At 58.7% G+C, this 115343-nt stretch carries 102 protein-coding genes and 2 pseudogenes (2 of these 104 running past the window's edge); 68 read left to right on the top strand and 36 right to left on the bottom strand.

Going from position 1 to position 115343, the window contains the following annotated elements:
- The 4 genes from CSING_RS03460 to CSING_RS03445 all read left to right on the top strand — a co-directional run.
- Positions 1–212, top strand: the 3' portion of a protein-coding gene (locus CSING_RS03460) for a universal stress protein (protein ID WP_236684022.1). Its footprint begins 688 nt before the window's first position; 212 of the gene's 900 nt are visible here — the last part of the coding sequence; its start codon lies beyond the left edge, outside the window; the stop codon is at positions 210–212.
- A complete protein-coding gene (locus CSING_RS03455) occupies positions 209–1762 on the top strand; it encodes an APC family permease (protein ID WP_042529740.1) in 1554 nt (517 codons plus the stop codon). The genes CSING_RS03460 and CSING_RS03455 overlap by 4 nt, the downstream gene beginning before the upstream one ends.
- Positions 1763–1788: 26 nt before the next feature.
- Complete coding sequence (locus CSING_RS03450) at positions 1789–3165, top strand: NAD-dependent succinate-semialdehyde dehydrogenase (RefSeq protein WP_042529738.1); 1377 nt, start codon at positions 1789–1791, stop codon at positions 3163–3165.
- A 176-nt stretch (positions 3166–3341) separates the two neighbouring features.
- Complete coding sequence (locus CSING_RS03445; RefSeq protein ID WP_042529736.1) at positions 3342–4211, top strand: endonuclease domain-containing protein; 870 nt, start codon at positions 3342–3344, stop codon at positions 4209–4211.
- Positions 4212–4341: 130 nt separating this feature from the next.
- On the opposite strand, the gene gabT (CSING_RS03440) is transcribed toward CSING_RS03445, so the two are convergent.
- Positions 4342–5670 (bottom strand): 4-aminobutyrate--2-oxoglutarate transaminase, encoded by a 1329-nt coding sequence (gene gabT, locus CSING_RS03440; RefSeq protein ID WP_042529733.1) that lies wholly within the window; start codon positions 5668–5670, stop codon positions 4342–4344.
- Between the two features lie 116 nt (positions 5671–5786).
- Between gabT (CSING_RS03440) and CSING_RS03435 the strand changes: the two genes are divergently transcribed.
- Positions 5787–7238 (top strand): PucR family transcriptional regulator, encoded by a 1452-nt coding sequence (locus CSING_RS03435; protein ID WP_042529731.1) that lies wholly within the window; start codon positions 5787–5789, stop codon positions 7236–7238.
- On the opposite strand, the gene CSING_RS03430 is transcribed toward CSING_RS03435, so the two are convergent.
- Positions 7216–8748 (bottom strand): PucR family transcriptional regulator, encoded by a 1533-nt coding sequence (locus CSING_RS03430; protein ID WP_236684064.1) that lies wholly within the window; start codon positions 8746–8748, stop codon positions 7216–7218. The two genes, CSING_RS03435 and CSING_RS03430, sit on opposite strands and share 23 nt — an antisense overlap.
- A gap of 139 nt (positions 8749–8887) precedes the next feature.
- Here CSING_RS03430 and gabT (CSING_RS03425) point away from each other — a divergent pair, with 139 nt between their 5' ends.
- From gabT (CSING_RS03425) to CSING_RS03395, 7 genes are all read left to right on the top strand, one after another.
- Positions 8888–10213, top strand: coding sequence for a 4-aminobutyrate--2-oxoglutarate transaminase (gene gabT / locus CSING_RS03425; RefSeq protein ID WP_042529729.1), 1326 nt, complete (start codon positions 8888–8890; stop codon positions 10211–10213).
- Positions 10214–10267: 54 nt separating this feature from the next.
- Entirely contained in the window at positions 10268–11716 is a 1449-nt protein-coding gene (locus CSING_RS03420) for a flavin-containing monooxygenase (protein WP_042529727.1), read from the top strand.
- A 9-nt stretch (positions 11717–11725) separates the two neighbouring features.
- Positions 11726–12706: an alpha/beta hydrolase gene (locus tag CSING_RS03415; RefSeq protein WP_042529725.1), complete on the top strand. Its 981-nt coding sequence runs from the start codon at positions 11726–11728 to the stop codon at positions 12704–12706.
- 100 nt (positions 12707–12806) lie between these two features.
- Complete coding sequence (locus tag CSING_RS03410) at positions 12807–14117, top strand: YkvI family membrane protein (protein ID WP_042529723.1); 1311 nt, start codon at positions 12807–12809, stop codon at positions 14115–14117.
- 18 nt (positions 14118–14135) lie between these two features.
- Positions 14136–15854 carry a helix-turn-helix domain-containing protein gene (locus tag CSING_RS03405; protein ID WP_042529721.1) on the top strand — a complete coding sequence of 573 codons (1719 nt, stop codon included), beginning with the start codon at positions 14136–14138 and terminating at the stop codon, positions 15852–15854.
- 117 nt (positions 15855–15971) lie between these two features.
- Entirely contained in the window at positions 15972–17090 is a 1119-nt protein-coding gene (locus CSING_RS03400) for an alcohol dehydrogenase catalytic domain-containing protein (RefSeq protein ID WP_042529719.1), read from the top strand.
- A 78-nt stretch (positions 17091–17168) separates the two neighbouring features.
- Positions 17169–18683, top strand: coding sequence for a permease family protein (locus tag CSING_RS03395; RefSeq protein ID WP_042529717.1), 1515 nt, complete (start codon positions 17169–17171; stop codon positions 18681–18683).
- Here the strand turns inward: CSING_RS03395 and CSING_RS03390 are convergent.
- Complete coding sequence (locus CSING_RS03390) at positions 18680–19369, bottom strand: TetR/AcrR family transcriptional regulator (protein WP_144403106.1); 690 nt, start codon at positions 19367–19369, stop codon at positions 18680–18682. The two genes, CSING_RS03395 and CSING_RS03390, sit on opposite strands and share 4 nt — an antisense overlap.
- Before the next feature lie 143 nt (positions 19370–19512).
- Here CSING_RS03390 and CSING_RS03385 point away from each other — a divergent pair, with 143 nt between their 5' ends.
- The 7 genes from CSING_RS03385 (at position 19513) to CSING_RS03355 (ending at position 27224) form a co-directional block, all read left to right on the top strand.
- A complete protein-coding gene (locus tag CSING_RS03385) occupies positions 19513–21021 on the top strand; it encodes a flavin monoamine oxidase family protein (RefSeq protein WP_042529713.1) in 1509 nt (502 codons plus the stop codon).
- A 13-nt stretch (positions 21022–21034) separates the two neighbouring features.
- Complete coding sequence (locus CSING_RS03380) at positions 21035–21925, top strand: universal stress protein (RefSeq protein WP_042529711.1); 891 nt, start codon at positions 21035–21037, stop codon at positions 21923–21925.
- A 53-nt stretch (positions 21926–21978) separates the two neighbouring features.
- Positions 21979–23442: an APC family permease gene (locus CSING_RS03375; RefSeq protein ID WP_042529709.1), complete on the top strand. Its 1464-nt coding sequence runs from the start codon at positions 21979–21981 to the stop codon at positions 23440–23442.
- A gap of 8 nt (positions 23443–23450) precedes the next feature.
- Complete coding sequence (locus CSING_RS03370) at positions 23451–24824, top strand: NAD-dependent succinate-semialdehyde dehydrogenase (RefSeq protein ID WP_042529707.1); 1374 nt, start codon at positions 23451–23453, stop codon at positions 24822–24824.
- Between the two features lie 185 nt (positions 24825–25009).
- On the top strand, positions 25010–25420 hold the full coding sequence (locus CSING_RS03365) for an acyl-CoA thioesterase (protein ID WP_042529705.1): 411 nt from the start codon (positions 25010–25012) through the stop codon (positions 25418–25420).
- A 28-nt stretch (positions 25421–25448) separates the two neighbouring features.
- On the top strand, positions 25449–26420 hold the full coding sequence (locus tag CSING_RS03360; protein ID WP_042529703.1) for an NAD(P)H-dependent flavin oxidoreductase: 972 nt from the start codon (positions 25449–25451) through the stop codon (positions 26418–26420).
- A 3-nt stretch (positions 26421–26423) separates the two neighbouring features.
- Positions 26424–27224 carry an enoyl-CoA hydratase-related protein gene (locus tag CSING_RS03355; protein ID WP_042529701.1) on the top strand — a complete coding sequence of 267 codons (801 nt, stop codon included), beginning with the start codon at positions 26424–26426 and terminating at the stop codon, positions 27222–27224.
- Positions 27225–28025: 801 nt separating this feature from the next.
- Here CSING_RS03355 and CSING_RS03350 read toward each other — a convergent pair.
- A complete protein-coding gene (locus CSING_RS03350) occupies positions 28026–28757 on the bottom strand; it encodes a hypothetical protein (RefSeq protein ID WP_042529699.1) in 732 nt (243 codons plus the stop codon).
- Positions 28758–29135: 378 nt separating this feature from the next.
- Here CSING_RS03350 and CSING_RS03345 point away from each other — a divergent pair, with 378 nt between their 5' ends.
- On the top strand, positions 29136–29582 hold the full coding sequence (locus CSING_RS03345; protein ID WP_042529697.1) for a MarR family winged helix-turn-helix transcriptional regulator: 447 nt from the start codon (positions 29136–29138) through the stop codon (positions 29580–29582).
- A gap of 14 nt (positions 29583–29596) precedes the next feature.
- Here CSING_RS03345 and CSING_RS03340 read toward each other — a convergent pair whose 3' ends face one another.
- Together CSING_RS03340 and CSING_RS03335 are read right to left on the bottom strand one after the other, a co-directional pair.
- Positions 29597–30832, bottom strand: coding sequence for a M20 family metallo-hydrolase (locus CSING_RS03340; protein ID WP_042529695.1), 1236 nt, complete (start codon positions 30830–30832; stop codon positions 29597–29599).
- A 9-nt stretch (positions 30833–30841) separates the two neighbouring features.
- Positions 30842–32431 (bottom strand): amidohydrolase, encoded by a 1590-nt coding sequence (locus CSING_RS03335; protein ID WP_042529693.1) that lies wholly within the window; start codon positions 32429–32431, stop codon positions 30842–30844.
- A 99-nt stretch (positions 32432–32530) separates the two neighbouring features.
- On the opposite strand from CSING_RS03335, the gene CSING_RS03330 reads away from it, so the two are divergent.
- From CSING_RS03330 to CSING_RS03310, 6 genes are all read left to right on the top strand, one after another.
- The gene (locus CSING_RS03330) at positions 32531–33697 is read left to right on the top strand and encodes a helix-turn-helix domain-containing protein (protein WP_042529691.1); all 1167 of its coding nucleotides are present in this window, start codon (positions 32531–32533) and stop codon (positions 33695–33697) included.
- Between the two features lie 105 nt (positions 33698–33802).
- Positions 33803–35170, top strand: a complete 1368-nt coding sequence (locus tag CSING_RS03325; protein ID WP_052471373.1) for an MFS transporter — start codon at positions 33803–33805, stop codon at positions 35168–35170.
- Between the two features lie 51 nt (positions 35171–35221).
- Positions 35222–35395: a hypothetical protein gene (locus CSING_RS13815; RefSeq protein WP_169744721.1), complete on the top strand. Its 174-nt coding sequence runs from the start codon at positions 35222–35224 to the stop codon at positions 35393–35395.
- Positions 35361–35831: a cobalt transporter gene (locus CSING_RS13810; RefSeq protein WP_236684021.1), complete on the top strand. Its 471-nt coding sequence runs from the start codon at positions 35361–35363 to the stop codon at positions 35829–35831. Before CSING_RS13815 ends, CSING_RS13810 begins: the two co-directional genes overlap by 35 nt.
- Before the next feature lie 409 nt (positions 35832–36240).
- Positions 36241–37623, top strand: coding sequence for a hypothetical protein (locus tag CSING_RS03315; protein WP_042529687.1), 1383 nt, complete (start codon positions 36241–36243; stop codon positions 37621–37623).
- Positions 37624–37834: 211 nt separating this feature from the next.
- A complete protein-coding gene (locus tag CSING_RS03310) occupies positions 37835–38992 on the top strand; it encodes an alpha/beta hydrolase (RefSeq protein ID WP_042529684.1) in 1158 nt (385 codons plus the stop codon).
- Between the two features lie 37 nt (positions 38993–39029).
- Here the strand turns inward: CSING_RS03310 and CSING_RS03305 are convergent, their stop codons facing one another.
- The 3 genes and pseudogenes from CSING_RS03305 to mmuM all read right to left on the bottom strand — a co-directional run bounded on the left by CSING_RS03305 (position 39030) and on the right by mmuM (position 40537).
- Positions 39030–39413: a hypothetical protein gene (locus CSING_RS03305; protein WP_042529681.1), complete on the bottom strand. Its 384-nt coding sequence runs from the start codon at positions 39411–39413 to the stop codon at positions 39030–39032.
- Positions 39414–39545: 132 nt separating this feature from the next.
- Positions 39546–39671: pseudogene (locus CSING_RS13210) on the bottom strand (shikimate kinase); the annotation flags it as partial.
- Complete coding sequence (gene mmuM / locus CSING_RS03300; RefSeq protein WP_042529679.1) at positions 39671–40537, bottom strand: homocysteine S-methyltransferase; 867 nt, start codon at positions 40535–40537, stop codon at positions 39671–39673. The gene mmuM and the pseudogene CSING_RS13210, both read right to left, overlap by 1 nt.
- Before the next feature lie 165 nt (positions 40538–40702).
- On the opposite strand from mmuM, the gene CSING_RS03295 reads away from it, so the two are divergent.
- Entirely contained in the window at positions 40703–41311 is a 609-nt protein-coding gene (locus CSING_RS03295) for a glycine betaine ABC transporter substrate-binding protein (protein WP_236684020.1), read from the top strand.
- 515 nt (positions 41312–41826) lie between these two features.
- Positions 41827–42399, top strand: coding sequence for a CAP domain-containing protein (locus CSING_RS03290; protein ID WP_042529677.1), 573 nt, complete (start codon positions 41827–41829; stop codon positions 42397–42399).
- Between the two features lie 82 nt (positions 42400–42481).
- Here CSING_RS03290 and CSING_RS03285 read toward each other — a convergent pair whose 3' ends face one another.
- The 14 genes and pseudogenes from CSING_RS03285 to CSING_RS12990 all read right to left on the bottom strand — a co-directional run bounded on the left by CSING_RS03285 (position 42482) and on the right by CSING_RS12990 (position 62373).
- Positions 42482–46312 (bottom strand): SpaA isopeptide-forming pilin-related protein, encoded by a 3831-nt coding sequence (locus CSING_RS03285; RefSeq protein WP_042529675.1) that lies wholly within the window; start codon positions 46310–46312, stop codon positions 42482–42484.
- Between the two features lie 53 nt (positions 46313–46365).
- Complete coding sequence (locus tag CSING_RS03280) at positions 46366–47955, bottom strand: SpaH/EbpB family LPXTG-anchored major pilin (protein ID WP_158407795.1); 1590 nt, start codon at positions 47953–47955, stop codon at positions 46366–46368.
- A 48-nt stretch (positions 47956–48003) separates the two neighbouring features.
- A complete protein-coding gene (locus CSING_RS03275; RefSeq protein WP_236684019.1) occupies positions 48004–48831 on the bottom strand; it encodes a class C sortase in 828 nt (275 codons plus the stop codon).
- Between the two features lie 139 nt (positions 48832–48970).
- Complete coding sequence (locus tag CSING_RS03270) at positions 48971–50599, bottom strand: SpaH/EbpB family LPXTG-anchored major pilin (RefSeq protein WP_042529669.1); 1629 nt, start codon at positions 50597–50599, stop codon at positions 48971–48973.
- Positions 50600–51273: 674 nt separating this feature from the next.
- On the bottom strand, positions 51274–52161 hold the full coding sequence (locus CSING_RS03265) for an endonuclease/exonuclease/phosphatase family protein (RefSeq protein WP_042529667.1): 888 nt from the start codon (positions 52159–52161) through the stop codon (positions 51274–51276).
- Positions 52162–52180: 19 nt separating this feature from the next.
- Positions 52181–52822: an HAD family hydrolase gene (locus CSING_RS12995; RefSeq protein WP_052471372.1), complete on the bottom strand. Its 642-nt coding sequence runs from the start codon at positions 52820–52822 to the stop codon at positions 52181–52183.
- A complete protein-coding gene (locus CSING_RS03255; protein WP_084226151.1) occupies positions 52823–53950 on the bottom strand; it encodes an ABC transporter ATP-binding protein in 1128 nt (375 codons plus the stop codon).
- Positions 53951–53969: 19 nt separating this feature from the next.
- Complete coding sequence (locus tag CSING_RS03250; RefSeq protein WP_042529665.1) at positions 53970–54884, bottom strand: ABC transporter permease; 915 nt, start codon at positions 54882–54884, stop codon at positions 53970–53972.
- A complete protein-coding gene (locus CSING_RS03245; RefSeq protein WP_042529663.1) occupies positions 54872–55762 on the bottom strand; it encodes an ABC transporter permease in 891 nt (296 codons plus the stop codon). The genes CSING_RS03250 and CSING_RS03245 overlap by 13 nt, the downstream gene beginning before the upstream one ends.
- Before the next feature lie 3 nt (positions 55763–55765).
- Complete coding sequence (locus tag CSING_RS03240; protein WP_042529661.1) at positions 55766–56908, bottom strand: extracellular solute-binding protein; 1143 nt, start codon at positions 56906–56908, stop codon at positions 55766–55768.
- 192 nt (positions 56909–57100) lie between these two features.
- The gene (locus CSING_RS03235; RefSeq protein WP_042529658.1) at positions 57101–57877 is read right to left on the bottom strand and encodes a GntR family transcriptional regulator; all 777 of its coding nucleotides are present in this window, start codon (positions 57875–57877) and stop codon (positions 57101–57103) included.
- 114 nt (positions 57878–57991) lie between these two features.
- Positions 57992–58994: pseudogene (locus CSING_RS03230) on the bottom strand (DEAD/DEAH box helicase); the annotation flags it as partial.
- Between the two features lie 98 nt (positions 58995–59092).
- Positions 59093–60112, bottom strand: a complete 1020-nt coding sequence (locus CSING_RS03225; protein WP_042533079.1) for a 5-methylcytosine restriction system specificity protein McrC — start codon at positions 60110–60112, stop codon at positions 59093–59095.
- A 56-nt stretch (positions 60113–60168) separates the two neighbouring features.
- Positions 60169–62373 (bottom strand): AAA family ATPase, encoded by a 2205-nt coding sequence (locus CSING_RS12990; protein ID WP_052471370.1) that lies wholly within the window; start codon positions 62371–62373, stop codon positions 60169–60171.
- Positions 62374–62555: 182 nt separating this feature from the next.
- Between CSING_RS12990 and CSING_RS03215 the strand changes: the two genes are divergently transcribed.
- Positions 62556–63632 (top strand): thermonuclease family protein, encoded by a 1077-nt coding sequence (locus tag CSING_RS03215; RefSeq protein WP_042533075.1) that lies wholly within the window; start codon positions 62556–62558, stop codon positions 63630–63632.
- 22 nt (positions 63633–63654) lie between these two features.
- Complete coding sequence (locus CSING_RS03210; RefSeq protein WP_236684017.1) at positions 63655–64176, top strand: GNAT family N-acetyltransferase; 522 nt, start codon at positions 63655–63657, stop codon at positions 64174–64176.
- Here CSING_RS03210 and CSING_RS03205 read toward each other — a convergent pair.
- Positions 64173–64640, bottom strand: a complete 468-nt coding sequence (locus CSING_RS03205; RefSeq protein ID WP_042529653.1) for an ASCH domain-containing protein — start codon at positions 64638–64640, stop codon at positions 64173–64175. The genes CSING_RS03210 and CSING_RS03205 overlap by 4 nt on opposite strands.
- A 322-nt stretch (positions 64641–64962) precedes the next feature.
- On the opposite strand from CSING_RS03205, the gene CSING_RS03200 reads away from it, so the two are divergent.
- From CSING_RS03200 to CSING_RS12975, 14 genes are all read left to right on the top strand, one after another.
- Positions 64963–66156, top strand: a complete 1194-nt coding sequence (locus tag CSING_RS03200) for an ATP-binding protein (protein WP_084226150.1) — start codon at positions 64963–64965, stop codon at positions 66154–66156.
- Between the two features lie 413 nt (positions 66157–66569).
- Positions 66570–67817: an arginine deiminase gene (locus tag CSING_RS03195; RefSeq protein WP_042529651.1), complete on the top strand. Its 1248-nt coding sequence runs from the start codon at positions 66570–66572 to the stop codon at positions 67815–67817.
- A 72-nt stretch (positions 67818–67889) separates the two neighbouring features.
- Complete coding sequence (locus tag CSING_RS03190; RefSeq protein WP_042533071.1) at positions 67890–69146, top strand: amino acid permease; 1257 nt, start codon at positions 67890–67892, stop codon at positions 69144–69146.
- 465 nt (positions 69147–69611) lie between these two features.
- Positions 69612–70895, top strand: coding sequence for a hypothetical protein (locus tag CSING_RS03185; protein WP_042529649.1), 1284 nt, complete (start codon positions 69612–69614; stop codon positions 70893–70895).
- 46 nt (positions 70896–70941) lie between these two features.
- Positions 70942–71514 carry a hypothetical protein gene (locus CSING_RS03180; RefSeq protein ID WP_042529647.1) on the top strand — a complete coding sequence of 191 codons (573 nt, stop codon included), beginning with the start codon at positions 70942–70944 and terminating at the stop codon, positions 71512–71514.
- Between the two features lie 3 nt (positions 71515–71517).
- Positions 71518–72099 carry a hypothetical protein gene (locus CSING_RS03175; protein ID WP_042529645.1) on the top strand — a complete coding sequence of 194 codons (582 nt, stop codon included), beginning with the start codon at positions 71518–71520 and terminating at the stop codon, positions 72097–72099.
- A 115-nt stretch (positions 72100–72214) separates the two neighbouring features.
- Positions 72215–73585 carry an ATP-binding protein gene (locus CSING_RS03170; protein ID WP_236684016.1) on the top strand — a complete coding sequence of 457 codons (1371 nt, stop codon included), beginning with the start codon at positions 72215–72217 and terminating at the stop codon, positions 73583–73585.
- Between the two features lie 28 nt (positions 73586–73613).
- Entirely contained in the window at positions 73614–73961 is a 348-nt protein-coding gene (locus tag CSING_RS03165) for a DUF2200 domain-containing protein (protein WP_042529643.1), read from the top strand.
- Between the two features lie 48 nt (positions 73962–74009).
- Positions 74010–75062: an AAA family ATPase gene (locus CSING_RS03160; RefSeq protein WP_042529642.1), complete on the top strand. Its 1053-nt coding sequence runs from the start codon at positions 74010–74012 to the stop codon at positions 75060–75062.
- Positions 75063–75065: 3 nt separating this feature from the next.
- The gene (locus CSING_RS03155; protein WP_042529638.1) at positions 75066–75620 is read left to right on the top strand and encodes a hypothetical protein; all 555 of its coding nucleotides are present in this window, start codon (positions 75066–75068) and stop codon (positions 75618–75620) included.
- A gap of 86 nt (positions 75621–75706) precedes the next feature.
- Complete coding sequence (locus CSING_RS03150) at positions 75707–76681, top strand: DUF2891 family protein (RefSeq protein ID WP_042529636.1); 975 nt, start codon at positions 75707–75709, stop codon at positions 76679–76681.
- A 49-nt stretch (positions 76682–76730) separates the two neighbouring features.
- Positions 76731–77660 (top strand): sortase family protein, encoded by a 930-nt coding sequence (locus CSING_RS13205; RefSeq protein ID WP_084226149.1) that lies wholly within the window; start codon positions 76731–76733, stop codon positions 77658–77660.
- Between the two features lie 310 nt (positions 77661–77970).
- A complete protein-coding gene (locus tag CSING_RS13200; RefSeq protein WP_042529634.1) occupies positions 77971–78855 on the top strand; it encodes a hypothetical protein in 885 nt (294 codons plus the stop codon).
- Positions 78856–79083: 228 nt separating this feature from the next.
- Entirely contained in the window at positions 79084–79683 is a 600-nt protein-coding gene (locus CSING_RS12975) for a hypothetical protein (RefSeq protein WP_052471368.1), read from the top strand.
- A 78-nt stretch (positions 79684–79761) separates the two neighbouring features.
- Here CSING_RS12975 and CSING_RS03130 read toward each other — a convergent pair whose 3' ends face one another.
- Positions 79762–81342 carry a peptide ABC transporter substrate-binding protein gene (locus CSING_RS03130; RefSeq protein WP_042529630.1) on the bottom strand — a complete coding sequence of 527 codons (1581 nt, stop codon included), beginning with the start codon at positions 81340–81342 and terminating at the stop codon, positions 79762–79764.
- A 410-nt stretch (positions 81343–81752) separates the two neighbouring features.
- On the opposite strand from CSING_RS03130, the gene CSING_RS14140 reads away from it, so the two are divergent.
- The 6 genes from CSING_RS14140 to CSING_RS03100 all read left to right on the top strand — a co-directional run bounded on the left by CSING_RS14140 (position 81753) and on the right by CSING_RS03100 (position 88289).
- Entirely contained in the window at positions 81753–82430 is a 678-nt protein-coding gene (locus CSING_RS14140) for a hypothetical protein (protein WP_042529628.1), read from the top strand.
- Positions 82431–82677: 247 nt separating this feature from the next.
- The gene (locus CSING_RS12970) at positions 82678–83250 is read left to right on the top strand and encodes a hypothetical protein (protein ID WP_052471367.1); all 573 of its coding nucleotides are present in this window, start codon (positions 82678–82680) and stop codon (positions 83248–83250) included.
- Between the two features lie 353 nt (positions 83251–83603).
- Entirely contained in the window at positions 83604–84365 is a 762-nt protein-coding gene (locus CSING_RS03115; protein ID WP_042529626.1) for a LamB/YcsF family protein, read from the top strand.
- Positions 84365–85912: a 5-oxoprolinase subunit B/C family protein gene (locus tag CSING_RS03110; RefSeq protein WP_042529624.1), complete on the top strand. Its 1548-nt coding sequence runs from the start codon at positions 84365–84367 to the stop codon at positions 85910–85912. The genes CSING_RS03115 and CSING_RS03110 overlap by 1 nt, the downstream gene beginning before the upstream one ends.
- An 18-nt stretch (positions 85913–85930) precedes the next feature.
- Positions 85931–87667, top strand: coding sequence for an acetyl/propionyl/methylcrotonyl-CoA carboxylase subunit alpha (locus CSING_RS03105; protein ID WP_042529622.1), 1737 nt, complete (start codon positions 85931–85933; stop codon positions 87665–87667).
- 22 nt (positions 87668–87689) lie between these two features.
- A complete protein-coding gene (locus CSING_RS03100) occupies positions 87690–88289 on the top strand; it encodes a GntR family transcriptional regulator (RefSeq protein ID WP_042529619.1) in 600 nt (199 codons plus the stop codon).
- A gap of 239 nt (positions 88290–88528) precedes the next feature.
- Here the strand turns inward: CSING_RS03100 and CSING_RS03095 are convergent, their stop codons facing one another.
- Complete coding sequence (locus tag CSING_RS03095; protein ID WP_042529618.1) at positions 88529–89299, bottom strand: putative hydro-lyase; 771 nt, start codon at positions 89297–89299, stop codon at positions 88529–88531.
- Positions 89299–90462, bottom strand: a complete 1164-nt coding sequence (locus tag CSING_RS03090) for an NRAMP family divalent metal transporter (RefSeq protein WP_201773980.1) — start codon at positions 90460–90462, stop codon at positions 89299–89301. Before CSING_RS03090 ends, CSING_RS03095 begins: the two co-directional genes overlap by 1 nt.
- Before the next feature lie 279 nt (positions 90463–90741).
- Between CSING_RS03090 and CSING_RS03085 the strand changes: the two genes are divergently transcribed.
- Together CSING_RS03085 and CSING_RS14155 are read left to right on the top strand one after the other, a co-directional pair.
- On the top strand, positions 90742–91902 hold the full coding sequence (locus CSING_RS03085) for an acetyl-CoA C-acyltransferase (RefSeq protein ID WP_042529614.1): 1161 nt from the start codon (positions 90742–90744) through the stop codon (positions 91900–91902).
- Positions 91903–94089: a 3-hydroxyacyl-CoA dehydrogenase/enoyl-CoA hydratase family protein gene (locus tag CSING_RS14155; RefSeq protein ID WP_042529613.1), complete on the top strand. Its 2187-nt coding sequence runs from the start codon at positions 91903–91905 to the stop codon at positions 94087–94089.
- Between the two features lie 173 nt (positions 94090–94262).
- On the opposite strand, the gene CSING_RS03075 is transcribed toward CSING_RS14155, so the two are convergent.
- A complete protein-coding gene (locus CSING_RS03075; RefSeq protein WP_042529611.1) occupies positions 94263–95177 on the bottom strand; it encodes a DUF559 domain-containing protein in 915 nt (304 codons plus the stop codon).
- 259 nt (positions 95178–95436) lie between these two features.
- Entirely contained in the window at positions 95437–96612 is a 1176-nt protein-coding gene (locus CSING_RS03070) for an acyl-CoA dehydrogenase family protein (RefSeq protein WP_042529609.1), read from the bottom strand.
- 120 nt (positions 96613–96732) lie between these two features.
- On the opposite strand from CSING_RS03070, the gene CSING_RS03065 reads away from it, so the two are divergent.
- The gene (locus CSING_RS03065) at positions 96733–97290 is read left to right on the top strand and encodes a TetR/AcrR family transcriptional regulator (RefSeq protein WP_042529608.1); all 558 of its coding nucleotides are present in this window, start codon (positions 96733–96735) and stop codon (positions 97288–97290) included.
- Here CSING_RS03065 and CSING_RS03060 read toward each other — a convergent pair.
- Both CSING_RS03060 and CSING_RS03055 read right to left on the bottom strand, forming a co-directional pair.
- Positions 97287–98336 (bottom strand): hypothetical protein, encoded by a 1050-nt coding sequence (locus CSING_RS03060; protein ID WP_042529605.1) that lies wholly within the window; start codon positions 98334–98336, stop codon positions 97287–97289. The genes CSING_RS03065 and CSING_RS03060 overlap by 4 nt on opposite strands.
- Entirely contained in the window at positions 98329–98823 is a 495-nt protein-coding gene (locus tag CSING_RS03055) for an RNA polymerase sigma factor (protein WP_042529603.1), read from the bottom strand. The genes CSING_RS03060 and CSING_RS03055 overlap by 8 nt, the downstream gene beginning before the upstream one ends.
- An 83-nt stretch (positions 98824–98906) precedes the next feature.
- Between CSING_RS03055 and CSING_RS03050 the strand changes: the two genes are divergently transcribed.
- The 3 genes from CSING_RS03050 to CSING_RS03040 are packed head-to-tail and all read left to right on the top strand — an operon-like array spanning position 98907 to position 101008.
- A complete protein-coding gene (locus CSING_RS03050) occupies positions 98907–99488 on the top strand; it encodes a hypothetical protein (protein WP_042529601.1) in 582 nt (193 codons plus the stop codon).
- An 18-nt stretch (positions 99489–99506) separates the two neighbouring features.
- Positions 99507–100547 (top strand): ribonuclease HI, encoded by a 1041-nt coding sequence (locus CSING_RS03045; RefSeq protein WP_042529599.1) that lies wholly within the window; start codon positions 99507–99509, stop codon positions 100545–100547.
- A 38-nt stretch (positions 100548–100585) separates the two neighbouring features.
- Positions 100586–101008 carry a hypothetical protein gene (locus CSING_RS03040; protein ID WP_042529598.1) on the top strand — a complete coding sequence of 141 codons (423 nt, stop codon included), beginning with the start codon at positions 100586–100588 and terminating at the stop codon, positions 101006–101008.
- Here the strand turns inward: CSING_RS03040 and CSING_RS03035 are convergent.
- Positions 100995–101489 carry a YdcF family protein gene (locus CSING_RS03035; protein ID WP_236684015.1) on the bottom strand — a complete coding sequence of 165 codons (495 nt, stop codon included), beginning with the start codon at positions 101487–101489 and terminating at the stop codon, positions 100995–100997. The genes CSING_RS03040 and CSING_RS03035 overlap by 14 nt on opposite strands.
- A gap of 16 nt (positions 101490–101505) precedes the next feature.
- Here CSING_RS03035 and CSING_RS03030 point away from each other — a divergent pair, with 16 nt between their 5' ends.
- Complete coding sequence (locus CSING_RS03030; protein WP_084226146.1) at positions 101506–102390, top strand: ribokinase; 885 nt, start codon at positions 101506–101508, stop codon at positions 102388–102390.
- Here the strand turns inward: CSING_RS03030 and purE are convergent, their stop codons facing one another.
- Together purE and CSING_RS03020 are read right to left on the bottom strand one after the other, a co-directional pair.
- Positions 102391–102891, bottom strand: a complete 501-nt coding sequence (gene purE, locus CSING_RS03025) for a 5-(carboxyamino)imidazole ribonucleotide mutase (RefSeq protein WP_042529593.1) — start codon at positions 102889–102891, stop codon at positions 102391–102393.
- A gap of 12 nt (positions 102892–102903) precedes the next feature.
- A complete protein-coding gene (locus tag CSING_RS03020) occupies positions 102904–104181 on the bottom strand; it encodes a 5-(carboxyamino)imidazole ribonucleotide synthase (protein ID WP_042529591.1) in 1278 nt (425 codons plus the stop codon).
- On the opposite strand from CSING_RS03020, the gene budA reads away from it, so the two are divergent.
- Positions 104167–104886 carry an acetolactate decarboxylase gene (budA, locus tag CSING_RS03015; protein WP_042529589.1) on the top strand — a complete coding sequence of 240 codons (720 nt, stop codon included), beginning with the start codon at positions 104167–104169 and terminating at the stop codon, positions 104884–104886. The genes CSING_RS03020 and budA overlap by 15 nt on opposite strands.
- On the opposite strand, the gene CSING_RS03010 is transcribed toward budA, so the two are convergent.
- Together CSING_RS03010 and CSING_RS03005 are read right to left on the bottom strand one after the other, a co-directional pair.
- Positions 104883–105326: a hypothetical protein gene (locus CSING_RS03010; protein ID WP_042533062.1), complete on the bottom strand. Its 444-nt coding sequence runs from the start codon at positions 105324–105326 to the stop codon at positions 104883–104885. The two genes, budA and CSING_RS03010, sit on opposite strands and share 4 nt — an antisense overlap.
- A 258-nt stretch (positions 105327–105584) precedes the next feature.
- The gene (locus CSING_RS03005) at positions 105585–106490 is read right to left on the bottom strand and encodes a biotin--[acetyl-CoA-carboxylase] ligase (protein WP_042529588.1); all 906 of its coding nucleotides are present in this window, start codon (positions 106488–106490) and stop codon (positions 105585–105587) included.
- 75 nt (positions 106491–106565) lie between these two features.
- On the opposite strand from CSING_RS03005, the gene CSING_RS03000 reads away from it, so the two are divergent.
- The 10 genes from CSING_RS03000 to CSING_RS02955 all read left to right on the top strand — a co-directional run.
- Positions 106566–107555 carry an ABC transporter ATP-binding protein gene (locus CSING_RS03000; protein ID WP_042529586.1) on the top strand — a complete coding sequence of 330 codons (990 nt, stop codon included), beginning with the start codon at positions 106566–106568 and terminating at the stop codon, positions 107553–107555.
- A gap of 114 nt (positions 107556–107669) precedes the next feature.
- A complete protein-coding gene (locus CSING_RS02995; protein ID WP_042529584.1) occupies positions 107670–108962 on the top strand; it encodes an ABC transporter substrate-binding protein in 1293 nt (430 codons plus the stop codon).
- A 173-nt stretch (positions 108963–109135) separates the two neighbouring features.
- Positions 109136–110110, top strand: a complete 975-nt coding sequence (locus tag CSING_RS02990) for a carbohydrate ABC transporter permease (protein WP_042529582.1) — start codon at positions 109136–109138, stop codon at positions 110108–110110.
- A gap of 4 nt (positions 110111–110114) precedes the next feature.
- Positions 110115–110936, top strand: a complete 822-nt coding sequence (locus tag CSING_RS02985) for a carbohydrate ABC transporter permease (RefSeq protein ID WP_042529580.1) — start codon at positions 110115–110117, stop codon at positions 110934–110936.
- On the top strand, positions 110936–111121 hold the full coding sequence (locus CSING_RS02980) for a hypothetical protein (protein ID WP_042529578.1): 186 nt from the start codon (positions 110936–110938) through the stop codon (positions 111119–111121). The genes CSING_RS02985 and CSING_RS02980 overlap by 1 nt, the downstream gene beginning before the upstream one ends.
- Positions 111118–112620 (top strand): maltose alpha-D-glucosyltransferase, encoded by a 1503-nt coding sequence (gene treS, locus CSING_RS02975; RefSeq protein ID WP_042529576.1) that lies wholly within the window; start codon positions 111118–111120, stop codon positions 112618–112620. Before CSING_RS02980 ends, treS begins: the two co-directional genes overlap by 4 nt.
- 274 nt (positions 112621–112894) lie before the next feature.
- A complete protein-coding gene (locus CSING_RS02970) occupies positions 112895–114184 on the top strand; it encodes an inorganic phosphate transporter (protein WP_042529574.1) in 1290 nt (429 codons plus the stop codon).
- Between the two features lie 11 nt (positions 114185–114195).
- Positions 114196–114498 (top strand): hypothetical protein, encoded by a 303-nt coding sequence (locus CSING_RS02965; RefSeq protein WP_042529573.1) that lies wholly within the window; start codon positions 114196–114198, stop codon positions 114496–114498.
- A 224-nt stretch (positions 114499–114722) separates the two neighbouring features.
- Positions 114723–114974 (top strand): hypothetical protein, encoded by a 252-nt coding sequence (locus CSING_RS02960; RefSeq protein WP_042529571.1) that lies wholly within the window; start codon positions 114723–114725, stop codon positions 114972–114974.
- Positions 114975–115216: 242 nt separating this feature from the next.
- Positions 115217–115343 carry the 5' portion of an acyl-CoA carboxylase subunit beta gene (locus CSING_RS02955; RefSeq protein ID WP_042529568.1) on the top strand. 1487 nt of this gene lie beyond the right edge of the window, so 127 of the gene's 1614 nt are visible here — the first part of the coding sequence; it begins with the start codon at positions 115217–115219; the stop codon falls past the right edge of the window.

The raw sequence follows: 115343 nt of genomic DNA, 5'->3' as shown, positions 1-115343 counted from the left end.
TAGCTGCAGCCTTGGAGAAACTCGACTGGGAGGACGGCGAAATTGCCGTTGTAGGTTCCTCCCGAATGGCCGTGCCGGGTCGTCTTTTCCTCGGCACGACAGCATCCCGCATGCTCCGTTTGATCCCTGTCCCCATGGTTGTTGTTCCCGCCGGCTACATGCAGGCAGGAGAAGAAAACAACCTTCTTCCGAAAGGTGGTAAGAACACATGACCACCACCACTCCCCCAACGAACTCGTCCACCAAGACCTCAGGTGGCGCCTCAGACAAAGGCTTGGCAACTGGCCGCGTCGGATTGCTAGGTGCTGTTGTCATTGGTGTTAGCTGCATTGCACCTACGTACACCTTGACCTCCGGTATCGGTCCCACTATTTCCGCAGTGGGACAGTACGTCCCAGCGGTACTCCTGCTCGGCTTCATCCCCATGCTACTGGTCGCCTTTGCTTATCGTGAGCTCAACAATGCGGTACCAGACTCTGGTACCTCATTTACGTGGGCCACGAAGGCTTTTGGGCCGTGGGCAGGCTGGATGGGCGGCTGGGGCCTAATCACCGCAACTATCCTTGTGCTGTCCAACCTTGCAGCAGTTGCTGTGGACTTCTTCTACCTGCTTCTAGGTCAACTTTTCAATAGCCCGGCGATAGGTGAACTCACCCGAAACTTGTGGGTTAATATCCCCACTACCTTCGTATTTATCGCCATCGCTGGCTACATTTCCTACCGCGGCCTGGATTCGACCCAGAAGCTGCAGTACGTCCTTGTGGTTATTCAGATTTCCGCAATCGTGCTTTTCGACGTTGTCGCTATCCATAACGCCTACAACAATGGAGGCTTCGATTTCACGCCGATCTCCCTAGAGTGGTTCAACCCCGTTGGAATCGGTAGTTTCTCACTTATCGCTGCAGGTATCTCGCTTTCCATCTTTATGTTCTGGGGATGGGATGTAACCCTCACGATGAATGAGGAAACCAAGAATCCTGAAAAGACCCCTGGCCGCGCTGCGACGATTACCGTGCTCATCATCATCGCGTTGTACATCCTCACGGCGCTCGCTGTCGTGACGTGGGCAGGCACCGGAGATACAGGTCTTGGTGCGGGCAACCCAGAGAACCAGGAATCAATATTCGCAGTGCTCTCCGAACCGGTCCTTGGTAAGGCCTCGATTCTCATTTACATTGCCGTCTTGTCCTCGTCTTTCGCCTCACTGCAATCGACGATGGTAGGTCCTGCCCGCACATTGTTGGCGATGGGCTACTACCGTGCCCTGCCTCCAGCATTTGCAAAGATCAGTCCACGGTTCCGCTCTCCTTCGACAGCGACCATTGTCTCCGCAGTTGCAGCAGCTCTGTTCTACGCGGTCACTCGTCTCATTTCGGAGAACGCACTGTGGGACACCATCGCTACCATGGGGCTCATGGTCTGTTTCTACTATGGAATCACGGCCGTGGCCTGCATCTGGTACTTCCGAACGGAATTGTTTAGCTCGGTGCATAACATCATATTTAAGTTCCTCTTCCCAACTGTCGGCGGCGGATTCTTGCTCATGATGTTCTTCATCACCGCGTTCGATTCCATGGACCCGTCCTACGGATCTGGTTCAGAAATCGGTGGTATCGGAATGGTATTCATCTTGAGCGTCGCCGTCTTGGGCTTAGGCGTCATCCTCATGCTGTTCACCCGTTTCGCCCACCCAGGGTTCTTCAAGGGCGAAACACTCAAACGAATCACCTCTTGCGACGACGACCAGCAACCGCTGGTCTAGCTACAAACTCACATAAGGAGAAAAAATTGTCCATCACCTATCGCGTCCAAAACCCGGTCACCAACGAAGTGGTCGAAACCTTCAACACCGCAACCGATGCCGAAATTGAAGCCACCCTGGCCAAATCCGCTGCTGCCTTCCAAGAGTGGTCCACTCGCCCAATTTCTGAGCGCGCCGAAATTATGACCCGCGTCAGCGAGCTTTTCGAAGAGCGCAAGGAAGAGCTCGCCAAGATCGCCGGAGACGAGATGGGTAAGCTCCACTCCGAAGGTATCGAAGAAGCAGAGTTCTCCGCGGCCATCATCAAGTACTACGCCGATAACGGCGCTGACTTCACCAAGGACCAGGAGATTCCCACTGCCTCCAACGGAACCGCTGTTATCCGCCGCCTGCCTATTGGCCCGCTACTGGGCATCATGCCGTGGAACTTCCCTTACTACCAGATCGCCCGCTTCGTCGCCCCGAATCTGATGCTGGGAAACACCATCATCCTTAAGGATGCAGAGATTTGTCCACGTTCTGCTCTGGCAGTTCAGAAGATCATGGACGACGCCGGCGTTCCGGAAGGCGTCTACAACAACGTTTTCGCTAGCCACGACCAGATTTCCACCATCATCGCGGACTCCCGCATCCAAGGCGTCTCCCTCACGGGTTCTGAGCGAGCTGGATCCATTATTGGCGCCCAGGCAGGTGAGAACCTGAAGAAGGCTGTTCTGGAACTTGGCGGCTCCGACCCGTACGTTCTGCTCGACACCGACGACGTCAAGGCAGCTGCCGAGCTCGCATGGGGAACCCGCATGTACAACACGGGCCAGGCGTGCAATTCCAACAAGCGCATGATCGTGATGGAGGACATTTACGACGAGTTCGTTGCAGAACTCGAGCGCCTCGCAAACGCAGCCGTACAAACTACCCCGGATAACGAGAAGGAAGGCGGCTACTCCGCACTTTCCTCCCGTGATGCCGCCGAGAAGCTCCGCGACCAGCTGGACCGTGCCGTTAAGGCTGGCGCTAATCTACGCGCTGGTGGAGAACTCTCCGAAGAAGGTGCCTACGTCTCCCCCGCCGTCATCACTGATATTCCGGTCGGCTCCGATATCTACTACGAGGAATTCTTTGGCCCAGTCGCAACTGTCTACAAGGTCAGCAACGATGAAGAGGCCCTCGATCTGGCAAACAACACTCAGTACGGCCTGGGCGGTACCGTGTTCTCCCAGGACACCGAACGCGCTGCAGCGGTCTCCCGTCGCCTCGAGTGCGGTATGGCCAACGTCAACACCCCCGCTGGAGAAGGCGAAGAAATGCCTTTCGGTGGCGTGAAGCGCTCCGGCTTTGGTCGCGAGCTCGGACCGCTGGGCATGGATGAGTTTGTCAACAAGCAGCTCTACTACGTGGAGAAGTAAACCCCGCTCCCGCTATCGCGCTGAGCACACGCCCAGTGTAAATTTTTTGCCAAGGAGACTGCCGGATCCCAAAGGATTACGCGGTCTCCTTGGCAGTTTTCTGCACAGCTACATTCAAAGCGCTACTCTGGAAACGTGCTGCGGGGTGCAGCACACCACGAACTCGGGGGTTCTCCATGACTAATTTCGTCGTAACTGGCGTCAGTAGCGCCACGTTGAGCCGCGGAGCAAAATCCGGGCGTTACATCAAAGTGTGCTCGACGCTTTATCTCACGCGTGAACCTACTCCGCACGAGCTTTTGACTCTTCTGGTGGAACGCTACCCCGGACTGCGGGTCACGGGTCCAACTGCCGCGCAGATCTATCTGGGACAGGAACTCTCATTCCCACTGCATGTCGCCCATCGCAGCCAGCTGCCGCAGTCGCCCTACTTCCATGCTTATCGCACAAAGAAACTTAAGGCGCTGGTCAAGAATGGGTTCGCTATCCATATACCGTGCCTCGCTGCCGAAAGGCTCGATGACGCCACCGCCACTACATTGCTGGAAACCTTCTACGCCCGCCGAGACGGACCCCGGTACCTCCAGCGCCACAACGAGGGCGTGCGTTTTAGTCCGCGGGTGCGCTCTCTCATCGAACTCGCTGCACTAGGCACTGATTCCGAGGTGGAGAAGATCCTTAGCCACGCACTCACTGAGGCAGGGCTGCGCGTAACCAACAACGTCCGTCTGGGAGCGTATTACTGGGACATCGTCATCCCTGAGCTCAACGTCATCGTGGAAATCGATGGATTTAGTTTCCACACAAGCGATAATCGCTTGACTTTCGCGAAGGATCGGTGGAAGGGAAACGACGCTACCCTAGCCGGCTATATTCTCCTCCGGTACAGCGGAAGTTGTATCGTCTACGAACTTCCCCGAGTAGTCGACCAGATTCTGTCGGTGCGTGAGCGCCCAGTACCTATGCCGGAGCACGGGGTGTGGACTTGGCACTGGCTCTTCGTTCGCGAGGCAGATCAAGACCAGTACACCATCTATTCCTCTTGAGCGTTGGTTGATCAACGGCGGAGCCGGATAGCGGGTGCAAAAAATGAGCACGATAGCCCTCGAATCTGGGTCGATTCCGAGACTATCGTGCTCAAATCTTGCACTGCCCCATCAGGGCTTCACATGCCGCTTACTTGTATTCGTTAAACTGCTTCACCACTACCTGCAACGCCTCGCGCCACAGGTCCTCCGGAATGGCGAGTGACGGCAGGAAGCGGATGACGTTGTGGTCAAGGCCGCAGGTAAGAATAAGTACGCCTTCAGCCTTGGCGGCGTCAGCAATCTTGTGGACCAGCTCGGAATCAGGCTCACCGTCAGCGGTGACGAACTCGAGGGCCAGCATTGCGCCGCGACCGCGGAACTCAGCAACGCGGTCGTCGCTTAGGATTGGCTCCAGCTCCTCGCGGGCAACCTTCTCCAGGTTCTGTGCGCGGGCGCCGAAGTCCTTCTCTTCGAATTCCTTGAAGGTGGCCAACGCTGCAGCACACGCAACCGGGTTACCGGTGTAGGTGCCGCCCAGGCCGCCTGGCTGTGGGGCGTCCATAATTTCAGCGCGGCCGGTGACAGCAGAGAGCGGCATACCGGAGGCAATACCCTTCGCAATGGTGACCATGTCTGGGACGATGCCCTCGTGGTCGGAGGCGAACCAGGTGCCTGTACGCATCATGCCGGCCTGAATCTCATCGACGATGAAGACGACATCGTTATCGTTGCACCACTTCTGGATGGCAGCCAGGTAGCCCTCGGCAGGAACGACGAAGCCGCCCTCACCCTGAATCGGCTCGGTGACCACGCAGGCAAGGTTGGCAGCGCCAACCTCCTGCTCAATCATGGTGATGGTCTTCTTCGCCGCTTCAGCACCCGTCAGACCATCACGCAGCGGGTAAGACATCGGGGCACGGTAGATTTCCGGGGCAAAGGGACCGAATCCGTTCTTGTATGGCGACTGCTTTGCGGTCATGCCCATGGTGAGGTTAGTGCGGCCATGGAAAGCGCGGTCCATGACCACGACGCCACGCTTGCCGGTGTAGTTGCGGGCAATCTTGACGGCGTTTTCTACGGCCTCAGCGCCGGAGTTAAACAGTGCGGTCTTCTTCGGGTGATCGCCCGGGGTGACCTCGTTGAGCTTTTCCGCCACGGCAACGTAAGACTCGTACGGCGACACGGTGAAAGAGGTGTGGGTAAAGTGCGCCACGGCTTCCTGCACCGCAGCCACGACTGCCGGGTTGGAGGCACCAGCGGAGGTCACGGCAATGCCGGAGGCAAGATCAATGAAGCGGTTGCCGTCGGCATCGGCAAGAATGCCGCCGTCAGCGTCGACGACGTAGCCCGGAAGGGACGGAGCCATGCCTGCGGGCAGCGCGTTCTTGCGGCGCTCGTCCAGCGCGGAGCTCTTCGGGCCGGGGACCTGCTGGCCCAGGTGACGGGACTGTTCGATGTGGTATTCAAGTTCCTGCATGATGTTCCTTTGTTCGGCGGGTAACTGGGATGCACATAGTGTGTCTCATGCCACCCCGGCCGCTCTATGGACATCACGTACAAATTTTGAGCTCTTGACTGTGTAGTCTGTCCACTATGCGCGAGATCTCCTTCCGCTGGCTCAGCAACCAGCGCTCCCTCAACCTGCGAACCGTCGTGGATGGGCCCGAGCATTTCGACACCATCCACGCCTCTGAGTTGGCTGACCCCACCGAGTTCACCTCACCCGGCGAGCTCCTACTCACTTTGGGCTTGGCCTTCGAGAAAAACTCGGAAGGATTCGAGCGCTACGCTGCGAGGCTAGCCTCGGCGGGCGTACGCGGCATTGGCTTCGGCACGGGGCTGGCGTTCACACAGGTGCCCGCCGAGCTTATCGCCGCCTGCCGCCACCACAATGTCACCCTGCTCGAGGTTCCGCGCGCCACACGATTCATCGCCATCATGTCCGCTGTATCGCAGGAACAGGCTCGCCTCAACAACAACGCACAATTCGCACTGCACCGCCAACAGGAACGCCTCAACAAAGCGGCCACTAACGGCATCGGCGCGCTCATCAGCCAAGCTAGCAAGGAACTCGGCGCTGCTGTGGCCGTTGCCAGCGCCTCCGGAACAGTCATCAGTCACCGCGACCGAGAGCACCTCAGCGCTGTGTCTTCCGCAGTAGACGCGGCGGAGCAGACGGCGCGCGGCGCAGGGACGTCGACAAGCACTGGTGCCACCATTAGCAGTGTTTTTGGCACAACGGGGCGCCGTTTTGCCCTTGCCGTCACCCGCGTGGAGAAGTTCGATTCCTACTCACGTGCATTGATTCGCCACCTTGCAGGTCTGGCCAGCTTGCTCCTAGACCATCCAGATATGACTGCGCACACCATTCTTGGTGCTTTAACTCTCGATGCCCACCTCGCAGGCGTGTCCACCCCCGCCCTGCAAGCGGCCTTCCACATGGTGGATAAGCACGGGGTCGTGGATCTGCTGTACGTCACCGCCCCCTCCCCTTCGCGCTTGGCACGTGCGTTGGGAGAACTCACCAAAGCAGAGCCAGAAAGTTTTGTTCGTCCGGAACATGATGCGGCACTTATCGTGCTTCCGCCCGGCGCTGCTCAAAGTAATTTATGGGAAAAACATGCACGCTACCTGCGCGTAGCAGTCATACACCACACTGCGTGGCAGACAGTGACCCCCTCCCTTGTCGCATCCCTCAGCGCACATGCGCGCAGCTTGCCACTGGGCACCATGTCTCCCTTCGACTCCGCGGCCCCCTCCTGGCTCGCCGAGCCTGGGGTGCCTGAGGCGCTATCCACTCGCCGCGCAGCGACCGTAGACAAGCTTGCTGCTCACGATTCCCGTCACGGCACCGAACTTGCCGCCACGCTTCGCGCTTTCCTCGTGGGCAACGCGAACCTAGCCGCTGCCTCCGCGGAACTGGGGGTCCATCGCCATACGGTCCGCGCGCGGCTCGACAAGGTAGAGGAGCTGTGCCAGGTTGACCTCACTAACCCGGTGACACGGGCAGAGCTCTTGCTACTCAGTATCGATTCGTCACGCTGATGCCTAGAATGAGCAGTTCGGCTGCCACAAGCGGATCCTTGAGGTCCACTTCGAGGAGGGCCTCCAAATCGGCGATGCGCTTGCGCACCGTGTGGCGGTGGGCATGGAGTTCTTCAGCTGTACGGCTAACGTGCCCACCAGCACGAAGGTAGACCTCGAGAGTATCGGCAAGATCGGTCGAGTGCTCGGCGTCATAAGCACGAACCTTGCCCCATGTCTCTCTGGCCCGAGTATCAACTGCACCTTTAACTCGCGGATCCTTAGCCCAGCTCAGAGTGCGGGATTCTGGACCCGCCAACATTCCCGGCTGAAGCCCGAATGCAATGGACTCCAGCTCGCGTACGATCCCCACCCCCAACTCGGACCACGGCATGGGCTGACCCACCACAATGCGTTTATTACCACGAATATCGCGCAGCAAGTCCTGCAGATTCTTCATACTGCGGTTGCCGCGGAACAAAAACAAACTAGATAACTCATCCACCGTGAGCTCGAAAAGCAAACGGCCATGGTCCTGAAGCCGGGCATCAAGCGCCTGCGTAAAGCGCTGATGAGCACGCTCACCTTCCGATTTCACCAGAACAGGGCGGACGCGCCCTTGAGCATCACCGACCATGTGAAAGATGCGCCGCATGGGATCCTCTGGCTGATCCATGCCGAGTTGGATCGCCATGGCCATCGAATTGAGCTGATTTTGCGTTTGGCGCAGCTCCTGCGGGCGCTTCACGTTCAGCTCCGCCAAACCTGCGGCTTGTTTCAGCAAGGCACGTTCGTTCACCCCAAAGCTTTCACGGGATGCCGCTAACAGGCCGAAAGAGCGCAAACCATGGTCCGCTAAGCGCTGCGCCAGCACATTCCACTGCCCCACATGGCGGGCGGCATGAAAGTTTTGAGAACGGGCGTCAGCAATAACAGGATTCCAGTCCACCGGTGGCAGCGTCGGCGCTGAGGCCTGGGCGAACACCCGACCATCTTTGTCTACGAGGCAGACATGAGCCCCTAACAGTTCCGTGGTCTTCTCCACCAACTCGTCGAGACCTGCCACGGCGGCGTCGTTCAGCGCGCCCTGCTGAGCAATGAAGCGCTCGAGGCCTTCTTCGCGCTGACGCTGCAGCTCTGCATGCACACAAGCCAAGACAGACACAAAAGGAACGCGCAAGGCCACGGTGAATAGCGATACATCACACTCACGAGCAGCGTCGACCATAGCGGGCGGAACTTCATCAAAAGCGATGCCAACGCCAAATCCCACCCCCGAAACCCCACCTGATGCCACCCCTCGGACGTACTCCGCCAGCTGATCTGGGTGCCCCTCAAAGGCAATACCAGTGAGCAAAATGACCGCGCCTGATCCCACAAATTCACGTGGATCTCGCAGTTCACAGGGGTGCAAGACAGAGAAATCGCGTCCGGAATCATGGAGAATCTCAATCCCCAGATCGGGTTGGCCAGCCAGCCAGCGCAGTGAAACCTGCCCTTCTTCAAGTCCGAACGCTACCCCCGTATCCACCGTGGACAAATCTTCACCTTTCTTTCGCCGGTTTGTCTATGGCCTCAACCTCATCCTAACCGCAACAATGACGTACATCATAAAAACGTGAAGCATCGACCCGATGCACACCGCCGAGCATCACAAGGAGACAACAAACATGCAGGATCTCACCCACCGCCTCCCTCAGGAGCGGAACGTCACCACTGCAATTCCTGGCCCGCGCAGCCAAGAGCTCAACGCCACCCGCGAATCCGAAATCGCTGCCGGCGTCATCCCGGGCTACCCGTCCTACATCACCGATGGTGACGGCGGCGTTCTTCTCGATGTCGACGGCAACACCCTCATCGACTTCGCATCTGGCATTGCCGTCACCAGCGTGGGTGCGTCCAACCAGCGCGTAGCCAAGGCCGTGGCCGAGGCCGCCAGCCACCTCACCCACACCTGCTTCCTCAATGCACCGTACGAAGGCTTCATTAAGGTGGCACAGAAGCTCAACGAGCTGACCCCGGGCACCCACGACAAGAAGACCGTACTCTTCTCCACCGGTGCGGAGGCTGTTGAGAATGCCGTAAAGATTGCCCGTAACTACACCGGCAAAAACCGCGTCGTCGTTTTTGACGGTGCCTTCCACGGCCGCACCAACCTCACCATGACCATGACCGCCAAGAACAAGCCGTACAAGTCCGGCTTCGGCACCCTCGCGGCCGATATTTACCGCGCTCCCATGTCCTACCCGCTGCGCGATGGCCTCGATGGCAAGCAGGCCGCCGAGCGTACCCTGCGCTACATCGAGCAGTACGTCGGCACCGAAGAGCTCGCCGCCGTCATCATCGAGCCCGTCCAGGGCGAGGGCGGTTTCGTCGAGCCGGCTAAGGGTTTCCTCCCGGCACTGCAAGAGTGGTGCACCGACAACGGCGTTGTCTTCGTCGCCGACGAAATTCAGGCTGGCATCTGCCGCACCGGCTCCTGGTTCGCCAGCGAGGACGAGGGCATCATCCCAGACCTCATCACCACTGCCAAGGGCGTCGGCGGCGGCATGCCGCTGTCTGCTGTGACCGGCCGTGCGGAAATCATGGACTCCCCCGGTCCTGGTTCCCTCGGTGGCACCTATGCCGGTAACCCGGTGGCCTGTGCCGCATCCCTCGCCGCTTTCGAGGAGATGGAAGAGCTTGATCTCAACTCCCGCGCTCGCGAGATTGAGGCAATCATCCGCGAGGAGCTGGAGCCGCTGCTCGAACTCACCACCGTGGCCGAGGTTCGTGGCCGTGGCGCCATGATCGCCCTCGAGCTCGTCGATGACAACAACCAGCCCAACGCCGATCTCACTGCCAAGGTAGCGAAGACCTGCCGCGAGCAGGGCGTCATCGTCCTTACGTGTGGTCTGGACGGCAACGTCATCCGCCTGCTCCCACCGCTGGTCATCAACGAGTCCACCCTCCGCGACGGCCTGGGCGTGCTTGCCGACGCCATCCGCGCCAACTAATTCTCCCCAACTACTCACTGCTACCCATCACTACTCACCAAGGAGTCACACACCATGAAGATTTACGATTGCATCATCCTCGGCACCGGCTACGGCGGACTGGGCATGGGCGCCCAGCTGGTCAAGGACAACGAGAAGGACTTCCTCATCCTCGAGGCGGCCGACGAGGTCGGCGGTGTCTGGCGCGACAACACCTACCCGGGCGCTGCCTGCGATACCCAGGCGCTGATCTACTGCTACTCCTACTTCCTCAACCTCGGTGTCTCCCGCATGTTTGCCGGCCAGGTCGAGATGCAGGGCTATCTCAAGGCTCTGGCGGAGGAATTCGGCCTCTACGACCACATCAAGTTCAACCACCGCATCACTCGCGCTGAGTGGAAGGAAGACCTCAAGGCCTGGGAGATCGAGGCTGCAGGTGAAACCTACTACGGCCGCGTCTTCGTCGGCGCCTGGGGCCAGCTCTCCAAGCCGAAGATCCCGAACTTCCCGAACCGCGAGGCCTTCCAAGGCGTGCAGTTCCACTCCGCTGAGTGGAACCACGATGTGGACCTAAACGGCAAGAAGGTCGCTGTGGTGGGCAACGCGGCGTCGGCAGTCCAACTCGTGCCGGAGGTAGCCAAGGAGGCTGCGAAGCTCTCCGTGTTCCAGCGTTCTGCTAACTACATCCTCCCGCGCAACCAGGTCATCTTCACCGAAGAGGAGACCAAGGAGTTCAAGGAGAACCCGGATTCCTACCGCGCCATCCGCCAGGAGATCCACGAGGTTCGTGAGGAAGGCTTCGACCGCACCCGCAAGGGCACCGACTCCGCTGCCGAGGGCGTGGAGCAGGCCATGGAGCACCTGCGCTCCCAGGTCAACGACCCAGAGCTCGTGGAAAAGCTCACCCCAACCTTCGCCTTCGGCTGCAAGCGCATTCTGCGCTCCGATGACTTCTACCCCACCTTCAACCGCGACAATGTTGAGCTCATCACCGCGGGGATTGAGAAGTTCACCGAGACCGGCATTCGCACCGATGACGGCGTTGAGCATGACTTCGATGTTGTCATCTACGCCACCGGCTTCCACTCCCAGGAATTCCAGGGTGACCTGCCGATTGCCGGCCGTGACGGCATCGACCTGCGCGAGCGTTGGGGCAACTCCCCGGAGGCCTACCTGGGCATGTCCGTGGATGGTTTCCCGAACTTCTTCATGCTCTACGGCCCGAACACCAACCTCAACCACCACTCCGTGGTGGCCATGCTCGAGGCCCAGGACCGCTACATCTCCCAGGCTGTCGCCTACCTGCGCGATAACCCGGAGGCTGCACTCGATGTGAAGAAGGACGTCATCGACGAGTTCAACACCCGCATCCAGAAGGAACTTGAGGCTTCCGCATTCTCCGCGGACTGCTCCTCCTGGTACAAGAACGAAGAAGGCCGCGTCATCAACAACTGGTCCGGCAACGTCGCCGAGTACTACGAGCTCACCGACGAGCTCAAGCTCGACGATTACCAGCTGGCCTAGGAGGCGACCATGCATACGCTGCACGATGATTTTTCCGGGCGTCCCGTCGCCGAGGATGCGTGGAAGGCGCTGAAACCGTTCCGCGATAACGGCGCGAAGTCTTTCGACAACTTCCCCATCCCCCAGGTGCGCGAGAACTACGTGGCCTCCGCCAAGGCTAATCCACTCCACGAGGACACCGAGCCGGCCACCACCGATTTCCAGGTCGATGAGTTTCAGGTTCGCCTCTATGACCCTCGTCCGGAGTCAGAGCGCGGCCAGGAGACTCCCGCGGTGCTCTACATGCACGGCGGCGGCTGGCTTATGGGAAACCTGGAGACGCACAACTCCTCGGTCCGTCGCCTAGCAGTGCTCACCGGTCTCCCCGTCGTAGCGGTGGATTACCGCTTGGCTCCGGAGCACACCTACCCGGCGGCTATCGACGATTGCCGCGCGGCTTACCGCTGGCTCTCCAACCCGGAAGCTGAACACGGACTCACCGTCACCTCCATCGCGGTGGCCGGTGACTCCGCCGGTGGACAGCTTGCTGCCACGCTGGCCAATGAGTTCACGGGGAGTGAAGACACCGCCAAGCTCAGCGCCCAGGTCCTCCTCTACCCCATCACGGACTGCTCCCGCGAGCGCACCGAGAACGGTGCCTCGTACAAGCGCCTGGAAGAGGGCTTCCCGCTCACCGCGAACACGATGCGCTGGTTCATCGATACCTTCGTCACGGAGGAATCGCAGCGCACGGCCACGGATTTGTCGCCACTGCTTCTCGACGAGCTCCCCGAAGGTCTTCCCCCAGCACTCGTCATCACTGTGGATAACGATCCGCTCGCGGACGAGGGCATCGAGTACGCCGGCAAGCTGGCCAAGGCTGGTGTCGACGTCACACACAAGCACCTCGTGGGCTACCACCACGGTTTGTTTACCTCCGCGGCCATCATTGACCGCGGCGAGGAGGAACTCGCAACAGTTGCGGAGTTCATCACGGCGGCGACGAGCTAACTAATCCTGTCGCTACGTCGCGGGGCAGGCTCCCTCACGTCAGGCAGCCTGCCCCGTTCGCATAACCACACGTTTCTATCCTCTAACAGTTAGGTTTATCATGCTCAAGCGTTCATTTGGTATCGCGATGGCATTCATCGGCGTGCTCGCAGGCGCATCCTTCGCCTCCGGCCGTGAGGCGCTTCAATACTTCGTTGCTTTCGGCAACATGGGTATTTTCGGCGCCGTCGTCACCGCCCTTGCCATGACCATCTCCGGCATCACCATTCTTCAGCTGGGTTCTTATCACCGCGCCAAGGAGCACACCTCCGTCTTCGACGCGGTCTCAACGCCCATCGTGTCCAAAATCCTCGATATCGCCACGCTCACCTGTTTATTCTGCATCGGCTTCGCCATGTTTGCTGGTGCCGGCACCAACCTCAACCAACAGTGGGGCTGGCCGGTCTGGATCGGCGCGATCCTCATGCTCGTGCTCACTCTCCTCACCGGCTTGCTGGACGTGGACAAGGTGACCATCGCCATTGGCCTCATCACCCCGTTCATCATCGTCCTGCTGACCATCGGAACCGTCTACACCGTGTTCACGGCAAACCCCGACTGGTCGCACCTCAACGAGCAGGCACAACAGATCCCCACGACGCTGCCGAACTGGTGGGTTTCTGCCTTCAATAACCTCGGCCTCAACGTCATCGTGGTGGTCTCCATGATGATCGTCATCGGCGGTAACTTCCTGGATGCCAAGGAAGTGGGATACGGCGGCATTCTCGGCGGCCTATCCTTCCTGTTCCTGCTCGCCGTCCTGGTCGGTGGCCTCTACGTGTCCGTGGGCCCCATCACTGAGGCTGAAATGCCCACGTTGGCCATGATTGAGCAGATTCACCCGGCCCTGGGGGTGGCCATGGCGATTGCCATCTACGGCATGATTTATAACACCGCCATCGGCATGTTCTATGCCTTTGCCAAGCGCCTGACCCGCGGCAAGCCGCAGCACTTCTACAAGGTTTACGTCATCTCCGTGCTCGTCGGCTTCGTGCTCTCCTTCATCGGCTTCTCCAACCTCATCGGCTGGGTCTATCCCATCCTGGGCTACATGGGCATCGCCATCATGTTCATCATCGGCTATGCCTGGCTCAAGAACCGCAAGGAACTGCAATCTGAGGCGGATCTGCGCCGGCGTGCGCGCGAGCTGCTCCAGCACCGTTTTGAGAATGACAACCACCTGTCTGACGAAGAAATGCGCGAGCTCACCGCCATTGCCCGCAACTCCTCCATCCCGGAGTCTGATTTCATCCGCGAAATCATGACCGAGGTCGATTCCGACGATGTCCCAGACGATATGAAGATTGGTGACGGTAAGCTCCATGCCCTGATTACGGGTAAGCCTATCCCGCGCGCCAAGAAGAAAGCCTAGGCCTAATATGCTGTAGGCATGTCCCTCCTCGGCTCCATCCTCTCCCACCTCGCTAGCGGCACGCCCATCCCAGATGGGGTGCGGGAGCAGTTGACGGCCGAGGAGCTTGGTGCGCTTCGGGGCTTGGAGGAAACCATGCGCGCTAACCAAACGTGGCGTGCCATGTCGACCAAGCTTCTCGATGTCTCCCAGATGCTCAACGCCGGCCGTGAGTCCACCGATATTCTCCAGGCCATCGTGCGGCACGCGCGCACCACCATTGGCACCGACGTCGGATACCTCAGCCTCAACGATGAGGATTCCGGCTTCACCAATGTTTTGGCCACCAGCGGCGTGATTACAGAGGAGTTTCGCACCATCAATATGCCGATGGGCTCCGGCGTCCTCGGCATCGTGGCGGCGACGAACCGCCCAGCATGGACCTACGATCATTCCGCGGACCCCGACGTCACGCACGTGGATTACGTTGATCATGCAGTCCAGGCCGAGGGCATTCGAGGCATTCTCGGTGCACCGATCCGCATCGGCGGCAAGACCATCGGCGCGCTGCTCGTGGGCGATCGCCACCCACGTCACTACACGCACGAGGAAATCGCAGCATTAGAGGTGCTCGGCTCCATCACCTCGGTAGCGCTAGAGAATGCCCAGGTCATCGAGAGCCAAGGCGAATCCGTCGAAGAGCTCACGCGGTCCCAAATCGCGTTGAGCCGCCACGTTCAGGAATTGCAGTGGCTTAATGATGTCGACACGCAGCTCCTTCACGTCTTGATGACCAACGCCAGCTTTGAGGAGCTGGAACGAGTTTTGGCCACGAGCCTTGATGCCCCGGTGAGTCTTTGGACATCTGAAGACTCCCCCATCGACGGGCCTCATAGCACGTTCGCGGTGGAGTTTAATGGCCGTGTGCTGGGCACCATTGGCGTGGACAAGGAGCTCAGCGATACGGAATTGCGCGTCATCAGCCATGCGTCGGCAGCGTTTACATCCATTGCACTTTTCGCAGAGGCGCTTGTCGACGCCACCGCGCGCAAAGTCGACGACCTCGTCTATGCCGTCGCTCTAGGCAACGCCGGGCGCGAAGAAATTGCTCGCCTGCGCCACCTCACCGGAATTAATCTAACCTCCTCCGCACAGTTGTATTTCTTGGGAATAAGCTCTGACAAGGGCTTACCTACCCGCCCCCAGCTGGAAAATCTCTTGCCGGGCCACGCAGCGATTACGCACCACGATCACCACGTCTGCGTGCTTTATCACCCAGAAAGAGACGTGAGTAAGGCGCTCGCCCCCTTGCTCACCGCCCATCCAGATTTGACTGTGTCCGCTATCGGCTTTAGCGGTGTGGCTGCCGCGCGCAGCGCACATGATTCCGCTATGGCCTATCTCGACTCTGCCATTGCACTTGGACTGCACGGACAGCTCGTCACGGAAGACACGCTCGGCACAGTGGGCCTCATCATGGGGGCTGACTCACATGCTTTGGAACTGCTGTCCACACGCACCATTGCCCCGCTGGTGCGCTATGACGAAGAGAATTCCACCGAACTTGTGGCCACAGCTCACCAGTATCTTCTATCCGGCCACAGCATTCCCCAGACTGCGCGAGCGATGTTCATTCACCCCAACACGGTACGCCAGCGCTTAGACCGCATTGTGGCGCTCATGGGTAAGGAATGGAGTGTTGGTCAGCGCGGCCTAGACGTCTTCCTCGCCCTACGCGCCCACACGATTCGAGGGTAGATAAAACAACATCCCTCTGGCATTTGCGTGTATTTTTCCACACCTCATTCTGCTCCTCCCGGCGCGCTGCTCGCGTAGATTTCGATGCATCAGCTCATCCCACGTCTGGAGGTAACCATGTCTGACACTCTCACCATTCGCGGCGCCGTTCTGGAGCGCTCTGGCGACGAGCGCCCGTACGCCGATTCCAAGCCCATTACCATCAGCGAGCTCGAGCTCACGGGTCCGGGCGAAGGCGAAATCTTGGTCAAGATCACCGCTGCTGGCCTGTGCCACTCGGATCTTTCCGTGGTCAACAACAACCGCCCGCGCCCACTTCCCATGCTGCTGGGCCACGAGTCCGCTGGTGTTGTCGAGGAAATCGGCCCGGGCGTGAGCAACGTGAAGGTGGGCGACCACGTCGTCATGACCTTCCTGCCTCGCTGTGGCGAGTGCGCCGGCTGCAAGACTGACGGCAAGATGCCCTGTGAGGTTGGTTCCAAGACCAACAACGAGGGCACCCTGATTCGTGGCACCCGCCACCTCACCCGTGACGGCGAAACCATCCAGCACCACCTCGGTGTCTCCGGCTTCGCCACCCACGCCGTGGTGTCCGAGCTTTCTGTCGTCCCGGTTGGTGCCGATGTTCCGGCCGACATCGCAGCCATCCTCGGTTGCGCTATCCTCACCGGCGGCGGCGCCATCCTCAACGAGATTGACCCGAAGCCAGAAGACAGCATCGCCGTTGTCGGCCTCGGTGGCGTGGGCATGGCCGCCATCATCACCGCCGCTGCTCTCGGTGTGAAGGAGATCGTGGGCATCGACATGCAGAAGGACAAGTGCGACAAGGCCATCGAAATCGGCGCCACCTCTGCCATGACCCCGCAGGAGGCCGAGGAGTCCGGCAAGAAGTTCACCGCCGTCGTGGAGGCCGCTGGCCACCCGAAGGCCCTCGAGACCGCTTACAAGGTCACCGCCCCCGGTGGTTTGACCGTGACCGTGGGCCTGCCCGCTCCAGGTTCCACCATCACCATCGACCCGCTCGTCATGACCGCCGAGGCACGTCGCGTCCACGGTTGCTACCTGGGTTCCTCCGTCCCAGCAAAAGACATCCCGAAGTACGAACAGCTGTGGCGCGAGGGCAAACTCAATGCCGAGGCTCTCATCTCGGACCACATCAAGCTCGAGGACATCAACACCGCCATGGACCGCCTGTCTGACGGTGTAGCACTGCGCCAGATTATCGAATTCGACTAAGCACTCACCACCTCTCCCCCACCAAGCCCTGCGCTTTATAGCGCGTGGGGCTTGGTTCCGTTTAGAAAGGACACTGTCATGGCTGAAACCACTGATGCCGAGAACCACGGCATCGGCTCTCCTTCGCCTCATTGGAAGATGGGGCCCTTTGACGTTCGCTTACCGTTCGTGCACTACCGCATGGAGTGGCCGGATTTCGCCCAAGGCTTGTTTATGTGCGTCGTCGACCTCGGCGCGATCCCGCTGATGACTGAAGCCCTGGGCATGCCCTATGAGGCAGCCTTGGCAGTCGTCATGCTCAACGGCCTGCTTTACCTCACGCACCACGTGCTCGGTGATCCGGTCGTTCCCGGTTGGATTACCCCGGCCATCCCGCTGCTCACCGTTTACATCCAGACCTTCCCGGAAGGCGATCAGCGGGTATGGGCGCTCATCAGCTTCCAGCTCATGCTGGGAATATTCTCGCTCACCTTGGGTATAACGGGATGGGCTTCGAAGGTGGTGCGGCTTATCCCGTCGGGTTTGCGTGCCGGAATCGTTTTGGGCGCTGGTATTGCCGCCATCATTTCAGTGTTCCAAGAGGACGGGCGCTTCCATTCCTTCCCTGTCACCATCACCATCGCGGTAGCCGTCGCATTTTTCCTCATGTATTCGCGCGGCTTCGCCTCCCTGCGCCAAAAGGCTGCCGGGTGGCGCTTCTTGGCATCACTCGGCATCCTGCCGGCCATCCTCATCGCGGTTTTCGTCGCGCCTTTAGCGGGCGAGGCTCCCTGGCCGGATGTCGAGTGGGGCTTCTCTAAGCCTGATTTCATTACGTTGTGGTCTGAGTACACCGTCTTCGGTGTCGGCCTGCCACCGGCACACATGTTCCTCACTGCTATCCCGACGGTTCTCGCAGCCTACATCGTCGTGTTTGGTGACGTCCTGCAGGCCAACGCAGTTCTCAAGGAGGCTGACCACGTCCGCACCGACGAGGCTGTGGTGTACAGCCCATCCCGCGCCCACCTCCTCTTCGGTGGCCGCAACATGCTGATGTCCATCATCGGCCCCGATATCGCGATGTGTGGTCCCCTGTGGGCCGCCATGCACGTCGTGATCGTGGAACGCTACAAGCAGGGCAAGCGCGCCATGCGCACCATTTTCGGCGGTGCCGGCTCTTTCCGATGGGGCACCAACGTAGGCCTCATCCTTCTCCCCATCACCTCCTTCGTCGAGCCCATCCTGCCCGTTGGCTTGGCACTGACTCTGATTATTCAAGGCTTCGTCTCGGTGCGCGTGGGCATCATGGAAGCAAAGAACCAAAAGGACCTGGGCATCGCCGGTGTTACCGCCGGCGTACTCGCCACCCAGGGCGCAGCCTGGGGCTTTGCAGCGGGCATCATCATGGTGCTTGTCATCTACGGCAAGGACCTGTTCAAGGACGAGCGTGATGGCACCATCCGCAACTTCGACGAGATCGATCCGGACGAAGGCTTCGCTGACGCCCAAGCTGACTTCACCGAGCTTGCTGAGCTCAATGACCTCGATGCAGACGGCCGCCCGATCCCACCAAAGATCCAACCTTCTAACAACAAAAAGGGTTCATTCGACTAGATTTCCTCGCCCACAAGGAGCCTTTCCAGTAGCGTTCTCAGTCCCGTCTCGAACGAAGCATTCGCTCGAAGGCGGGACTGTTCGGTTTTATCGGACGACTTGTCTCTGAATTGGCCCAAGTAGATGTCATTCATTTTTCGCAAGGGACTGTCGTGGGCACCGGGGGCCTCAAAAATGTCCAGTGGTGCATGCACGTCATAGGCAGAACCGAATACAAAAGACTCGAGCGCGACAAGCCTCGTGATTACGGCAATTTCCGGCACTCCAGCGAGTGCGATTACCTGAACAAGCAATTCGTACATTGCAGTGGTTTGCGGTGACCCCTGAAGCGGAAGCTCGGTAATCACGCGAATCAAAGGAATGTTGGCGGCCAAGATGTCCCGATAAGACCATGCCCAGTGGCGTAGCCCTTCATATGGCCCAATTTCCCCTTCAAGGGCCAATTCCAAAGCAGAGAGATCTACCTTAGCGATAAGATCGTCTTGAACCAGAGCCAAGAGCTCCTCCTTATTCGAGATGTGGTTATACAACGCGGCGGTACTCACCCGCATTGACCGCGCAACCGCTGACATCGACAGTGATTCAAGCCCCTTCCGCTCTACAATTTTTAACGCAGCAGACGCAATTTTGTCGCGGGTGACCAGCACTTTCATCGGACGCCCTTTGGAACGCGAAACTTTTTCCACTGTGATCCCTACAATTCTCTACAAAACTTTGTTACGATGGTCACACACTTAAATTAAACCCTTTAATTTAAGGCTGTAGCTCCGTCACCCATACGACGGTCTCACTCATCGCACACATATTGCACGCGAAGGAGCCCATTCCAATGGCAACGCCCACTAATGTTAATCCCAGCGCTGAAGAGCGCACAGTAGATGTCGTCGTTATCGGCGCCGGCGCCTCCGGCCTCATGGCCGCTCGCACGCTCAAAAAAGCAGGAAAGTCCGTCTGCGTTCTCGAAGCACGCAATCGCGTCGGCGGCCGCACCTGGAATGGAAAGGTTCTCGATTCACAGGGCACCGAGCACTTCATCGAGATCGGCGGACAGTGGATATCCCCCGACCAAACCCGCCTCACCGAGCTCGTAGACGAACTTGGGCTCGAAACCTTCCAGCGTTACCGCGAAGGAAAATCCGTGTACGTTTCACCTGACGGCACCCGCCATGAATTTGAAGGGGATACCTTCCCCACTTCGGAAGAAACCATCAGCGAAATGAATCGCCTTATCGCTGAGCTCAATCAATTGGCCGTGGAAGTTGACGCAAACGCCCCATGGGAGCATCCACGTGCAAAGGAACTTGATAGCCTTTCGTTCCGCGACTGGCTAGAGGGCCTCTCCGACGACGCCGAGGCTATCAACAACATTTCACTTTATATTTCCTCTGGAATGCTAACCAAGCCTTCACGCACTTTCTCAGTACTCCAGGCTGCATTGATGGCATCATCCGCGGGATCATTCGACAACCTAGTTGATGAAGACTTCTTGCTCGACAAGCGTGTGACCGGCGGCATGCAATCCGTCTCCATCACGATGGCAGAGGAACTCGGCGACGATGTCATCCTCGGCTCACCTGTCCGCACCCTCCAGTGGGCAACCCCAGATCCCGACACCGCGGATGCACCAAACAAAATTAACGCTGACGTCCGCAACGGAGTCGCCAACAACGGCGGCCCAGGAACCGTCACGGCATACTCCGACCATGCCACCGTCCATGCCCAGTATGCGATTCTCGCTATTCCGCCAAACCTCTATAACCGCATTTCCTATGTTCCTCCCCTGCCTCGCGAGCAGCATGTTGCCCACCAACACATTTCAATGGGACTCGTCATCAAGGTACATGCAGTCTATGAAACTCCATTCTGGCGCGAAGAAGGCTTATCCGGTACGGCATTCGGTGGAGATCGTCTGGTCGCAGAAATTTACGATAACACCAACTACGGCAGGAACTTTACCGGCGGCGAAGACGGAAAGGAGGATTCATTCGGCACACTAGTCGGCTTCGTCTCTGACGTTTACGCGGAAGAAATGTGGGCTCTTCCAGCAGAAGAGCGCAAGGAACGCATTCTGGAGGCCATGGCCATCTATCTTGGCGACAAGGTGAAGGAACCCATTGCCTTCTTCCTGTCCGATATGGCCGCTGAAGAGTGGACCCGCGGAGCGTATGCAACCTCCTATGATTTGGGCGGGCTATCACGTTGGGGACATTTGCAGAATCAGCCAACCGGCCCTATTTACTACTCGTCTTCCGACATCGCTGGCGCGGGATACCAACACGTCGACGGTGCAGTACGCATGGGTGAGATCGTCGCCAAGCAAATTCTCGGGCAGGGTTAGGCGGTGGATTTCAATGAATTCACCCGACGATTTCCCCCGACGTAAAGTTAGCGGCTCACTGCTGGTGGCCTATGTGGACACCGGCGACGGTCATGATGCTCTACAACTCGGAATCGCCCTCGCTCGTGAGCGAAAAGTCACTCTAAGACTTGTCTCCGTGGTTCCTCCTCGAACTCCCCAAGGCTTTGGAGTTCAGACTCAGGACACTGGGTACAACACAATTGTGAAAGAGCAGACCAAGCAGCGGTTACTTAAAGCCGTCGACACCGTGCCGAAGGACATATCTGCCACGTACCACGTAGTCGAAGGAGCCGAACCCGCTGTAGCTCTCACCAATGCGGCAGAGACCTTCAACTGCGATCTCATCATTGTCGGGGCTCGCGAGGGCGGACTCCTGAATCGCTTCCGCATTGGTGCTGTGTCTAGTTCCTTGTTGTACACATCCCGCATTCCGGTGGCCTTAGCACCCCAAAGCTATACATTCGGCGGTCCTATCACTCGTATCTCCGCCCTCGTCGGTCCCCGTCCAGGCCGGTCGGATGTCGCAGCAATCGGCCTAGATCGCGCTCACCGCCGCGCTGTTCCATTGCGTGTCATTACCTTGAGAATATCTGGTGAAGACACGGAAACCGATTTCGAACCTCAGCTTTCAAAAGCCTTGGATAAAGCCCTACACAGTGGACAGGCTTCCGCCGTCACCACGTCTGGGACCAACGTGCACGCAGCGCTGAGCAATCTGAGTTGGGAGGAAGGCGAAGTAGCTGTCCTTGGCTCAGCACGTATAGCTCGTGAAGGGCGACTTTTCTTAGGCGCTACCGCACACCGAATCCTCAAACATTTACCTGTCCCCACCATCGTTGTGCCTTCGGGCTACATGTCAGCAGAAGGAGGTGATCTCTCTTGAACGAAAATCCAGAAGTATCAGGCAAGGGTTTGGCAGCCGGAAAAGTCGGATTAATGGGTGCCGTCGTGATCGGCATCAGTTGCTTGGCACCGACGTACACCCTCACCTCTGGCATCGGGCCTGCAATTTCAGCAGTCGGGGTCTTTGTCCCAGCAGTCCTCATCTTGGGATTTATCCCAATGCTGCTCGTCGCCTTCGCCTACCGCGAACTAAACAACCGCGCTCCTGATTCCGGAACTACCTTCACATGGGCAACGAAAGCATTCGGCCCTTGGGTCGGATGGATGGGGGGATGGGGCTTAATCGCCGCAACCATTTTGGTACTTTCCAACCTCGCAGCGGTGGCGGTTGACTTCTTTTATCTTCTCGTTGCACAAATAGCAGGCAAACCCGAACTCGCTGATCTCACGCGTAACCTGTGGGTAAACATTCCCACAACGCTCGTGTTCTTGATCGCCGCTGCCTGGGTTGCCTACCGCGGCATGGATACGACACAAAAGATGCAGTACATCCTCGTTGCTATTCAGATCATTGCCATTTTGGCTTTCGACGTTGCAGCACTGTGGCGTGCTTACAACGGCGATGGCTTCGATTTTACTCCCGTTGAATTCAGCTGGTTCAATCCGTTTGAGATGAAGGATTTCTCCGTCATCGCAGCTGGTATCTCTCTGTCCATCTTTATGTTCTGGGGCTGGGATGTCACCCTCACCATGAATGAAGAAACAAAGAATCCCGAGAAGACACCGGGCCGAGCGGCCACAGTCGTCATTGTCGTAACCATCATCCTTTATGTCCTTACTGCTGTAGCAGTTATGGCATGGGCAGGAATAGGCGAGACCGGACTTGGTGCGGGAAATCCCGACAACCAAGAATCAATCTTTGCTGTTCTTTCTTATCCCGTAATGGGGCCTTTCGCCATCCTCATATATATTTCAGTTCTAGCGAGTTCTTTTGCATCCCTGCAGTCGACCCTTGTGAGTCCAGCACGAACAATTCTGGCAATGAGCTACTACAAGGCACTACCCCCTCAGCTTGCGAAAATTAGCCCTCGTTTCCAGACCCCCACCGTGGCAACCATTGTCGCCACGGTAGTGTCCGGAGCTTTCTACGCCATCACACGAGTGCTCTCAGAGAATGCGCTGTGGGACACCATCGCCGCGCTCGGCCTGATGATCTGCTTCTATTACGGCATCACTGCGGTGGCCTGCTTGTGGTACTTCCGCACTGAACTTTTCACGTCAGTGAGCAATTTCTTCTTTAAGTTTCTTTTCCCGCTTCTGGGAGGTGGCTTTCTGCTCATCATGTTCTTCATCACGGCATATGACTCCATGGATCCAAGCTTTGGATCTGGGTCGTCGATCGGCGGCGTCGGAACAGTCTTCGTCTTGGGAGCCAGCATCTTGATTATAGGGCTGATACTTATGTTCTTCACTCGCCTACGCCACCCCGAATTTTTCACCGGTTCTGTCATCAGCCGCAGTGATTCCCGCACAGATAACACCCCAACCTTGTCCTAGGAGGAAAAATGTCTCAGTACCGAGTCCAGAATCCAGTAACCGACACCGTCCTTGAAACGTTTGAGACTCTAGAGGATGCTGCGGTTGACCCCATCATCGCCGCATCATCCGATGCATTCGACGAATGGTCAGCAACCCCTGTGGCCAAACGCGCCGAGATTGTTGCCAAGGCCGCCGCTCTTTTCGAGGAGCGCAAGGACAAACTTGCTGCAATCATCGCGGAAGAAATGGGCAAACCTCTGCCCGAGGGCATTGAAGAAGCCGAGTTTTCTTCCACCATCATCCAGTACTACGCAGACAACGCTGAAAAGTTCCTCGCAGACCAAGAAATTCCCACTGAAGCTGACGGACGTGCTTTCATCCGCCGACGCCCCTTCGGGCCGTTGCTAGGGATTATGCCGTGGAACTTCCCGTACTACCAGGTGGCACGCTTTGCAGGTCCTAATCTAGTCGCCGGCAACACCATCATTCTGAAACATGCCGAAATTTGTCCCCGGTCCGCTCTCGCCATTGAAAACATTTTCCTCGACGCTGGTCTCCCAAAGGGGGTTTATACCAACATCTTTGCCAGCCACGATCAAATCTCCACTATCATCGCAGATCCCCGAATCCAGGGCATTTCACTAACCGGTTCTGAACGTGCTGGGTCGATCATCGGTGCACAAGCAGGCCAGCACCTGAAAAAGGCAGTTCTCGAGCTTGGAGGGTCGGACCCATACGTTATCCTCGACACCGATGACGTAAAAGCTTCAGCTGAGCTAGCGTGGGGCACCCGCATGTACAACACTGGACAAGCGTGCAATTCCAACAAGCGCCTCATAGTAGCTGCTGACATTTATGACGAATTTGTTAAGGAGCTCGTCACCTTGGCAAATGACATGAAGCCAGGCACGCCTTCGGAAGCAGGTGGTTCCGTTTATGCACCGCTGTCTTCTCGTAGCGCAGCAGAAAACCTTAAGGATCAGATCGATCGCGCAGTTTCTGCGGGAGCTCAGCTACTCGTCGGCGGTGAGCTCGCGGACAAAGGGGCTTATATTTCCCCTGCTGTACTTACCGACGTGCCTCGCGGAAGTGAGTGCTACTACGAAGAGCTCTTCGGGCCTGTCGCTACGGTTTACAAGTTCGAGACTGACGAGGAGGCGCTAGAGATTGCCAATGACACTGTTTTCGGGCTCGGCGCCGCTGTCTTTTCCCAAACCCCGGATCGTGCTCAGGCACTAGCCGAGCATATTGATTCCGGGATGACTAACGTCAACACACCTGCCGGTGAAGGAGCAGAACTTCCCTTTGGTGGCGTTAAGCGTTCAGGCTTTGGACGCGAACTAGGATCTTTGGGAATTGAAGAGTTCATCAACAAACAGATGTACTTCATCGCTAACTAACACCTCTTTGCCCGGTTGCCTTTTTCAGGCTCCGGGCTTTCTGTTTTCTTTGACGCGTCTGCTCCACCTAGAACCCCACACACCATCTGACCACTGTCTGACTAGTCCTCCATCAAGTTTTCCGCTACGAACCACAATTCGTATGTATAGTGATACACAACACTTTGTCTGCTGAAGGAGGAACAATGCGCGCCCCCGACAACGCCATCCCGGTAACCATAGCGTTGAGATGGTCCGACCAGGATGCGAATGCTCACGTCAACAACGCCACCATGGTCACTCTTATCGAGGAGGCCCGCGTGCGCGCTGCCACAGATCTCACTGGGCCTTTCTCCACGGATACCTACGCTCACGTGGTGCGTTCTCTCGAAGTGGTCTATGACGCCGAGCTCACCTATACCGATTCCATTGAGGCCCGCGTATGGGTTTCTCGCATCGGAAATACCTCCTACCAGGTCTCCCACGAGCTCATCCAGGACGGTACGGCGTGCGTGTTTGCTACGGCGACGCTGGTGCTTATCGACGTCTCACAGCGCCGCCCCATCCCCCTCCCCGAGGACCTTAAAGAGCGCATGCGCGCTCATTATTCCGAATAACCATTCACCCCATAGAAGGAGAACAACCATGATTTCCACCCGCGTAACCGAGATGCTCGGCATCGAACACCCCATCGTCCAAGGCGGAATGCAGTGGGTCGGCCGTGCCGAACTCGCCGCAGCCGTCTCCAACGCCGGCGGCCTCGGCGTGATTACCGCCCTGACCCAGCCCACCCCAGAGGATTTGCGCGCCGAGATTCGCCGCGCCCGCGAACTCACCGACAAGCCCTTCGGCGTGAACCTCACCATGTTGCCAGCCATTACCCCACCGCCCTACGCGGAGTACCGCGACGTCATCATCGAAGAGGGCGTGAAGATTGCAGAGACCGCTGGCAACAACCCCAAGGACCACATGCCAGCTTTCAAGGAGGCTGGTGTAACTGTCATTCACAAGTGCACCTCGGTGCGCCACGCACTCAGTGCCCAAAAAGTCGGAGTGGACATCGTCAGCATTGACGGCTTCGAGTGTGCCGGCCACCCCGGCGAGGATGATATCCCCGGCCTCGTGCTGATCCCAGCCGCCAAGGACCAGGTGGACATCCCCATCATTGCCTCGGGTGGCTTCGCCGATGGCCGCGGCCTGGCAGCAGCCCTCGCCCTTGGTGCAGAGGGAATCAACATGGGAACCCGTTTTGTCGCCTCTACAGAGGCGCCTGTGCATGAGAACGTCAAGCAGGCCATCGTGGAGCGCTCCGAGCTCGATACCCAGCTCATCCTGCGCGAGCTGCGCAACTCGACGCGCGTCGCCAAGAATGCAGTGAGTGATGAAGTGGCAGAACGCTTAGCCCAGGGAGCCGAGTTTGGTGATATCCGCCATCTCGTAGCCGGCAAACGTGGACGCGCTGTGTACGAGACCGGTGACCTCGACGCGGGCGTGTGGACCTGTGGCACCTCGCAAGGCCTGATTCACGATGTCGCACCCTGTTCCGAGATCGTCTCCCGCATTAGCGCCGATGCAGCACGAATCATCTCCTCCCTCACCGAACTTGTTAAGGACTAAATAATGACCGACGCCATTCTGACGCGCCGCGAAGGCAGCGTTCTCATCGCCCAGATCAACAATTCTTCTCGTCGTAACGCCATTGCGAAGGAGCACTGCGTGGCCCTCTCCGCCGCGCTTGCCGAAGCCTCCTCGGACTCTTCCCTTCGCGCCCTCATCATCACTGGTGACGAGACCGCATTCTGCGCCGGTGCAGACATTGTGGCAGCAGCTCAGGCCGCCGCCGCGGCCCAGCAGTCAGGTGAAACCCCGAACCCCGCCGAGTCAACAATGCTCCCCCAGCTCAACGCGCTCATCACCGAGATTCACGCGGCTGAGATTCCCGTCATCGCCGCTGTTGAGGGCGCAGCCGCCGGCGCGGGCGCGTCATTGGCGTTTGCCTGCGACCTCATCGTGGGTGGCGAGGAATCCTACTTCACCCTCCCCTTCGGCAAGATTGGCCTCATCCCTGATGGCGGCGTGAGCCTTACCGCCCTCGCTTCGCTCGGCCGTCACCGTGCCCTAGCCCTGTCGCTCCTCCAGGACAAGCTAGGGGTCGAGGAAGCAGCTGAGGCGGGGATCGTCGCCAAGCGCGCACCCCAAGGCCAAGCCCTAGAGACCGCACTCAAGGTAGCCGAGCGCCTGCACATCGCACCCCGTGATGCCCTGGCCAAGGCCAAGGAGGCCATCAACCGCACCACACTGCGCCAGCTAGACGAACAGCTGCAGTGGGAAGAACCCACGCAGTACGCCCAGATGGCCTCTGCGGGCCACAAGGAAGGCATCATGGCCTTCCTCGAAAAGCGCCCGGCGAGGTTCGACTAGCAAGACCGCCAGGTGATTACCAGCTTGATTCCATGGCGGTGCCAGAACAGTCCGCCATACTCATTCTTGTGCGTTTGAGAGAGCGCATGCGAGAGAGAACCCCTCACCCTCCGGAGGGCGGCCCTAGCCGATACACGGAGGGACTTGATAGAGACGTCGACGGGCCCCCTATTCCCTGGGGGCTCGTCGGCGTTTTGGACTTAACCGACAAAAAGTGACCTAAACGACAAAATGTGTTGTTTTACGGCGTGTCGAGTTAAACGACAGTTTGTGTTGGTGGCCTAAACGACAAAAAGTGTTGTGTAGGCCTACTTCGCGGTCATATGCTGTCAGCCTTCATGCCCGCCGCCTCCACGTGCGCCCACAAGCTTCCCCGGCCACATTGCCCTATCGAACTGTCCACGTTCGACACCACCTCAGTGCAGAATTAGGCTCGCCTCACCCCCGTTGGCAACCCCGAGGAACACGCCTGGGAAACCGTTGCCTCCCAACAAGCGGCCATAACCAGCAGAATCTTGCACGCGCAGGAAACATTCAGCTAACACCCATACTCCTGTTACCGTCGGAATGGGCATTCTCAACAGAAAAGTTGCATACTTGGTGTCGTGCGTTGGAGAGAACGCACACAGAGAGAGATAGAGAAGCTTCAGCGCCCGTGGCCCCGATTTCGTGCGGCCCGGGCGCTGAAGTTTTGTTTCAGGAGCCCCTTCTCTCCCTCCGGGCCCAGGATCGACAAAAGCCCCCACCTCGGTTCACAACGAGGCAGGGGCACAAAGACCTAGAACCTATGTGCTTCCTACATTAGAAAGGGAGCTTGATGTTCAGGTTCAGGGTCTTAGCGATTACCGGGAAGGCTGCAGCAACAGCGGCCAGCACGCCAGCAACGATGCCGAAGATAGCCAGCGGGGTCGGCTTGCCGTCCTTGGAGGACAGAGCGTCGCGAGCGGAGCTCTTCTTGTCACCCGGCTCATTAGTCGGGGTCGGCTCAGCAGACTTGGACTCAGAAGGCTCAGAGGTCTGAGAGGCGGAAGTGCTCTCGGAGGAGTCAGAAGACTCGGTGGCGGAAGCGCTCTCGGAAGCCTCAGAGGACTTGGTGGCGGATACCTCAGAAGACTTGGTGGCAGATGCCTCAGAGGACTTGGTGGCGGAAGCGCTCTCGGATGCCTTCGGCTCGGTGGTCTTCTTGGAGGTGGTTTCCTTCGACTCGGTGGTCGTCTCAGACTCGGAAGCAGCGGTGGAGGACTCGGACTCCTGCTCCTCTTCCTTGGAATCGTTGCGGCGGTCAAGGATAGACTTCACTTGCAAGACGGAGATCTCCTTTCCGTCAGCGGATTCGTAGCGATCCACGTCTTCGCCATCGTCTCCGGTCGTGGTCTTCTTAAAGTAGGTCACGCCATCAACCTCGATGGTTGCCGGAAGCGCAACATTTACGCTGTCGGCAGCATCCGGGATCTGAGCGATTGCGGCGGTGGTGCCGCCAAGAACGAGGGCGCCGGACAGAGCAGCTGCAACGAGAGAACGAGAAATCTTCATGAGTACCTCCTATAGGGATTCGAATACTAGGGAGCCAAGATTTGACCGAGATTAAGAATAGTCACATTCATCTGTCACCTCGTAGAAATTCCGCCTTTTACCCCCGTGAATGAGAGAGAAAGAATAACCAAAGTACGCACGTGGCACCGCAGAAAATCTGCGATTATCTGCGGTTTTCTTTTGTCGTAACTGACTGACAATTCAGTAGCGAATACATCGTCAAAGAATCCTTAGGCCACCCCTTCATGCCGCCATCACCCTGCTGAAGAGGCAGCGGATAGACAAATAAATACCCTCAATGAAGCTCAAAAAGGCTATCGAAACTGCGATTGGGAAACCGGTTGCGGGCTCTAGCCCCCAACTCCTACACTTAATCGCGTGGCTGATAACGAAAAAGTTTCGGAGACCATCTCCGAGTGGCGCCGACTTGAGCGGGCCCGCGCGCGTTTCGACACAGAAGTACGCCGCGAATACCACATTTCCGGTTCCCATCTTTCGCTTTTGCGCCTCATCGACAGGAATGGCCCCATCCCTATCCTGCAGTTACGCAAGGAACTAGGATGGCAGCCGGCCACCATTGGCCAGGCGGTGAAACGCTTGGTGCGTGATGAGCTCATTTCGATTGTCGATGACCCCGCAGACCTTCGCCGCCGTCTGTGCGACATCACCGAAACCGGCCGCCGCTTCCTCCTAAATGTACCGCTGACTGGCCCGGCGCGACTGCGCACCTACGAGGTCAGCGAGGAGGATCTGGAGGCGATGAAGCGCGGTTTCGAGATTGCGCTCTCCGCTTTTGGCTATGAGCACTGGAGTGACGACGATTAGCACCAGTGAGTGTGCTAGTTCTCCCCGCAGCCAGTAGTAACGAGGCGCAGGGCCACGTGCGTGAACACGTCAAGACCAGCCAAGCAATCAGCCTCGGTGGTGAATTCCTTCTCATTATGAGAGATACCATCGACAGACGGAATAAAAAGCATCACCGTCGGGACGATTTCCTTGAGGTTCGTCGAATCGTGGCCAGCCACTGTGTAGATCTCCTGGTGTGGGTAGCCCAATTCCTCCACAACCTCACGAGCAAGCGCCACGCCCGCAGCCGGGTAGGGATTCAGGGCCCACTCATGCGTCGGAGTCAGATCGACGGAGGTGCGTGACTCTTCTTCCGCAGCAACGATGATCTCCTGCAATCGCTTCTGGGCTTTGTCCAGCACTTCCGTGGATGGCGAGCGCACGTCCACATTAAACCGAACTTCACGAGCAATCGTCACAGGAGAGTTCGGCTCCAGGGTCAGTTGCGACACCGAGGCCTGCAGCTGCCCTACCTCAAATTCGTGAGTGAGACGCTCAACCTCCGCGATGATGAGGGAGGCGCCGAAGAGCGCATCTTTTCGGTCCGCCATGAGAGTGGACCCGGTATGGCCCTGCTCACCAGACACAACCGCTTGGAACTTCTTCGCACCCCAGGTAGCCGTAACCAGGCCTATCGTGTTGCCGGCATCTTCAAGCTGCTTACCTTGTTCCACATGGATCTCCGCGTACGAGGCCAACGTGGGCGCTTCACCGCGCGGCGACCAACCTGCAGCCTCTTGAGCTTGCGCGACGGTGACACCGGCTAGGTCGGTGACGGAGTGGGCGTCGGTAAGCGCGAGCGTACCCGTGAACACCGAACTGCCCATCATCGACGGAGCAAAACGCGAACCTTCCTCGTTAAACCAGTTGATAACCGCAAGGTTGTAGCGCGCATCTGCTCCTGACTGTGCCACACGCCCCGCTGCATGCGCTGCGGCAAGCACGCCATACGCGCCATCGAAGCGTCCGGCCAGCGGCTGAGAATCCAGGTGCGAGCCCAGGCCCACGTAATCAGCACCCGGATTAAGCTCAAAAAGTCCGTACTGGTTGCCAATCTCGTCGTAGATGACGCGCGCGCCGAGGGACTCAAGCACCTCATGGAACCACCTACGATTGAGGTTGTCTCCCTCACTTGCGGCTTGGCGCTCTACGCCCCCACCTGGGGTGGCACCGTTGGCGGACATTGCGTGAAAATCGGCCAGAAATTGCTCATCAGTGGTTTCTCGCATCAGTACTCCTTAGAAGCGTCCGTAGCGCAGTTCGCCGCCGACAATGGTGGCAGCCACGGAAATGGTGGATAGATCAGTGGTCAGGGGGTCTGCAGACAGCAGCACGAAATCCGCCAGCTGCCCCGGAATGACTTGACCTTTACGGCTCGCCCACCCCGTTGCCGCTGCCGAGCCGGCCGTGTAGGCATACAGTGCCTCCTCCGGTGTGAGCCGATCGGCCGGACCATAGTCACGCCCTGTTTCCGTGCGCCTTTCAATGGCTGCCTGCATGACGTCCAGCGGCACGCCAGGCGCGACAGGTTGGTCGGAGCTACCTGGGAGGATGAGACCGGAGTCAAGAAGTCGCTTGCCCGGATAACTCCACGCAGCTCGCTCGGGGCCGAGGGCGTCTGCCATTGCATCACCGAAGGTCTTAATAAATAGAGGCTGCGGCACAACCACGATGGGTTTGCCGCGCAGGCGCTCGATCTGGTCCGGCCGCACAATGCCGCCGTGTTCTATGCGGTGCGGCATGGCGGGCACGCCATACTTATCGACGGCCTCCTCCAGCGTCTCAATCGCAAAGTCCACGGCCGCATCACCAATAGCGTGGATGGCCAGTGACCATCCAGAGGCAGCGGCGTTGAGCGCGCGCTCGCGCATCTGCCCCGGATCACCTTGGAAATAGCCGTGGTGCGAGCAGCAGGCGTATTCCTCCGTTAACGCCGCAGTGGTTCCGAGGATAGAGCCGTCACTAAACATCTTGACGGGACCAATCTGCAGCCATTCATCACCGAAGCCTGTACGCAGACCACCATCGAGGCCCCACCCGGGACCATCGGACTCATGGCCATCAATCTCGTGGAGCACATCCATGGTCACCATGATCTGCATGCGGGTGTGCAGCGTGGCCTTTTGATACGCCGCGATTTCGCGTGGGCTATGGCCAATCCAACCACCCGCCACACCAGCATCCGTGACAGACGTCAAGCCACGTTCGAGGTAGTTCCGCGTGGCCAGTTCTAGGGCGCGCGCAATTTCTTCCCCGGATTCGGGAAGGGTGACGTTCTGGATGGCGCGCATGGCGTTTTCATCCACAAGCCCTGTGCAGTTGCCGTCCTCATCACGGACAAACTCACCGCCTTCAATCTCCGGCGGGTTGGTGGGATCGATGCCCGCCGCGCGGAGAGCCGCAGTATTGACGGTGTAAGCATGGCCCGAATTGTGTTTGATGAGGAGGGGCTGGCCATGTGTGGCACGGTCAAGCTCCGCGATTGTGACAGGCGCTTCAAGCGCCGAAGGCCTAAATCCGGAGGCGATGACCCAGCCATCCGGGTTAGTCTCGACGGCGGCGAGGGCTGAGTAGACATCGGCAGGGGTGGCTACCTGGGACAGGTCCACCTCCAGCAGGGTTTGCCCGAACCAGACGGTATGAGAGTGAGCATCGTTGAAGCCTGGGGTGAGAGTACGGCCGCCAGCGTCCCAGGTCTCATCCGCAGGCAGAGCGCGAGCGGCATCATCCAGCGCGAGGATGCTGCCGTTAGCGAACGCCACGGCGCTCGCCACAGGACGGGAAGGGTCCTGGGTGAGGATATGGGCGTTGTCAATGAGCGTTATCATGGAACCTCCTTGTGGTTTCCCCCACATAGTAACGTTCACAGTGACGCATTCCGCAGGTTTGAGGCATTTCCCCAATTGCGACACTGTAAGGTTGTGCACATGCACGAGAGACGGTGGCGCGAGATTGTCGCGGAGGTTCACAGCGATATCCCCCGAATGGTGGAGGACTTCCTCACCGCATTCACCACCACCGGCCGCTATGGCAACTCACTCGTGAGCGAGGATGAGCTACGCCTGACCGCCTTCGAGGTTTTCGCTCGAATTACAGACATGCTGGTCGGCGCAGTCGATGAGGCAGAGTTGCGCACTCACGCACAAGGGTTGGGCCGCCGGCGCGCACGGCAGGGTGTGGAGTTAGCATCGCTTGTCGACGCCATCCAGCTCGACTTCGACGTCCTGTGGACCCACCTGCGGCGAGCCGCGGGTACGGATGAGCACGAACTCATCGAGCACGTCGCCCACCTTCATTCCGTTGTGACGTTGTACAACCTCGTCGTGCGCGATGCCTTCCGGATGGAGGAGGCCCGCGAACAGCATGACGTTCGCTTGCTTCACGCTCGACATTTGGAGCGTCTTCTCACCACGGACAACCTCGACCCACTCGGCATTGCCGAGCTTGCCCGCGCCCTTGACGTAGATCCCCAGACCTCTTTTGACGTCATTGTGTCCCACCCCACCTCCGCCGTGGAACTGCGCACGCTTTTCGACAGTCCCATCACCTCTGGCACCGCTTTCGGCCACGCCACACGCGGCATGTTTATAGCTTTCTGGCCATCCACCGCACGCACCCCTGTCGACAGCACCGAGTTGACTGCTCTTCCCGGCATTCGCTTCCGCACCGTGACCGGTCTGGCCGGCGTCCGCGCCGCCGCCCGGCAAGCCCCACGCCTCTTCGACGCCACCACCCCCCTTCCCCACCTGTCCGAGGCACCCGATCTCTTCTGGGCCATTGCGGGTGACGCCATCGCCAACTTTGAGGGCAGCCCCGTCACGGAGCTAACGGATGCCATCAGTACGCTTCGTTCCGAAAACAAGCCGGTTTACGACACCCTCTGCGCCTATCTCAACACCGGCTCCATCAAGGCCACCTCCGAATCTCTTCGCTGCCATCGCAATACGGTTATCAACCGCCTTCACCACATCACCACCCTGAGCGGCCTCGACGTCACCCACCCCAAGGACGCAGCCCTAGCACTCCTATGCCTTAACCGCGCGTCTCCCTCATCGCACCACACCGCTATGCAGAAACACAGAGTGAACCGATAACAAGTGGGACATTGCATAATTTCATCGACAACGCCTCCACAGTAGAGTGACGGGGATCTAACATCATCACACAAGGTAACCCAACTCACACGAGGAGCCGTTGTTATGAGCACACCCCCTCCCCAAACCGCACCGGAACAACCCGCGCCTGCGCAATCCGCCACCGAAGAAATCCAGGTCGACTCCACAGATGTCCTCCGCATTGCTAGTTCCGCCTTCGTCGGCACGGCGCTTGAATGGTACGACTTCTTCCTCTTCGGCACCGCCGCAGCTCTCGTGTTCAACGAGCTGTTTTTCACCGGTATGTCCGGTACCGGGGCCACCCTGGCATCATTCGCCACCTTCGGAGTTGGATTCCTCGCCCGCCCTCTAGGCGCCATCATCTTCGGGCAGATCGGCGACAAAATGGGCCGGCGCCCAGCTCTGATCATTTCCATCATTGTCATCGGCGTCGCCACGGGCATCATCGGACTTCTACCTACTTACGGTTCCATAGGCATCTGGGCACCAATGGCACTCGTCATCCTGCGACTCCTTCAAGGAATCGCAGTTGGTGGCGAGTGGGGCGGTGCAACCACCATGGCAATCGAACACGCACCAGCCGAGAAACGCGGCCGCTATGCCGCGTTTGTTCAAATCGGCTCCCCCGCCGGCACCTTGATGTCCTCCGGCGTCTTCGCGTTGGTTCTCATGCTCGATGACGCATCCATCAGCTCGTGGGGCTGGCGCATCCCATTCCTTATTGCCTTCCCCTTCCTTGCCGTAGCCCTGTGGATTCGAAACAAGGCTGAAGAATCACCTGTCTACAAGGCCCTCGAGGAAGAGGCCGAGGCCGACGAGGCCGCACACAAAGGTTCGCTCAAGGAGCTCTTCACCGACCACTTCCCCCAGCTATGTCTAGCGTCCGCGGCAGCATTCCTAGGCATCGGTGGATTCTTCGTGATGAGTACGTACGTCCTCTCTTATGCCACAACAGCATTGGACTTCGAACGCCAGACCGTTGTCAATGCAACCCTGATTGCAGCCGTGTGCCAGATCTTTATCAACCTAATCTTCGGCCGCCTCGGTGAGAAAATTGGTCCCGGCCGGGTCATTGGCTTCGGAGGCCTAGCCACTGCAATCATGGCTTGGCCACTGTGGGCCATGATCGATACGGGCAACGCAGTATTCTTAACCGTGGCGGTCTGTCTCGGGCTGTCATTGGTGACCATTACCTACTCCGTGTCGGGAGTTCTCCTATCTGAGGTCTTCCCCGCCAACGTGCGCTACTCGGGCGTTGCAATTTCCGCCAACATCGCCTCAGCGGTATCCGGCCTTCTACCTTTCCTTGCCACGGCCATGAATGCCTCCAACGAGACCCCAAGCTCCACTCCCGGCATCGTCATCCTCGCGGTCACAGCGCTCATTACAGCTTTTGGCGGATTCGCCGGTGAGAAGCACCGCCGAGAAGACGATGTGATCATCAAGGATTAATCTAGGGCCGAAGGTTAGGTGACGAGGCTTCCCCCAGTAGGCTTGAGAAGCGTGTCTCAAGAACTCTCTTCCTCCTCGCTGGACCAGCGGGCCCGGCGCATTGTTGCGTGGGTAGCCGCGCTCAACCTCATCGGCTTCTTTGGCGAGTTCATCATCGCCTCCATCATTGGCTCGGCATCTCTTTTTGCGGATGCCGCTGACTTCCTCGAAGACTTTTCTCATTAATGCGCTGGTTCTGGCAGCGTTGCACTGGTCGGCAACGGGACGTCGCAAAGCAAGCTACGGCCTAGCAGGACTAATCCTGATTCCAGCACTGGCGTCATTTGGCATGGCGATATGGAAAATCATCAGCGGTGCCGTACCAGAGCCTCTAGCACTGTCTGGTACAGCAGTCGCGGCCATGATCATCAACCTCGTGTGCGCCGTACTCCTCCTTCAGCTGCGCCATGGTGGGGCACTCACACGCGGCGCGTGGCTGGCCGCACGTAATGACGTAGCCGCAAACATACTGATCATTGCAGCAGGCCTTCTCATGATCGTGTGGGCAAGCCCCTGGCACGACATCGTGGTGGGCATCATCATTGGCGCCATTAACGTGCGCGCGGCAGCAGAAGTCTTCGAACAGGCCCGCGCCGAGGACCCCGAAATCGAAGAGGACTAGACGCCGTCAACTTCAGCAGGTTTTAAGCTTGACGCGTCAACAGGCGCAATTTTGCTTGCAGCCTGCAGCTCCACAAACCTCGTTTCGACACCTCTCGTTGACCTATTTTTACCCCCGACATAGGTCAAACTTTAGTTGATGTCCGAATGGTCAAGAAGACGTTTCCCCAGAGTACGGTCTAGTTAGCAAAGACGAGGTAAAGGCAATTTTCTTAGCCAATTGTTCACCTGCGTGTTACCCTATCGAAAATCACTTTGGTGTACAAAAATATTAACAATCCTCAGGGTGCACGATCCTGAAAAGGCCCTTATTGTTGCATCTCGTCACGCACTGAGCGATACAGCGCACCACAGCGCGCCCACAGTGCGTCACCAATTTGCCCCAAACTTTTTCATTCAGGAGAACAATCATGACCATGCGTCGTCGTACCGCTGGCCTCGTTGCCAGCCTTGCGATTGCAGGCACCGCCCTGCTCGCACCGGCTGCTTCCGCAGCAACCCACACCGAGTCCTACCCGGAGACCCCGGCTGTTAACGCCAAGCTCCCCATCGTTCACACCACCCACGGCTCCGACCACATGAAGGCCAACGTCCTCAACCCGCGCCCGGTCTGCAACCCGTGGGAGGACCACCGCACCGTGGTGTACAAGGTGACCGACAACTTCATGCCGGTGGGCACCATCTCCACCACCAACCAGACCAAGAAGGACATTCCGCTGCAGCAGAACCTGTCCAAGTCCCAGTCCATCTCCCTGTCCGTCAACGGTGACCGCACCGAGACCACCTCCATGAACCTGGGCGGCAAGGGCTCCGGCAAGGGCGCTGAAGGCTCCTTCGGCGTTTCCCACCAGATTGCCACCAAGATTGGCGCTTCCGCGTCCTACTCCCTCTCCTGGGAGGCTGGCCAGTCCATCGGCCCGTACGACGTTCCGCCGAACCACACCGGTGAGGCTACCTACGGCTTCCGCGTTCTCAACATGACCGGTACCCAGCAGTACTGCAAGCCGAACGGCACCTGGTCCACCCCGACCTTCTGGTCTGCGATGCAGCCGATGAAGAACGAGGTTCGCGTCAAGCTGTACGACGACATCGCTGATTCCTACGCTCCGAACAAGGACGCTCAGAACACCACCGATGTCAACGACCCGAAGGTTGTTGAGGAGTCCAAGTCCCCGGAGGCTGACGCTGAGGTTCTGAAGGAGAACGAGGTTGCTCCGGAGGAGAAGGTTGTCTCCGAGGCAGAGGGCAAGCAGGAAGAGGCTGCCGACAAGAAGATCCAGGAAGACGTTGACAACGGCAAGACCGACGAGGCTAAGCAGAAGCTGGACCTCAAGCCGGTTCTGACCACCTCTGGTGCAAAGCACGCTGGTTTCGCTGGCACCGTTGCTCTCCGCCTGGAGAACGTCGGTACCGACCGTTACTACGGTGACTTCCCGGCCGTTCAGTACCGCGTTGACGTGAAGACCGCTGAGGGCCCGAAGGGCGTTGACCGCCTCATCACCCCGCGTTCCTCCAACGGTGCACACATCCGTGACCTGGGCTTCAACGAGGCTACCTCCACCCGCTCCTTCGAGGTCACCCTGGCTAACCCGATTAACGCTGGCGACTCCGCTCGCGTTGCCAACCTGGACTTCGGCGATGGCAACACCAAGGAAGGCCGCATCAAGAACTACATCGAGGTCACCCAGATTTCCCGTCTGAAGGGCGACACCTCCACCGCTAACGACCAGAACGTTGACTCCCGCAAGGCCACCGTCAACGACTTTGGCAAGGCAGCTGAGGGCCTGTTCTAAGAACACCCTCTCCCCTTTCAAGTGCAGCGCCCGCCGGCGCGTAGCCCGGCAGTGAGAGAGTAGGCAAATCCCCGACCGCCCAAGGCGATCGGGGATTTCGCTATGCCCTGGGCGGGCCTTTCGCCAACGCTGGCAGATCGCCGTGCACCAAGAGACGCCGACACATAGGCCGAGCGCTTAGAGTCTCACGTGCGTTGGATATTGTAAGATAGTGAATTTTTCTCGTACCGCACTCGCCAGCCTTCTTTCAGTGGGGCTAGTCTTCTCTACTGCCCACACCCAGCCTGCACACGCACAAGCAGTAGATACGCTGAGCAGCGATGTCGCCAACTTTGATCAGTACGCTACTGTTCTCGATCCCATCGCTACGGGCCCGCTGGCGCCCTTGCTCTTCAGCGAGAATATCTTTGCCGCCTGGGGACACGTGCTTCAGCAACTCGGAGCCCCGGTTGTGAAACCGGAGGCCACACACCCACCGGCGGACGCACCCCCGGCACAACTGCGCGAGTTGAAACACATTCAGGACAATGTGTGGAAGCTCAAGGTCTATTCACCAGCGATGGATCGCATCATTACCAATGACATTATCCTTCCACCGGGGGGAATAGAGAATACCCAGCCCCGCCCGACCTATTATCTGCTGGGCGGTGCAGGCGGCGGCGATGATGCACTGTGGTGGGACGGCGGCGGAGCCTCCGAGTTCTTCCGGGACAAGCACGTGAATGTCGTGTCACCGCGCGGTGCCTATGGTTCGATGATGTCCGATTGGGCACAGCCTCACGACACACACGGAAAATACAAGTGGGCTACCTACCTGACCAAGGAGCTCCCGCAGCTTATCGACGCCGAATTTCACGGCAATGGCCGCGACGGCATCGCGGGCGTGAGCAACTCTGGCGGCCCAGCCCTAGAACTCGCCACCTTTGATCCGCGTTTTAAGGTGGCTGGCTCCATCTCAGGCTGCCCCTCGACCACCGGTGTCCTCGCGCAGGCATTCGCATGGGCAAGTGCAGCGTTCTACGGCACTGACCCGGCCCGCTCCTTTGGCCCGCCGTGGGATCCAGCGTGGGCACAGCATTCGCCGATTCTCAACCTCGATCAACAGCGGGGACGGAAAACATTTGTCATTGTCTCACGCGGTGGTCCAGCAGACTTCGACGTCGACATGGAGGACTCGCCCCTACCAGCGCTGGGCCTCAATGAACGATTGGATTATTGGTGCAGTTCTTTTTACGCCAAGACAGCAACCAAAGCTGGAGTTGACCTTGACTATTATGAACTCCCCGCAGGGCGGCACACGTGGGCACTGTTTCGCCGCGAGTTAGCCATCAGCTGGGCCACGGTGGGTCCGGCCCTCGGGGTGGAGTAGCCAGGTCAGCTACGTGTGTAGCTGACTCACCGCGAATTTAACGCACCGGCATTGAAGGAAGGCTCGCGCGCTGCACCTCACTGCGGGAATTCGAATCGAAGGTGGCGCACACAGCGGCAGCAACGAAGCGCACACCGCCGGCCGGCGAGGAGGAGCCCACGCGCTCCGCGCAGTTCTGCAGCGCTGGCATGCCGATGTTCTGCCCCGGCGTCGTCATGGAGAAGAAGGATGCTGCGGTGAACGATCCACCGTCGGCGCGAAGACCTTCAGAAGATCCTTTAATGGACTGCCACGCGATGGCTCCCACCGGATCTGTGCGGAACTGGTCGCGTTCAGTCTGAGTGAGTTCAGCTTGTGCTGCAGGTGCGGATACGGACAGAGCCAACGCAGCGGCGCAGGCGACAATGGACGATTTCTTCATGAAACTCACTGTATAGCAAGGGAAATTCCGCACCCCCAACCAAAAGGTTGATATCGGTCGCGAAAGTGGAATACATCTTCTCATCGGCCCGATCGTTGCCCTCCCAACGTGGGACCTTTCCAGCTACCGTTAAATGTTAGAAGCTGGATGCATATCGTCACCGTCACGAAAGGGAAGCCCCGTCCGTTCCGCGAGCAAGGCTCCTACGGTTGACTTTCCACAACTGGACACCCCCATGATCACGGCACGCGTATGCATCATTCCTCCTTAGGCGGTTTCTCAAAATCGTACGCTAGCTGGCAAAGAAGGTCCGGCCCTACCCGGCAGCAGCCACCCAAAAGGGTGACGCCTGCTTCGCGGAGCGCTGAAGCAGTGTCGATAAGTCCGGGGACATCACAGTCGGCACGGCGCCACTCACGCGCACCGTGATCCCAGACCTCCCCGCTATTGGGATAGGCCAGCAGGGGTTTGTCGGTTCCCTTACGCAAAGTCTCCACAACGCGGAAAACTCCTGGGGCTCTCACGCAGTTCACACCCAGAGCGCCCAGGCGGGGGAAAGCGCTGACCAGCTCCAGCACTTGCTCAAGCTTCGCCGGCGACTCAGCGATAGCGCCGGTAATACTCAGCGCGAATGGTTTTGGTTGATCCGAAAGAAGTTCGAGCAGAGCCGCAGCCTCATCGACGTTGGGGATGGTTTCTGCCAAAAGAAAGTCAGCATCCGTATCCGCGAGCACCGCCACGCGGCGGGCATGCCACCGATGCAGTTCGGAGCGGCTGAGGCCATAGGCACCGTCATAGTCGGTGCCCTCCCCGGGGCCAGCACCATACGGTCCGATCGATGCTGCCACGAGGTGTTTTCCAGCGGCAGCGCGAGCTAGGGAGACACTGCAGCGCAAGAGGCTTTCAGCTTCCTCACCAAGAGCATCAAACGTCACCTGATAGGACGCAGTCGTGGCCACATGAGCACCGGCAGCAAAGAAATCAGCATGCGCGGCCTGAATTTCCTCTGGCACTTCGCGGAGAATCCGCGCTGACCATAAGGGCCCAGATATGTCGTGGCCGCGGGTTTCTAGGTGGGTGCCGAGGCCGCCGTCGAGAAGCAGCGGAGCGTCAAAGAGAGCCATGGCGCATGAGCCTATCAGCCACCCACGTCTAGGGGGCTGACACCGCTTAGGCAGCACCACAAGGCAGTTGTTACAGCTTCGTTATCCGCAATGACACAGCACACAAGCGCATCACCCCACCACCTACCATATGCCCAGCAGGAAGGCATGGGGAGCGCTCCCCACATGGGCCTACATGACCACCCCTATATCTCAGTAGGACCTGTCAACACCCTGCTTTTCAGATTGAAGCAGCCTGAATGCCGTGACACGGTGGAAAAGATAAGAGTCCCGGACATCGACATCTACCCGTCCGCCTGGTCTGAGTTCACCCACAAGCAGTACATGGACAAGTACTCCGACAAGATTGAGGACTTGGGCGCCTACTACGAGAACGCCCGCCTAACCTGGGCTGTGCCGGAGTACATGGATGACATCAACTCCATCGAGGACCTCAAGGGCCAGGTAGACCGCTTCGACGGCAAGATCGTCGGCATCGAGCCGGGCGCTGGCCTGACCAAGGCTTCCCAGGAGACCATCGATGGCTACGAGCTGGACGGCTACACCCTGTCCACCTCCTCCACCCCGGCAATGCTCTCTGAGCTGAAGTCCGCGACCGACGCTGAGAAGGACATCGTTGTCACCCTGTGGCGTCCGTTCTGGGCCAACGCTAAGTTCCCGGTGAAGGATCTGGAGGATCCGAAGGGCACCTTGGGTGATACTGAGGGCCCGCACTGGCTGGCCCGCGACGGCTTCGAGGAAGACAACCCGGAGGTGGTTGGGGACATCAAGTAGAACACCCCTCACCTATTGACCTAACTGAGCCCCGCACTGCGTTCTCTTGGCGCACTGCGGGGCTTCATCGATCCCTATTTGGCCCCAATTTCGGCGCCGTGCTTGCCGACGCCCTCCCTACCCCACAACCCCCTTCACATAAGTGCAAATTATCCTTTCCCAGGAGCAATCCATGATTTTCTATAGAAGTACCCAAGGTTTTGGCAATAGTTGACCCGTCACCAACGAAAACCCCAGGACGCGGACATTCAATCCTGAGTGCCCACCCCCGCCAATCACCCCCAGCCCCATTACTTTCTGAGCCAAACTATGCAAATTCAGGCAAAAAGCGCCCAAAAGCCAACAGAAGCTTAGAACCAGGATGCAAAGCGATGCAAACCTGGGGATAAAGCTTAAAACTGCTGGTCAGCTAGCCTTAAGCGGGCGACAGGAGCTTTAATTCTAAGTGAAAGGAACCGCGAACCACGCGGGGAACCACACCGCCACATAGGCCCGAAATAGAAAGAGGAACCACGATGTTCCGTCTCCAGTTTGGACGCACCGCCACGAAGATTGTCGCCCCAGTTGCCGCCGCCGCAGCACTCTTCGCAGGCTCCGTCAATGCCCCTGCTCAAGCTGGTAGCTCCTTCGGCGCCTTCAACCCGGCTTCCTTTGGCTTCACCACCCCGACCACCGCGACCACCCCGGCCGCTGCCGGCCCAGTTGTGTCAGCTCCGAACGCCTCTGCCAGCGTCCAGGGTCTCATTAATCAAACTAATGCACACCGCAAGGCTAACGGTCTCGCCCCGCTGCGCGTTGACCCGAGCCTGACCAACCTGGCACAGGATTGGGCCAACACCCTGAGCCGCGAAGGCCGTATCCGCCACCGCCCGAACTTCTGGACCTACTACCCCGCTGGCCTGCCGGCTGGTGGCGAGAATGTCCTTCAGGCGTGGACCGACTACTCCGATGCCCGCCTTGTTCAGCTGTGGATGGACTCCCCGGGTCACCGCAAGAACCTGCTCGACCCGCGCGCTAAGTCCGTAGGCATCGGTCTGGCTACCAGCCCTGACGGCAAGCTTTACGCCGTGCAGAACTTCGGCCGTTAATCGCCTCGCACAGTAAAGGGCCTAGCTTCCCCACATCACGTGGATAGCTAGGCCCTTTAGCGTTACTGCGGTTCAGTCACACTTAGGCTCGACGCCGCAGAGTAGCTCCCGCTGCCGCAATCAGCGCCGCAATACCGAGACCCAAGGTCCAGAACACTCCACGGTCACCCGATGCCGGCAGGTCACCCTGGCGCATATCCGCCACCGCGAAGTACACCGAGTTCTCATCCTGTTTATCACCGAGAGTCAGGACTTGTACCTGCGGATGACGGTGCGCATCCTCAATCTCAAGGCCGAGCTCGCCATCCTCGGCGCGCTGCACTGTGAACGCAACAGCCTCTGCAAGGAGCTCAAATCCAGCTGGAGCCTTGGTTTCCACGAGCGTGTAACGTTCGCCCACCTTCAGTGCCTGCTCCTTCGACTTCTTGATCTCGAAGGTCGTGGAGGAATCTCCGTGCTCTTCAACATGGTCAAGCTTGACCTCGGTGCCGTCCTTGTCGTAGATGGAGAAGGAATATTCGGTCCCGATGGGGAGATACTCATTCTTCTCGTTCATCTTGGCCACACCGACAGTGACACCCGGTTCCTCCTCAGGCTCATCATCAACGAACGGTGCACAGGCATCGTCGCTCGGACCTTCGGTTTCATTCGGCAGACCCAGAGTTGCCATGTTGTACAGCCCGTCGCCTGCCTGACACTGTTCACCCGTGGAAACGGACGAGTTCTTGTTCACCTTGTCAAAGAAGGCGCGGATGTAAAGCGTGTGGGTTTTAGCAGCAGCAATTTCTAGGTACTCATGCTGATGCTGCGGACCATAGGACTTCTGACGCATCGTCGCGCTCTTGAAGAGCACCGACTTTACCCCGTCAGTACCAGTGGAGACGACAGTCTTAATGTCCTCTCTGGAGGTGCCCTCGACCTTCGAGAGCTCCACGTCGGTAACCTTGAGGTTATTCCCGAAGCTAGGCGTATCCGTCACCGTGTACCAGTACTTGTAGTTCGTCTCCTTGGCGGGCGCGGTGACTTCGATGGTGTAGTCGATGTACTTCGTCATCTTACCGTTGCGCGGGGTCTCTCCCCAAGCCTGCTCGTCCGACACCGGAACAACCGTCTTCTTCACCGTGGGCGTGCCGAAGAATTTCTCTTCTTCGAAGTCGGCACAGTCCTCAGCAGAGGCTCCGTCCTGATCCCCCGGCAGAGTAATGGTGGCCTTGTTGTACAGGCTGTCTCCTGGCTTGCACTCCCCAGCCGTGGACGCAATGTTGTTGTCGTTCGGGTCAAAATACGCGCGCAGCGTAATCTCGTGTGCTGGGTTCGGTGCACCCCAGATTTCCAGGAAGTCATTCTTCCCGAGCTGCGGGAAGGCAGAGACCTCACGAGATTCCTTCTGACTGATGATGAAGCTAGACACTCCACCAGTGCTCTCAGAAGGCGTGACCTTGAACTCGTCCTTATTCTTGCCCTCGACGTTCTGAATCTTCAGGTCCGTGACCTTGATGTTCTTACCAAAGTCTGGAGTCTCACGAATCTTGTAGAGGGACTTTGCGCGTTCAGCGGTCTCTACCTTCAGGGTGTAGTCAATGTAGTACTTACCGTCACTGTCCGTGGACCACGCCTGCGTATCGGACGCTGGGTCTACCTTCTTGGTGATCGTGACGTTCTCATCCGGCTTAGGGTCCTCACCCTTCTGGTTGTACGTGGCACATGCATCATCGGACGGCTTCTCATCGCTTCCGTAGACGTTGAGCGCTGCCTCGTTGTACAGACCGTGACCAGCAGAACACTGCTGATCCTTAATCGCCTTATCCTTCGGCGCGTCGAAGTAGGCACGGACCTCAATCGAGTGAGTCTGATTCTCCCAGATTTCGAGGTAGTCCGAGTGCTCGTCGTTTCGAGCAACCTTCTGCCCAATAGTGAATGTCGCATCACCATCACTGGTCGTGGACTTCTTCACCGCAAACTCAGATTTAGACTTTCCAGTCACACCCTGAATCTTCAGCTCCCTGACCTTAAGCCCAGGCCCAAAGTCCGGGGTATCTTCGACCTTATAGAAGTACTCGCCCTTTTCCTTCGGGGCCTTCACGTCGATGGTGTAGTCAATGTACTTCTTGCCGGTTTCCTCATTTTCTTTCCAAGCCGGTTCACTGTTAGAGTGCTTCACCGTTTTGGTAATCGAGGGAACCGGCTTCTCGCGGTTTACCGTGGGGCGCTGCATCTCAAATTCCGGCATGAACTTGGAGTACAGGTAGCCATTAGCAGTGTTGACGGACTGGATTCCTGTAGGAGTTTCGGTCGTTCCAATTGCTAAGAACACTCGGGACCAATTCGGGGTCTTGATACCGATGCGGTAGTTCAGCAAACTCGTGCCAAGCTCGCCAAAAATCTGTCCCAACACCTTGTCCGTGTTGAATCGGAGGTCAGCTTTCAAGAGACCGTCCTGCTTCATCGCTTCAAGATCGTAGAATTGATAATCAATGGTGCCGTAGTTGTCACGGCGACCGATGCGAATCAGCAAATCCTGCTCCGGAGAAATGTAGCTGTAGGAATCCCGAGAAACATTGAACCCGGTAGAAATCGTATCCTTGATCTTAATCCAGCCAGGATCATCCGTATTTAACTGATTCTCGATGTAAATCTTGAATCCAGGTTCACCGCTTCTCTTGAAATCGCCGGAAAGATCAACCCGTACGGAGTGCGGGTTTCCGTAAGAGCCACCGAACCACACGGCATCCGGATCGCCGCCGCCGATAAGGAATTCATCACCGCGGTAGACACGGTTCCCCTCAGACCACGCATGCTGGACGTGGTCTCGGGAGAAGAAATATCCCTGCTCTTGTTCGTTATATGTAACCGTATCGTTGGCTCCGCCCGAACCACCACCGATTACCTCGGGGCCGCGGTACCAGCGATTGTCATCTCCGTCGGTTTTCTTAACGTAGTACTCTCGTGCCGACCAGTTGCGGTGCCGAATCGGGTACGTAAAAGATTGGTCTCCGTAGTAGTAGTTTTTCGGGTTTTGCTCGTGCTCCCCACCGAAATCCGGATCAACGAGAGCGCCGTGGTACGACTGCCCCACCATCCCAAGTTCACCGAAGTCATACTTGAGGGCTTTGTCAACGACCTTCCCGTCTTCGCCATTCGTATTACTTGTCCAATAAGGATCAGAGTTGGAACCTGAGGTCGTAGGGCTTACACCATAGGCAGCGAAAGTCCTCGGCTTCGCCCCGAGGGTCTCTCCGAGTTCGAACGCAGACTTCTGGTCCTCGTCGGCAATCTTCCACGCTTTTAGCTCATCGGACGCGTTGACGCTATCGGTGTCGGGCTCGTAAATGAAGCTAACTTCCCCATTAGCTGCGGTCGAAACCTCATCCACGTCAAAGGACACGAGGTCAAAATCCTTATTCATTGACTCAGCACGGGCCACCGCAGTTGCAATCTTGGTGCCATCGACGCGTGCGGGGTAGACAGTTACCTTTGTGCGTTCCGTGTTAGCGTACTTCAGGGTTACAACCGAGTCAGTCGACGTATCACCAGCAGTGCGCTCATTCGTGGTAAGCGTGACCTTAAACATGCCACCTTCAAGAGACTCCACGTCAAGGGACTCTTCCTGGACCGGGGAATCAACCAGCTGTGGATGAACCACCGGCAATGGAGCAGCACTGGAAGCCACCGTAGTTGGGGCTGCCGCCGTAGTTGAGGCTGCCGCCGTGGTAGTGGCAGGTTGAGAATCCTCGAGCGGAGCGGTCTCCAGTTCGGCGGAATCTTCGGAGAGATCAAGTTCACTCGTGGCCTCTACGGCGGGATTGACTACCGCTTCAGTCTCTTGGGAGGCTGCATACGGGGCGACACCGAAGCTCAGGGCACCAATGGCCGCAACCGAGGCGAGTTTGAGGAAGTTACCTGTACGCCGCACCGGGGTTACACCTTTCGAAATTTTATGGTTAGTGAAAAGCTGAGGTCGAATCATTACTGCTCACCCTCACGCGTGGTTCGGGTAGCCAGGTAGCCTCCAGCTATCAGAAGGAGAAGGCCGGCACCGGCCAAACGAAGGACATTCGCACCGGTCATTGCCAAGTGAGAGTCGCTCGGAGTTTCCGATACAACGGTGTCCTCCGGTGGAGTTCCCGCAAGGACGACCGGCTCACGCGGATCGAACTCTTCCGGGTGGCCCGGGATACCGGGGCCAGGAACCGGAACCGGAACCAGCGGCACTGGGATAATCAGTGGAATGCCGAAACGGTTCGTAGTTGTAGAGGTCTCGGTCTCACGCGGTCCCCTATCTGGAGTGCCCTCATCCGGAGTCGAGTCCGGGGTGTCGGCGGGAGTCTCTTGCGGAGTGTTGTCAGGAGTCTTGCCAGTCGTACTGTCCGGCGTTTCGCCTGGAGTATTCTCCGCCGTAGTCTCCGGAGTGTCCCGAGGCGTCTCATTCGGTGTCACTCCCGGGGTCTTGTCTGGAGTCTTTCCCGGAGTTTCCTCAGGGGTCTTCCCCGGAGTGGGAGTGTCATTCGGCGTGGGCTCCGGCGTTCCAGTTCCCGGGGTCGGGGTGGTTCCAGGAGTCTCGCCGCACTCGCCAACGTTGACAGTTACCTCGTTGGTCGGAATACCTGGAGTGGTCTCTAGGTCAAACTCAGGGAAGCCCTGTGGAAGGATGTAGCCATTGTTAAGAACCTTGCCATCCTTCGGCTGCGCATTAACCTTCACCATAAAGCGCCAGGTGACAAGAACCTCTGGATTGCTCTGGCGCATCGTCGCAGCCTTAGCCAAGCCTGACTCGGTCAGCGAAAAGCGAACGATGGAACCGTCCATGTGGGTGGTGAAGTCGGCGTCGTCAAGCTGCGTAGTGACGTCACCAGCCGCAACATCGGTAAGGAAAGCCTCGTCCGCACCAGCGTATTCAAGTTCCGGCGCGAGCGGGTCAACGATCTCGTAACGTGCGATGGTGCCCTCACGTGTCGGTGCGGGAAGAGTGCCGCTCATTCCGAATTGGACGTCCTCGCCTACCTCAACGCATTTTTTCGCCACAGCTTTAGAGCCGACCAGCTTCTGATCCTTGGCGTTGACGTTCACATCGTAATTCCATGAGGTTCCGTCATCGCTCGTGGACGGAACAGAAACAAGGAAAGGAGCGATCGTGTTGAAGCCCTGTTCCTGTGCCGGGCCGGGCAGCTCGGTGACGTAGTACAGGCCAAGATCGAGATCGGTGAAGGAAGCAGTGCCAGATGCGTCCGTTGTAGCTTCGATGCCGTCATCAAGGCGGTGGTGCTCGGAACCTGTCGGTACCACATCACCAATGTTGAGATCAGTAGCCTGCTGCCACCCCTCGTTGGTGGTGAGATCAATGCCGCCGACCTTGTGCGCCTTGAAAACCAGACCCTCGATTGGCTTCACCGGTTCTGGCTGACCGCCACGCTGGGGGTCGCCATACTGAGAGAAGGGGTCCCCAGCGGACTTCACCACGGTTAGGGAACCGCGTGCATCCGGGTTAATGAGGGACACATTGCCTTCCGCCTGTGCCGTGGGGAGCACGGCGCACAGCATCCCGGCAAGGATAGTCACTACTAATACGCACAGAAACTGCGCATGGTGTCGAATGTTAGTCATCTGCTACGTCCGCTTTTCTTTCTTGCGCGATGCCATCCACACCAGGAAAATGATGAGGATAACCAATGCGACGATGCTCAATGCTGCTGTCATCCACCACTGCCAGGGGCTATAGGTCTTAGCGAAGACCTCGCTATCCTTTTCATCTAATGGCACACGCTGTGCGGTGATGAGTAGGCGGTGGGAGTTAACGCCATAGGGAGTACAGGTAATAAGAGTGATCTGATCTCTGCCCACTTCGGGTCCCAGCTTCGAGGTCTCGTTGGGTAGTACAACCTCAATGTCGGATACCTCGTACTTCATCTTCTGGCCAGAAACATCCATATAGACAGCGTCGCCAGTGCCCAAGTCTTTGAGGTTGTCCCACAGGGTGGCACCCGGCAGACCAGTGTGACCGGTCAGAATTGAATGAGTTCCTTCACCGCCTACGGGCAGTGAAGAACCGTACAGGTGGCCAATCCCCCTAGTGAGCGTATCCTCACGGGTTCCGTGGTAAATGGGTAGGTCAGAACTGATGCTAGGGATGACAATGCGTCCCATCGCATCGGTGATATTCAGTTGGTTCAAGTAAGTCTGATAGTCAGGATTGTCCTTTGTGATTCGCGCAAGCCACGGATCCAAAATGGGCATTCCCTGATGCTCGTCATTCCACGCATGCGCATCCGCGATTGCTTTATCGCGTTCCTGCTGCGTGGCTTCACCAATCATCTGGTTAGTGTAGACCTGCGCCTGGCCGGTCTGGTTGTGGTTTTGCAGAAGCGTTCCCACAACCGGGTAAAGCAGCAGCAGGATTCCTGCGAGCGCCAAAAGGAGAGGAACGAGTTTACGCATTTGCCCATCCTTCCGGGGTGAGTGCTGAGTAGGCTCCGACCCCGACTGATTGATGACCGTCATAAACTTCTTTCCTCTCCTTGGCTCAAGCGCCGAAACTCCCTACAAGGCTCGGCGCTTCAGTGCGTCGCTAGTTCGCTTATGCTTCGCGACGACGCAGCACGTAGGTTGCACCACCAGCCAGCACGAGCAGCATCACGCCGCCGGCCAGCAGGTAGAGGACACCCTGGCCACCGGTGAGCGGCAGGTCGAAACCACCGTTGTGCGGGGCGTTGGTGATGTCAAGAGACGTGAGCTCAACCTTGTCGTTGGCAGCCTCGATCTGGAAGAAGACCGGCTCAGCCAGGAGCTCGTGGTCCTTGCCAGTCTGGGTCTCTACAAGGCAGTAGCCGAGGTAAGCGCGCGGGTCGCCGTCCTGGTCCTTGTTGTCGAGCGGCCACGCCTGGTTGTTGACCCAGTTGTTAGCGCGCAGACCCTTGATGGTGGCAACACCGCTAGCATCGGTCTTAGCAGCATCCTTGATCAGAGCCTCAGCGGAGAGGTCTTCCTTGCTGTTGCACTGGTAGACGTCGAATACAACGTTCTCTAGGGCCTTGCCCTCATCGCCGACCTTCTTGATCTGAACGTCACCGTAGTAAGACTTCGGCCACTCGTCCGGGTCGCCCGGCTCGTCAGGGGTGCCCGGCTCCTCCGGCTCACCCGGATCCTCGCCCGGGGTGCCATTATTGGTCTGCTTCACGCCAAGCTTGTTGACGATAGGAGCGGTCGTATCAACACCCTCAGCTGCCTCGATAACGGTGAAGTCGAGGTTGACAACGACCTTGCGAGCGTCATCCGCGTCGAAGGCGTTGACCTTCTTAATGCCCTCTGCGGTGAGAAGAATATCGGTCTGTCCGGAAACGTCGTTTTTAACGGCGTAGTCGTTGACGTCCAGAGTCTCAGTAGACTCAACGCCGTTCTTGTTACCGGTGATGGTGACGGACGTAATCGGCTCGATTGCGTGGGGCTCGAGGCGATCTGCTGGGTAGAAGTCGCGGATCTTGAAACGGGTCAGGTTCTCAAACTTCTGGACCGGGGAGGTTGCCTCGTAGGAAACGGTGTCACCGACCTTCGGCGCCTTCTCGTCGTTGACCTTCTTGGACGGCTTGTTCGGCTCGTCAACCTTCTTGTTCTTCGGGTAGACGTGAACGTCGTAGTTCCACTCGTTCAGGGTCTCCGGGTTGGTCATCGGGACGGTAACCAGGAACGGCTTGGTGGAAATCTCGTGGCCGGCCGGTGCCTTGGTCTCCTCGACGTAGTACACGCCGACCTCGAGGTTATCGAATGCTAGGACACCGTTGGCGTCAGTCTCACCGGTTGCGACGGAGGCTGCTGCAGCACCGAGCTCGGCGATCTTCTCGTCGTTGGTGGTGACCTTGGACAGGTCCTCCCAGCCCTTGTTGGTGGTCAGGTCAAAGCCATCAACGCGCTTGATCTCGAACTCCGCGCCCTTCAGTGCAGTGCCCAGGCCATCGGTATCGCCACGCTCCAGGCCATTGCCTTCCTGGCCCGGCTCGTTGTTGGAGAACTTGTGGATGGTCAGCGTGGACTTCTTGTTCTTGTCAATGGTGCCCGGGTCCTCCGGGGTGTCTGGGGTAGCCGGAGTGGTCGTCTCCTCGGTGCTACCGCCCTTGTTTGCATCCTCAGCAACGGCAGCGCCGACGCCCGGACCGGAGATCACGAGGCCCGTTGCAACTGCTGCAACGAGCGCCTTCTTGAACTTGTTCACATTTCCTCTTTCCGTCAGCCCCGGTCAGCCTTATCACGCCAATAAGTGTGTGGAGTCGGTGGGCGCGATAAGTAAGGGACACTAACTTGCTAGTGCAGGCTCCCAGGGCCTGATAGCTCCCTGAGATAGTGCTGAACGTACCTAGGATTCTGCACACAGTCAATCGCAATATTCCAAGGTTCAACACAGTTTGACAGACATATTGACAGGCTATTCACGGGATTTTCGCACAAAACCCCTCACCAACTGCACTTTTTCATCCACTACCGTCCGGGAAATGTAGACAAAATTCTTTGTACAACTTTTTGGACCGCATATTTATTCATTCAATCGGGTGGTCGGCGCGGGGGTAATTTTTCATTCCTGCAGGGCATATCGTTTTCCATAAGGGCTTCCTATACTGCCATCGTCTGTATAATTTTTATACTATTGAATGATATGTCAACCAGAGAGCCGATTTTCGGGAGGGTTTTTGCAACCCTAGCAGCTCAACCCTGCAATTTATCTAAACTTTTATTAATTGCATCGCTTAACTTGCTCCGGCCCTGACACGGCATGCGCGGCTAGCGCATAAGAGAAAGTGATGGATGGTGGGCAGCGGTCCGCGAATTGCATATATCAAAGGCGCCTTCCCATGCGCAGAGAGGAAGGCGCCTATCAGATGTGTCTAAACACTAATCCCGAAACATGAGTTGCACTTCAACAATGTTGTGATCACTCGGATACTCGTTTCCTGCTTGGTCTGGGATAAGACTTGCAGTTGAACCGATGGGAGTGAAGGCTGGCGAAGTACCACCAAGCTCCGGTGCTGCATACCCCTCCTCCCCTACGACAAGAGCACCACGCGTCAGCGCCGTGTATACATCCAAATTTTTGATGAAGACGAAATCAATTCGGTCACGAGGCTCTTTATCCAAAGGCTCAATAGGCGACCACGTATCACCCCACACTGCGGCGGCATCGGGATAGATAGCGCGGAAAGCATCAGTGAATCCGGCCTTCAACGGCGCATCTGTGGGCAGCCACTGATAATCCGGGAGGTCGCTACGCTGTGTCCAATCGAGAGTGCCCGGACTGTTGAAGTCACCCGCAATGATGACAGGCTCTTCGGGCTCAGCCAGCTGCGCTGTGAGTTCAAGTATCTGGGCAATCTGTTCTTGACGCTGACGCTCCTCCGGTTGGACGTTGATTACTGCTGGGTCTTCGCCGTTCAACGCTGCGTAGGGGCCGTAGTCCCACGGAGCTAGGTGCACGGACCACACCAGCACGCGCCGAGTTTTTTGATGTTCCGTAGGTACCTGGACCCACGCCGCGGTGGCAAAAGGTGCTGTGGGTGTGTCAATGAGGTCCACATCGAAACGTGTAGACACCGCGCAGTCAAAATCCTGTTGTGCATGGCGATACCCTGTCTCAGCAAAGACAGCGCGAGCACAGTCCTTAAAGCATTCCTGGGTACAAATGATATCGGCGCCATGGTTGTTCACCACGTCCACCATTTTGCGGTGTCCATCGTCCACCTTGGTGCCGCCCCACCACAGGTTCCATGTCTGCAGACTAAACATAATTGTCTCCTCGTTAGTTTTACACGGTGAATGTGCGTCTGGACGCGTCAAACCGCACGTCAGCCAGGTTGGTTGCTCGGGCAACAACCAGTTCATCTGGAACTTCATCACCGAGCCCGACAACGCGGCATCCGGCGTCATGAGCGGCACGTGCCCCTACTGCGGAATCTTCAAAAGCTACGACGACACTTGGCCGGTGCCCCATCGCCGCGCATGCTCGTATATAAAGGTCGGGTTCGGGTTTGCCGCATTCCACCTCATCAATAGTGAGGAGATGGCGCATGTGCTTGGCGACGCCCACCCGGCCCAACATCGCCTCCACATCCGCTCGGCGCCCGTTGGTTGCGACCGCGGTGGGGACCACATCATCGAGTGAAGAAAGCAATTCGAGCACGCCGGGCAGGGGCTGTGTGATGGAAGTGAGGGCCTCACTATAACGGCGGTCGATTTCTTTGCACAGCTCATCTTTTCGTTCACCGGTTACCGCAGCTAGCCGTGCCGCGGCTTCCGCTGCGGTAACGCCGCGCATACTGCTGACTTGGTCGGCTCGGAGCTTGCGCTCTGCAAGGAGTTGAGCCATAAGGTCAAGCCAGGTTTGTTCGGAATCGATGAGCGTTCCGTCGCAGTCAAACACCACGGCGGAACAAGCCAGTTCCGCCATTTAGTCACTAACCTCATTGGCGGGGAGGCGGAGCGCAACATCGTCGATAAGCCGCAGAGCAACGCGCGCACCGACCGGCACCTCAGAGGAGTCGCGGGAAGGAATCTGGACGGTCCAGTGTCCACCACGGGCAAAGGGGTGCTGAACGGAGACGCGGATGTGGTCGCCCATGTAAGCGTGATCCGTCACGATGGCGTCGGAGCGGTCGTCCGCGGTCAGCTGCAGGGCTTCCGGACGGATGAAGACAATGTCGTCGCCCTTCTTCGGGTCCATGTCCAGTGGGAGAGCATCCGCTCGGGTCCACGCCTTCGGAACAGAGAACTCATTGATGGTTCCCACGAAGCGAGCCACGAAAGTCGACGCTGGGCGCGAGTACAGCTCCACCGGTGCTGCATGCTGTTCGACGATTCCGCCGTTCAGAACAGCCACCCGGTCCGCAATGACGAGAGCCTCTGCCTGGTCGTGCGTAATAAACAGGGTGGTTGTACCCATGGTCTGCTGGACGCGGCGAATCTCATCACGCAGCTGTGAACGCACAGTGGCGTCGAGCGCGGAGAGGGGTTCATCAAGAAGCAGTACCTGTGGCTCAATCGCCAGTGCGCGGGCAAGTGCCACACGCTGTTGCTGACCACCGGAGAGCTGATCCGGATACCGGTCACCAAAGCCCGGCAGACCACACACTTCCAGCAGCTCGGCGGAGCGACGGTGCGAAGCGGCTTTATCCATCTTGCGGATGCGCAGACCGTACTCAATGTTTTCTGCCACGGTGAGGTTGGGGAACAGTGAGTAGGACTGGAACACCATGCCCATATTGCGCTTGTTGGCAGGGGTGTTCACGATGGATTTTCCACCCACCAGCACGTCACCGGAGTTGGGTGACTCAAAGCCGGCCAGGATGCGCAATGTCGTGGTCTTACCACAGCCGGATGGCCCCAATACCGTGAGCAACTCGCCGGCCTTGATATCCAAGTCCATATCTTTAAGCACGAGCGGGCCGTTGGCGGTGTAGGACTTATTGATGCCTTGGAAGCTCACCGACAACGGTTCAGATTTCGGGGAAATAGGTGCTGGGGTGTGGACGCGGTCGTTCGCGTTCTTTCCACCAGTTTTCGCGGTTGGTGTAGTCATTTTTCTTCCCTTGTCATTGTTAGGACTGTGCAGACGTCGTAGCGGGGACAGCTACGCTTGCGGTCGTGTCGAGGGTTTCTGCCTTCTGAGAGGCCTTCGAACGGCGGGCATTCTGCGCGGACTTCTTTCCGGCGCGCTCAGCAGTCACCATGGCGAGTGCCAGCAGTCCCCACGTGATGAAGTTCGACAGGATGGATAGCGCGATGGAGGCGCGGAAATCGGTGGCGGACAGCGTGGTCATATATACCGGCAAGGTACGGACCGACATCACAGAGGCCACGGTGTACTCCGCAAAGCCCAACGCAAAAGCGAAGAACGCGGAGAACATAATGGAGCCACGGATATTGGGCAGCACAATGGAAAAGAGCGTCTTCCACGTACCGGCGCCGAGGCTTGATGATGCCTCGAAGAACACCTTCAAAGGAATCGAACTCAGCGCTGCATTGATGGAGCGGTACGTAAACGGCAGGCACAACACCACATACGTACCGATGAGCGCGATGGGGAAATCGTTGTTTTGCAGCATCATCGACAACGCGTTGAGCGGGGTGCCGCGGCCTGTGGCGGACATGGTGCGAAGAATCTGCAGCAAGCCCGCCACCAGCGCGATGGCTGGGATGACAAGGGGCAGCGTGCACAGAATCGACAGCGTTCCGCTCAGTTTAGGTGCCCACAGGTGTACGGCCACAACAGCTGGCACCAGGGTGATGACGAGGGTCACGACGGTGGTGAGCGCAATAACGATGGACAGGCCTAGGGAGGAGTAGAAGGTGGGGTCGTTGAACAAGCCTTGGAATCCCGCCAGGGTGAATTGGCCGTTGGCGAAGAAGGCGTAGAGAATCATGGCCAGCTGCGGTGCCACGATGAAGACACCGAGCAGCGCCACTGGGATCCAGGCCAGCGCCTTGCCGGACTTGGTGTTTACTTGAGCCATCGTGCACTCCTTTTCTGCAGGGCGTTGAAGGCCACGAGGGTGATGATTGCGATAACGGTAGTAGTCAGGCCCATGGCCATAGCGATGTGCTCGCCGCCGCTGGTGGCGGAAGCTCCCATCTCTGCGGCAATCTGCAGCACGATGAGCGGGAAAGTACCCGTACCGATGAGCACGGCTGCCGAGGCATGCGTGGCGAAAGCAGCGCCGAACTCCAGAATCCATACGCCAAGGATGGTCGGCGCCAGGATCGGCAGGCCCACGCGCTTCCAGAAGGTCAGCGCCGATCCGCCCAGCGAGGTATTGGCTTCCTTCCAAGAAGTGCGCAGTGCTTTGAGGGAAGGAAGGATAAGCAGCACCACGGTGGGGATGAGGAAGTACTGGTACATGAGAACCAAGCCCTTGATGGAGTATAAGGAGAATCCCTTATCCACGGCCAGGAACAAGGAAATCAAGTAGCCGGTGTTACCGGCCAGCACGATGAAGGAAAAGGCCAGCGGAGCACCACCTGAATTGGATAGCACCGAAGAGATCACTGCGGTGACGGAATCCAGTGCTGGCGACTTGATGTAAGTAATGCACCACGCCACAATGAGCCCGATTACTAGCGCAATGAGAGAAGAAATCAGGGACACCAGAACCGAGTTCCACATTGCGCGCAGGCGGTTACCCTGCATCATGGCCTGGTAGTTTTCCGTGGTCCAGGACCCGTCAGCACCACTTTGTAGCGAGGTGATTGCCATTCCGACGATTGGGATCAGGAAGAAAAGCGTCAGAATAATGCCGAGCGGCAGCAACGTGGCCCATGCGGCCTTCGCAGTAGAGACTTTCTTAGCCTTGCCGGCAGGGGCCGCGTGCTTGGTATCAGCCTGAGTAGTCATAGACTAACCCATGACCTTTCCCCAGCCCTCGACCATGACCGGGTGCAGCTCATCGCGCTGCTCCAGGGACGGTTGCGGGTAATCCTTGCGGGAACCCTCCGGCAGAGCATCAAGCGCTTCCTGGTTCACGGTGCCCGCATCAATCATCGCCTGCAGGCGGACCGGCTTCACAAAGCCCTCGAGCAGCAAGTTCTGACCCTCATCGGAGAAGAGGAACTCGAACCACAGGCGGGCAACGGCTGGGTGCGGAGCGTCATCGTTGATGGAGGCTGCGTAGTAGGAGGAGACGGTCTTCTCGGGCAGAGCGATCTGCAGGTCAACGCCGGACGGCTCGAGGTCACGAGCCATCTGTGCCAACAGGTAGTCCCAGTTGATCACAATCGGAGTTTCATTGGTTTCAACGGTTCCGGCAGAAGCAGCCACCGGAAGGAAGTTACCGGCCTTCTTCAACTCACCGAAGAAATCGATACCTGGCTGGACATCATCCAGGGAACCACCGTTGCCCAGGGATGCAGCCATAACGGTCATAAAACCGGCCTCGCCCGAGGTCGGGTCACCGGCCATGGCGACCTTGCCCTTGTATTCCGGCTTCAGTAGGTCATCCCAATCCTCTGGGCAGACCTCAACCTGGGTTGCATCACAGCCGATGGCCATGTTGCCACCGAGGTGGTTGTACCAGGTGCCGTTTTCAGACTGCTTGTCCTTGTCGATGTCATCAACAGTCTCCGGGGCGTAGGTAGCCAGCAAACCTTCCTCATCGGACTTTTCTGCAAAGCCCACGCCGGTATCCAAGTAATCCAGCGAGTTGTCCTGGCCCTTGCGGTTCTTCACTGCGTTGATGAGATCCTGGGACGCACCGGAGGAGACATCGTTGTTGATCTTGATGTCGTACTTCTCACCGAAAACCTTGAGCAGCTCACCGTAGTTAGCCCAATCTTCGTAGAGGCCCATGGTGTTGAACTCGCCCTCAGCCTGCGCGGCCTCGATAAGGGCGTCCATTCCGCCGCCCTCTTCCAGAGTGGTGGCTTCACGCCACTTGGCGCTTTCCTCGCTCTCCCCCATTGAGGAAGAGCAGGCGGTCATGGTGACAACAGTGAGAGCGGTCAGCGGAACGGCGAGAACGGTGCGAAGTGACTTTTTGAACATGAGAGTAGGTGCTTTCTGTACCGAGGCATTAAAACCTCACTAGTGAACTTTCCAGCGACTACGTAATCAGCCTCTTATGAACACCGGGTTAACTCCACGTGCAAACTTGACCAACAAAAAAGATCCCCGGATTTAACAACCCTCCCCGCCCCCGATGACCTCCATCAGCACGCCCTAAAACAGACCCCAGGGCTACAAATCAAAGTGCTGGTCAGACGTCCAGTTCAACGAGTTACTTGCCTCGGTATTCGACACTGCCAAGGACACCGAATTGGGCAAATACTTATCCTCTGACCGCTCCAATGGCGTGCCAAAGCGGTCACGACTCACGCGTCGATGGACGAGCAGCGGTGTGCCTTCCACCGCTTGCAAAGCCGCCGCCTCCGCTTCCGTCACAGCCCCCACACCAAACACGTGGTCAGCCGCAACGAACTCAACATCCTTCTCTGCTCGCAGAACGTTCGTCACCGACGGCGTATCCTTGGGCAGATCTGCTACGAGGACGCCAATGCTCTGCGGGTAGTGCGTATGCTCCAGCATCACCGGCTCGCCATCAAGAGTGCGCACACGCACTACATTCAGCACCGGTGCGCCTTCCTCCACCCGCAGCAACCGCGCGTCCAACTCACTAGCCTTCACCCAAGACTGCAATAGAACCTCTCCCCCAGGTTCTTTACCCTGGCTATACGCCCACTGCGCAAAGCTACGAAACTCCCCAAACTCCGAGGAACTCCGCGGCGCACGCAACACAATCTTCTTCGCCCCGCGCCGCGCACTGAGCACGCCCTCCTCCACCAGTACCTTCAGGGCCTGACGCATAGTGCCTGGCGCGACTTCAAAGCGCTCCGCCAACGCCGCCTCTGACGGCAGGTAACTGCCCACAGGAAACACCTGCTTATCGATGTCCGAGCGCAGCGCATCCGCAATCTCTGTATAGCGCGGGCGAGGCTTAGGCTGCTGCAAAGTCATTGTGTGGAATTCCTTTCTGGCACTTTACTCACTGTACGTTCCGCGCGATAAGCCGGGAACCAGAATAGACACTGCGCCGCGTACGTGGCAGTCCCCCGCCTATTCTCCAAGGAGTTCGCCGCGCTTGGCCCATTTCTCTCCTACCACCGACGCCACTTCGGGGTGAATTACGGTGGCGGCGGATGATGAGCTTGTTCACAGCCTCCATGTCGATGGAACTATCAGACGGGACCGATAGTGGTTCGAGCAAACGCAGGATTTCTTTAAAGGAATCCTCGCGGCCGTTGTGTGGGGTTGCCGAAACCAGGATGAGCGACTCGGTGGTCGGTGCCAAGGTGCGGGCCAGCTCATTGTTTTGGGAGCCGGCATTAGTGGCGTTATGAATCTCATCAATCACCACCGCATCCCAGCGCACCTTTTCCAACTGCGCGCGGCACTTCGGGGCCTTGAGCGTATCCATGGACACGATGACGCGAGGGAAGTAAGTAAAGGGGTTCTTCGATGCCGGCAGCTTCTGGCGAACCTTCTGAATGCCCTGGCTATCCAGACGGACCAGCGGGATGGCGAAGAGCGTCTACAACTCCTGCTGGAACTGCTCCATAACGTGCTTCGGCGTAACGACGAGGATGCGCTCTCCCCTACCGCGGCGGATGAGCTCCGCCAGGATCATGCCAATCTCCAGTGTCTTACCCAGGCCAACAGCATCTGCGAGCAGCACGCGCGGGCGAATGCGCTCACCTGACAGCGCCGACTTCACCGCAGAGAGCTGATAATCCAGCGGGTCCGCCAGCATCTGTGTAGCCACCTCCAGCTACTTTTGGTACAGCGGCACGGGCGTGCGGCGCAGCGTCGACTCCGACCACAGGCGGGTGTGGCGGAAATGTGAAGACTCATCCGGGGTCACCGTGACATTGGCTGGATCGAAGACCGTAATATCATCGAGCGCCGTGAAGAAGGTGGCTGTGGTATCCCGCACGTAATCACTCACACCACGCGCACGAATGCGGAAACCGTCAGTAGTGCGGGTGACGTTGCTGACCAGCCAGTGCTCGTCACGGCACTCGATGGTCACGCCGGGGTCGAGCTGAGAGAAATCGGAGAGACTCAAGGACTCCAAGGTAGCAGCGGGGGTGGACCTTAGATGACTGATTGTGGGCTCAGTAGTTCGAGAGTCTCCGACAAACTCATTTCCGGCTAAGCCATGGTCCATCACACTTATTCCTTATTCAAGAGTGACCCCCCAACCACGGCATCCAAATGCTCTTGAACTTCTCTCCATGGCGCGTCTAGATCCAGAGCCTTCGCAGCTATACGATGACCTGAAATCGATGCAGAAAAGTCGGGGAAAATTTCCTCGTTAGTCTTTGCGTACAGCAAGAGACCTGAAACCTCGTTTCCACTGGTTCGAGCAAAATTAATCACATAGCTCAGCAACTGGTAGAGATGTCCAGAATGAAGCGTCGCCTTGCCGAAGCGTGACCGCTGCATGGTCTCACCATAATACTTCGCATCGATGACTAGAGCGGATGAACCATTTGCCAGCACCACGTCAGAACGCATGATAGGAAGCTGTTCTTCTCCCTGTACTTCCCCACTCAAATCCCAAGAAATGTGGGGAGAATACGGATTCAATTCCGGATAGTGCCGCTGATAGTAGCGGAGCAGAAACCGCTCATACAGCCTGCTCTCTGCTTCTTCTCCCAACCACGAAGCCAGTGCGATTCCACCTTCGGATTCACGTTGCATGAGTCCTTCAATGACCATCCAACATACTCCGTGCATGAGTTTGTATTCAGTAGTTAGACGTGTGTAGTGCACTTCGCGCCAACGGATTGAACGCGGTGGGATTGATCGGACTTCGAGGAAAAACCGCAGAGTATTCCCGAGCCTGCGCCGACGTTCTCGGTTCAACTCCCCCTCCGCCAGGAGCAATTCCATCACAGATTTGAGAATCCTATTGTGCTGGGTATCAAGCAGATACTCATCAAACTCGCACACAATCGCGCCTCGGCTACGCGCAGCAGTGGTTATCGTGCTTGCAAAATCAATTCGTCCACGTACCGTCCGTAGTTCTTCTTGTACGCGTCGATAGTCGTGATGCAAACCTCGATTAACCTGAGCTTCGATTCCTTGGATGAGGATTTCTGCACACAGCTCGTGAAAGTTTTCAAACTCTTCACCAGAGAATAAAGTAGTTTCTATGCGGCTTATAGAGTCAACGGCATAAGCCAGCATGACATAAATGTTCCGAAGAACAAGCGAACTCTTCGGCTTTGAGGAGCCTGCTGGCACTATTCCACCGCCTCGCGCAGACGACTCGACCACGAATCTACAAGCGCAGGCTCATCAAACCAGTATTCTTCTAGCAGCGGAACGAGGTCATCTTCAACGACTGAGTAAAGCCAATCGTCTTCGGTTTCATCCCCACTAGAGCCTTGGACGACAAAGCTGTGGCCAATCAGAAAACCACGTCCCAACCTCGGATCATCGGCGATTACTTCATTCAGAGCCCTGATTACCTCCACTAGCGCGTCAAGTGATTCGCTTTCTTGTGATTCCTTCCAAGTCTGAAAACCAACAGATTCAAAAGCGGGCGGTATGTTGAAGAATCCAAAGCGCCGGCGCAGAGCATGATCCATTACCGCGAGACTGCGGTCCGCAGTATTCATAGTTCCGATGAGATACACGTTATCGGGAACGCTAAAGATCTCGTCGTTGTAGATAAGCCGAAGTCCTTGTCCACGTTTGTCAGATTCAATGAGCATCAGTAGCTCTCCAAAAATCTTCGATACATTGCCGCGGTTAATCTCATCAATAATGAAGAAGAAATGACGGTCAGGTTCCTCTCGGGCCTTCTCGCAGAAAGCGTAGAACGGCCCGTTCACTAAATCAAAGCCACCATCTTTATTGGGCCTGAAACCCATCATAAAGTCCTCATAGGAATAGCTTTGATGGAACTGAATCTGCTCAATTCGCGAAGAGTCTCTTTCCTCCATATCTGCAAAGGCGATTCGGCGCGCTACATAGGTCTTGCCAACGCCAGGCGGACCGGTCAAGATGACATTCTTCTTGCGACCAATCAAAGACAGCAAACGATCAAACTGGTGCCTGGTAAAGAAAACTTCGTTTAAGAACTCTTTATCCGTGTATGCCTTAACAGAGGAAACGGGACTTAGCTCGTCTTCCGTCTCTACAGCGAACAGGGCATCAAGCTGTTCGATCAAGCCGCGCTTATCGGTGATCCGCGTCAGTGATTTTTGGTTAGCGCTTAAGACAAATTCCCATTCTCCAGTGAACTCCCATTTCACATCACGGACATTCTTAAACGCGCTGCGGCTCTTTTCGTAGCGCGGAGCAGAGGCGACAACGCCTCGTCCGAGAATTTTGTTCTTGCCACGGCGAGCAAAAACAATGTCTCCAACTTGAATCTCACGTTGAAACTCCCAAACGGCCTGTGGCTGGTTGCGAGAGGCTTTTGCAGAGTCTTCCTTCTGCATCTCAGCTTCAATAGCTGCACGATCTGGATATGCACCATAATCCCCTAGACCATCCCAGCCGAGCCCGATGAGCCCCTCACTTTTAAACTCGTCCCATCGTTGCGGGTTATCACCGGGATCGTAGAGCCAATAGTTTCGGCGTTGAGGTTCGTCTGATTCTTCCTCGTTCCACAGAGCCAAGACAGCCGGGGTCCAAAACCCGAACTCGCCCTCGACTTCCTCTGCTATAGACGCTCGGATGGAATACAAGTCACGGTCGATGGCCTGTGGCGTTTCTCCCGATTGACCACCAATCCTCGAGCAGAGCTCACCAACTATTTTTTCCTTCAATCTTTGCGCCGAAATTGCTTCAAAAGCTTCTGGGAACAGCAGGAACTGCATAATGTTCCTGATGTCTGATCGGTCATCAACTGCCAGGTTAAGCATGAAGTCCTGCAGTTTTACTGGATCGCGCAAGATAGCTCTTCGTTCGGATTCAGACTGCTGACGGAATTTCTCTACAAAGCCAGCCATCCATGAAACGTGTCGCCACATTTCTCTATTGAATGCTTGTCCAGCTTTGAGTCCAGCCACACCCGACTTTCTATTGATCCATTCCCACATAATGGGTGGTATCTCTACATCTCTGTTTAAACGGCTGAGAACGAAGTTAATATGCTTGCTTCGAGTCGATGAGCGTGCGTTCAATAGTGCATGCTCACGGAGAAAAACGAGCTCAGCTGCTAAAAGGGTTACTTCTTCCGAAGCCCCTTTTAGCTGCACATCGAGCTTCTGCCATTGAGTCATGCTAGTTCCAACGATCGGGTCCTTGACTAGCCGCTCGCGTACTTCAACAGCAGCTTCCGGCATCCAGATAGTTATTGACGGGTCAATGATAGAGCGCCCTTCACCAACGAGGTTCTCGACAATCGGGGCGATCTCATGAGCAATTCTCAATTCAGCAGACGAGCGCGAGTCCGTAACCTGGGGGTCCAACGCAAACTCACCTAAATTTTCCATACGCCAATTATCCAGTAAAAAACCTTCTGGATTCTAGATTTCCGCCCACCGGGTAGGCGTACAACCAGTTATTGCCCCCTTGGCTTACTCCGGAAAGTCAATCTCATTTCTAGGCGCCATCCAAAATCGTGCATATACTCCTGATGTTCTTGTTGCTCTCTTTCTCTCATGAGGTTTCTGAAATGGGATTCTTCAAAGCTGTTGCTGGATTGCTGGCAATAGTTGGCGTAGGTTACGGCGCGTATTCGGTCCTTGGACCGGATGCGTCCGATGACGTGATTACAGTCCAGAACATCGTCGATGGCGATACAATCGACGTCACTCAAGATGGCACGTCTACGCGCATTCGCCTGCTCAATATTGATACCCCGGAGATGGGCAAAGAGTGCTTGGCCGAGGAAGCTAAGCAGTACCTAGCAGGTCTGCTACCAGTGGACACGGTAGTAACGCTGGAGTACGACGCCGAACGCGAGGACAAATACGGCCGCACATTGGCCGGTGTATTCAAAGAAGGCTCGCTGGTCAACGCTTCCATTGCAGAGGAAGGTCTAGCGATTCCGATGAAGGTGGGCGGTAACACTCGTTTCTTCTCGGAGGTCTCAGCCGCTGCCGACCGAGCCCGTGCTGCAGGCAAGGGAATCAACTCGGCCGGCCCGGAATGCGCCTTCGGTGATGACAGCGCCTACCAGTCCTACCAGGACGCACGCTCCGCCGTGGATGAGGCGCAGCAGTTCCACTTCGATGACATGTGGAACGACGAACAGCTCGACGAGGCTCGTAGCCACGCCTCCCGCCTGGCCACCGCGAAGTTAGCCATAACCAAGCTGGAGAAGGCCATGGCGGAGCAGTCTGAGTTTCAGAGAGAAGCATTTGGTAAGGAACAAGCACAGCTTCTCGACGAACTAAAGAAGGACGCCACTGAGCGAAAAGAGTCCTTGGACCACGAAATTTCCTTTGCCAATGAGGAACGCGAGAAGAAGCAGGCCGAGGAACAAGCTGCGCGCGAAGCTGCAGAGGCCGCGCAACGTGAAGCAGAAGAAGAAGCTCGCCGTGCGGAACAAGAGGCCGCGGAGGCTGCCCGTCGCGCGGAGCAGGCTGCACCCGCCTACCAAGTGCCAGCTGCACCGGCACCCAGCAATCCGGTGGACAACTACACCGGTTGCCGCGCCTACGGTGGCAACTACGCAATGACCAGCGTTGATAATAAGGGACGCCCCTACGCCAAGATTGACTGCACCACACGCGTGCAAATTGGATAGCCTGGGAGCACTGTAGATATCAATGGCAGGACTCCCCATGAATCACGATTACGCCCTCCATACCCAGCGGCTTTCATTGTCGGTGCCTACGGATACCGACATTGATGCCATCTTTGCCATTCACTCGGATGCCCGTACGTACGAGCACCGCCCTGAACTTGCCATGAAGACTAGAGAAGAAGCTGTGGAGTTAGCTCGCGCATGGCAAGCCAATTGGCGTGAGAACCAGCTGGGCTACTACGTGGTATCCACGCTTGATGGCACTACTATTGGGTTCACTGGTGTGCGCCATAGCGAAGAGGCCGGTAAAGAAGTACTCAACCTCTACTACCGCTTCGCACCAGAATCGCAAGGGCAAGGCTATGCGAAGGAGGCCGCAGCCGCTGCGATTGCCAGTGCACGCGAGCGTTTCCCGCAGCTCCCTGTCGTTGCCATCATCGATCCAACCAACGAGGCGTCGATTGCCCTAGCGTTGAAGCTCGGACTGCAACATGTCCCCGGCGCAGGAGTAGCGGATGACTACGAGGTGTACCGCCTTTCCTAGGTTTCGGCGTCCCACGCCTCCAGCCCCTTAACCGGGTACCGCCCGTCAACGGTGAAACGCTGGCACACCACCTGTGTGCCATCGTTGATGTCTATCTCTCCGATGTATTCAACAAACTCAGGTGAGCTCCAGAACTGCTCATGCCCGGCGCGCCATTCGTTGGCATCGGCGTAGCCCTCGCCCTCGGCGATGGCGTGCTCGTCGCTGACGTCTGCGAGCTGGCAGACCTGGACCTCGGTGGTGCGGATGACGCAGACCACGTTGTCGTGTGAATCAAGTACGGCCTCAAGAGTGCCCACACCCTCGCGCGGGTCGTGGTCGCGCGGGTGCTCAACCAGTAAGGATGCCGTAGTGGTTTTCGTGCCGTTCAGAATGGCGGTAACGAGAGCGTCGCGGAGCGGCCCCGGAAAGGCAAACTCGCCTCGGGGCAATGTTGATATGGGTTCTATGGAGTCCTGAGCCATACGTTTACACTACGTGTCTCATCAATACTGTTGACCAAGCACATGCTCGGTTGCTGTTTCGTCCGACTGGCTGTTCGAACCCCATGCTCGAATCATTCGCAGCCATGTCCCTTCCCAGCCCTAATGTCAAAGATGCCTCTCCAACACAGAAAGTTAGGAATACGCCCTACTTCCCTATCACTCTGGAGTCGCGCCGCCACTTCCCGTCGCTTAGCGGCGCGGCCCCTCTATAAATCTTCAAAGCTCTTCACACACTTCATAAACTTCAAAGAATTCATAAACTTCACAAGACTTCAAAAGCCTGGTGGATTATAGTGAGAGCATGAAACCGAAGTACACCAATCCCTTTACGGCTACCCTTGGCGCCACTCCCCCGTTGCTGGTTGGTCGCAGTGACGCCATTCGTGATTTCGGTTTTGCGCTCGATGAGGGCCCCGGCGCCCATGAGAGAATCTCTCTCATCATTGGCCCCCGCGGCATCGGAAAGACAGTCCTGCTCAACGCTTTCGAAGACGAGGCGCTCGCGCGTGGTTGGCTCACGCTCAGCGATACCGCAACAACCGGTTTTGTTGAGCGCTTGCGCAGCAGCATTATCCAACGTCTATCCCAGGACAGGAAGCAGCTCAAGGGGCTCAACGTCTCAATCCTTGGCATTGGCGGCGGACTGAATTGGGATACCCGCGCCATCGCGGAATCAACATACTCGCTGCGCAATGCGCTTAAGGATCTGCTGGCTTATAAACGCGAACTGGACCGGAAGGCCCACCAGGAGCCCGGCGGGGTGCTCGTAACTCTGGATGAGATGCACCACCAACGCAGCCAGGAGCTCATCGAGTTCGGGGCCACAATTCAGCACCTCATCCGTGAGGGTGAAGACATTTCCGTAGTCATGGCGGGCATCCCAACCTCAATCAGGCCGCTGCTTTCCGGGAAGCTAAACAGCCACGGCGATGCCAATCCAGTCACTTTTTTGCGCCGCGCAAACCGCATTGAGCTGGGTAGAGTCTCTGATTCGGATGTTCGCAAAGCATTGGAAGAGCCCCTCCACACCGCTGCAACCTCGTGGTCGACAGACGCTTTGGACACCGCAGTGGAGGCATGTCATGGTTACCCATTCATGATTCAACTCGTAGGTCAATGCTCGTTTAGGGAAAGGGAACATGCTTCGGATGGAGGCGCCGAAATCTCCGTCGACGCTGCACAGCGAGGAGTCACAACTGCGCAGCGCAAACTCGGCCAACTTGTCCACGAGCCGGCACTGTCAGACCTCTCGACCATTGACCGAAGCTTCTTGGTTTACATGGCCCAGAATGATGGCCCCACCAAAATGTCAGATATCAAGGCTCGCTTCAATCAGACAGATTCTTATGTAGGGAACTACCGCCGCCGGCTTCTCGACGCCGAAATGATCACCACCACCGGCCATGGCGAAGTCGACTTCGCTTTGCCATACATGCGCGACTACCTCCGTGAGCATGCGGCAAGCCTCATTGTTGAGGACTTCGATTCGCAGTAGCGGAAACGCCCCACTCCCCCCCCGTGCGCTGCACGCCACACCTACCCCCACACCCTGATCCCTAATATTCGCGCAGAGTTTCCACCCCGCCCCAAGTTATGCACCCGGTTCACCGTCGGGCTGCGGTGTCCGCCACCGTGAGGGTCCTCGCAGTGGTGGAGGGATGGGGCGTCGGCAAGCACGGCAGGAAAGTGCCCACTTCCCCCATCGTTGATACATGAATAAAAGTGAATAATATTATGCATGATGTCGCAAAACCTGCACCTACATGGGCTTTCTGCCACCCACGGAGGCTTGAAAAAATGCTCGCCTTCCATAAACTTGTCACGTAGTTCACAATCCGCTAATTCTGGTGGTTCAATTCACCACGGTGCACGTTGGCGCCGTACAAGCGTCAAGAAAGGCTCACGCACATGACTACTCCCCCGCTGGGCGTTTGGTCCGAGGTAGGCAAGCTTCACCAGGTCATGGTGTGTGCGCCCGGACTCGCGCACGAACGGCTCACTCCCAGCAACTGTGCGGAGCTGCTTTTCGACGACGTCCTGTGGGTCGATGAAGCCAAGAAGCACCATGCGGAGTTCGTAGCCCAGCTGCGTAGCTACGGCGTTGACGTACTGGAGATGCACACACTGCTGGAGGAGACCCTGGATACCCCGGGCGGGCGGGATTTCATCCTCGATTTCAAGCTTTTAGATAAGAACGTCGGCGTCGGCATCGGCGGCGAGCTGCGCCACTGGTTCAACGAGATGCCCGCCGCACGGCTTGCGGAAGTGCTCATTGGCGGTCTGCCCTTCGCCGAAATCCCCCAAGGCCTGGGCCACGGCACCATCGATGCCATGCGTGAGGTCTACGGCCCGTCCGCGTTTGCGCTGCGCCCACTTCCTAATACCCAGTACGCGCGGGATAATTCCGCATGGATTTATGGCGGAGTATCACTTAACCCCATGCGGATGCCGGCGCGCCACCAGGAAACGCTGCTGACCCGCGCGATCTACAACTACCACCCACGGTTTGCGCAGGCAGACTTCACATTCTGGTACGGCAACACCGACGAGGATCCGGGGCTTGCGGCACTCGAAGGCGGTGACATTATGCCGATTGGCAAGGGCATCGTGCTGGTAGGCATGGGTGAGCGCACCACCTGGCAGGGAGTAAGCCAACTAGCCATGCGGCTGTTTGAGGAAGGCGCAGCCACCACGATCATCATTGCGGCCATGGCTAAGGACCGTGCCTCCATGCACCTCGACACGGTCTTTACTTTCCTTGACGCCGACAAGGTCACCGCCTACCCCAAGGTGGTAGACACTATCCGGCCGATAGTCCTGCATCCTTCAACAAGCACGGCGCCTTTCGACGTCGAACTGCCCACCGCGCCCTTCCTTGAGGTCGTCGCCAAGGCACTGGGCATTGGCGCCTTCGACGTCATCGAAACCGGCGGCGATACTTACACTGCCGCCCGCGAGCAGTGGGACGACGCCAACAATGTCGTGGCCATCGAACCCGGCGTGGTGGTGGCTTATGACCGCAACAAGCACACTAATAAGAAATTGAGAGCCGCGGGCATAGAAGTAGTAGAGATTGGCTCGGCTGAACTTGGCCGCGGCCGCGGCGGCGGCCACTGCATGACCTGCCCGATTATCCGCGAGGCCATCGAATATTAGAAAGTAGAGGTGATGACTAATTCCAAGCCTCTCGTGACGGGCAGCGGCAACGCTGTACCCTACTCCTCTCTGATGAACGGTGACGCACCCAAATCCGAAGGCACCGCCTTGAGCTGGGTGCTGGCGCTGTTTGGGACGGCAATGGGTGCCGGCATCCTGTTCCTGCCTCTGCAGGCGGGCTCCTTCGGATTCTGGCCCCTGGCCTTTGCCACGGTGATCATCTTTCCCTTGGTGTATTTCTCCCACCGCACTTACGCCCGCATTGTTGCTGGCGCGCCCGCCCAGGATTATGGCTTGGATATTTTGGAGCTGGTGCGCAAATACCTGGGGCGCAACACTGGCCTCTTTGTGGCGTTGATGTATTCCCTGGCCAACGTGCCCACGGTGTTCATCTACGCCATCTCGTTGACCAACGCCATCGATAGTTTCATTGTTAATCAGCTCCACGGCCCGTCCATTAACCGCTGGGTGCTCTCCGTGGTGTGCGTGGGTACTCTGACCGGCGTGTTCGCATTCGGGCGCAAGCCCATGCTGTGGCTGGCGCAGGCATTGGTCTATCCCCTAATCTTCTCGCTTGCGGCGACGTCGATTTATCTCATTCCACAATGGGACTTCCAGTCCTTCGTGGAAGTGAAATACCAGGGCGGCAGCTGGCCCCATATTTTGCTTGGTGCAGTACTTATCCTGCCCGTGCTTGCGTTTTCCTTTTCCCACATGGCTGCGCTGTCACAGATGTCGGTGGACATGCAGCCAACCTACGGAGAGAACACCGAAAAGCGCGTCTCCCGCATTGAGCTCTACACCGCCGCGTTGCTGGTGGTTTTCACCATGTTCTTCGTCTGGTCATGCGTGCTCGCACTGGGCGCTGAGGGTATGCGCGAAGCCTCTGAGCAAAACCTTCCGGTTCTGTCCTATTTCGCCAACGTCACCGGCGTGCAGGTTCTTGCCCTGCTGGCACCGTTGATCGTTATCTTCGCTGTCATCACGTCCTACTTCGGCACCATGCTCGGCGCCGAAGAAGGAACCGCCTACATGGTTCGGCTCCTGGCACCGCGTACGGCGAACCGGCTGAACCGCCGCAGCCTGCTGACCATCGTCTACATCGTCATCTTCATTTCCGGCACGTTGGTCTCCGTGTTCAATCCGCCCATCCTTGACCTCATTTACCTGGTGGGCGGCGTCTTCGATGCCATCCTCATCTTCCTCTTGCCGGTCTACATGTTCCACAAGGTCAAGGAATACAAGAAGTTCCGTGGCGATCCGTGGAATTACTTCGTCTTCGCCCTCGGCTCCATCATCCTCGGAATCACCATCTGGGATCTCTTCTAGGCCAAAAGCATCACACCCTTTCACCTGCGCCCCGGACCGGGGCCCCCGTGGTGACGCACGCATGTTCGTGACTTTCTCAGGATTGGGAGGGGAGAGACGTCGCCAAGCATTGCTCCCACACTGCTACTCGACGCCCCACCGCAGGACCTAAGGGCTAGATTTTGCAGATAGGAGACGCCGGGGGCGAACCAAAGTCTGGGAGCGACATACATACACCTTTAAGCTTCCTGCCAGCGTCTTTAACTTTGGCACAGAACCAAAACAGCCCCAGATGGGGGTAAATTATTCCAACAGGTGAGAATAAATCACCGCTGGTAAATGGGGGCTTAACAACGCTAACTTTCTTGCAAAGTGGGAAAATATTTTTCTTACGCCGTTGAGAGTGCACTGTGCAGAACTTAGGATTGTGCGGGACTTCAAGAAGCTTGCTTTTATTCTTTAACTTTCTTTAAGGACGGTATCCAGGTGCACATCAAGGGATTGCGCGCGCTCGCGCCGCTAGCGGCCACGGCGGCTGCGGCGGCCGCATTTGTCGCGCCCGTGGCACAGGCGGCTGACATTCCGCCCATGCCGCAGGCCTACCCCATCACGAACCTCTACAAGAGCTGTAACGCGGCCGGTGACAACGCCGAGCGCGAATGGCGCTTTGCAGAGACGGGCCGCCGCTACTTGAGCGATGGCACGCTGCAGTTTAAGAACACCACCGATCAGGAGGTGCCCTACACCGCTGAGGTGGAGACTGGCACCAACCACAAGATTGAGGCCAACTCCAAGGCAGCCATGCCTTCCGGATGGAACACGACTGCTAAGTCCGATATCGGTCTCAAGATGACCAACGGTTGGCAGGAGAAGGAAACCTTCGGCCCCATTAAGCTCAAGCCGGGCGAGTCTTTCCGCGTGGAATATGGCGTGGTAGAGAAGGACTTCATCTCCATGTTCGTCGGCTGCAACGATGACCGCTTGGAGAACATCCCGGGCGCCAACGTCATCCGCGGCAAAGGCCCGGCCGAGCGTTATGCCTTCGCCTACATCATCAAGGCCGATGGGTCGATTTCGGACCTCGCCATGGAGATTCCCACCCGCTCCCCAGGCGCCAATTCCAAGCCGATCGAGGGCAACTACACCTCCGTTTCCGGCCCGAGCCTGGAAAAGATTGCGGACCCGAAGAAGGATGAAATCATGCAGCCTTCCGAGGAGCTCCAGCGTGATCCCTCCTGGCCTAAGGAAGGCGAAACCTGTGAGGGCGGCGACAGCTCCTGGTACCCGCTGGACATCACGGCCGTCACACCGACCTACCGCAAGCCGGGTTACTCCACGGACTTCCTCAACTGGTCCAAGGGTGACTACGAGTACGCGCCGGTCACGGACTTCGTCGTCGGTGCTGAGCACTCGCCGTACACCAACTGGCAGGGCAACCGCGGCGACATTCCGAAGGGTTGGCTGGAATCCGTCGGTGCGGTCAAGCGCGCCTACATGCCAGTCGGTACGGAGCTCAAGCACATCGACCTTGCCCCGGGCGAGCGCGTCCGCGTGGAGTATGGCACCACCATGACCCGCATCAACTACCGCGAGATTCACTGCGGCAAGGACGGAAAGTACAGCCTGACCTCCAACTACAAGCAGACCTCCGCTCCTAGCGGTTTCTGGGCTGAGGCCACCATCACGGGTAAGGACGGCTCCACTCGCACCGAGGACATCACCCCGGACGAATACCGCGACCTGCCCGTGGTGACCCAGACTGTCTACTAATCCCCCGCTCACATTCACCCCTCACATCCACCAAGGAGACCACACCATGTTCAAGACTAAGATTGCTTCCACCACTGCTGCCCTGGCCGTAGCCTCCGGCATCATCCTCGCACCAGCCGCCAACGCCCTGCCTGCACGTGACCTGGGACCGGCTAACCCGACCACCATTGGCGAGCACTGCACCAACCCGGGTGATACCGGCCAGACCGTAGAGATCAAGCGCACCTACTTCGACGGCTCCGCTGGCTCCTGGACCGTGTCCAACTACAACGACGAGCCGCTGCCGGTCACCCGCTCCATCACGGAGACCAAGACCAAGACCTGGAACGTGTCTGCTGGCGTTGACTTCAAGCTGATGGACCTCATCAACTTCACCTTCTCCTCCAGCTACACCGATTCCCAGTCCTACGAGGTTGGTGAGCAGGTTGGTCCGTACAACATCGCTCCGGGCAAGACCGCCGTGCTGCGTGCCGGCTGGGTAGTCTCCGACTTCGAGGGCCAGAAGACCATCTGCGGTTCCGATAACACCTGGCAGGCCAACGGCGGTACCTTCACCGCTACCCTGCCGAAGGAGCGCCACATCGAGGTCTCCACCCGCGATAACAACGATTGGGGCTAAAGCGTGCTGAAGAAGTCCATCGCGAGCACCTTTGCCGCACTGAGCCTGCTGGCGGCCGCTCCTGTTGCCCACGCCGCCGACTTCGGCGGGGACTTCGAGCTGCCCCAGCGCTGGAACACTGACTACGAGCCCGGCTCTAGCTGCTCGACGCCCGGTGAGAACGGCACCTATGTCACCGCTACCCGCCGCTGGTTCAAGCAGACCGATGCCACGAGCGTGGCCAACCGCAACGATGAGTCCGTTCCGGTCAGTCACACCGTCACCCAGGCCCGCACCCAGACCATCGAGGTTTCTGGGTCTATGAAGGGCGAGGGCGAGCTCGCCAAGGTGCTCACCCAGACCTACGGCTTCCACTACGTCAATGAGCAGCACTGGAAGCTCAACCAAAAGGTCGGACCGTACACGTTGCCGGCACACTCCCAGGGCAAGCTGGTGTGGGGCTTTACCATGCTCGACACCGACGGCCAGGATGTGCGCTGCAACTCCGACCTGACATGGGAGGCAGTTGGCCAGCCCTACTCCGCCACCGTTCCGGAGGCTCGCTACTCTGAGCTACAGCTTGGCGACGCCCCCGTGTGGGACTAATCCTTCACTCCCAAGGCATCACAACCAAGGGCACTCTCAGACCGTTTCACGACGGCTGCGGGTGCCCTCTTTTCAGTTTTGGTGAATGATCAAACGGCAACGGGAGCATTGCAGAATGGCAATGGAAGCCTTGCAGAACGGCAACGAGGAGATTGCAGAATGGCAATATAATTCTTGCAGAACGGCAACAAGAGTCTTGCAAAAGCGCAACATTGCAGGTAGATTGACTGTCATGACTGAATCTTTCCTATATAGAAACGCACAAGGTTTGGCGGAAGAAATTCTGTCGGATACACCAGTGCTGACTATTTCTGGCGCACGCCAAGTGGGAAAGAGCACCCTCGTTCATCAATTGCTCGAAGAAAGAGAGCATAGGTTCTTTAACCTCGATGAAAGTACTTCGCTCGCATCCGCTAAAGAGGATCCAGACGGGTTTGTCAGGCAGTTCCCTGAAGGGACACTAGCCATTGATGAAATTCAGCGCGCGCCTGAACTCTTTCGCGCTATCAAAGGCACACTCGAAGAAGATCGGCGGCCAGGTCGTTTCATCCTCACTGGGTCCTCTAATCTCCTTAGCCTCACAGGAGCTGAAGAATCTCTCGCTGGTCGCGCAGAGACAATTCGTCTTCACGGACTTAGCGTGGGTGAACGGTTGGGCATCCACGACGACTTTGCAGGTCGAGTGTGGTCATTGCGGGAAGAAGGTGTAAATCCCACATCTACACCTTCCCGAAATGACTACTTTCAGCTCTTCTGCACACCAAGCTTCCCTGGGCTTAGGGATGCTAGCCGAAGGCGACAGCACCGCTGGTTCGACGCCTACATTGAACGAGTACTGTCGAAGGACGCCACCGAGCTCTACGGCATTCAATTCCCCGATCGTTTGAGCAAGCTTCTCAACAAGTTGGCGGCTCAAGGAACTGCTGAGCTCGTAGCCGCACACATTGGGCGCGCGCTTGATATACCCCAGCGCTCGGTCCCTACCTACGTGACTGCATTGAGCGATGTCTTCTTGCTCAACCAGCTGCCATCGTGGGGAACCAATCTGGAAAAGCGGGCTATTTCTAAACCCAAGGTCTTCCTTTCGGATACTGCACTTGCTACAAGTCTGGCAGGTCTAGATCCCGAGGCATTGGAGATGAACATCTCCAGCACAATCACCGGCGGTATCTGCGAAGCCTTCGTTGCTAACGAGCTTCTAAAGCAGAAGGCATGGTCATCCATTGACTATCGCCTTTTCCACTTTCGTACTTCCACTGGCAAAGAAGTTGACCTCGTATTGGAATCACGGTCCCGGGACATCGTTGGCGTCGAAGTCAAAGCAGCAATGTCGATTCAGCCGAAAGACTTTGCTGGTCTGCGCTACCTTCAGCAGGTTGCAGGTGCCTCCTTCCGCGCCGGCATCGTCCTATATACGGGCAAACATGTCCTGCCAATGGGTGACAACCTCTGGGCGATGCCCATCTCTATGCTTTGGCACGGTTAAACCAGCGGCAACGGATATACTGCGCCCCATGTCCCACCGCATCTTTTCCGTGCCCTTCGCCGACATCTACCCGCACTACGTCACCAAGGTTGAGCGCAAAGACAGATCCGTTGAAGAACTCCACGAGGTCATCACGTGGTTGACCGGATACTCTGTGGAAGAACTCGATCGCGTTCGTGAGGAAAAGGCCACGCTCGAGGAGTTCTTCGCCCAAGCCCCAGCGCTGAACCCGTCCCGCTCCCTCATCACCGGCAGTATTTGTGGGCACAAGGTCCAAGAGATCGAAGACCCGCTCAGGCAGAACATTCGGTACATGGACAAGCTCGTTGACGAACTGGCAAAAGGAAAAGCGATGGCGAAGATCCTGCGCTGCTAACGCCCTGTCAGGCACCGAGGCGATCCTTAATCCGTTACCATTTATGTCATGGCAAGGTATCCCATCCGAAGGTTGGAAGCACAGTCTTTCGGCCCCTTTCGCGAAATTGATGTTGAGTTTTCTCCGAAGCTCAACATCGTTGTCGGTGACAATTCCTCGGGTAAATCTTTTTTCCTCAAGCTGCTTTATACAGCCGCCAAGACCGTCAAGGATTCGGATAACCTCACCAAGAAAGAGTTTAACTCCGCACTTGCTTCCAAACTCATGGGTGTCTATCGGCCTGATGCGCTAGGCCGGCTGACTCGCCGCACCAAAGGCGCAGCCCGCGCAAATGTCGACATCACCTTTGCTGGAGTAAAGCAGCGTCTTTCATGGAATTTTTCGTCGCGCTCAAAGTCAGAGGTTTCCACGGAATCATTACCTCAAATTTCCAAAGAGGATTTTGAAGACGAGCCGATCTACCTTCCCACCCATGAATTACTGAGCCTATCGGCGAGCTTCCTCAGCTTCTTTGAAAATTACGAAGTTGATTTTGATGAAACATGGCGGGATACCCTTCTCTTGCTCCATCAACCTGCTTTGCGCGGCCCCAGAGTCGCCGAGGCTTCGAAGTTGGTTAGCCCCTTCTCTAAGCTCCTCTCTGACGGTTCTGTCGTAGAAAACAATGGCAGGTTTTATCTCAAGCAACCGGGAATTGGCAATCTTGAGGCTCCACTCGTAGCAGAAGGCCATAGGAAGTTAGCAATGCTCGTTCGCCTCATTGCCAACGGAGCGTTGTTAAATAGTGGTTACCTTTTCTGGGATGAGCCGGAAGCAAATCTCAATCCTGCTTCACAAAAGGCAATTGCCCATGCGCTTCGCGCACTTGCTGCTGCAGGAACCCAGGTCTTCGTGGTTACTCATAGCGTCTTTCTTCTCCGGGAGCTCCAAATGAGCGAGAACAAAGCCGAGGACACTCGGTACGTAGGGCTTTCACGAGACTCTGGTGATGCTTCCGATGCCGAAGTAGTTGTTCAGTCGGCTCCAGAGCTCGATGATCTTGACGTCATTGCTGCTCTTGATGCCGAGGTCGAGCAAGCAGAACGCTACCTGAGCTGGTAAAAGATGAAAGAGCCGCAGCAGCCCGAAATTAATGTCGACGGCATCATCTTCCGTTTCCAGGAGGGCTGGAGTCTCGCCGCTTTCGATAGGTGGCCGCAATTCACCAAAATCGCTGGAGCCTTCGGTGCACAAGGATGTGACATTCTAGCGTTGAAGGGTGACGAGCTCTGGTTCATCGAAGTAAAGGATTACACATTTGACGGTGCGGAAACACCGACGGATCTTCCCACCACAGTCGCAAAGAAAACTATCGGCACCCTCGCTACCATCTGCGCTTTAGCGAAAAGCCGAGAAGATACTCCTGAACGCAGTTTCTCTCGTCGCTGTTTAACCGCGAAGCGTTATAACCTTGCACTCCACATCGAGCTCAAAGACGGCGGCCTAAAAGATAAAATGAACAAACCGCTGCTCGCAACCCTAAAGCAGGAATTGCGGAAAATCCGTAAGAAGCTCGAGTTCGCTGACCATGCATTGAGCAATCACTGGAGATCTTCCGACGGGCTACCTTGGACCGCTGCTCGCGACCCACGTAATCGTCCGCAGCATTGTGACCGATAGCTTATTGTGGCTCATGCACCGAAATATGTTGCATCTACATGTGAACGGCGAGCGCTGAAAGTATCAGCTCTGTCATACTTGAATCCATGACATCGCTTGAGACATTGGCCACCGCGTGGGCGAAGGGGATCGTGGACGTCCTTGAGCGCGAGTTCCCCGCCGCGATGCACCACACAAGTGCCTCCGCTGATGATTGCCACGTGCGCCCGCGCAAGCTGCACCCCAGTTTTTATGGGTGCTTCGACTGGCATTCCAGCGTGCACATGCAGTATTCCGGTGTGCTGTTACTGGATCAACTACCGCACAGCCCTAGCCGCACACGATTGGAAGAATTATTGGATGCACGGCTAAGCCCAGCAGCGTTGGCCGTTGAGCACGAGTACATCACCAAGAATCCGGGTTATGAGATGCCCTATGGCCGTGCTTGGTTGCTGCAGTTGGCCGCTGTCCGCCCGACTGAGCCGCTGCTAGCGCTGGCTGAACTCACCGCCACGCAGTGTCAACAGTGGCTGGAGTCTCTCAACCACCCGGTGCGCCACGGAGTGCATTCCAACACCGCGTTCAATCTCTTCCTCATGCTCGAAGCTTCGGAGAAGCTCGAACTCACTGCGCTCACGGAGTCGATTCGTGCCGCTGCGGTCAGCTTGTTCGGTGGGGACCACAATTACCCCATCTGCTGGGAACCTTCCGGCCATGATTTCCTGTCTAACGGGCTTGCGGAAGCTCTACTCATGTCCCGCGTACACCCGGATTTTCCTGACTGGTTTGATACTTTCCTTCCAGACCGCGCGGCGGCACTGACTTTTCTTTCTCACATCCCGGAAGTCCTCGACCCCACCGATGGCCGCCTAGCCCACCTCTATGGTTTGGCACTTTCACGCGCATGGATGCTTACGGAGCTGTCCCCGTATTTCAATACCCCGGTAAGGGAACGTGCAGAGTGCCTCGCAGCGAGCGCGGAGCCTCAGCTTATCGACGGCGACTTCATGTCCACCCACTGGCTTGTCACCTACGCTCTGCGCTACCAGCTCGCCGCTGCCCGTGCTTTCAGGACCGACTAGTCACGGAGTACTCTAACTCACTAATCGTTTCTCTACTAGGAGTTAGTCCATGGATTCTCGTTACTCGGCGCAGCGTGATAGCTATCGCCTGCCCGAAGAGGGAATCCGCATCGACCTCAGTGCAGAGCGCGCGCGTCGGCGTTCCCGTTCGCGTCGCAACGCTGCAGCCAGCGCCCCCGAGCGCCGCTCGCCGCAACGCCGGAGCTCCGCACCAACGCGTTCGAGGTCACCACGCCCCTCTTCACCCCGCCTGCCGCAAGGAGGTATGGGAGGGGGACGGGTGGGGCGTCGGCAAGCGCAGCCACGCCACCGCAAGCCTGCGAACCATCGCGGGCTAGGCCTCGCAGCCATTTTGGTGGTTGTACTCGTCGGCATTGTGGCGGCTGTGCTCCTTAACCACGAGCCTGAAACCCCCGCGTCACAGCCGCCCGCAGACATCGTCGCCGAACCCGCCACCATTGCACCTTCCCCTGCAGTGGAGATGTACATCCCGTCAATCGATGTGCGCGCAGAATTTGAGGAAGAGTCCTGCAGGGTCAAGGACAATAAAATCAACCCGGATTCGATGAGTAAGGCCTGCACTTACACTGCGGACGATAAGCCTTATGCGCTTCCCGGCACGGATTCGCCGGACATTGTGGTCATTGCCGGGCATACCGGCGCGGGGGTGCCAGCGGTGTTCAACAATCTCTACGACGGCCGTGCAGACGAGCACAAGGCTTCCATCGGAGACAAGCTTTACCTGCGCACGGAAAAATCCGGTGAACAGTGGCTGGTGTATACCGCCACCGACCTACACGATCCTTCCAAGGACGGCCTTGAGCAGGACACGAGCATTTGGGGCGAAGACCCCATGCCAGGCCGCTTGCTCACCATTAGCTGCATCCAACCGGCCAACCTGCTCGCCGCCGCTGTGCGCAACGCGGTGGTGGGCTGGCAGTTTGAGGGCGTGACCTCAACTCCAGATCCCACTGCCTAACTGCCACACCTCCTTCGACTCACCAGCAAAGTTATAGCCCCAAGCAGGGGTATCGCTGTTCAAGCGAAAAATTTTCGAACAATCCTCGCAGCTGCCTTCAAGGTCTCCAACGACAAAGGCCGCCTAGACAGGTAATTATTCAATACATCCTTCACAGCCCATTCCTCGAACATACCGAGAAAGCTGCGCTTCAGGATTCCTCTTGAAGTGGGAGAAAGTGCGACAACAATCGTGACAGGTGTGAAAGTTGTGACTATTGTGACTTGAGTAAATTGATTCCCTCTCACGACCCGATCCAAGGAGTACTCCTATGAAGCGTATGTCCCGCACCCTGACCGCTGCCGCTCTGTCCGGCGCACTTGCACTCGGCGGCACCACCGTTGCCACCGCGCAGATCCCTGCCCCGGCCGTATTCGAGCTCGACGGCACCACTTACCAGCGACAGGCTGACGGAAGCTACAAGAGCACCAACGAGCTCGGCTCCGTTGTACTCACCGCGGAGCAGGCACAGTCTGCATGGGAGCGCCTGCAAGCGGAGGAAGCTCCGGCTGAAAACCCCTCGACCACCATTCAACTCGGCCCAGATCAGGAAGCACCGGCACCAGCTAACCCGGATCCAGCTCCGGCTGGCCCATCCAAGGTCGACACCCCAATCGACAACGGCTCTAAAGAAACCGAAAACGCCGAAGCATCGGAGAAGGACTCCGCAAAGCCGGAGACCCCGGACTCCGCAAAGCCGTCGACTGGCAAGGATGAGCCTGCACAGCCTTCCAGCAGCGAGGCTGCACCGACAGGCGGCTCCCAGTCCCCGTCCACCCCTGTTGACGATTCTGAGTTCGACACCAAGAAGCTGGCATGGCTCGCGCTTCCGGCAGCCCTCGTCATTGGTGGCGTGACCTGGTACTTGGCCAAGGATGGCAAGACTTACGTCAAGAGCGAGGCAGCCGCTCAGAATGCTGAGCCGTCCGCAGAGGAGAAGGCAGCTTCTGAGCAGATGCTCGAGGCCAACAAGGACGAGGTCATCGCTCAGGGCGGCAAGGTTGCGGAGAGCACCGCAGAGAAGACTCAGGTTGAATCTCGCGGTATGTCCGCTGAAACCGGCTCCAACACAGTTGCCCGTGGCGTTGCTGCACTGGCCATCGCAGCCATGATTGCTGCTGGCGCTTTCGCCGCTCGCCGCAAGTTCTTCATCTAAGAACTCCATCGCCCGCTAATACCACGCAGTGGGTGGGATTGCCGCATGCTGCATGACACCTTTTAGGTGTGATGGCATGCGGTTCCCTCTGTTTTCACTGTCCCCTATTCCTGCCTCTATTCCTGCTTTCGACAGGCCGCAAAAGTGCATCGAAAATGCAAACCCTTGCGGTAGCCTGAAGCTATCTCACATTCCATGCGATCCTCGCGCTATTCTCAGGAGAAAAATATGAAGAAGACGTCACTCGCTCTGACCACCGCAGCCCTGACCGGCTCCCTCGTTCTCGCCGGAACCACCATCGCGTCCGCTGATGAGGAGACCACCACTGAGATCAACTTCTGCTGGGCGCCAGCCGAGGAAATCACCACCACCATCGACGACGAAGAGCACACCTTCAAGCAGGAAGACTTCGGTCTCTGGCGTGCGATTGACAATGAGGAGCTGACCCTCAACCGCGCTGAGGTCATGGAGATTGCCAAGGCTGATGCAGCGGCTTGTGGCGAGCAGGACGAGGATGCGGCGAAGATCCAAGAGTCCATTGCCAAGAACCCACCGAGCTCCACCACTTCCGCGGCGCCGACGTCGGAGACCAACACGGAGACCACGGAGAAGACCTCTGAGCCTTCGACGCCGCCTTCCCAGTCAGAGTCCAAGACTGAAGAGCCCAAGGAATCCAGCTCCCTCGATGAGGAGCTGAGCTCGGCCGACGGCGAGCCGACCGACCTGGGCATTGCCGCTATTGTCACCGCCATCCTCGGTGTCGTGGGCGCCATTGCCGCCATCGCTCCGAGCGTAGCCAAGTCCCTGGGCATCAAGCTGCCGTTCTAACAGCTTCGAATTCTCCCAAAAGCGCTCCTCACCACAAATCGTGGAGGAGCGCTTTCATGTAGCAGGACTTGAAACCTTCTACTTCAGAGTCACCTTGTAATACAGCGGCTTCGACTTCCACGTGAAGATCACATTGTCAACACGCTCGGAGTAGCCACCGGTGGAGTTGGTGTACCACAGCGGAATTGCCGGAAGGTCCTTCATGAGTACCGCCTGGGCGTCATTGACCCGTTCAACACTCTCCTTTTCGCTGGATGCCGCAGCAGCCTTCTTCAGGAGCGAATCAAACTCGGGGTTGGAATAGTCGGCGTCGTTAGTCGCAGCACCTGTGGCATACAGCGGCTCCAAGAAGCTCGACGGCGACGGATACACCGACTGCCAGCCGGTGCGGAAGGCACCCTCGATCGTTTTGTTCGTCACTTCATCACGCAGCGATTTGAAATCCGGATAGGGTGCTGGCTGCGCATCAATTTTAAGGGTGTTCCGAATAAAGTTCACGACGGCATCGACCCACTCCTTGTGGCTGCCATCGGAGTTATACGCCACGGTAAACGGCCCCTCAAACGGTTTCATCTCTTCCGCCTTGGCCCACAACTCGCGCGCCTTGTCCGGGTTATAGGTCAGGACGTCGTTGCCAGGGATGTCCGTGGCGCCGTCGTTAAGCACAGGCGATGTGAAGTCCACCGCCGGAGTGTTCGTCCCTTGGAAAATGGTCTGGGTAATCTCTTCGCGGTCAATGGCCATGGACAGTGCTTGTCGACGCAACGCCCCCGCCTCCCCGCTAAAGTTCTCATCCCCTGCGGGAATAGTGATGGACTGGAAGATAGCAGCAGGTTCATTTACTGCACGTTCGCCGAGATCCGTTTCAAAGTTGGCCATGGCCGAGGACGGAACCGAGTCCAAAACATCCAGATTCCCCGAAAGTAGATCCGCATATGCTGCGCTGGCATCGGCATAGAATACGAAGTTCAGACCATCATTCTGCGCCTTACGGTCACCTTCATACTTCTCGTTAGGTACCAGAATCGCGTTTTGGTTATGGTTCCATTCCTGCAGCTTATAGGGTCCGCTTCCCACTGGGTTTTGGCCATAGGCGTCGATGTCATCGAAGGCTGATTCGTGCATGGGGAAGAAGACGGAATAGCCCAAACGGGTCTCAAAGTCCGCCGTAGGTTCTTCGAGCTCAATGGTGAACGTCTTCTCATCGACAACCTTGAGCCCCTCCATGCTCGCTGAACCTTCCTTGTAGCCCTTGATGGGCTCGAAGAAGTAGGCAGAGAGCATGCTGTTTTCTACCGCGTTGTTCCATGTGTCGACGTAGTCCTGGGCTCGCACCGGGGAGCCGTCGGAAAACACCGCGTCCTCCTTGAGCGTGACCTTGTAGGTCACATCATCGGTCTTCTCGATACTTTCTGCTTGGTCATTGTGAACCTCACCGTTCTCATCGAAGTAGACGAGTCCCGAGTAGATGAGATCAATGAGCGTTGCTCCCGGCACATCGCTGGTGTCAGCAGGGATGAGCGGCTTTTGAGGTTCGGTGGAGTTAGTACTGATGAAATCAACATCCGACATATCACCCGATCCGTCTCCTCCGCATGCGGTCAGGCCCGCTGCTGCGATAACGGCGGCGAGGCTCGCGCCCACTCTTGTCCATTGCATGAGTTCTCCTTCAGGGTCACAATTGTGTGTATTGTTGCACAGACTTGCGCCATTATGTTGCAGTTCACATGATTTTTAGCTTTTCCGCTACCCAGTCCTTTCGTGCACTTCCTTTGTAGAGCCTGTCAACATCTTTACTACCCCTCCGCCTTCACCCACCGATTGCACCACCACCATGCAGACAGTTCTACTTTTTCGTAGCACTATAACGGCAAGAGCGAACATTACGGTCCGCTGACAAGCCCTTGGCAGCTGCCGTGGAATACCTATATAACCGTTCACAGCTTGGCCAATCCGCCACAATCCTTCGTTAGCATGTGTGAAGTCGAAATCAGCAGGCGGTTACGTACGCTCGCTGAAATCGACCATTTTTCATACATGTCCCCGAACCTATTCCTAGGAGAAGAAATATGAAGCGCATTTCCCGTAACCTCACCGCTGCCGCTCTGGCCAGCTCCCTGTCCCTCGCCGGCGTTGCTGCCGCTTCCGCCGAGGAGAACACTGAGCCTAACGCTACCGACCTTGTTGACGCTATCGTCAAGGCTGACGAGACCGGCAAGACCGAGACCGAGACCGGCAAGACCGAGACCGAGGGCGGCAAGACCGAGACCGGTAAGACCGAGGGCGAGAACGGCGCTGGCAAGACCGAGGGCGAGAACGGCGCTGGCAAGACCGAGGGCGAGAACGGCGCTGGCAAGACCGAGGGCGAGAACGGCGCTGGCAAGACCGAGGGCGAGAACGGCGCTGGCAAGACCGAGGGCGAGAAGCCGGGCAACAACGAGAACAAGCCGGGCAAGGACGATGCGAACAAGCCGGGCAACAACGAGAACAAGCCGGGCAAGGACGATGCGAACAAGCCGGGCAACAACGAGAACAAGCCGGGCAAGGACGATGCGAACAAGCCGGGCAAGGACGATGCGAACAAGAAGGAGAAGAGCTCCTTCGACGACATCAAGTCCAAGCTGTCCTCTGAGGATGGCAAGCCGACCAAGCTGGGTATCGCAGGCATCGTTGCTGGCGTTCTCGCCGCAATCGCCGCTGTTGTTCCGGCTGCTGCTCAGGCCCTGAACATCAAGCTTCCGTTCTAATTACTGAGGCTTGAACGTCCTAAGGGACGTCTATAAGCGCGCAGGCACCCCCACCACCATCGCGTGGATTGGGGGTGCCTTTGTGAGTTCATGGGGAGTATTCCCGAAAATCGCGGTTTTTAACCTAACACCAATCACAGCCGTGGGATCTGGGTTACACTCCGAACCCAACCGATATCGGTTAACGGAAAGGTTTAATCCACCTTTCACGATCTTTTTCACTTACTACCTATCCCCCGGAGTTTTTATGTCTACCCTTTCACGCGGCCTGCTTGCCGCCACCCTGACTGGTTCCCTCGCCCTTTCCGGCACCACCGTCGCTTCCGCCGCTGACTGCGGCTCCCCGTCTGCTGAGTTCACTGCCTCCGTTGATGGCAAAGAGCACACTTTCAAGAAAGTCAGCGAGTTTCTTTGGCAGGCCACCGACGATGAAGACGTCACGCTAAACCGCGCTGAGATTTTCCAGATGGCTAAGGAGGGGGCGGACGTGTGCTCTTCTGAGCCTATCGACATCGGCGATTGGGGAACCGGCAACAGCGACAGCGGTTCCAACGATAACGAGCACGAGGATGATGACGCTGATGCTGGCAAGGGCGGCGATGACGCTGATGCTGGCAAGGGCGGCGACGATGCTGATGCTGGCAAGGGCGGCGACGACCAGAACAAGGACAAGAAGAGCTCCTTTAAGGACGCACTGTCTTCCGAGGACGGCAAGCCCTCCACGCTGGGCATCGTTGCAATCGTCGGTGGCGTACTTGCTGCCATCGCAGCTGCCTTCCCGTTCGTCAAGGACGCTCTCAACATCAAGCTTCCTTTTTAAGAAGTAGCGACTGACACTTCCACGCCCGCTCCGCGCACCGTCGTGCGGAGCGGGCGTTTTCCTCTCTCGACATGGCAACGATGGAGAACATCTGGTTTGGGGCATACGGTCAATGTGGGCCAAGCAAACCCGATGAGTGAACCGTTGTGATGAGAACCATCAGCGAAACGTCGGCGTCACCACTGGCACATCTCTCGACGAAACACCACCGCTCGTGCCTTTGGCGCAGCCCGGACGGAACAGATCACTCCCCCATCCTCACGCAAATGAGGGACACACTTCACAAATGCACGTGACGCGGGCTACACTAAACACCCTAAGATTGTTCAACAATTCGGGATGTAGGGAGAATCATGAGCGCGCTGCACATAGACCTCAACGCCGACCTCGGCGAGACCACCGCGGGCAACCCCGTCGCCGACGATGCGGCCATGCTCCAGCTGGTCTCTTCCGCCAACGTGGCCACTGGCTTCCATGCGGGTGACCCGCACTCGATCGCCGGCACGCTGAAGGCGGCCGCGGAGGCTGGTGTGACGGTGGGCGCGCACGTGGGCTATAACGATCCGGCAGCCTTCGGCCGCCGTTTTATTGACTACAACGCCGCTGAGCTGGCGGACGAGGTCACCTACCAAATTGGCGCTCTGCAGGCATTGGCGCAGTCCAATGGTACGAAGGTCGCCTACGTGAAACCGCATGGCGCGATGTACAACGCCATTGTTCATCACGAGGCCCAAGCACACGCCGTCATCGACGGGATTAAAGCCTTCGGCGATCTGCCGGTCATGCTTCTGCCGGGCGGCGTGGCCGTCGATATCGCAGAGAAGAAGGGGCTGACCGTTATCCGTGAGGCCTTCGCAGACCGCAATTACAACCCCGATGGAACCCTGGTGTCGCGGCGAGAAGCGAATGCAGTGATGGGTGATGAGGGGGACGTCGTCAAGCGCGTGCTCGACGTTGCCGAAACCGGCTCCATCACCGCCATCGATGGAACCGTGCTCAACGTCGATGCGCAGTCGGTATGCACGCATGGCGATTCGCCCGGTGCGGTTGCCCTCCTGCGCGGCGTGGTCGATGAGCTTAAGGCGCGCGGTATTGAGATTCGGAGCGTCATCTAATGCATATCCACCCCGTAGGAACACGCGCGCTGCTCGTTGAGCTGGAGGATTTATCCCAGGTCATGGCGTGGCACGCGGCGCTCGATGCCCAGCCGCTTAAGGACCAGGTCGATGCGATTGCTGCGGCCACCACGCTGCTTCTGACGTTTGCCACCCCGAACTCGGCCGCGGCGGCCGCCGAGAGGCTGCAGGATTTCCGCCCCACCGCGCATGCGGGCGAGGATCCGCGCTTGGTGGAGATTGATGTGCTGTATGACGGCGAGGATCTGGATGAGGCTGCCGAATTGATGGACATGTCTCGTGAGGGTCTGATTGATTGGCACACGTCGACGGAGTGGCTTGCTGCTTTCGGTGGCTTTGCTCCCGGCTTTACCTATTGCACTCCGGCGGATTCTGCGCACAATTTCAACATCGAACGCCGAGCCACGCCACGTACCGCCGTTCCGGCGGGCGCGGTTGGTATCGCCGGTGGTTTTTCTGCGGTGTATCCGCGGGTGTCGCCCGGCGGCTGGCAGCTGCTGGGCACGACGAGCACGCCAATGTGGGAGTCGGATGCCCAGCCGCCAGCGCTTGTGCAGCCGGGTGACCGCGTGCGCTACCGCGCGGTGAGTTCGCTTCCCGATTTCGTCTCCACCACGCCATTTGGCCGCCGCACCCCAGCGCGCCTGCCGCGCATGGAGGTCCTCGATGCCGGTCTGCTCACACTCTTCCAGGATCAGGGCCGCCCCGGCCGCGGCAACCTGGGTGTCACCCCTTCGGGCGCAGCGGACCTTGCGGCGGCGGCCACGGCGAACGTCGCCGTGGGTAACCCGCGTGGCGCCACGGTATTGGAGAACATCGGCGGCATTCGCCTGCGCGCGCTGACCGACGCCGTCATGTGCGTCACCGGCGCCCAGTCCCGCGTCTTGTTGGAAGATATGCCCGTGGCACTGGCTCGTCCCGTGTTGGTTACCGCGGGCTCAACGGTAACGGTCGAGCCTGCAACGGTGGGCCTGCGCAATTACATCGCCATCCGCGGCGGCATCGTGGCGGATGCGGAGTTAGGCTCGGCGTCCACGGACGTGCTCTCCGGGTTGGGGCCCTCACCGGTGCGGCTTGGCGACGTCATCGGTGTCCTCCCCCGCTCCACCGCCATGACCGACGGCCAGTTGTCCAACCCGCTGCGCGTCAGCGAAGGAGCACACGGCCAAACGCACGGCGTTCTGCGCTGCGTGCTGGGACCGCGTGATGACTGGTTCACCCCGGATAGCCTCAATGTCTTCCTGTCTACTGAGTGGACGGTCACCCCGCAGTCCAACCGCGTGGGTGTGCGCCTTCTCGGGCCGACGGAGACCACAGGGCTCACTCGCGCCCGCGAGGGCGAGCTGCCCTCGGAGGGCATGGTGGCCGGCTCGGTCCAGGTCCCGCCCAGCGGTGAGCCGGTCATTTTCCTCCGCGATCACGCCGTCACCGGCGGTTACCCGGTCATCGCCACCGTTCTCGAAGAAGACATTGACATTGCCGCGCAGCTCCCGTCGGGAGCCACGGTCCGTTTCGAACTCGCTTAAACACTCTGAAGGTTAACCATGATTTCTGCAGTCCTTATTGCTAACCGCGGCGAGATCGCCGTACGCATCGCCCGTACCGCACGTGACCTGGGCATCCGCTCTATCGCTATCTACTCTGAGGCTGATGCCGGCGCCCTGCACACCCAGGTCGCCGATGAAGCCTATGCTCTGCCCGGCAATACCGCGGCGGATACCTATATGAACGTTCCGGCACTGCTCGACATTGCCGTGCGTGCAGGTGCCGACGCCATTCACCCCGGCTACGGCTTCCTCTCCGAGAACGCTGACTTTGCCCGTACAGTGGCCGACGCCGGCCTGACCTGGATTGGCCCCTCCCCGGAGTCCATCGAGCTGCTTGGTGACAAGATTGCTGCGCGCCGCGTGGCCGAGGAGGTCGGCGCCCCGCTGGCCCCGGGCACCTCCGATCCCATCGATGACTGGCAGGAGGCCCGCGCCTTCGCCGAGGAACACGGCCTGCCCATCGCCATCAAAGCTGCCTACGGCGGCGGAGGCCGCGGCCTCAAGGTGGTGGAAAACCTCGAGGACATCGAGGCTGCCTTCAACTCCGCTGGCCGCGAGGCCAAGGAGGCCTTCGGCCGCGCGGAGTGCTACGTGGAGAAGTTCCTGACCCACCCGCGTCACGTTGAGGCCCAGATTCTTGCTGATACCCATGGCAACGTCGCTGTCCTTGGCACCCGCGATTGCTCCACGCAGCGCCGCTTCCAGAAGCTCATCGAGGAAGCGCCGGCGCCTGCGCTTAGCGACGATCAGCGCCACGGCATTCACGAAGGTGCCCGCGCCATCTGCGCCAAGGTGGGTTACACCGGCGCAGGAACCGTCGAATACATCGTCTCTGAAGACGGCACCATCTCCTTCCTTGAGGTCAACACCCGTGTCCAGGTCGAGCACCCCGTCACCGAGGTTTTGACCGGCGTGGACATCATCGCAGAGCAGTTCCGCATCGCCTCCGGTGAGCCGCTGTCCTTCGCATCGGACCCCGAGGCCAACGGTCACGCCTTCGAGTTCCGCATCAACGCCGAGGACATCCTCAACGGCTTCGCGCCGTGCCCGGGCACCGTCGTGCGCTTCGAACCACCGACCGGCCCAGGTATCCGCGTGGATTCAGGAGTGCGCTCGGGCTCCATCGTGCCGCCGTACTATGACTCGCTCGTGGCCAAGCTGTTGGTTTGGGGGCCGACCCGTGAGATCGCGCTGAACCGCGCGAAGCAGGCCCTCGAAGAATTCGACATCGAGGGCGTGCGCACCGTGCTGCCTTTCCACCGCGACATGGTGGCCTCCCAGGTCCTCGTCGACCACGGCGATTCTTCTGCCGAGGCCGGCATTTATACCGATTGGCTCGACCACAACTACCGCCCGTCCGCACAGGCCACGAGCGCCGTTGCCCCGGTGGAAGCCATTTATGCCAAGCGCACCCGCGTTGCCCTCGAAATCGACGGCAAGCTGGTCAGCGTGGGCTTCCCAGCCGACCTCTTGGCGGCGGGGGCTGCGGGGGCGAAGGGGGCGTCGGCAAGCGCGAGTGGCGGTGCCGGCGACGTGACCTGCCCCTACGAGGCCAACCTCGTGGCATGGAACGTGTCCGATGGCGAGACGGTTGAGGAAGGCCAGCCCATCGCCACCATCGAGGCAATGAAGATGGAATCCTCAGTCAAGGCTCCGGCCGCGGGCAAGGTATCCCTCGTGGCCAAGGAAGGCGACCGCTTGGAACCAGGCGCGGTGATCGCCACTATCAATTAGCCAGCAGGCTACTGTGAGTCGCATGCTTGCAGATTCCGTCGCATCCGCGCTCCGCGCTGCCATCTCCGAGGGCGACTACATGCCCGGCCAACAGCTCAACGAGGTCCGCGCGGCCGAGCGCTTCGAGTGCTCTCGCAATACGCTGCGGGAGTCCTTCGCCATGCTCGCGGCGGAACGCATCGTTGAGCGCATCCCCCACCGCGGTGTCTTCATCGCGACCCCAGACGAGGATTTCGTGCGCGACCTCTACCTCGCCCGCGCCGCCATCGAGCCTGCTGCGGCCCGGTATGGCACGTTCCCAGACCCGGGCGAGCTCATCCGCCTCACCGAATCCGCCGTGCAAGCCGGCGCACCCCGTCCCCTTCTCAACCAGCGCTTCCACCAGCAGCTGGTTGCGGGCCTCGGCTCTGTCACCCTCAACCGCACGATGTCCCACCTGCTGGCCCGCATGCGCGTGACCTTCTTGCTGACGCTAGAGCGCAACCCGCATATCCACGATGAGCATGTGCAATCCAATGTCGACTTAGCGCACCTCATTGCCCAAGGCGAGCGCGATGCCGCCGCCGACGCCTGCCGCGCCGACCTCATGCGAGCGATGGACTCCATTCTCCGCGTGCTCTAGCCTCGTCGAAGGCCATATCAGCCGTCCCGTTGCTTGCCGTTGCTTCCCGCCGCACAGCATTTCCACAAGGTCCCTTTACTCCGGTCCCTTTGCAGCGAAAAGGGACCATGTATCCCGGATTTTTGGCCCCCAAGTGGTCCCTTTACAGCGACAAGGGACCAAACTAAAGGGACCAAACTAAGGGCACCACAGTGTCGGGGCCGCCTAGCCCTTTCGCCCAACACCCGAATGGGCGGTGTTTAGGGGATGAGGTAGTCGCGGTCCGGGATATCAGTGACCAGCATCTTGCCCGGCGCATGTGTGATGGCGAGGCTAGGCCGCGAGTTCATGACAATGGCTTGCGGGGTCACGCCACAGGCCCAGAAGACGGGGATGGTGCCCTCTGGGATGTCGATGGCCTCGCCGAAATCAGGCTGAGAGAGGTCTTCGATGCCAATGGCTGCCGGGTCGCCCACATGGACAGGCGCTCCATGCACGGCGGGGTAGCGGGAGGTGATGCGCACGGCATCGGACACCTGGCTCGCGGGAATGGGGCGCATGGACACCACCATCGGTCCAGAGAAAATCCCGGCGGGAGTCGTGGCAATGGTGGTGCGATACATCGGCACGTTGCGGCCTTGGTCGATGTGAGCGATAGAGATGCCGTTCTCCAGAAGGGCGTTCTCAAAAGTGAACGAGCAGCCGATGAGGAAGGAGATGATGTCTGGGGAGTAGAAGGGGGTGGCGTCGGCAAGCGTATGCGTGAGCTTTCCGTCCTCGTAGATGTTGTACGCGGGAATGTCGGTGCGGATGTCCCCACCTGGAATGAGGTCCGAGGTGAACTCCCCTGCTTCCAGCACGCCAACGATGGGGCACGGCTTGGGATTGCGCTGGGCAAAAAGGAGGAAGTCGAAAGCGTACTCGCGGGGCAGGGCGATAAGGTTGGCCTGCATGAAGCCGCGCGCATGGCCCGCGGTGGTGGCCATGGCGTGCGTGCGGGCAAAGGTACGCACCTCGGCCGGGTTCTGCATTATGCCCACAGTTCAACGATTCCAGAAAACGACCTAACGCCGATAACAATTTCCAGCCCCAGGGCCAGCACGCCCAGAATGAGCAGCCACAGCGGCTGTTTGACGCCGTGGGTCAGGTCATGGCGGCAGAAGGCGACCCACATGACCATGGCGAAGGCAATGGGCAGGATGATGCCGTTGAAGGCGCCGGCGAAGATCAGCAGCTTTTGCGGGGCGGAGTTAAGCAGCACGAAGAGGATGGTGCAGACAACGATGAAGCCAACGGTGAGGAAGTTGCGGGTACGCGGGGAGACCTTCTGGGTGGTCACGAAGGTAATTGAGGTGTAGGAGGCGCCGATAACGGAGGACAGACCAGCAGCGAAGAGGACCACACCGAAGGCGCGGAGGCCAAACTCGCCGGCGGCGTTGTAGAAGGCATCGGCAGCCGTGTTGTCTTCAGACAGGGCCACGCCGGTGGCGACGACGCCGAGGACGGCAAGGAAGAGCAGCACGCGCATGATGCCGGTGACGATGATGCCCAGCACGGAGGTTCGCGTAATCGCGCCGACGTTCTCGGGGCCAGAGAGACCAGAATCAATAAGGCGGTGCGCACCGGCAAAGGTGATGTAGCCGCCGACGGTACCGCCAATCAGCGTGGTGATAACGAAAAAGTCCACGGACTCCGGCATGACGGTGTTCTTCAGGGCCTCACCCACCGGCGGCTGGGAGACGATGGCAACGTAAAGCATCAGCAGGATCATCACCGCGCCAAGAGCCGCGACGATGCGGTCCAGCGCCACACCGGCGCGCTTGGACAGGAAGATGAAGACCGCAATGGCTGCGGCGATGACGCCGCCCCAGCGTGCTTCGATGCCGAGCAGTGCGTTGAGGCCGAGGCCGGAACCGGCGATGTTGCCGATATTGAAGACCATGCCACCAATAAAGACCATGATGGCCATGAACCAGCCCAGGCCGGGGAGGACGGTGTTGCCCAGTTCGTTGGCGCGCATGCCGGAGATAGCGAGGACGCGCCAGACGTTGAGCTGGATAGCGATGTCCACGATGATCGACAGCACGATAGCGAAGGCCAGCGCCGCACCCATCTTGACGGTAAAGACCGAAGTCTGGGTAAGGAAGCCTGGGCCGATGGCGGAGGTGGCCATGAGGAACATGGCGCCCGCCATGGCACCGATCCCCTTGGGCGGCTTCGCCTGCTGGGTCTCCTGGCCGGAAGCTGGAACCGCAGAGGCGTTAGTTGATTCAGAGCTCACTAGAGAGAACCTTTCGTGACGCAGGTCGCATTGCTGAATGGTGAAAGCATAGAGGTTGTTCAACAATCTGTAAATAGCGCGGAGGTCGGGTGCACCCGCACCCCGGACGTGACGGGACATTGCACGGAACGGAAAAGTGACCTAGGATACGGAGTTAACTAATAGTCATTCGTATAACCCACGGAGGATCCCATGACTCAGGACATCTACATCGCGGGCGCTGCACGCTTGCCCATCGGCAAATTCGGTGGAAGCCTCGCCCGCCTTTCCCTTACCGAGCTCGGCTCGCTCGCAGCAGAAGCAGCTATTGAGCGTTCGGGACTCAAGGGCGAGGACCTCGATACCGCCGTGGCCTCCAATGTCATGCCCGTGGTGCCGAAGGACCTGTATCTCTCGCGCGCTATCGCCAAGAACGTCGGCATGCCGGACTCCTCTACCGCGATGGGCGTTAACCGCCTCTGCGGCTCCGGCGTCCAAGCCGTCATCAGCGCCGCCCAGCTTCTGCAGTCTGGCGACGGCTCCTTGGCCTTGGCCGTCGGCGCGGAATCTATGAGCAACGCACCCTACTCCGTCGAAGGCGCTCGCTTTGGCAAGCGCATGGGTGACGGCAAGCTCTATGACTGGCTCACCGGCGCGCTCTCCTGCCCCTTCGGCACCGGCCACATGGGTGTCACCGCGGAAAACGTCGCCTCAGACAACAGCATCTCCCGTGAGCGCCAGGACGAGTTCTCTGCGCAGTCGCAGGAGCGCGCCGCCAAGGCTCGCGCTGAAGGCGTGCATGCGGAGGAAATCGTTCCGGTCGGAGACCTGGACTTTGATGAGGGGGTGCGGGAGACGGACGTCGATAAGCTGGCGAAGCTCAAGCCTGTCTTTGTCAAGGACGGCACCGTCACCGCCGGCAACGCCTCCGGCATCAACGATGGTGCCGCGGCCGCCGTGCTGGCCACCGCAGAGGAAGTTGAGAAGCGCGGCCTCGACCCGCTGGCGAAGATTGTGTCCTGGTCCATCGCGGGCGTGGACCCGACTCGCATGGGCATCGGCCCCATCGCCGCCGTGCCGAAGGCCTTGGACAAGGCTGGTCTGAGCCTGGAGGACATTGACCTCATCGAATCCAACGAAGCCTTCGCCGCCCAGGCCATCGCCGTGCAGGACGAACTCGGCTTCGACCCAGCCAAGACCAACGTCTACGGCGGCGCTGTTGCCCACGGCCACCCGGTGGGCGCCACCGGCATCATCCTGCTCACCAAGTTGGCCTACGCACTGCGCCACCAGGACAAGCGCTACGGCCTGGTCACCATGTGCATCGGCGGCGGTCAGGGAATCGCCATGATTATTGAGAATGGAGCAAAGTAAATGAGCATCACCAAGGTAGCCGTCATCGGCGCAGGTTCCATGGGTTCCGGCATCGCCGCGCTGTGCGCGTCCGCCGGCATGGACGTGGTCCTGCTGGACCAGAACGCGGAAGGCGCCCAGCGCGGCGTCGATATCCAGCTCAGGCGTAAAGGTTTCCACCTGCCGGAGTTTGCTGAGCGCGTCACCGCCAGCGATGACTACGCGCTGCTGGAGGACCGCGAGTGGGTCATCGAGGCCATCTTCGAGGACCTCGGCGCGAAGCACTCCCTGTACGAGGCCATCGAGCCGCACCTGTCCGAGGACGCCATCCTCAGCTCGAACACCTCCACCCTGCCGCTCGAATCCCTCCTCGAGGGCGTCGCGGAGACTCGCCGCGAGAAGTTCGCCATTACTCACTTCTTCAACCCGCCGAAGATTATGCGTCTGGTGGAGCTCATCGCCTCCGGCTCGACGGAAGACACGCTGCGCACGACCATCGAGCAAACCCTGGGCAAGATTGCCCTCGAATGCCGCGATACCCCGGGCTTCATTGCTAACCGCGTGGGCTGCTACTGGATGGCCGCCGGTGTGGCCCGTGCCCGCGAGTTCGATGTGAGCTACGAGCTTGCCGACGCAGCCTTCGGCCGGGCCTTCGGCATCCCCCGCACCGGTATTTTCGGGCTGCTCGACTACATCGGTCTCCAACTGGTCAAGCCGATTTGGACGTCTTTGGAGACAGCCCTGCCTGCGGGTGACCCGCTTCTGGAGGTTCCCCTCGGGGACGACTCCTTCATCGAAGGCCTAGTAGAGCGTGGCCTCACAGGCCGCACCGGTGAGGGCGGCTTCTACCGCGGCCGTGACGAGGTCATCAATTCCTCTTATGAGTACGTTCCGCGCACGCAGCCGACTGACCCGGTCGTGGGCCTGAAGGATCCGCGCGAGGTCATGGAGACCGATTCGCCGGGTGGCCGCTTCGCCCGCGCGGTCTTCCTGGACACCCTGGCGTACTGCTGCGAGGTCGCACCTGATATCGCTGACCACGTGGGCCTCATCGACGAAGGCCTGACCTTGGGCTTCGGCTGGAAGAAGGGCATCTTCGCGCTTGCCGACGCCATCGGGATCGACTGGGTCGCCTCCGCCTACGGCTCCAACGTTCCTGGCTTGGTCTCCGCCGCTGCCCAGGCTGGCGGTTTCTACGGCAAGGGGTCCGTGCTCTCCTCTACCGGAGAACGCCAGGAGCTCGCACCGCGTGAAGGTGTCGTGACTCTGGCGTCCTTGGATACGGAGACCATTGTCTCCCTTGACGCTGGCGCGGTCCACACGGTCTCCACGCCGGCCGGGCGCATCGGCATCATCGACCTACACACCCCGATGAACTCCATGCCAACCCCGGCCCTCGAAGTCGTCCGCGCGGCCATCGGTGCTGTGTCCTCGGAGAACCTCGTCGCGCTGGTCATCGGCAACGACAAGCCGGTCTTTTGCGCGGGCGCCGACCTTGGATCCATCGCTTCCGCTGGCGAATCGGGCGACGCCTCGCTCGTCGAATCCCTCCTTTCGGACGGCTCCACCACCCTGCGCGCCCTCAAGTTCGCCCCGGTTCCGGTCGTCGCGGCCGTGCGTGGCGTCGCCTTGGGCGGCGGCTTCGAAACCGCTCTGGCTTGCGACCGCATCGTCGCCCACGCCGATACCCGCCTCGGCTTCCCGGAGCGCACCGTGGGCCTCTATCCTGGCTGGACAGGCACCATCTCCTCGCTGGAGCGCCTCAAAGCAGCCGGCGTTGAAGACTACCACCAGAAGGCATTCGACTTCATCGCCTCCGCACGCAACTTCTCCTCGGCTTTTGAGGCCCAGAAGGCCGGGTTCCTTTCTTCGGATGATGTCGTGCTCATGTCCTACGACCACGTCCTCGCCCGCGCTTTGGAGGAGGCCGGCAACCTGGCCGGCTCGTACACCCCTCCTGCCGATGGACAAATTGAGATGTACTCCGGCTCCCCTGCTTTGGACCGCGACTGGCCCATCGAGGGCACCACCGAGAATGACCACGTCATCGTGGCCAAACTCGCGGAGATGTACACCGGCTCCGGCTCGCTGAGCTTCACTGAGTTCTGCGAGCGCGAAGTGGAGTACGACGTGCCGCTAGTCCTCCTACCCGCCAACGTGGAGCGCGCCAAGCACATGGCTGCGACCCGCAAGCCGCTCAACAACTAGCCTGCGCCACCCTCATCGCAAATGGTCCCCTTACTCTGGTCCCTTTACTCAGTAAAGGGACCATTTGTATGCGGTTTTTGGTGTGGAGATGGTCCCTTAACCGCGCTAAGAAACCAAAGTAGAAGGACCATCTAAACTCAGTGCTTGATGAGGCTCGCTTTCCACCCCAACCACTATGCGCTACGGCGCAACCTCACAGCCTTGAGCGCTGCCCGCACCTCACTGACCACTCGAGGCCTTTCATAAAGCAATTCGCTCGGGGAATACCGCAAGACAACAAAGCCTAGATTCTGGATGTGCTTTTCACGCTGCCGCTCCGCTCGGATGACCTCGTCCACCGGTTTGCCGTAAGTGGTTCCGTCATATTTCACATGCCCATCAATCTCAATGACAACGGCATCATCGATACATAGGTCCACCCTATACCCGTTCGCAAAAGAATACTGAGCAATGATCTTGCTTCCTAGCCCTTCAGCTATGAGAATTCCGCGAGCGTACGACTCATAAGGCGACTCAGCCAGCGCAGATGCGAACTGAACTGCCAACCTCGCCCGTGCTATTCCCTTGGCACGGCTTAGCTGCAGCACCATGCCGCTTAGCTCATCGTGGGTCACCAGCTTGTGCACCAGCGCTGAGTCCATCGCCATGATTCCTTCTTCCAAGGACACCATTCGCGCGATGTCAACGCACGTCCGCGCGACGTTGGTACTCCTCACACCATCAACGTCCACGATGTGTTCTGCCGGCAGCCACATTTTCCTGTAGCGGACTCGCGGATCCTGGGCAGCTTTTGTGGGAAGAGACTTTGATTTCCTCACCAGCGTGATGGATTCGTTCTTCGGCGGCAGGACCCAAAGTCCAAGCAGCCTTGCTGCTGATTTTCCGGCAACCACGGCCTTAGATGTTCCTCGCGCTATGGCAGTTATGTCTACCACCTTCCTGCGAAAAGAAGGTAGCTGTTTATACTTTTCGGCGGGATAGGCAAACCACGTAGTAATTCGGACGAGGTCACCCGTGGCAATCTTCTGCCACGTCGGATCATGCTGGGGAAGAGTTCGAAGGTAAATGAGTTGAGCTAAGTCTGTCATATCTCAACTGTTAGACGAGCAGTCTCCGTCCATCCAGAGCCTCCTCCAAAACCTGTGGATAACTGGTTGACCGTATCAACATAACGGGCTATAAGGTCCCTCTTCGGTGGTCTCTTTAGTTTGGTCCCTTAACTCCGAAAAGGGACCATCTACGACCATAGATACTCAGCCAAATGGTCCCTTTACCAAGCAAAGGGACCAAAGTAAGAGGACCAAACTAGAGGGGCCACCAAGCGAGCCTTCTCCCGCGCACGCTGGGCTACTTATAGGCCGAGAAGCCCGTAATCTTCTTGCCCATGATGAGCGACTGCACGGTATCGGTGCCCTCGTAGGTGTGCATGGCCTCGATATCCGCAAAGTGGCGCGCAATATCGTTCTCGAGCAGAATGCCGACTCCACCGAGCATGTCGCGGGCATCAGCGGCAATGCGTCGCGCGGCACGCGTGTTGTGAAGCTTCGCCGCCGAGGCTTGCTCCGGGGCCAAGGTGCCAGCATCCTCGCGCTGGGAGACCTCGCGGCAGGTGAGCATCATCTGGCTGAGATCGAGGACCATGTTGGCCAAACGCTGCTGAATGATTTGGGCCTTGGCCAGCTCGCGGCCGAACTGGACGCGTTCGAGTACGTAGGAGCGGGCAATCTCATAGCAGGCCACCGCGGAGCCGAGCGCCATCCAGGACACACCGATGCGGGTAGCGGTGAGCACGCGAGAAACATCCTTGAAGCTGCGACAACCTGAAAGCTGGTTGGCGGCAGGGATGCGGCAATCCTTCAGCGTGATGTGCGCCTGGTGAATGGCGCGCAGGGAGAGCTTGCCCTCAATCACGGTGGCGGAGTAGCCGGGAGTCTCCTGTGGAACGATGAAGCCGCTGACGTTGCCGTCTTCCATGCGGGCGTAAATGATGGTGATGCCGCCGGATGCACCGTTGCCAATCCACTTCTTTTCGCCGTTGAGGACCCACTCGTCGCCATCACGAACCGCGGTGGTCTCCAGCGCGATGGAGTCCGAGCCGTGATCCGGTTCGGTGAGGCCAAAAGCACCGAGCAGCGAGCACGAAGCCATCTGCGGCAGGTACTCAGACTTCTGTTCCTCCGAGCCCAGCATCGCAATCGAGCGCATGGCCAACCCGGCCTGCACCGCGATGACCGTTCCCATCGAAGCATCCGCGCGGGTAATTTCCATGAGCGTCAATCCTGCCTCGAGGGTGAACATCTTCTTGTGGCCGTCGACAGCCAGCCCATCCGTCATCACGTCCAGAGAACCCAAGCGTGAGACCAAGTCCAGCGGGTACTCGGAAGCTTGCCAGTGCTTGTTAATCACCGGGTCGGAGTACTCGCGGAACTGAGCAGCCCTCTTCCAGCCTTCAGCGTCGGACGAGGATAGGTTGTCGAAGACGCCGAGGAAGTCAGTGGTGCGCTCGAAGAGGTTGTGGGACATGGTTACTTCTCCAGGTAATACGAATGACTATTAGCCTCAATTGTGACCTGACTCTCGCCACCTGTCAAGCAGCCGCCCTGTACACTAATCACCATTAGCTTTGACAAGGAGGACGCCACCGTGGCCAACCAGAAACGCCGCGACCAGATCGCCGCCGCCGCGCTCGACCTCTTCGACCAACGCGGCTACCACGCCACCGGCATGGAGGACATCGCCAAGGCCGTCGGCATGCGCGCCTCCAGCCTTTATAACCACTTTTCCTCAAAGCAGGAGCTTCTCGCCGAGGTCACCATCACCGCCATGGAGGATCTCCTCCGCGCCAACGCTGCCGGGCTGGCGGGACTGAAAGAACCGCGCGAGAAGCTCGTCGCCACGATGAAAGCGCACGTTGTCTACCACGCCACCCATGCCCGGCGCGTCCGCGTGGTCAACAACGAGCTCACCAACCTCGAAGAGCCCCATAAGTCGGTGGTTCTCCAGCTACGCCGCGACTATGTGGCACGCTGGATGGCCGTGGTCAACGAGGGCGATTTCCATGCCGAAAGCCTCAAAATCGCCTGCTGGGCACTCATCGATATGGGCATTGGCGTAGCCCAATGGTTCTCCCCCGACGGTGATCTCACCGCCGAGGAATTGGGCGAGATGTATGGCCAGTTCGCCCTGCGCCAGCTCACCTAAGGCGCGCAGCCGATGGCCTGCTCCTCTTCGCGCCCATCCTCGTACTGCACTCGGACACGGGAGTACACCTCAGCGTGGTAGCCGCACGCCTCGCGCTTATCGACGACCACCTTCACCCTCTCCTCCTTAAACGTTCCCTCCGCGCAGTTCGGGTCACAGTCATTCTCGATGGCCACGCCATCCGCCTCGGCGGTCTTTGCGCCCCAGTTTGACCACGTCAGCTGGTTGACCAAGTAGTTGTTGTCGGCGCACGCTAGCGAGATTCGTTCGGGTCCGTCGAGGCCCGTCACGGAGACACAGTCCAGGATGGCGGTGGCATCGACGGTGGTTTCCACGTCTGGGCCCACGAGGCCAACAACGCGCACGAGCTGTCCGGTGGCTGGGAGAACGGAGAAGCTGACATGGTCGGAATCGCGAATCACGGTGACCAGCTCGTCCTCCCCCTCGCCCTCGACGCTGCCGACGTCGTTGCCGTCAGTATCCGCGAGGATCTCGTAGGTGATCTTCTGCTGCTCGCTGGAAAGCCCTGGCTGGAGTAGGAGCTCCAGCGCACCGAGCGCACGGTTGGGGAAGGAATCCGCGAGCTTTTCTAGCCCCGCGCGGTCGGTCGCGATGACCAGATCTTCCGGGTTGACCGAAGGCTGCGGGTCAAAGCCCGGGACCTCTCCCTGCGAGGACACCTCAACGGCACCACCCGCGTCCACCGAATATTCGGTTACCGCCATGGCATCGCCCACCGTGTCCACTCGCTTCATGTACTCCTTCGCCGTGACGCCTTTATCCAGAGCATCAGGCTGAGCGCCAGCCGCCTCGCCGGCTTGGGTCAGGATCTCCGAGGCGGAGGCCACCGGTTGCGAGTTATTGAGCAGCGGAATCGCACCGCCCACCAGCGCAAGGACCGCGACACCGGCCGCAGCATAGGTCCACGTAGGGCGCCCCTTGGTGATGCGGGCGAGGGTAGCTTCGGAGTGCTTGAGGGAATCGTCGGAAAGCGTGGCGTCCGGTACGGGGTTGGCTGCACGGAGCTGGTCGAAAGAGTTAGACATCGGATTCTCCTGTGAGTTCGGATAGATGAGTACGGGCGCGGTGTAGACGCACGCGGACGTTGGTGCGGGAAATGCCCAGGACTTCGGCTATTTCCGGGTGGTCGAGCCCCTCCCACGCATGGAGGGTCAGTATTTCCTGCTCGGCGGAGGGCAAGCGCAGGAAGGCCTCACTGATATCGAGGCTTAAGTCGACGGCGTCGTAGCCGGCATAGGACTCCAGCTCGTGGTCGTCGAGGTTCTCCGTCTCGCGGCGCGTGCGGTAAAACTCCCGCATGACGTTGCGAGCGATGCCGTACAGCCACGGCAACGGCGTGCCCCGCACCGAATCGAAGCCGGACCAGGCACGCTCAAAGACGTCAGCAGCCAGCTCCTCGGCATGGCTTGGTGGAACGCGGCGGCGAAGGTAGGCCAGCACCGCCGGGTAATGCTCGCGGAAGAGCCGGGAGAATTCCCGTTTCCGCGAACCAGGCAAAGAAAAAACAGTCACTAAAACTCCAGATTACTGATGGGCTCACTGGGTATGTGACAGCACAGAGCCTAGCGTTACAGCCGCACAGTAAACTCGCGGACATGTTCTCTCTTCTCAAGGCCTATGGCCTCCTGCCCTGGTGGAGCCAGACGTTTTCTGATCAGCAGCGCGATCGCATCCTTGCCGCGATACCCGAGGGCACGGGAGCACGCTCGGCCTCAGAGTTGCTCGCCGCGCTTCTTACGGGTGCCCTCGATGCGATGGCGTGGAAGGAAGCACTGCTCATCGCCGATAAGTTGGAGTCCAACGCACCGCTTTCCCCTATTTTGCAGCGTGCCCGCGCTGAGGCGGAGCGCCACCTCACCACTGCCCCGCGCGGCGATAATCCTTTTGAGCAGACCCCACACCGCTCCGAAACGGTACCGGCACGGTTCCTGGCGTCCCGCATTGCCGAGCTTAACGACGGTGAGCGGTGCCACATTGCGCTTGACGACGTCCTCGTCGATCCCTCCGACCACGCCTTCCTCCGTGCCCGCGCGGTCGCGGTCTCAGAGGAGACAGGGCTTGAAGTGTCCTATGGCCCAGAGGGCTATACGCTAACGATTACCCGGCCGGTTCTGCTGAAGCGGGTGGCTTCTGTGGGTGAGGAACTGCCCGTGGCTTGGGTCGTGGACCGCTCCTAATGGTTTACTGATAGGGATATGGAACCACTCGAGCTCTCTGCCCTCACGGGCAACCAGTCGCGGACGTACGGCACCCGCAAGATCACCAAAGACATGGTCTCGGCGCCGGTGCACGTGGCGATCGCCCTGTGGGATGAACGCTGGGATTCCGCGGAGGGCGGGACTATCGACGGCTGGGTCATCGCCGTCAACACCAAAGACACCCGTTTCGTGCGCAAGGGGAACATTCGCCAGGGCGACATCGTTGAGGTAGCCGTTCGCGAGTTTGAGAAGGCCACGAAGAACATCAAGGGCCGCACGTGGATCGTCACGGGACGCCGTCAAACCGCTCTGCGCTCCGCACTCGAGGAGCGCGGCTATAGCGTGACGGGAAGCTTTGCGGAGGAGAATAGGGCGTCGAGAAGCGCGAGCTCCGTACGACGCAAAGAGGCAGGCATCACCGCGCGCCGAGCCAAGAAGGAAGGCGAGGCTCCCCGCAAGAAGCAAGCCATAAAGGTGGAGACCCCCAAGGCACACTGGTGGCCGAATTTCTCCACGGCCTCCTCGTGGCCGGACGGCGCCACGGTGCGCATCGCGACGGACGCATCCTCCGACACCGTGTTCAAAGGCTCGATGTGCTTCGTGGCAGGCAACGGCGATTACCGCCTGCGCACCCGCGAAACCTCTGCGAGCACCGATGAGCTGGAGCTCGAATCCCTCACCCTAGCGCTGAAATACCTGCTCAAGGTCGGCGCCACCAAGGCCATCATCGAGTCCGACTCCGTTGCCGCCCTCGACGCGGTGAAGCAAATTCGGACAAAGGGCTCAAAAGCAGTGCGTTCGCGGGGCGTGTGGCGCGGGCTTTCCTCGGGTTCGCGCTCGCGCTTCCAGCAGGCCTGGAAAGATGTTGAGGGCGTCTGCGATGTCACGATTCGCCGCGTACTAGGCCATGCGGGCGACCCGCTCAACCGGGCCGCCGACCAGATTGCGTACATGGGACTGCGCGCCATCGCACATCCCCGGAAACAATCGCAGCCCACGCTCAAGGAGGGCATCACCAAAGCCCTGTCGAAGCTCTAATTCGGGGTGTGGCCGGCCCCTAGCCTAGGGTGAACCGTATGACCAATCCCTTTGACTCAAACCCCTTCGAGGAGTCGGACGAGCCTTCTCGTGGCCGCGGGGTTAATCCTTTCGCCGAGTCCTATGCGGAGCCTTTCGAAGAGCCGCAGCGCGCCGACACACCTGCTCCTGTATCGGACCACACCCCAGCCACAGCCCCAGCAGCAGACCCAGCCCCGGCCTCAGCGGGCTCAATTCACCAATTTTCTTTCGTCAAAGCCGCCCTGAGTGCTTTCTCGGTTCTCATTGGTCTCAACGCAATTGGTGAAACCGCAGTGCTCTGGGGCATCGGATTCGGCCTACCCGGTGCCTGGTACTTCATCAAGTCCCTGCAGCAAAAGACCAACCCCACCCAGCCGCAAAAGCGCCACTGGTTTGTCATCTGGCTCATCGCGATTCTGCTGGTGATTATCGGCGCGTAGTCTTTAGGCCCACCACGCGCCGCCAGACAATCCGCAGCAGCGAGTGCGGAGTCGCCACCACTTCACGCAGATAGTTCCACACCCGCGCTTCCTTGGGAGTGCGAACTCCGTGCACGCGAACCCGAATTCCCAGGTGCCAGGCCCACACGCGGGTGCGCAGAACGTGAAAATCATTCGTCACGACGCGAAAATACGCATACTCCGGGCACAGCGCATGAGCGCGTTCGAGATTTTCATTCGTGCTGGTCGCCATCGGTTCCACAAGGATTCGCCCAGCCGCAACTCCGCGCGCGATGAGGTAGTTCCGCATCACGTCCGCCTCCCCGAAGCCGGATACGATGACAGGCTCATCCGGCATCACGCGGGCCGCCACCACCGCGCGGTTGAGGCGGCTACGTAGCAGAGAGCCCGGCTCGTCACCCACTACACGCGCGCCCAACACCAGAACCGGAAACTGCATGGCTGCTAGCTTAGCGTGCATACTGGTCAGCATGAACATGTGCGTAGTCGGGTCCATCAACGCTGACCTCGTGGTCCACACCTCGCGGCATCCCAAGCCGGGCGAAACGCTCTTGGGCCACGGCGGCGAGATTACTGCAGGTGGCAAAGGCGCGAATCAGGCGGTGGCGGCCGCGCTATTGGGCGCTCGTGTGAGCTTTGTGGGCGCGGTGGGCAGCGATGCCTATGCAGCACCTGCCATGCATTACCTTGAGGCCAGCGGCGTGAACCTTGAGCATGTTGCCCGTACCGACGAGGTCACTGGCCTCGCCGTCATTACTGTGGACGAGCAGGGTGAGAACACCATCATTGTGGTGCCGGGAGCCAATGCGCTTGTCGACGCCCCCTTCATCGCCACCCACTCCTCCCCCATCGCCGCAGCGGAGCTGGTTCTGCTGCAGGGCGAAATTCCCGCTGATGGTTTTGCCCAGGCCATCGCGCTGGCCACGGGCAGGGTTGTGATAAACCTCGCGCCGGTCGTGGAAGTGGACAACGAGGCACTTCTGCGTGCCGATCCCCTGCTGGCCAATGAGCATGAGGCAGGGCTCATCCTGGAACAGCTGGGGTTCGGCGGTGAGGGGTCACCGCAGGAGCTAGCGCAGCGACTGCGCGCAGCTGGTTTTGCCTCGGTCGTGATGACGCTCGGCGCGCGTGGCGCGCTGGTGGCAGACGATGACCTCACAGAGATTGCTTCCCCGCAGGTCACACCCGTGGATACGACGGGCGCGGGCGATGCCTTCGCCGGCGCGCTGTGCGCGCGACTTCTGAAGGGAGATTCGCTGGTGGAGGCAGCGCGCTATGCCACCCGGGTCGGGGCCTTCGCCGTGACGGGCTCGGGCGCGCAGGCCTCCTACCCTCATCGTGAATCCGAGCTGCCCAGCTAATTACTCTCCGAGAAGCTGAGCACGCAGGTTCGCGTCCTTCTTTTCGACCTCAGCTGCCATGGTGTCCTGGTAAGCGGCCATCTTCTCCACCAAGGCGGGGTCACCGGCCGAGAGGATGCGCACGGCAAGCAGGCCGGCATTCTTGGCACCGCCAATCGACACGGTAGCTACCGGCACGCCGCCCGGCATCTGCACGATAGAGAGCAGGGAGTCGAGGCCATCAAGGTCCTTGAGCGCACGCGGGATGCCGATGACCGGCAGCGGCGTGGCCGCAGCGACCATGCCCGGCAGGTGCGCGGCACCGCCTGCGCAGGCGATGATGGCCTTCAGCCCGCGCTCGTGCGCGGACTTGGCGTAGGCCAGCATCTTCTCCGGGGTGCGGTGAGCGCTGACCACGCCGACCTCGAACGGCACACCGAATTCGGCGAGCACCTCGGCGGCGGGCTTGACGGTAGGCCAATCCGAATCGGAGCCCATGATCAGGCCAACGAGCGGTTCCATGACTTCTCTCCTTTAAACGTTGGAATCCTCCGCCCACTGCGCGTGGACGAGGAAATGGGCAGCATCAGCGGCAATGCGGCGGGTATCAGCGATATCCTCGCCGACGACATTGACGTGGCCAATTTTGCGACCAGCCTTGTGGTCCTTGCCGTACAGGTGGACCTTGGCCTCCGGGTAGCGCTCCATGACGGCGCGGACACGCTCGGGCATCGACATGGCCGGGTCTTCGTCGGCTCCCAGCACGTTGGACATGACGGTAATCGGAGCCAGCGGCTCGGTAGAGCCCAGCGGCAAGTCCAAAACCGCGCGCAGGTGCTGCTCAAACTGCGAGGTTACGCAGCCATCCTGGGTCCAGTGGCCAGTATTGTGCGGGCGCATGGCCAGCTCGTTAACGGCGATATCCTCCTCCACCACCATGCCGGGGGCACCGGAGGCAGACGCGATAATGGCGCCCGCATCCTGCTTAGCACCAAAAGCAAAGAGCTCAACGGCCAAAACACCTGTGACACCAAGCTCGGTAGCCACCTGGATACCGACCTGCAGAGCTCGCTCGGTCAGCTCCGGCGAGAGGTTCGGGGCTGGGGCAAAAGCCTCGGCACAAATACCCTCGCGCTGGACGGACTCCGTCACCGGCCATGCCTTGACCTCACCGGAGGGGCGGCGTGCCACAAGTACGGACAGCTCCCGGGTCAGAGCGACCTTTTCCTCGGCCATGAGAGGCGTATCGGCAGCAAGAAGCTCTTCTACCAGCGGTTCCAGCTCCTCGGCAGAGGGGAACCACACGCCGTGACCGTCATAGCCACCGCGGCGGGCCTTGAGGCACACGCGGCCTTCGACCAGCTCGGCGAAAGCGCGGGCATCCTCCACCGACTCGATGGCGGCGAAGCGCGGCACCGGGGCACCCAAGTCGGAGAGCTTCTGGCGCATGAGCAGCTTGTCTTGCGCGTAGAGGAGGGCGGAAGGTTGGGGTTGGACGTTGTAGGAGGCGTCGATAAGCGCGCGCACATGCTCCGTCGGCACGTGCTCATGTTCAAAGGTCAGGGCATCAGCACCTTCAGCGGCCTTCGTCAGCACCTCATAGTCGTGGTAATCACCGAGGACGACGTCCGGGATAACCTGCGCGGCGGACTTATCCGGCGCGGACGCCAAGAGGCGCAAGTGGATGTCGAGCTCAGCGGCGGCCGGCTGCATCATGCGCGCGAGCTGGCCGTCTCCAAAAACAGTAACGGTTGGCTTATGTTGTTCACTCACCCCTTCAATACTAGCCTTGGGGTCATGATTGTCCGGCATACCATCTTCCAGAACTCCCTCATGACTGCCCTGTTGGACGGCATTTACGATGGCGAGATGACCATCGGCGAGCTCTTGGGGAAGGGTAATTTCGGCATCGGTACCTTCGATGCGCTGGATGGTGAGATGATTATCCTCGACGGTGTCTGCTACCAACTGCGCGGGGACGGCACCGCGACGGTCGCTGACCTGGGCCAAGGAACCCCCTTCGCCGTTGCGACGAATTTCGTCCCCCGCATTAAGGTGGACGCCCCCAAGGGACTGAAGCGCGAGGAGCTTTCAGCCTTCATCGATGAGCTCGAGCCCTCAGCTAACTACATGTACGCGGTGCGTATCACCGGCCGCTTCAGCAACGTGGTTACCCGCACGGTGGTCAAGCAGAGCAAGCCCTATCCGCCGATGGCGCAGGCAGTGGGCGGCGATAAGGAGCTGCGCTTTAGCGACGTTGAAGGCACCATCGGTGGTTTCCGCACCCCGGTCTTTGAAAAAGGAATTTCAGTACCCGGATGTCACGTGCACTTTATCGACGCTGCACGCACCTCCGGTGGACACGTGCTGGACTACACGGTGGATGAGGCCACCATTGAGCTATGCCCCGGCACGGACCTCGATCTGCGCTTGCCACTGACTCACGAGTTCCGCTCCGCCAACCTGGCCCCTGATGACCTGGACCAGCAGCTGCACACGACGGAGATTAAGGATTAGCCCCACACCGGTTGTTCATTGAGGATGTCCTCGACGCGCTTGGCTTTGGGGATGGACGGGAAATACATCGGTTTCTCGTATCCGTGGAGTGCCAGCGAAATCCCACCGCGGCGACGGCGGGCACCACGGATATCCGTGAGAGGGATGGAATCTACGCGCTTGCCGTCGCGGGCGATGACGCGCAGGTTGGTCACGATGAAGCGCTTACGGCGGGCTTTCACCAAGGGGAGGACAAAGCGCCAGGCAGCAAGCAGGGCCCAGATAGCTACTAAACCATTGCGAAGCGCCAAGTCAATGCCGTTATAGTCGCACCAGCCGATGGCAATCCACGCCACGCCGGTGACCACGATGAGCTCGAGAAACGGGAAAAGCAGCGTGCGGAACGGCGCTGTCATATCCGCGCGGACCACCTCGCCGCGTCCCATCTCCATGAGGTTCATGGGGCTCATGATACCCACCTGCTCACGCAAGCCGACTGTGCGGCACTCAGTTCATGGTGGTGCAGAGGGGCACCTGCTTAGCGTCTCCCGCGGGGCATCTTCTACAGGGCATCAGTCAAAGGGCATGTTTACCTCTAAAAACGCCTTGTGGGGTCTCCATATGGCGTTTTTAGGGATGAAAACGCCCTTTGAGAGATGCCTTTGAGCGAATGCCTCATAGAGAGGACGCGTGCTTGACGACGCCCCGCCCGACCAAAGCTACTGTGCAGCAGGCCGCAGGTGGATGACATCGCCGGCGGAATAAAATTCGCCACCAACATTGATGCGGCCATCATCGGCCACACCCTCAACGGTGCCGGTGACGTTACCGGCTGGAGCCTCGAGCCGGACCTCCTGGCCGATGGACGAGCACACCGTGCGATAGTCCGCCATGAGCTGCGGGTCCTGCTTCTCCCACTGGCTGATGCGGCGACGTAGGTTCTTCAGCACCGTGATGGCGAGCTCCGTGCGGTCGGTATCAAGGCCTTCCAGCGCCAAGGACGTTGCGGCCTCGATGGGTAGCTGCTCGCGGGTCAACGTGACATTGATGCCCATACCCACGACAACGCGCGCGGACGGCGGGTTCGCTGCTTGGGTCTTCGGCGCCACCTCGGCCTTGTTGATTTCAGCCTTGTTGATTTCAGCCTTGTTGAGCTCCGCCTTGTTCACTTCGGCCTTGGAGACCTCAGCCTTCGACACTTCAGCCTTGGAGACCTCAGTCTTCGGGGCGGACTTGAAGGCCTCGCCCACTGGGCCGGCTTCAGCGAGGATGCCGCACAGCTTCTTGCCGTCGATGTGCACGTCATTCGGCCATTTGAGGACGGCACCGTCGACGGAGTCGGTCACAGCGAGTCCCGCTGCCAGCGGCAGGGTGCCCAAGTGGTCGAGCGAATCCGGAAGAATAAGTACAGAGAAAATGAGCTGCGATCCGGCTGGGCTGACCCAGTGACGGCCCAAGCGGCCTTTGCCGGCAAGCTGCTCATTAGCTAGCAGCACCGTGCCATCAGCCACCTTGTCTGCCTGCATGAGGTCGGTATTGGTAGAGCCAGTGGACTCGGTGTACTCGATGACGGCGAAGTCTTCCGCCAAGGCTTCGCGGATACGGTCCATATCTAAAGCTGTCATGCTGCCTGATCCTACTCGCTGCCTCACAGCTCGAACCTGCGTCGTGGTGTCTGTGCCGAGTGTTAGGGTTACTGCATGGCAAAGGTCACTTTTGAGAACGTCGGCATCACCTATCCGCGTGCCGAGAACCCCACGGTGAAGGATCTCAACCTGGAGATCGCCGATGGCGAGTTCCTGGTCCTCGTCGGCCCGTCGGGCTGCGGTAAATCCACCACGCTGCGCGCGTTGGCCGGTTTGGAACCGGTCTCCAGCGGCCGCATCCTCATCGATGACAAGGATGTCACCGGTCTCGAGCCGGGCGAGCGTGACATCGCGATGGTCTTCCAAAACTACGCGCTCTACCCGCACCTCACCGTGGCGGAAAACATGGGCTTCGCCCTCAAGCTGGCCAAGCGCCCTAAGGCAGAGATCAAAGCCAAAGTGGAGGAAGCCGCAAAGACCCTCGGTCTGACCGAATACCTCAAGCGCAAGCCTAAGGATCTCTCTGGCGGCCAGCGTCAGCGAGTGGCCATGGGCCGAGCCATCGTGCGCAACCCCAAAGTCTTCCTCATGGACGAGCCGCTCTCCAACCTGGATGCCAAGCTGCGCGTCCAAACCCGTGCGGAACTGGCCAGCCTCCAGCAGCGTCTCGGCACCACGACTGTCTACGTAACGCACGATCAGGTCGAGGCCATGACCATGGGGGATCGCGTCGCTGTGCTCAAGGACGGCGTGCTCCAGCAGGTAGCCCCGCCGCGTGAACTGTACGATGCTCCCGCTAACGAGTTCGTCGCCGGTTTTATCGGCTCGCCAGCCATGAACATCTTTGACTACAACGGCGGCCGGATCGGCGTGCGCCCGGAGAAGATGTTCATCAACAAGGGCCCACTGGGCTTCCCTGGTGTCGTGGATTTCGTCGAAGAGCTTGGAGCGGAGTCCTTCGTGTATGTCACCGTGGGCGAACAGCGCTTCGTCGCTCGTGCCCGCGGGGAGGTTCCGACACGCGGCGAAGAAGTCGTGCTCAGCTTCAACCCGCGCGAGGCACACCGCTTTGACCCCGAGACTGGGGATCGCATTAACAACTAACAGGGGGTAGCTTTCACCCCCGCGGAAAGTCAAATAAATGTCAAAACCGCTTGCGGAGTGGATCTGATCCCCTATTTTGAAGTCACCAGAAGTTTTCCGAAAGGTGAATACTCTATGAAGAAGCCGTTTCTCCACAGCTCCCTGCGCACTGTCCGTCGCGGTGTCGTCGTCACCACAGCAGCACTTGCACTGACCTTGACGGGCTGCTCGTCGAGCGATGAGGGATCGTCGTCAAGCACTGGCTCCGAGGCCGCCTCCACGGACGGCGGTGACGGCCGCGGCCCGATCACCTTTGCCATGGGCAAGAACGATACTGACAAGATCACGCCCATCATTGAGGCATGGAACGCCGAGCACCCGGATGAGAAGGTTGAACTCAAGGAGCTCGCTGGCGAGGCAGACGCGCAGCGCGAAACCCTCGTGCAGTCCCTGCAGGCAGGAAACTCTGACTACGATGTCATGGCGCTCGACGTCGTGTGGACCGCTGATTTTGCCGCCAACCAGTGGCTCGCCCCGCTGACCGGTGACCTTGAGGTTGACACCTCTGACCTTCTGCAGCCCACCGTGGATTCCGCCACCTACAACGGCACCCTCTACGCTCTGCCGCAGAACACCAACGGCCAGCTGCTTTTCCGCAACACCGACTTGGCTGACAAGGCTCCGGAGAAGTTCGCCGACATCACCTCCGCGTGTGAGGCCTTCAAGGAGAACACCTCCTGCCTGACCACGCAGCTTAAGCAGTATGAGGGCCTGACTGTGAATACCGCTGGCTTCATCGAGGGCTGGGGCGGCTCCATTCTGGATGAGCAGGGCAATGTCACCGTCGATTCGGATGAGGCCAAGGAGGGCCTGCAGGCGCTTGTTGACGCCTACGAGGACGGCACCATCTCCAAGGACTCCACCGCCGCAACGGAAGAGGAGACCAACCTGGCCTTCACCGAGGGCAAGACGGCCTTCGCCATCAACTGGCCGTACATGTACACCAATGCTGAGGAAAAGGGCATCAAGTTCGAGGTCCAGCCGCTGGTGGGCAAAGATGGTGTTGGTGTCTCCACCCTGGGTGGCTACAACAACGGCATCAACATCAACTCCGAGCACAAGGCCACGGCCCTGGACTTCATGAAGTTCATCATCAACGAGGAGAACCAGAAGTCCTTCGCCGAGGCTTCCTTCCCGCCGGTGCTGGCGTCCATCTACGATGACGACTCCTTGGTCGAGGAATTCCCGTACCTCCCAGCCCTGAAGGAGTCCCTGGAGAATGCAGCGCCGCGCCCAGTCTCCCCGTTCTACACCGCTATTTCCAAGGCCGTGCAGGATAACGCCTACGCCGCACTGACCGCCGGCAAGTCCGTCGATGACGCTACGAAGGACATGAAGGCCGCCATCGAGGCAGCGTCGCAGGGTTAATCCTCCCCGCGAGTGTGGGGCGCGAGTGAGTCCGCTGAGACTTGCCCGCGCCCCTTTCTGCGATCTGGGTGCACAGCGGCCTTGAACATCATGTCCGAGTCACCCGCTATGATTTTCACAACTGTCCCCTTATGTTCCCGATTAGCTTCACAACGTAGAAAGGCAGGCATCGCATGGCTGGTACACCGCGTACTGCGCAATCACGCAAGCAGTATCTGCAAGCAGCCGGGCTCATTGCACCAGCGCTCATTGCGTTGGCTGTGGTGATCGGCTACCCCATCGTGCGCGCTGTCATGTTGTCCTTCCAGGGCAATAAGCGTCTCAACCCCACCACGGGCGTGTTTGAGGAAGGCTCCTTCGCGGGCCTCGAGAACTACCTTTATTGGATCTCAAACAAATGCATGTCCGCCACCGGCCAGGCTACGACGTGCCCGGATGGTGTTATTGCCACAGACTTCTGGCCGGCACTGAAAATTACGCTTTTCTTCACCGTGGTCACCGTGGCCTTGGAGACCGTCCTCGGCATGTTCATGGCGCTCGTCATGAACGGCGAGTACCGCGGTCGCGGCCTCGTTCGCGCGGCCGTGCTCATCCCATGGGCCATTCCAACCGCTGTGACGGCAAAGCTGTGGCAGTTCATGTTTGCCCCGGATGGCATCGTCAACTCGCTCATTGGTGAGCGCATTGCGTGGACAACGGACCCTTTCTACGCACGCCTCGCAGTCATCATCGCGGATGTGTGGAAGACTGCGCCGTTTATGGCCCTCCTCATCCTGGCGGGCCTGCAAATGATTCCGCGGGATGTCTATGATGCCGCCCGTGTCGACGGCGCTTCCCGTATCCAGACCTTCTTTACCATCACCCTTCCACTGGTGAAGCCGGCACTGATGGTGGCGGTTCTCTTCCGTACCCTCGACGCGCTGCGTATGTACGACCTACCTGTCATCATGATTTCGGCGTCCTCCAATTCCCCCACCGCCACGATTTCTCAGCTCGTTGTTGAGGATATGCGCCAGGGCCATTTCAACTCGGCTTCCGCTCTGTCCACGCTCATCTTCCTCTTGATTTTCGCCGTGGCATTCATTCTCGTGCGCTTCCTGGGCGCTGATATCTCAGGAGCTACCCGCGAGAAGAAGGATAAGGAGTAACCCCATGAAAAAGTTTGGCCACTACCTTGGCATCCTCTTCATCATGTTTTGGGGCCTCGCACCGTTTTACTGGATGGTCGTCACCGCCCTGCGCGATAAGGCCCACACCTTCGACACCACGCCGTGGCCCACACATGTCACCCTAGATAACTTCCGTGACGCGCTAGCAACGGATAAAGGCAATGACTTCCTCAACGCGCTGGGCAACTCCCTGCTCATCTCCCTAGCTACCACCGCGGTGGCCGTACTCATTGGCGTGTTTACCGCTTATGCCTTGGCGCGGTATGACTTTCCCGGAAAAGGTGTGGTCACAGGCATTATCCTGGCCGCTTCCATGTTCCCTGCCATTGCTCTGGTTACCCCGCTCTTCCAGTTGTTCGGTGACCTCAACTGGATTGGCACCTACCGCGCGATGATCATTCCGAATATCTCGTTCGCGCTGCCGCTGACGGTCTATACGCTCCTGAGTTTCTTCCGCCAGCTGCCATGGGAATTGGAGGAAGCCGCGCGGGTGGACGGGGCTTCACGAAGCCAGGCCTTCCGCCTCGTGCTCTTACCTCTCGCCGCGCCGGCGCTGTTCACCACCGCCATCATCGCATTCATCACGACGTGGAACGAGTTCATGTTGGCCAAGCAGCTGTCAACGACCGGCACAGAGCCCGTCACCGTGGCCATCGCACGTTTCTCTGGCCCCTCGGCCTTCGAGTACCCCTACGCTGCCACGATGGCGGCCGGCGCGTTGGTGACGATTCCGCTCATCATCATGGTGCTCATTTTCCAGCACCGCATCGTCGCTGGCCTGACCGCCGGAGGTGTCAAGGCCTAATGCGCCGTGCACTGCTCTGGGACACCGCGCTAGGATTCATCGGTTTCTTCGCCTTCCTCGCGCTTGTGCAGGCAGTTCTCAATCTTTTCCAGCCCTCCCCCGCCCTCTGGCCGGGGTTCCTTGCCGGCGCACTCGTGCTGGCGGAGTACCTCCTATGGCGGGCTAAACAAAAGGATCTCCGATGAGCTGGCACCATAACGCCATCTTCTACCAAGCCCTTGTGGGCTCCTACAAAGATACCCGCGGCGAAGGCGTCGGCACCCTGCGCGGCGTCATTGAGAAGCTTGATTACCTCAAGTGGTTGGGCGTCGATTGCCTGTGGCTCTCGCCGTTCTACGCCTCGCCGCTGCGGGACGACGGCTATGACATTGCTGATTACTACTCCATCCACCCGGATTATGGAACGATGGATGACTTCGACGAGCTCGTCGACCAGCTCCATGCGCGCGGCATGCGTCTCATGACGGACTTGGCTTTCAACCACACATCGAGCGATCACCCGTGGTTCCAGGCCTCCCGCACAGATCCGGATGGCCCCTACGGCGACTATTACGTGTGGGGCGATGATCCGCTGCGGTACCCGGAAATTCGCATCATTTTCACTGATACGGAGACCTCCAACTGGGCGTGGGATCCGGAGCGCAAGCAGTATTATTTCCACCGCTTCTACTCGCACCAGCCGGATCTCAACTATGACAACCCGAAGGTTCACGAGGAAGTTTTCAACATCCTCTCCTTCTGGTTGGACAAGGGGGTGGACGGCTTCCGCCTCGATGCCATCGCCTACCTCTATGAACGCGATGGGTTGGGCGGCGAGTCCCTCCCTGAAACAGTCGAGTTTGTCGAAAAGGTCCGCGCCTTCCTCGATGAGAACTATCCCGAGGCCATCATGATCGCGGAAGCCAACCAGCCGCCGGAAGAGACCATGGAGTTTTATGGCTCGGGCAATCGCTTCCACATGGTGTTCAACTTCCCGGTGATGCCGCGGTTGTACCAGGCGCTAGCGCTGGGCGACGCCACCCCGGTGTACGACATCATGGATGAACTCCCCGAGCTGCCACAGGGCTGCCAGTGGGGCACGTTCCTGCGCAACCATGACGAGCTGACACTGGAGATGGTCAGTGAAGACCAGCGCGCCATCATGTATGAGCACTACCTGCCGGATGATCAGATGCGCGCCCACGTGGGCATCGCTCGGCGCCTAGCTCCTTTGCTAGGCAACGATTACCGCAAGATTGAGCTGTTCTACTCACTGCTCATGACGCTGCCGGGCGCACCGTTCCTCTATTACGGCGATGAGATCGGCATGAACGATGCCCCCGAACTGCCCGACCGAGATGCAGTACGCACACCCATGCAGTGGGAGCCGGGCGAGGGCGCTGGTTTCAGTACAGCCGCGCACACCCGCCGTCCCATCGTCGGTGGCGTGGGGATTTCGGTGGAGGAGCAGCTTGCCGACGACGCCTCTCTCCTCCACCGCCTGCGCGGTCTCGTTCAGCAGCGCAAGGCACATCCGGAACTCGGCACCGCGCCTTTCGAGGCGGTGGAAACGGGCCATGCTGGTGTGTTGGGTTTCCAGCGCGGCGAGTTACTGTGTCTGCATAATTTCACCGAGCACACTGTGGATCTGGGACCCGTGGATCTGGGACCTTTTGGTTATACGTGGCTTCCTGTGGAGGTCTAACCCGCTCACCCACGTTCGGTAAATGAACAGTAAACTCTACATGTACGGATGCGTAAATTTTCAAAATTTTATATAGATTTATGACCAATTCATCAAACATAATTTGTGTTTTCGCAGGTAGGAGCCTGTAACCATCACAGTTGGCCCACCACCTCGTTAGGACTAGTGTTTTCCCCGGTTAGCATGCATTTCGAGGCACCACCTTCTGCAACGAGTGCACCACACGCTGGCCTTTTTGTAGATTGGTCCCCTAGTCCTGAAAGGGCTCCCGCACGTGTCAGCGACACTCATCATTCTCGCCATCGTGGTGATTACCGCCTTGGCCTTTGACTTCACCAATGGTTTTCATGACACCGCCAACGCCATGGCCACATCCATCGCCACCGGTGCCCTTAAGCCATTTACAGCAGTAGCCATTTCCGCAGTCCTTAACCTCGTCGGCGCGTTCCTGTCCGTGAACGTTGCTGCGACGGTGGCCAAGGGAATTGTGAATCTCGATTCCTACGATATGTCTGTCCCTGCCGATGGCGACGCCCTCCTCATGGTCGTCTTCACCGGCCTCATTGGCGGCATTTCCTGGAACCTCTTCACCTGGCTGCTGGGAATGCCTTCTTCTTCCTCCCACGCTCTGTTCGGCGGACTCATCGGCGCCGCCTTCGCAGCCCTCGGCACGGGCGGTGTGGCATGGTCTTCCATCGTCGGCAAGATCATTATCCCAGCTGTTGCCTCCCCCTTCATTGCCGCCATGGTTTCGGCCTGCGGCACCGCACTGGTCTACTGGGTAACGAATACCATCCCCGAAAAAGTTAAGAACGAACACTTCCGCCACGGCCAGATCGTCACCGCCTGCTTGGTTTCCCTGGCGCACGGTACCGGCGATGCCCAGAAAACCATGGGCGTTATCTTCCTCGCCCTCGTCGCTGCCGGTGAGGCCAACTCTGATGCACGCATTCCGACGTGGGTTATCATCGCCTGTGCCGTAGCCATTGCAGCCGGCACGATGTCTGGCGGTTGGCGCGTCATCCGCACCCTGGGCAAGGGCCTCGTTGAGATCGAATCCCCGCAGGGCATGGCCGCCGAGGCAACGTCTGCTGCCATCATTTTGACCTCCGCCACCGGCGGCATGGCACTGTCGACAACCCACGTGTCCACAGGCTCTATTCTGGGTACCGGCTTGGGACGCAAGGGCGCACAGGTTCGCTGGGGTGTGGCCATGCGCATGGCTGCCGCATGGCTCATCACTCTGCCGTGTGCAGCGTTCGTTGGATTCGCCACCTGGTGGATTGCTGAAGGCGTCTCCACCGTTTCCACCACAATGGTCGGTGCCATTGTTGACCTCGTCCTCCTCCTCGGCATGGTCGCCCTTATCCTCATGCGCGCACGCCGCAACCCGGTCGACGCCAAGAACGTCAACGATGATTGGGATGCCGAGGCCGAGTCCGTCGATTCCTCGATGTCCCCGCGCGAAAAGGTCGCCGCTGGCGCCGCGGTTGGAAACTCTCCTGGCGCCGCCAACGCCGTCAACGATGTCGTCGATGACAGTTCCACCCTCAAGGACAGCTAAGGATCCCGATCATGACCGCACTAGAAATTCTCACCGCCATCATTCGCGTTGCCGCTCTGGCTCTGGCATTTGGCGCAGGTATCCCGCTCCTGTTTGCGTTGGGCATGCGCTGTATGACCGGCGATCCGATTCGTAACACCGAAGGTGTCGTCATCGATGACACCGAAGCATCTCCTCAGATGAAGCTTCTAGGCTGGACCGTCTACGCGGTCCTTGCCCTCTTCATCCTCGTGGCCATTACATGGATTGCCAAGGACTCCATCCACCACTACTTTGGGCTTGAACTCTTCCCGGGCCTCAAGGGTGGACACTAACCCCCCTACCGACGCTCGCCGCCAAGGGCGGCCGCTCCTCCCCACTCTGCAGGAGGCGCGGTCGCCCTTTCGTTATGCATGTCACACCCAAGTAAGATGAACTAAAAGTTAACTACACGTGAACCAAATGTAGCATTCTAGCCCCTTCAGCGATATAGTGGGTGCATCCCCATGATGCGGAGAGGCGCATCATTACAACACAAACAAGAGAGAGGTGAGTACACATGAATGCCTTAACTGGATTTATTTCAGCCATCACCAACACATTCAAGAGTGCCACCGGCACCGGCCTTGACATCATTGCCACCACCCCCCTCCCGGCAATGATTGCCGAGGATCTACTCAAGCACGACCTAATCCCTGCAACCCGCACCGATATCGAAGAAACCTACGCAGCGCTCGCCGGAGACTTCCCCCGCGAGGGTGACCTCGCCGAGGTAGAACTCTTCCTTCATAGCTTCGGCTGGCTTGCGTAGCCCCACGAGAAATACACAACCTGAAGCCTCGGCCTACCTCCTAGGTCGAGGCTTTCCCCTTTCCACCAACGCCCGTCACCCCCAAACCACACTCATTACACCGACAGAATGAACTCAACACGCCACTCGTGAGGAAAACCTCATCTTTCGCACCTCCATAACCTGCATAAACGAGAATTGTGAGGCAAATCACCCGCGCGCCACTATACGTTCCTACCCAAAACTTTTCTACACTGCCGAACATGACTATTTCCTCACATTTGTCAGAGCTGGATTCCCTCAGCGCCGACACCACCGCAGGCAAGATCGCTGAATTCAAGAGGCGTCGTGAAGCAGCGGCCCAACCCATGGGCGAAAAAGCCCACGAGA

Source organism: Corynebacterium singulare, from assembly GCF_000833575.1.
Taxonomy (GTDB): Bacteria; Actinomycetota; Actinomycetes; order Mycobacteriales; family Mycobacteriaceae; genus Corynebacterium; species Corynebacterium singulare.
This window is presented reverse-complemented; position numbering and strand designations above follow the sequence as displayed.

Bases quoted from the DNA above. Each gene is read 5' to 3' on its own strand.
- CSING_RS03455 (WP_042529740.1), top strand. From the start codon at position 209: ATGACCACCACCACTCCCCCAACGAACTCGTCCACCAAGACCTCAGGT.
- CSING_RS03445 (WP_042529736.1), top strand. From the start codon at position 3,342: ATGACTAATTTCGTCGTAACTGGCGTCAGTAGCGCCACGTTGAGCCGC.
- gabT (WP_042529733.1), bottom strand. From the start codon at position 5,670: ATGCAGGAACTTGAATACCACATCGAACAGTCCCGTCACCTGGGCCAG.
- CSING_RS03435 (WP_042529731.1), top strand. From the start codon at position 5,787: ATGCGCGAGATCTCCTTCCGCTGGCTCAGCAACCAGCGCTCCCTCAAC.
- gabT (WP_042529729.1), top strand. From the start codon at position 8,888: ATGCAGGATCTCACCCACCGCCTCCCTCAGGAGCGGAACGTCACCACT.
- CSING_RS03420 (WP_042529727.1), top strand. From the start codon at position 10,268: ATGAAGATTTACGATTGCATCATCCTCGGCACCGGCTACGGCGGACTG.
- CSING_RS03415 (WP_042529725.1), top strand. From the start codon at position 11,726: ATGCATACGCTGCACGATGATTTTTCCGGGCGTCCCGTCGCCGAGGAT.
- CSING_RS03410 (WP_042529723.1), top strand. From the start codon at position 12,807: ATGCTCAAGCGTTCATTTGGTATCGCGATGGCATTCATCGGCGTGCTC.
- CSING_RS03405 (WP_042529721.1), top strand. From the start codon at position 14,136: ATGTCCCTCCTCGGCTCCATCCTCTCCCACCTCGCTAGCGGCACGCCC.
- CSING_RS03400 (WP_042529719.1), top strand. From the start codon at position 15,972: ATGTCTGACACTCTCACCATTCGCGGCGCCGTTCTGGAGCGCTCTGGC.
- CSING_RS03395 (WP_042529717.1), top strand. From the start codon at position 17,169: ATGGCTGAAACCACTGATGCCGAGAACCACGGCATCGGCTCTCCTTCG.
- CSING_RS03385 (WP_042529713.1), top strand. From the start codon at position 19,513: ATGGCAACGCCCACTAATGTTAATCCCAGCGCTGAAGAGCGCACAGTA.
- CSING_RS03380 (WP_042529711.1), top strand. From the start codon at position 21,035: ATGAATTCACCCGACGATTTCCCCCGACGTAAAGTTAGCGGCTCACTG.
- CSING_RS03375 (WP_042529709.1), top strand. From the start codon at position 21,979: ATGGGTGCCGTCGTGATCGGCATCAGTTGCTTGGCACCGACGTACACC.
- CSING_RS03370 (WP_042529707.1), top strand. From the start codon at position 23,451: ATGTCTCAGTACCGAGTCCAGAATCCAGTAACCGACACCGTCCTTGAA.
- CSING_RS03365 (WP_042529705.1), top strand. From the start codon at position 25,010: ATGCGCGCCCCCGACAACGCCATCCCGGTAACCATAGCGTTGAGATGG.
- CSING_RS03360 (WP_042529703.1), top strand. From the start codon at position 25,449: ATGATTTCCACCCGCGTAACCGAGATGCTCGGCATCGAACACCCCATC.
- CSING_RS03355 (WP_042529701.1), top strand. From the start codon at position 26,424: ATGACCGACGCCATTCTGACGCGCCGCGAAGGCAGCGTTCTCATCGCC.
- CSING_RS03350 (WP_042529699.1), bottom strand. From the start codon at position 28,757: ATGAAGATTTCTCGTTCTCTCGTTGCAGCTGCTCTGTCCGGCGCCCTC.
- CSING_RS03340 (WP_042529695.1), bottom strand. From the start codon at position 30,832: ATGCGAGAAACCACTGATGAGCAATTTCTGGCCGATTTTCACGCAATG.
- CSING_RS03335 (WP_042529693.1), bottom strand. From the start codon at position 32,431: ATGATAACGCTCATTGACAACGCCCATATCCTCACCCAGGACCCTTCC.
- CSING_RS03330 (WP_042529691.1), top strand. From the start codon at position 32,531: ATGCACGAGAGACGGTGGCGCGAGATTGTCGCGGAGGTTCACAGCGAT.
- CSING_RS03325 (WP_052471373.1), top strand. From the start codon at position 33,803: ATGAGCACACCCCCTCCCCAAACCGCACCGGAACAACCCGCGCCTGCG.
- CSING_RS13810 (WP_236684021.1), top strand. From the start codon at position 35,361: ATGCCGCTGACTTCCTCGAAGACTTTTCTCATTAATGCGCTGGTTCTG.
- CSING_RS03315 (WP_042529687.1), top strand. From the start codon at position 36,241: ATGACCATGCGTCGTCGTACCGCTGGCCTCGTTGCCAGCCTTGCGATT.
- CSING_RS03305 (WP_042529681.1), bottom strand. From the start codon at position 39,413: ATGAAGAAATCGTCCATTGTCGCCTGCGCCGCTGCGTTGGCTCTGTCC.
- mmuM (WP_042529679.1), bottom strand. From the start codon at position 40,537: ATGGCTCTCTTTGACGCTCCGCTGCTTCTCGACGGCGGCCTCGGCACC.
- CSING_RS03295 (WP_236684020.1), top strand. From the start codon at position 40,703: ATGGGCCTACATGACCACCCCTATATCTCAGTAGGACCTGTCAACACC.
- CSING_RS03290 (WP_042529677.1), top strand. From the start codon at position 41,827: ATGTTCCGTCTCCAGTTTGGACGCACCGCCACGAAGATTGTCGCCCCA.
- CSING_RS03275 (WP_236684019.1), bottom strand. From the start codon at position 48,831: ATGCGTAAACTCGTTCCTCTCCTTTTGGCGCTCGCAGGAATCCTGCTG.
- CSING_RS03265 (WP_042529667.1), bottom strand. From the start codon at position 52,161: ATGTTTAGTCTGCAGACATGGAACCTGTGGTGGGGCGGCACCAAGGTG.
- CSING_RS12995 (WP_052471372.1), bottom strand. From the start codon at position 52,822: ATGGCGGAACTGGCTTGTTCCGCCGTGGTGTTTGACTGCGACGGAACG.
- CSING_RS03255 (WP_084226151.1), bottom strand. From the start codon at position 53,950: ATGACTACACCAACCGCGAAAACTGGTGGAAAGAACGCGAACGACCGC.
- CSING_RS03250 (WP_042529665.1), bottom strand. From the start codon at position 54,884: ATGGCTCAAGTAAACACCAAGTCCGGCAAGGCGCTGGCCTGGATCCCA.
- CSING_RS03245 (WP_042529663.1), bottom strand. From the start codon at position 55,762: ATGACTACTCAGGCTGATACCAAGCACGCGGCCCCTGCCGGCAAGGCT.
- CSING_RS03240 (WP_042529661.1), bottom strand. From the start codon at position 56,908: ATGTTCAAAAAGTCACTTCGCACCGTTCTCGCCGTTCCGCTGACCGCT.
- CSING_RS03235 (WP_042529658.1), bottom strand. From the start codon at position 57,877: ATGACTTTGCAGCAGCCTAAGCCTCGCCCGCGCTATACAGAGATTGCG.
- CSING_RS03225 (WP_042533079.1), bottom strand. From the start codon at position 60,112: ATGCTGGCTTATGCCGTTGACTCTATAAGCCGCATAGAAACTACTTTA.
- CSING_RS12990 (WP_052471370.1), bottom strand. From the start codon at position 62,373: ATGGAAAATTTAGGTGAGTTTGCGTTGGACCCCCAGGTTACGGACTCG.
- CSING_RS03215 (WP_042533075.1), top strand. From the start codon at position 62,556: ATGGGATTCTTCAAAGCTGTTGCTGGATTGCTGGCAATAGTTGGCGTA.
- CSING_RS03210 (WP_236684017.1), top strand. From the start codon at position 63,655: ATGGCAGGACTCCCCATGAATCACGATTACGCCCTCCATACCCAGCGG.
- CSING_RS03205 (WP_042529653.1), bottom strand. From the start codon at position 64,640: ATGGCTCAGGACTCCATAGAACCCATATCAACATTGCCCCGAGGCGAG.
- CSING_RS03200 (WP_084226150.1), top strand. From the start codon at position 64,963: ATGAAACCGAAGTACACCAATCCCTTTACGGCTACCCTTGGCGCCACT.
- CSING_RS03195 (WP_042529651.1), top strand. From the start codon at position 66,570: ATGACTACTCCCCCGCTGGGCGTTTGGTCCGAGGTAGGCAAGCTTCAC.
- CSING_RS03190 (WP_042533071.1), top strand. From the start codon at position 67,890: ATGAACGGTGACGCACCCAAATCCGAAGGCACCGCCTTGAGCTGGGTG.
- CSING_RS03180 (WP_042529647.1), top strand. From the start codon at position 70,942: ATGTTCAAGACTAAGATTGCTTCCACCACTGCTGCCCTGGCCGTAGCC.
- CSING_RS03170 (WP_236684016.1), top strand. From the start codon at position 72,215: ATGGCAATGGAAGCCTTGCAGAACGGCAACGAGGAGATTGCAGAATGG.
- CSING_RS03165 (WP_042529643.1), top strand. From the start codon at position 73,614: ATGTCCCACCGCATCTTTTCCGTGCCCTTCGCCGACATCTACCCGCAC.
- CSING_RS03160 (WP_042529642.1), top strand. From the start codon at position 74,010: ATGGCAAGGTATCCCATCCGAAGGTTGGAAGCACAGTCTTTCGGCCCC.
- CSING_RS03155 (WP_042529638.1), top strand. From the start codon at position 75,066: ATGAAAGAGCCGCAGCAGCCCGAAATTAATGTCGACGGCATCATCTTC.
- CSING_RS03150 (WP_042529636.1), top strand. From the start codon at position 75,707: ATGACATCGCTTGAGACATTGGCCACCGCGTGGGCGAAGGGGATCGTG.
- CSING_RS13205 (WP_084226149.1), top strand. From the start codon at position 76,731: ATGGATTCTCGTTACTCGGCGCAGCGTGATAGCTATCGCCTGCCCGAA.
- CSING_RS13200 (WP_042529634.1), top strand. From the start codon at position 77,971: ATGAAGCGTATGTCCCGCACCCTGACCGCTGCCGCTCTGTCCGGCGCA.
- CSING_RS12975 (WP_052471368.1), top strand. From the start codon at position 79,084: ATGAAGAAGACGTCACTCGCTCTGACCACCGCAGCCCTGACCGGCTCC.
- CSING_RS03130 (WP_042529630.1), bottom strand. From the start codon at position 81,342: ATGCAATGGACAAGAGTGGGCGCGAGCCTCGCCGCCGTTATCGCAGCA.
- CSING_RS14140 (WP_042529628.1), top strand. From the start codon at position 81,753: ATGAAGCGCATTTCCCGTAACCTCACCGCTGCCGCTCTGGCCAGCTCC.
- CSING_RS12970 (WP_052471367.1), top strand. From the start codon at position 82,678: ATGTCTACCCTTTCACGCGGCCTGCTTGCCGCCACCCTGACTGGTTCC.
- CSING_RS03115 (WP_042529626.1), top strand. From the start codon at position 83,604: ATGAGCGCGCTGCACATAGACCTCAACGCCGACCTCGGCGAGACCACC.
- CSING_RS03110 (WP_042529624.1), top strand. From the start codon at position 84,365: ATGCATATCCACCCCGTAGGAACACGCGCGCTGCTCGTTGAGCTGGAG.
- CSING_RS03105 (WP_042529622.1), top strand. From the start codon at position 85,931: ATGATTTCTGCAGTCCTTATTGCTAACCGCGGCGAGATCGCCGTACGC.
- CSING_RS03100 (WP_042529619.1), top strand. From the start codon at position 87,690: ATGCTTGCAGATTCCGTCGCATCCGCGCTCCGCGCTGCCATCTCCGAG.
- CSING_RS03095 (WP_042529618.1), bottom strand. From the start codon at position 89,299: ATGCAGAACCCGGCCGAGGTGCGTACCTTTGCCCGCACGCACGCCATG.
- CSING_RS03090 (WP_201773980.1), bottom strand. From the start codon at position 90,462: ATGGCGGGCGCCATGTTCCTCATGGCCACCTCCGCCATCGGCCCAGGC.
- CSING_RS03085 (WP_042529614.1), top strand. From the start codon at position 90,742: ATGACTCAGGACATCTACATCGCGGGCGCTGCACGCTTGCCCATCGGC.
- CSING_RS14155 (WP_042529613.1), top strand. From the start codon at position 91,903: ATGAGCATCACCAAGGTAGCCGTCATCGGCGCAGGTTCCATGGGTTCC.
- CSING_RS03075 (WP_042529611.1), bottom strand. From the start codon at position 95,177: ATGACAGACTTAGCTCAACTCATTTACCTTCGAACTCTTCCCCAGCAT.
- CSING_RS03070 (WP_042529609.1), bottom strand. From the start codon at position 96,612: ATGTCCCACAACCTCTTCGAGCGCACCACTGACTTCCTCGGCGTCTTC.
- CSING_RS03060 (WP_042529605.1), bottom strand. From the start codon at position 98,336: ATGTCTAACTCTTTCGACCAGCTCCGTGCAGCCAACCCCGTACCGGAC.
- CSING_RS03050 (WP_042529601.1), top strand. From the start codon at position 98,907: ATGTTCTCTCTTCTCAAGGCCTATGGCCTCCTGCCCTGGTGGAGCCAG.
- CSING_RS03045 (WP_042529599.1), top strand. From the start codon at position 99,507: ATGGAACCACTCGAGCTCTCTGCCCTCACGGGCAACCAGTCGCGGACG.
- CSING_RS03040 (WP_042529598.1), top strand. From the start codon at position 100,586: ATGACCAATCCCTTTGACTCAAACCCCTTCGAGGAGTCGGACGAGCCT.
- CSING_RS03035 (WP_236684015.1), bottom strand. From the start codon at position 101,489: ATGCACGCTAAGCTAGCAGCCATGCAGTTTCCGGTTCTGGTGTTGGGC.
- CSING_RS03030 (WP_084226146.1), top strand. From the start codon at position 101,506: ATGTGCGTAGTCGGGTCCATCAACGCTGACCTCGTGGTCCACACCTCG.
- purE (WP_042529593.1), bottom strand. From the start codon at position 102,891: ATGGAACCGCTCGTTGGCCTGATCATGGGCTCCGATTCGGATTGGCCT.
- budA (WP_042529589.1), top strand. From the start codon at position 104,167: ATGATTGTCCGGCATACCATCTTCCAGAACTCCCTCATGACTGCCCTG.
- CSING_RS03020 (WP_042529591.1), bottom strand. From the start codon at position 104,181: ATGCCGGACAATCATGACCCCAAGGCTAGTATTGAAGGGGTGAGTGAA.
- CSING_RS03010 (WP_042533062.1), bottom strand. From the start codon at position 105,326: ATGAACCTCATGGAGATGGGACGCGGCGAGGTGGTCCGCGCGGATATG.
- CSING_RS03005 (WP_042529588.1), bottom strand. From the start codon at position 106,490: ATGACAGCTTTAGATATGGACCGTATCCGCGAAGCCTTGGCGGAAGAC.
- CSING_RS03000 (WP_042529586.1), top strand. From the start codon at position 106,566: ATGGCAAAGGTCACTTTTGAGAACGTCGGCATCACCTATCCGCGTGCC.
- CSING_RS02995 (WP_042529584.1), top strand. From the start codon at position 107,670: ATGAAGAAGCCGTTTCTCCACAGCTCCCTGCGCACTGTCCGTCGCGGT.
- CSING_RS02990 (WP_042529582.1), top strand. From the start codon at position 109,136: ATGGCTGGTACACCGCGTACTGCGCAATCACGCAAGCAGTATCTGCAA.
- CSING_RS02985 (WP_042529580.1), top strand. From the start codon at position 110,115: ATGAAAAAGTTTGGCCACTACCTTGGCATCCTCTTCATCATGTTTTGG.
- CSING_RS02980 (WP_042529578.1), top strand. From the start codon at position 110,936: ATGCGCCGTGCACTGCTCTGGGACACCGCGCTAGGATTCATCGGTTTC.
- treS (WP_042529576.1), top strand. From the start codon at position 111,118: ATGAGCTGGCACCATAACGCCATCTTCTACCAAGCCCTTGTGGGCTCC.
- CSING_RS02965 (WP_042529573.1), top strand. From the start codon at position 114,196: ATGACCGCACTAGAAATTCTCACCGCCATCATTCGCGTTGCCGCTCTG.
- CSING_RS02960 (WP_042529571.1), top strand. From the start codon at position 114,723: ATGAATGCCTTAACTGGATTTATTTCAGCCATCACCAACACATTCAAG.